A 115,343-nucleotide genomic window follows, 5' to 3' on the forward strand; every position below is an offset into this window, starting at 1 on the left:
GGCAATTACCAGTTTTTTTTGATCTGGAATAAATACCTGGTTGGGCGCCAACGTAGACTTAGTGTCTTTCACGGTCACAGGCTCTCCTCGCGATGGGCTGGCATTAATAACAATGCCCCTTGGGTAGTGCCCGCTGCTAGTGCAGAGTGGGCTTTAGACGCATCATTTAGCGGGTAGCGCTCATGAATATTGACTGAGATCCAGCCCTGGGAAAGTGCATGAGTGAGCTTTTCCCAAAGCCCTTGCAGCGCTTGTTTGGTTTGGGTGTAGTCGGCAAGTGTCGGCCGGGTGATAAACAAAGAGCCGTGTGCGGCAAGCTCAAGTGGACTAAAGGCCGGGGCGGGCCCGGAGGCATTTCCGAAGCTCACCATCAGCCCGCGCCGCCTTAACAACTTCAAGGAATGGTGAAAAGTATCTTTGCCGACGCCATCAAATACAGTGTGCACCCCGCCGCTGATGGCCTGCGCGGCTTCCACAAAGCCCTCATCGCGGTAGCACAGCACCGCATCACACCCCAGCGCCTGCGCAGCTGTGCGCTTTTCTTCGCGGCCGATAGTGCCAATAACCTGCAAACCCAGCGCTTTTGCCCAGCAACATAGCAGTTGGCCAACGCCGCCGGCGGCCGCGTGTACCAACACCCAATCCCCGGGCTTTAGTTGTGCAGTCTCGTAAAGCAAATACGCGGCAGTGAGGCCTTTTAGCAGGCTTGCAGCGGCTGTGTCGTAGGAGATGTGGTCAGGTAGCGACAAAAGGCGCTCGGCATCAACACAGTGATAATCGCTATAGGCGCCAAGTGGGCCACTGCAATAACACACTCTGTCGCCAACTTGCCAAGCGCCTGCGCCCTCGCCTACGGCATCTACCACACCGGCCGCTTCAAGGCCTAAACCGGATGGCAGGGGAACCGGGTACAGCCCGCTGCGGTGGTAGGTATCGATAAAATTAACCCCAATGGCGTGGTGCCTTACCCGCACCTGTCCGCGCGTGGGCGTTGGTAGCGGCGAGCTCACAAGTTGTAATACTTCGTGGCTGCCGTTTTTTTCAAACTGAATTCGACGGTTTTGCATCCATTACTCGCGAGTTTGGCTAGGCTGTTGGTTCGGCTTTTTGTTTGGAGGGTGATATGTCATCACAAAATTATTGCTGGCGGGATGGGCTTAATGACCTCGCCACCCTGTTCGGGCAACGCTGGGTCGCCCTGCCCCTAATTGCGCTGCTGATATACAAAGTTGTGAGCATTGCACCAGCAAGCGTTTGGTACCTGCCCCCTTTGCTGTTGCTTACACTGCTAACAGCAATCCGCCTGACGGCAGCCTTGGCGATTAAAGACCAGCGCCTGTTGATGACTCTGTATGCAGAGCAAAAACATCAGGCAGACAGACGGCGCCATCGCGACTAGGGCCCCTCGATATCCTGATCGCCCGCCATAATTACGTCTGCCTCGCGGTGCGGCTCGAGCAGCGTGAACACCAGGCGCTTTAAATCCGCCAAGGTTCTATCGGAACGGCGCCCCACCTGGTTTACCACCACCAAAGATAACGCGTGAGTCATTTCCAGGTAAGCGCGCCCCAGCCGGTTGAGCTCGTTATCACTGGATACAAAACCCATACGCTTAAAAATCATCATCATGCGCTCGATGATCATGCAATCGTGGCGCTCATCAAGATCACGCAACTCTGGCACCGCCCACATGGCCTGTGCCAGTGGTAAAATTGCCCGTTCATCGCGGTACACTTCTAGCATGCGGTCTACGGCTTTATCGACCACGTCTTCCAAAGACAAGGATTCAATGGGCATTTGCTCAATGCTGGTAAGCGCCTGAGACATGGTTTCAAGCCAGCGATCGCCCAGCGCGTAGAGAATGGCCTGTTTATTGGGGAAATAGTGGTAGAGCGAGCCCACCGAAATGGAGAGCTCTTTGGCAATGAGAATAGTGGTTAACTCATCAAAGCCGACTTCACCTAGCAGCCGCGCCGTCACATCGAGTATTTGGCGGGTACGGACTTTTGCGCGCTCCTGTACGGGCTGACGTCTGGGAACTACAGAGTTGGTGCGCTTATCCGTACGGCTAGTCAAGGTGGTATCGTCTCCTGAATTCCAGTGTGCAGCTGAAAGCCCTGCAGCAATTGAGCCCGCTTATATAAAAAATGTATAAAAAGCGGGCACTTAGACGCAATTATATCCCAACTCTGGCGCGAGGGTGCACTTTGTTAGAGCTTGTCGAGCAGGCTGTAATAAAGCATGCCGGCCACCAGGCCCGGCCAACGCAATAGCGTGCCGCCGGGGAAGGTTGGCTGCGGGAGTGTTGCCATAACATCGAAGCGCTCGGCGGTGCCGCTGACGGCCTCGGCCAGTAACTTGCCGCCCATAGTTGCGGTGGGCACGCCGTGGCCCGAATACCCCTGGCCATAGAAAACATTGGGCTCAAGGCGGCCAAAGCACGGCATGCGGTTTAGGGTAATTGCCAAGGTGCCACCCCAACCGTAGTCAATGCGGGTATTGGCAAGTTGCGGGTAGACACGCAACATGTATTTACGCACAAAGCTCTTGATGTCTGACGGGAAGCGGCTGCTGTAGTTTTCGCCGCCACCAAAGATCAACCGGTTGTCGCCCGAAAGCTTCCAGTAGTTGATGACAAAAAGCGAATCCTGAACGGCGACATCGTCGCGAATGAGGCTTTGGGCGGTGGCATCATCCAAGGGTTCGGTTGCCAGTACAAAGTTATTAATGGGCATGATTTTACGGGCCAGGCGGGGCTCAAGTTTGCTGAGATAGCCATTGGTCGCAAATACCACATAGGTTGCACTCACCTGCCCCTGGCCTGTGTGCACCACAGCCGGCTCTCCCTTGTCGTAATGGGTTACCGGTGAATCTTGGTAAAAGCGCACGCCGGCTGCCCTAGCGGCACTTGCCAGGCCAAGCAGGTAGTTAAGCGGGTGCAGGTGGCGCGAGCCGCGGTCGAGGTAGCCTGCGTGATAGCGCTGATTACCCACCATTTCGCCCACTTGGTCCTTATCCACAAACTCGGCCTGTGAATAGCCGTAGTCGTTGCGCAGTGTGTTCACCCCGGCGCGGAAATCCTCTACTTCGGATGCTTTATTGGCCACATGCAGAATGCCCTGCTTTAAATCGCACTGGATCTTGTGCTTGTGAATGCGCTCTTCAACGGTGGCGACGGCCTCCAGGCCAAAATCCCATAAAATTTTAGCCCGCTCCTTACCGAGGCTTGCCTCTAGGTCAGCCTGCTCTTTACGCTGGCCGGTGCCGACGTGGCCGCCATTGCGACCAGATGCGCCCCAGCCGATGCGATTAGCCTCCAGCACCACCACGCTGTAGCCCTTTTCAGCCAGATGCAGCGCCGTTGAAACCCCGGTATACCCCGCCCCGATAACCACCACATCTGCGGTTTCAGCGCCGGTCAGGGGGCCCTCCTCAAACTGTATGTTGGCGGTAGCCGCATAGTAGGAATCTGTGTGAGCCTGACGTGTTTCGTGCCAAATACGGTTCATGCCGCCTCCAAACTGCCCCAATTGGGGATCTTGTGTTTCGTCCACTGCAAGAATAGACTGAATAATAATTCGGTTTTATAGTAGATTTCAGCGCGATCCTACGCAAGCCCCATTTGGGGTAACAGCCGGCCATTGTTTGCCGTTGTGAGTAACATCGCCTTGAATTACTGTTGAACTCTTTAATCCTCAGCCCCCAATAGGTGCAACATGGTTGACTCCATAGACGCTTGGTTAAAACAAAACGGCATCACAGAAGTTGAATGCCTGGTTCCAGACATGACCGGCAACGCGCGCGGCAAATTCATTCCAGCACACAAATTCATTAAAGAAGATAGTCGGCTTCCTGAAAGTATTCTGGTGCAAACCGTCACCGGGGAATATGTAGACAACCACTGGGATCTGGTACAACCGCTGGATTCAGACATGCTCCTGGAGCCAGATCCGAATGCCGTGCGTATCGTGCCCTGGGCTGAAGAACCCACCGCCCAGATTATTCACGACTGCTACACCCGTTCCGGCGAGCCCCACCCAATGGCTACGCGCAACGTATTGAAGAAAGTGCTGGCGCTCTATGAAAAAGAAGGCTGGCAACCGGTGGTTGCACCGGAGGTCGAGTTTTATTTGGTAAGCCAGAATACCGACCCGGATTACGAATTAACCTCCCCTCCTGGCCGCTCTGGCCGTCGTGAAATGGTGCGTCAATCCTATTCCATTGACGGCTGCAATGAATATGAGCCCATTGTTAACGACATGTACCGCTATTGCGAAGCGCAGGGGCTGGATGTAGACACGCTTATTCATGAATCCGGTGCCGCGCAGCTTGAAATCAATTTCTTGCACGGGAACGCACTGGATTTGGCAGATCAGGTATTTACCTTTAAGCGCACCATGCGGGAAACGGCTTTCAGGCACGGCATTTATGCCACCTTCATGGCCAAGCCTATGACCAACGAACCAGGTAGCGCCATGCACATCCACCAAAGTGTGGTAGATAAGTCGGGTAAAAATATCTTTGTTGATGAAAACGGCGAAGAAAGCCAGCTGTTTAAATACTATATCGGCGGTTTACAGCGCTACATACCCAACACCATCTCCTTCTTTGCGCCCAACGTGAACTCCTACCGTCGGTTTGCAAAAGATATCGCCGCGCCGGTAAACCTTGAGTGGGGCTACGATAACCGCACCGCCGGCATTCGTGTGCCAGACAGTTCCGCTGCCGGCAAGCGCGTAGAAAACCGCTTCCCCGGAGTGGATGTAAACCCCTACCTCGCCTTTGCTGCATCCCTTGCCTGTGGCTACCTAGGCATGAAAAAGAAGCTTTCACCCACCCCGCACTGTGAAGGACATGCCAGTGAAGATGGTGAAATTGAATTGCCACGCAACCTTCTGCATGCCTTGCACTTGCTCACCACTTGCCCGGATTTGGAAGAGGTGTTTGGTGCTGATTTCATCAAGGCATACGCTGCAGTAAAAATGGAAGAGTTTGAAGCGTTTAACCGGGTGATCACCTCCTGGGAGAGGGAATATCTGCTACTAAACGTGTAATAAACGCGTTCCAAAAACACACTCCCCTAGCGAGAAATAGGCCAGCTGCAAGATGGATAAGAAAACACTTTTTTACTCAACACTGTGCAGCCTGGCCCTTACCCTTAGTGTGGGCTGCACTGAAAAATCCGGAAGTTTACCTGCGCCCACGCAAGCTGCAGATACCGTCATTATTAACGGCGCTATATATACCGCCCACAAACAGCAGTTTGCCGAAGCGTTAAGTATTCGCGACGACAAAATCCAATTTGTAGGGAGCGTTGAGGCCGTAACATCTTTAATAGGCCCAGACACAACCATCATTGATGCGCAAGGTAACAGCGTGCTGCCCGGCCTGCACGATGTTCACATTCACCCGTTCGGCTTGATCAGCAGCAGCCAGTGCGATCTGGAAAGTGCTGCATTGGATTTAGAAGCATTGAGCGAAACCGTGGCCCAATGCATAAACGACACAAACCTGAAGCCCGGCCAATGGCTCATCGTAGAGCAGTGGAACTTTACCAAAGGCAACAAACCCAGTGAGGCACTGCCCACAATACGCAGCGCCTTAGATGCCGCAAGCCAAAATCACCCCATCTACCTCGCCGGCAACGACGGCCACCATGGCGCGGCAAATAGCCTGGCGCTTACCACCGCGAAAACGCCCGCAGGCGTTGTTGTTGGGCTAAACGCGCAAACCCTAAGCCTGCATTTCGATGCCTACACACAATACATCGGCCTAGACACCCAGGGCGAACCCAACGGTCACTTGGCGGAATCTGCGCGCTACCTTTTAGACTTGGATGCCAACATCCTCACCGGCGATGGCACGCCTGCACAGCTGGCGGCCAAGTTGCCGGAAGTTGTTGCCCTGTTAAATAGCCGCGGCATTACCAGCATTCAAGACGCAGCGGCAGACATCAACACATTGTCAATCTGGGAAGAATTTTCATCCAGCGGCCGTCAAACCGTGCGTATGACTGCGGCCTTATTTACTGACTTTGCCGCCTTCAGCAAGCCCATCGAAGATGGCGCAGAACACTCGGGTAAAGACGCAAGCGCAGGCTTTGTGCAGCAAAATGCTACCCACCTGGTTAATATTCCTGCGGTTATTCGGCAATTTACCAAGATTAAACAGCGGCAGAAAACCCCCGAGCTATTAAAAGCCGATGCCGCCAAAGTGTTTGTAGACGGTGTGATTGAAGGCAACCCCTATGCCTCACCTGCATCTCTGCCCAATGCCGCGGTTTACCACCCCTACCATCAGCCGCAATTTGAGCTTCAAGGTGAGGCGCTGGCCCTCACAGGCTATCGCGAAAACGCAGATGCACGCTGCACACTGCCAATAAATCGCGAACTGCCCCCTTCCAAACATCCTGCACAGGTTGAAGATTGCGACCAAAGCCTGGGCAAGCTTGAGCATGATGAAGTGTTTATACGCACCTACATTGAATCATTGGAAGCTGCAGGTTTTGCTGTGCATGCGCACGCCATTGGTGACAGAGCTGTGGGCAAGGCGCTGGATATTTTTGCAGCCAGCCGCGCCAAGCTTAACCATTCGCTACCCCAAACCATTGCCCACGCACAACAGATTGCACCCTGGGATCTTAATAAACTGGCCAGCAATGACGTCTATTTTGCCTTCACCTATGCTTGGGCCGTGCCGGATTACCTTTACGATGTCACTGTTACGCCTTTCATTGATAAATTAGATAGCCTGGCTGATATCTATGCGCCCTCTAATTATGCGATGCAATATCACTACCCGGTAAAAACCGCCAAAACCAAAGGCGCCACACTGGTGGCGGGCAGCGATGCACCGGTTGATACCCGAGATCCACGGCCGTTTGTCAATATTGCCGCAGCAGTTACCCGCGCAGCTGAAAACCGGATTTACAATGCTGATGAGCGTATAACCCTGGCCGACGCCATAGATGCCTACACCATTAATGGCGCCAACGCCCTGCAGCAGGCCCACCTCACCGGCTCAATAGAGGCTGGTAAAAAAGCCGACATTATCATTCTGGATCGCAACCTCTTTAGCCCAGAGAATATAGATGACAGCGACCAGCTGTCGGGCACGCGAGTTTTAACCACCATCTTCGATGGTGACGTCGTTTTTATTAATAACAAGTAGCTAATTTATTGGATGAACACTGTGACCGCCACCTTCAGACTGCCGAGCATCTACCTGGCCTATCAGGCTTTCAAGTACTGTATCTACTGCCTGTTACTGGTAAATTTGGTATTGTTTTTTCAGGAAAACACCGCCGCCCTTGCCCATACGTTTAAAGGTGGCGTGCCGCTGGCAAACCTGATTGAAGCCTATTCAGATACCATAGACACCGCAGCCTGGGTGCTGCTGTTATTGCTATTTGAACTTGAAACCTATGTATTAAATGACAAATGGCTCACCCGTCGGGTGACCACTGCACTCTTTTTGGTGCGCGGCATCAGCTACCTGTTTATTTCCTACTCTTTGTACGGCTACCTGTCTCGCTATTTTTCGGTGTTGAATGCCAGCCCTTTTAGCATTGCTGATGCCTGTACACTGGTGGGCACGAGCTTTACTCAAATCTCTACCCTGAACGAATATATTCCGATTACCCTCGATGACTGTGCCGCGCTAAACGCTGCACCTCTCGTGCAGCTGGATGGCACGCAAATAATTGGCACGCAAACAGATTACGGGATTATTAAAAACCTTGCGTTTATTGATGTTGTTAACGCAGCAACCTGGCTGTTGATTGTGGTGATACTGGAAATAGATGTGTACTTGCAAACCCGTCACGCCAAAGCCGGATTACTTATAAAATTGACCAACGCCATTAAAGTGCTCTGCTATGTTGCGCTTTTGGGTTGTGCGATATATTGGGGAATGGATGGTGACTTCCTGGATTTTTGGGATGCCTTCCTTTGGCTAATTGCGTTCGTATTTATTGAAATGAACCTGTTTGAATGGCAAAAAGAAATCGATGCCAATCGGTCTAAGGCTGCAGCTTAGCCTGAACCCAGGCCGCCTCCATCTGTTCTAGTGTGGCGGCCTCAAGCGTTAGGCCCTGACTTTCAAGCAGCGATTCCATCACAAGAAAGCGGGATTCAAATTTTCGGTTAGTTGCCCGCAGCAGGCTTTCAGCGTCAAATTTTCCCAGCCTGCACACATTAATTACCGAAAATAACAGATCGCCCAGCTCCTCACCCAGCGCCTCCTGCGCACCCTGCTCGCCCATACGTGCAAGCTCTTGCTCTACTTCTGCCAGCTCTTCGTGCACTTTTTCCATGGCCGCAGCCAATGTGTAGAAATCAAACCCCACATTACTGGCGCGCTTTTGCAACTTTTGGGCACGAGTAGTTGCCGGCAACCCAATAGGTACATCGGCCATGACGCTGACTTTGCCCTTGCGAGCGCGCTCTTCGCTTTTAATGGCCTCCCACTGGGCTTTAACATCCACATCACTGGCTGCCGTGGCCGTACTTTCAAGTGTGCCGTCTGGGAAGACGTGCGGGTGGCGGCTTATAAGCTTTTCAACAAGCGTCGAGACCAGTGCATCAAAATCAAAAAAGCCCTGCTCTTTACCCAGTTGCGCGTAGAACACAACCTGAAACAGCAAGTCGCCCAGCTCTTCCTTCAGGTGATCGTAATCGCCAGACTCTATAGCATCAGCCACTTCATAGGCCTCTTCAAGGGTGCTGGGCACAATAGTGGCGAAGGTTTGTTTAATATCCCAAGGGCAGCCTGTTTGAGGGTCTCTGAGCCTTGCCATTAGCTGCAGTAGATCTTGAAGTGTGTAGTTATGGTTCGGCTTTTTATTGGCGGCGGCCATGGTTATCGCTTCCTTCTGGCAGCTGCAATGTTAGGCAGTTGGTTTAGCCTGTTCAGCGCGCGGCTTAAGGCATTAAAGTTTTTAACCTCAATGGTTACTTGCATATCTACCGTGTTTAAATTTTTATTCGATAAGGTTTGCATGGCAACCACGTTGATTTTTTCGCTGTCTAAGAGCGCGGTTACATCACGCAGCAAACCGTGGCGATCAAATGCCTCTATAAGCACTTCAACGGCATAGTATTTCTGTGGTGCCTCACCCCAGCTCACCTGAATAATGCGCTCGGGTTCATCGGCCTCGAGCTGCAGCACATTGCTACAATCCTGCCGGTGAATAGAAACGCCCTTCCCGAGAGTGATGTAGCCTGTTATAGCATCGCCGGGCACAGGTGAGCAGCACTTGGCTAAGTGCGTGAGTAAATTACCCACACCATCAATGTAGATGTCGGCGGCCTCACCGTCTGCACGTGCAGTGCGCAGCTGAGGTAGCTTGTGGTCATCGGCATCGCCTTCCAGCAAGCGCTGGGCAGCATTAAGCACCTGGGTCACACTGATATCACTGGCGCCCACCGCGGCGTAAAGGTCGTCGAGGGTTTTGCAGTGAAGGCTTTTCGCCAGTTGTTCGAAATCGATATCTTGTACGGCCAGGCGCTTGAATTCTTTATCTAGCAACGCGCGTCCATCAGACAGATTCTTTTCGCGCGCCTGCAATTTAAACCACTGCTGGATTTTCGCCCGCGCCCGGGAGGTAGTAACGTAACCCAACGCCGGGCTCAGCCAATCACGGCTGGGAGATTCACGCTTACCGGTAAGAATTTCTACCTGATCAGATGTAGTGAGCGCGTGATTTAAGGGTACTATGCGGCCGTTAACTTTTGCACCGCAGCATTTGTTGCCAACATCTGTGTGAATGCGGTAGGCAAAATCCAAGGGCGTTGCACCGCTTGGCAAATCAACCACGTGTCCATCGGGTGTAAACACATAAATGCGATCTTGATTGAGCCCCAGATTCAGATCATCGGCAAGTGGATTGTCGTCACCACCCTTGTCACCCAGTTCTTCATGCCATTCAAGCACCTGGCGCAACCAGGCAATTTTTTGATCGTAGCCTGTTTGCTCTTCTTCCTTGTCTGTGCCCTTGTAGCGCCAGTGTGCACACACGCCGAATTCGGCGTCTTCATGCATGGCAAAGGTGCGAATCTGCACCTCTAGCACCTTGCGCTCCGGGCCAATCACCGCCGTGTGCAGTGAGCGATAACCGTTCTCTTTGGGTGAGGCAATGTAGTCATCAAACTCATTGGGAATATTGCGCCACAAACTGTGTACGATACCCAAAACCGCGTAGCAATCGCGCACCGTGGGCACCAGAATACGCACCGCACGAATATCGTAAACTTGGGAAAAACCGATATTTTTACGGCGCATTTTTCGCCAAATACTGTAGATATGTTTTGCGCGGCCGGTAATCTCGCCATCAATAGATGCGCCTTCAAGCTCGGCACGCAGCTCCTTTATCACTTCATCAATATACTGCTGGCGGCCCAAGCGCTTTTCATCTAACAGGCGGGCAATGGTTTTGTAGTCTTCAGGCTCGAGATAGCGAAAGGCAAGATCTTCAAGTTCCCACTTGATATGGCCAATACCCAAGCGGTGAGCCAGGGGCGCATAGACGTTGGCGATTTCACGGGCAACCCGCTGGCGCCTCTCGGGTGTGGCATTTTTCAAGGCGCGAATGGCACAGGTGCGCTCGGCAAGCTTGATGAGTGCAACGCGCACATCATCAACCATGGCCACCAGCATTTTTCGCACATTTTCGGCGTGCTCATCGGACTGCCTGCCAAGGGCCGAGTTTTCTTCCGTCAGGCGCACCCCGCTAATTGCAGCCATGCGCAGCACGCCGTCTATGAGCTTTTCAATTTTTGTGCCGAACTCTTTGCCAACGGCTGCGTTGCTGAGCTTACCCTCGCGCACCGCACGGTACAAAATCGCGGCTACAAGGGTGTCAACATCCAGGTTGAGGTCTGCCAAAATATCGGCCATTTCCAGGCCGGTTTTGGAGCTGCTAATACCTGTAACCCAAATATTTTCATTGGCAATAGCGTCTTGTTCTGCGGCTACTGCCGCAAGGCACGCAAGCTTGATACGCGAATAGGCGTCGCCACTGAGAGACACCTTGGCTTCCAGCCGGGCCAACCAGGCTTCAACATCTATACGGCCATCGGAAGTGACTGGCTGATCTTCTCTGACTTTTACCATGCGCGTCCTGTCTTGGGTGTTCGATTAACGCCGAAATACGGCCATGGTTTCCACGTGCATTGTTTGTGGAAACATATCGATGATGCCAATTTTGTCTATTTTGTAGCCCTGTTCCGTGAGCATGGCAGCATCACGGGCGAAAGTAGCTGGGTCGCAAGAAACGTATAAAATGTGCGCGGGCTTAAGGCTGGCAATATGGCCCACCACTGTTTTTGCACCGGCGCGAGGCGGGTCCAGCAATACGCCATCCACCTGCTTTGGCAGGCGGCGATAGATCCCCGCCTGCTCCAGATCTGCCGCATAAAAACTGCAATTATCCAAACCCTGATTGCGGGCATTAAGTTCGGCTTGGGCAACCATGTCGGCTACTCCCTCTACGCCATGCACGCTGCCAACCCGTGTGGCCAAGGGCAAACTGAAATTTCCCACACCGCAATACAAATCAATCCAGGTTTGATCGCGAGACAAAGGCAACCAGTTTAGTGCCTGCGCCACCATTTGCTGGTTTATCTGGCGATTTACCTGGGTGAAGTCTTCTGCACGGTACGCAAGTGGCGCATTGAGGCCAGGTACGCTAAGCGAAAACTGCGTGGACACCGCCTCACCGCTAACAAGATAAAGCGCCGGCTCGGCATTGGGCTGAAGCAAAAGCCTTACACTTTGAGTGTCTGCCAACTGTTGCAACACAGCCAGCTCTTGTTCGGAAAGATCGGCTACGTGCCGGACAATAATCACCGGGCCCGCAGAGTCGTCTATTAACTCTACATGGCCCAGGCTCCGTGCTGTTATTTGCGATAACGCGCCCTGCAAAGGTTCAATCAGTTTTGCAAGGCTGGGCACCAGCACATCACACTGTTTGATTTTTACGAGCTGCGCTTGGCCCTTTTGACGAAAGCCTGCAAATGCTTCGCCTTTGTGATGTACAGATAACCTGCAACGACCGCGATAACCAAGCCCCGCGCCCGCCAAAGGCGATGAAAATCCAGGCAAACTTACACCGTTGCGACGGCATTGATCTGCCACCAGATCTTGCTTGAATGCTATTTGCGCATCCAGACTCATGTGTTGTAGATGACAGCCGCCGCAGCTTTGATAATGCGGGCAAGAAGGAACGGCACGTTCTTGCGCAGGCGCGGATAAAAGTTCACTGCTCACGGCCTCATAGAACTTCGATTTCCCGCCAATCACGCGCACACGGTGCGATTCACCTGCGAGCGCCTGTTCTACGAAGGTTACTTTTCCATCTACATAGCCAATGCCACGCCCATCGTGCGCTAAGCGCTCAATAGTGACCTCGGATTCGTTCCGGGGCAGCCTGACTTCAGGTGCCTTGGTGCGTGCAGGCCTTCTGTTGTGCTTTGGGCGAGCGGCCATCAGTTAAAGACGCCGGAGGATAAATAACGATCACCGCGATCACACACAATGGCCACTATTACGGCATTTTCCAGCTTGCGGTTTAACTCAAGGGCAGCAGCAACAGCGCCGCCGGAGGATACACCACAAAAAATGCCCTCTTCCCTTGCAAGGGCCCGCATGGTGTTTTCCGCGGTGACTTGGGCCATATTCACGATTTCGTCTACCCGGCTGGCATCGAAGATTTTAGGGAGATATTCAGTGGGCCACCGGCGAATGCCCGGAATACTGGCACCGTCTTCGGGCTGAAGGCCAATAATCCGAACCTCGGGGTTTTGCTCTTTAAGGTAACGGGAAACCCCCATAATGGTACCGGTTGTTCCCATAGAACTTACAAAATGGGTGACCTTACCTTGGGTTTGTTGCCATATTTCCGGGCCGGTACTCACATAGTGGGCGTTGGGGTTATCGCCATTGGCAAACTGATCCAGTACTTTACCTCGGCCTTCTGCCGCCATTGTCTGGGCCAGATCCCGCGCGCCCTCCATGCCCTCTTCTTTAGTGACCAATATGAGCTCGGCACCGTAGGCCGTCATGGCGGCCTTGCGCTCGGCGGTGGCATTATCGGGCATGATCAGGGTCATTTTGTAACCCATAATGGCCGCAGCCATAGCCAGCGCTATACCTGTATTGCCACTGGTGGCCTCAATCAGGCGATCGCCGGGGGTAATATCGCCCCGGCCTTCAGCCGCCTTGATCATGGAAAGCGCTGGCCTATCTTTAACAGAGCCGGCCGGGTTGTTACCCTCAAGCTTAAGCAGCACCAGGTTACTGGTTTTGCCGGGCAGACGTTGCAGCCTGACCAATGGCGTGCCACCCACCAGCGCTTCCATGGTTGGAAGCCCCAGATCACCGCCAGAATATGACATAAATCAGACCTTTCCCTATGTGTGGAGGCAGCACCAAACCTGGGGCCAGGCCGCCTAAAGGGCGCTATTCTACCGCTGATTATGGTATGGTTAAACCGCTGCCAAATTGGATGGTTTTCTAAGTGGATATAACTCAGTCGATCAAGCGGCGTTCGCTGCGCATTGCCCTGCTCCCTACCGCACTCTTGACGCTCGCACTCGCCCTGCTTCTTACCGGCCTGTACGTGCACCAGCTCGGCAAGCTCTCCATTGACCGGGGCTACCACCTCAGCCGGCTGCTGTCCCAGCTTACCTACCAATCCATGCACAACCGCCTGCTACTGCAATCGGTAGTACAAACCAGCGTAAGCGATGGCGACATTCGGGCTGTGCGCGTGTACGACCTCAATCGCAACCCCCTGATACATGCAGGCAACAGCTTTTCTCTGGTGGCCCAGTTAGACCCGGCGCGGTTCGCCCTGGACGCCAACCACCAAATCCTTGACGACAGCACCCTGTTTATCGTGCCCATCCACGCAGACCACGACTCCTTTGCGCCCTTTGGCTGGCTCGCGGTTGAAATCTCAAACGATGATTACACCCTGCTTGAATACCAAACCCTGTTACTGGCGCTGGTTTTGGGGATGGCCGCGGCAATAGCCAGTGGAGCCATTGCCCTCAATTATGGTCAGCAATTATCCACAAGCCTGAATGACCTCAAGCTGGGCCTGCAGCAGTTGCAATCTGGGGCACTCAATACTCGTTTGGAGGGCAGCAACCTGCCGGAGTTAAACGAGCTTTTAACCGCGTTTAACAAGCTGGCCTTAAGCCTGAAAGAGAGCCGCGAAGAAATTCAACGCAATATGGATCAATCCATAGAAGATTTGCGTGAAACCCTGGAGACCATCGAAATCCAGAATATCGAGCTGGATTTAGCACGCAAAGAAGCCGTTGAGGCAAGCCGCGTTAAATCGGATTTTCTGGCCAACACCTCCCATGAAATTCGCACCCCCCTCAACGGCATTATCGGTTTTACCAGCCTGCTACTGAAAACGCCGCTAACCGATCAGCAAAAAGAATACATGCGCACTATTCAGCACTCATCGCAAGGTTTGCTGACCATCATCAATGATGTGCTTGATTTCTCTAAAATAGAATCCGGCCGCCTGCAGCTCGATTACGTACCCATGCAACTGCGCCAGGTGGTTGAAGAAGCCATGCAAATCATGGCCCCCGCCGCCCACGAAAAACACATCCAGCTTATCTTGCTGATTGATCGCAGCCTGCCCACTCACCTGCTGGGTGATCCCCTACGCCTTAAACAGGTACTGACCAATCTGGTGAGTAACGCAATCAAGTTCTCACACGGTGGCAATGTCATCATTCGCGCAGAACTTAAACAGCTTGAAGAGACTCAGGTAGAGGTTAGCATTACCGTAGAAGATTCAGGCGTGGGCGTAAGCGAGCAAGACAGGTCTAAATTGTTCCAGGCATTTAGCCAGGCAGATAGCAGCAACAGCCGTAAACACGGTGGCACAGGGCTTGGGCTTGCAGTATCCAAGGGGCTTATTAAGCGCATGCATGGCGAGATAGGCGTAAAAAACAGTGATACCGGCGGCGCGCTGTTTTGGTTTACTGCACAATTTGGTATCGAGCAGGAATCTTACCAACAACAACCTCAACACCAGCTGGCCAACTGCCATTTTGCCATGCTGAGTAACAACACCCAGCTCTGCACTCAGGTTAAAGAAATTGTTGGCGCCGAAAGCGGTAAAATTATTCTCGCTAAAAGCACGCAGGAACTGGTAGCGCTCGTCAAAAAACAAGCCCAGATCAACATGCCCGTGGAGGCTATTTTCTACGACATAGAGCCCCAGCAGGAGCGCAGGCTGGATTTTAAAGACCTCAATGAGCTTATTTGCCAGATGCGCGATCACTATTCGTGCAATATGTTTTTATTGGGCACACCCAGCGCGCGCCGTGTTGTAGAGCACAACCTGCCAGACCAAACAGGCAATTTCCTGGAGAAGCCCATTACTCAGGCAAGGCTACTGAATATGATTCGGGCGGGCCTAACACCAGAAAAAGAAGAAACCCGCATCGGCCAGCAATCAAGCTTTGATCACAAGCCCAGTATTTTGGCCGTAGACGACAACCCTGCAAATTTGCAATTGGTCGGCGAGCTATTAAGCGGGCTTGGCATGGACGTGACGCTGGCCTCCGATGGCAAACAAGCCGTAGAAATTGCCGACAAACAAATTTTCGACATGGTGTTTATGGATTTGCAAATGCCGATAATGGATGGCATTGAAGCCACCAAAATCATTCGCAGCCGCGAACTTGGCAAACGTCGCACACCCATTGTGGCGCTTACCGCTCACGCCATGGCCGAGCAAAAATCTCAGCTGCTGCTCGCCGGCATGGACGACTACCTCAGCAAACCTGTGAGTGAGGCGCAGCTGGCGCACGTGATAAACCGTTGGCTGAAAGCCCGCAAAATGCATGCAGGCTGGATAAAAGAAATCCACGAGTTACAAACACCAAAAATTGAAACCACCCAGCCCGAAGCCGGCTCAAAGGTGCAAAGAGTTGTAGATTTACAAGAATCCCTGGCGCTTGCCAACAACAAGCCGCATTTAGCGCGCGACATGCTAAGCATGCTTCTAAACACCCTGGAATCCGATCAGCAATCCATACAGCAAAGTTTTGCCTCGGAAGATTACAAAACACTGGAGTCTACCGTTCATCGGCTACACGGTGGCTGTTGCTACTGTGGGGTCGCAAAGTTGCGAGAGGCCGCTCACGACCTTGATAGAAGCTTGCAAGCCAAAGAAACCGGTAAGCTCGAAATTCAAATTGAGCGGCTGAACATCGAAATTGATGCCCTGCTTCAATGGGGAAAGTCGCACGATGTAGACGTGCTATTTGCTGCAGACGAAACCGAAGTTTCAAGCTAAGTTCAAAAGCTAGTGTGGTATCGCTTTAATTAAACAAAGTACGACTGGTGAGCGGTTTGCTGCCGAGTAAGGGACGTAGCACGCCGCGCATAAAACGCTTGAGTTCAGCCCGGTGCCCTTCATCGGCAAGATCACCTCGCCCTAGCGCTAACAGCGCCGCACCTGATATTCCCGCAAGCTCTGCTTCCAGGCGCTTCATGCCCTGCTGTTGAACCAAACCGTAAGCGGCGCCTGGCTCAATGGGCTTGCCGTCAATATCTTCTGTCAGCGAGAAACTTGCGCCTACCATCTCTAGCAGCAGCCACTCAAACGAACGCAAGCGCACCTCCAATGGAGCATCGCCCCAATCTGGGTGATGCTGTGACAAATCCGCCAATATCTCACCGTAATAATCAAACAATGCAGATTGTGCGTCGTCTTCTGGGAGCAGTCGCACAATTAGTTCGTTGAGATAAAAAGCACAATAAAGCGCCCTGCCCTTCAGCTGAAAAGCGGTACCGGTAGATTCTATATGAGTGAGTGTTTTTAGATTGCCACGGCCCTTGGCAGACACAACGAGGGGGATAAAAGGATTTAGTAGCGCCCTTGGCCCGCCCCTTTTATTGGCTTTTGCGCCCCGGGCATACAAGGATTGACGGCCGTATTCTTTGGAAAAAAAATCGATAATAAGGCTGGTATCGCCGTAGGCGCGGCTATGAAGTACGTAACCTGCACTAAAATTCAGCACAGTTGCCATGGCTAGAAGTCGTCGTAACCCAAGCTTTTTAATGCTCGCTCATCGTCAGACCAGCCAGACTTTATTTTCACCCAAAGCTTAAGCATGACTTTAATATCGAACAAGGCCTCGATATCAATGCGCGCTTGCTGGCCAATTTTTTTAATTCTATCGCCTTTGTCACCAATCAAAATACGCTTTTGGCCGTCCCGCTCAACCAGAATGACCGCACTGATATGCAATATGCCGCCGTCTTGTTCAAATTCTTCAATTTCAACGGCCATTTGGTAGGGTAACTCGGCACCCAGTTGCCGGGTGATCTTTTCGCGCACAATTTCGGCTGCTAAAAAGCGCGAACTGCGGTCGGTGATCTGATCTTCCGGGTACATGTGCTCGCCCTCTGGCAACAGATCTGCAAGCAATGCCTCCAGGCGATCAAGTGCAACGCCTTTAAGTGCCGAAATAGGTACGATTTCTTTGGGCTGCAACCGCTCTGAAAGGCGCTGCAAATGTGGCAACAGAACAGATTTATCCTCCAGCTGATCACATTTGTTAATCGCAATAATCAAGGGAATTGTAAGATTTTCCAGCCGGCGGGCCACCGCCTCATCTTCATCTGTCCAGTGGGTTCTATCAACAAGAAACACCACCACATCCACATCTTTAATTGCAGTGCCGGCGGCTTTGTTCATATAACGATTCATGGCGCTTGCGTGGTGTAAATGCAAGCCGGGGGTATCAACAAACACCAGCTGGTTTGGCCCCTCGGTTTTAATGCCGGTAACGTTATTTCGTGTAGTTTGCGGTTTTCTGGAAGTGATGCTGATTTTCTGGCCAAGCATGTGGTTTAACAAGGTGGATTTACCCACGTTTGGGCGGCCCACCAAGGCAATAAAACCGCATTTTGTTTGCGGTAGGTTTGCATCTGTCACACTATTTTCCTGCTTGCTTGTTGAGGGCTGAAAGCGCCAGGCTGGCGGCTTTTTTTTCCGCTTTTTTGCGGCTGGTATCTGTGGCCATGGGTGCGTCTTTCAGGCCTGCTACTACGCATTTAACCGTGAACCGCTGTGCATGGCCCTCGCCATCCACTTCTTCCAAAACATAGTCAGGCAAGGGTTGCTGGCGCGATTGCAGGTACTCTTGCAGTGCACTTTTGCTGTCTTTGTGCTGATCTTCCAGGGTGATGGCTCTTATGCGCTCACCCACTAAGCGAACAATGAGCGCTTTTGCCGATGCAAGGCCCGACTCTTTGTAAACGGCACCAATAATGGCCTCAACTAAATCAGCGAGAATAGATGCACGTGTATGGCCACCACTTTTGCGCTCGCCATCCCCCAAGCGAACGTACTCGCCAAGGGATAATTCATTGGCGATACTCGCCAATGTTTCACCTTTCACAAGGTTCGCCCGCAGGCGCGTGAGCTGCCCTTCCCTGGCCTCCGGGAAGGCTTCAAACAACTGCTCTGCAACTACAAAGTTCAGAATGCTATCGCCCAAAAACTCCAAACGTTCGTTATTGGGTTGGCCCACACTGCGGTGGCTTAGCGCAAGCTGAAGCAGCTTGGGTTGTTCAAACACATAACCAAGCTGGCGCTCTAGGCGGGTAAAATCAAGCTGATTCACGACTTGGTCTTGGGTCGGTAATCAACAGGAGGCCGGCAGCACTCTTCGGGCTTGCTGGTATCCATGTAGTTTTGGAAATCTACCACAACTGAAATGTTATAAATCAGCGGTACTCGCACTTCGTAATTAATGGTGATGATATTGCGGTTGCGCTCACGCTCAATTTCTATATTGGAAGAGCCAACTGAGCGCACGCCATTAATCATGTAAAAATTAGACAAATGATGCTTGATTTCCGAAGGTGACATTTGCGACACCGGCTTATCTTTATCGCGCAGCGATTCCAGCGCGCTCACAATGTATTGGTTTTCTGAATAAACGGGCACCAATTTAAAGGCACACATCAGGAAAAACCCAGCCACAGCCAGCACTAAAATGAGGTTTAAAGAGCTCATACCCAATTGTTGATTACGCATAACCTGCTCCACTTAGAGATGTTGTCTATTATTCTATGCTACCGGCCCGTGAAAAACTGGGCACACTCAGCAATTGTTCCCAGTGCATCCAAATCGCAAAGGCCTTACCAACGATCGCTTTTTCAGATACGGGGCCCCATTCGCGGCTGTCAGAGCTGTTGTCGCGGTTGTCGCCCATCATAAAATACTCGCCTTCCCCCAGCGACCACTGGCCAGACCGGCTCAGGCCGCCGGGCATAATGCTGCGATGAATCGTATGGGAAACTTCACCCAGCTGCTCTTCCATTACCTGATAGGTTGGGCGGCCTGCGGGTAGATTTGCCTGTAACTTTTGGGGCACTTTTTCACCGTTGATGTATAGAGCTCCGTTAGAGATTACGATTTTATCGCCGGGCAGCCCTACCACGCGCTTGATGTAATAGGTATCGGGTTTATGGGGTGGGAAAAACACCATGACATCGCCGCGCTCGGGCGCATTCATCTCGAGCACTTTGGTATTGGTTACCGGCAGGCGCAAGCCGTAGGTGTACTTGTTGACCAGAATAAAATCACCCACCTGCAAGGTGGGCACCATCGATGGCGAGGGAATCTGGAAGGGCTCAACGATAAACGAGCGCAACACCAATACAAATGCCAACACCGGAAAGAAAGACTTTGCATATTCAACCGGCGCAGGCTCTTTTGCCGCTGCATCCATTGCGATTACATAACCTTCATCGGTTTCTTTCAAGCTGGTTTTCTTAAGTTCGGCTTCCACTGTTTGCACACGCGCCTTGCGGGCTTTTGCAAGAAACAGGATGTCATAGAGCCAAATAAGGCCAGACACAAAAACCAGCACCACCAAAATCAGTGGGAAATTAATATCCAATTGCCATTCCTTTTATTAATAACGCAAACGTTAGCTATCTACTTTTAAGACTGCCAAGAAGGCTTCCTGCGGTATTTCAACACGCCCTACCTGCTTCATACGCTTCTTGCCGGCCTTTTGTTTCTCCAGCAGCTTACGCTTACGGCTAACATCACCGCCGTAGCATTTGGCTGTTACATCCTTACGCAAGGCCTTTACGGTAGTGCGGGCAACCACCTGCCCGCCAATGGCCGCCTGAATGGCCACATCAAACATTTGCCGCGGGATCAGCTCTTTCATCTTCTCGGCAATGGCCCGGCCTTTGTAGGAGGCGTTATCGCGGTGCACAATTAACGCCAGTGCATCCACTTTCTCGCCGTTAATCAGAATGTCCAGGCGCACCAACTTGGCCGGCTCGAAACGCTGGAAGGCGTAATCGAGCGACGCAAAGCCACGGCTGACGGACTTGAGCCTGTCGAAGAAATCCAACACCACTTCGTTCATGGGCAGCTCGTAGCGCACCTGCACTTGCGAGCCTGTGTATTGAATATCTTTTTGAATGCCGCGCTTTTCTACACAGAGCGTAATAACTGCGCCCAGGTATTCCTGCGGCACCAGGATATTGGCCTCTACAATGGGCTCACGCATTTCATCAATCAGGCCGATATCGGGCAATTTTGACGGGTTGTCTACGTAAACCACTTCTTTATCTGTTTTAAGCACCTCGTAAATTACGGTGGGCGCAGTGGTAATCAGATCCAGGTCGTATTCACGCTCTAAGCGTTCCTGAATGATCTCCATGTGGAGCATGCCAAGAAAGCCGCAACGGAAGCCAAAACCCAGTGCATCGGAGCTTTCAGGCTCGTAAAAAAGCGACGCGTCATTCAAGGTAAGCTTTGCAAGGGCTTCGCGGAAAGCTTCGAAATCATCAGAGGTAACCGGGAACAGGCCGGCATATACCTGCGGCTTTACCTTCTTAAAACCGGGCAGCGAAGGGACATCGGGTGCATTGGCGTGGGTGATGGTATCGCCCACGGGGGCGCCCAGAATTTCCTTAATGCCGGCAACAAAAAAGCCCACTTCGCCGGCTTTAAGCTCTTTGGTTTCGGTAAGCTTTGGCGTAAACACACCCACTTTATCCACCACATGCGCCTTGCCGATGGACTTGGTCATGATTTTATCTTTTGCGCGCAGGGTGCCCTGCTTTACCCGCACCAAAGAAACAACGCCCAGGTAGTTATCAAACCAGGAGTCGATAATCAGCGCCTGCAGCGGCGCGTTAATATCGCCAACCGGCGGCGGCACCAGGCGCACAAGCTCCTCTAAAACATCTTCAATGCCCATACCGGATTTGGCGCTGCAACGAACGGCCTCAGTGGCATCGATACCGATGATATTTTCAATTTCTTCGGCTACGCGCTCGGGTTCGGCCTGAGGCAGATCCATCTTGTTTAAGACGGGGATCACCTCCAAACCCTGCTCGATGGCGGTATAGCAATTGGCCACAGATTGCGCTTCTACGCCTTGGCCTGCATCCACCACCAACAAGGCACCCTCGCAGGCCGCCAGCGAGCGCGATACTTCATAGGAAAAATCCACGTGCCCGGGGGTATCAATAAAATTCAGCTGATAGACTTTTTCATCACGGGCTTTGTAGTGAAGTGTGACACTTTGCGCCTTGATGGTAATGCCGCGCTCGCGCTCGATATCCATGGAATCGAGCACCTGTGCCGCCATTTCACGGTCGGTCAGGCCACCGCACATCTGGATGAACCGGTCGGCAATGGTAGATTTCCCATGATCGATATGGGCAATGATTGAGAAATTACGAATATGGCTTAAGTCAGACACAGGTGCGCTTCAACTACTAAGATCGTGAATAAACTGGGAAGTACAACCCTTGCAGGCCACCCGAAGGCGCAATAAAACAAGGGTTTAACAGCCCAAATAAGGAGAGCCCCGCAGGGCTCTCTTGGCGCGGCAAGTCTACCGCATTTGGGCTTTATAGGCTATGTAACTCACTCTTCTATGATGATAGATCGAAACGTCGGCCGGCCATCACGATAAAAGCGAATTGGCAACAATTTGCCCTCAGGCAGGGCTTTTTGTAGCGCTTGGTAGTGGCCTGGATCTTTCACCTCATTAAAGCCCAGCTGGGCAATCACATCACCGGGGCGCAGGCCGGCCTTGGCGGCGGGCGAATCCGGGGCTACTTGCACCACCATTACACCACCATTGATACGCAGGGCCTGCAGTTGACGGCTGTCCACTGGCTCAACTACCAGCCCCAGGCGATCGCCAGAGGCCTTGGCGGCAACACTGGGGGTATTCTCGCCATTGAGCGTGCCCACGGTAACCTGTAGCCGTTTCTTCTTGCCGGCACGCATTACATCTACGTCAACCTTGGTGCCAGGGGCAATGCCCCCCACCACGTGTGGCAAATCTGCGCTTTTGGCTATGGTTTTTCCGTCGAAACGGATGATGACATCACCCACCTCAAGGCCCGACTTATCGGCGGGGCTCGCCGGTTCAATCTGCTGAATCAGGGCGCCCATGGGCTTATCCAGCCCGAAAGACTTGGCCAAATCGCGATCTACCGCCTGAATGGCAACCCCAAGCCAGCCGCGATCCACCCGCCCCTTGTCTTTGAGCTGGGCTATGACGTCTTTGGCCACGTTGCTGGGGATAGCGAAAGACAAGCCAATAGAACCACCGCTACGGGTGTAGATCTGGCTGTTGATGCCTACCACTTTGCCTTCCATATTAAACAATGGCCCGCCGGAGTTACCGGGGTTAATGGCCACGTCGGTTTGGATGAAAGGCACATAGTTCTCGTTGCGCTCGGTGGGAATGCTGCGCCCGATGGCACTGACGATGCCCGCACTGGCAGTGAAATCCAGGCCAAATGGTGAACCGATAGCCAGCACCCACTCGCCCACTTTGAGGTCATCTGAATCTGCGAACGCCAATGTGGGTAAATCGTCGGCGTTAACCTTGAGCAGCGCCAGATCAGAGCGTGGATCAGTACCGATGACCTCCGCATCAAACTCGCGGTTGTCTATAAGACGTACAGAAATGTCATCTGCGCCTTCAACCACATGGTTATTAGTGAGCACATAGCCATCTTCGGAAATGATAAACCCAGAACCCATAGACCGCTGCTCGCGCTCGCGCGGGTCTCTTGGTTCGAACAGGTGTCTGAAGATATCGGGGATGTCTTGCGGGTATTGCTGGCGTGGCGAAGAGCGCTTAGCGCGCTCAACGGTGTTAATTTTCACCACCGCCGGCGAATGGTCTTCAATCAGTTCAGTGAATTCTGGCAAGCTGCGCGCACTGGCCGATGCGACCAGGCTAAACGCCACCACTACCCCAAAGAGCCACTGTTTTAGTTGCATGCGTTCCTCACTTTATCGATTCCAAATTCGTACCTGGGTACGTGCTGCTTCAGAAAATGATAAGGCTCGAAAGGCTAGAGCTTGTGCCCGAGTTTGAGCCCCATATGCATTCCCTTAGGCGCTTTGACCGTGCAGGCGCGCACAAGTTTCATGCCTAACCACAAGCCCAGCGCGGCACCCGCCAAAGCGACGAGATCGTGCGACAAAAACCTGTAAAAGCCCGCCGCCATGGCAATCATGGTTACCAGCGGCAACAGGTACACCAATAAGGCGGCCCGGGCCAGTGCATCAGCTTGCACGGTAAAGGTGATTTGATCGCCCACTTTGAATATTGGGTCTGTTTCGTCAATAGCCAAGAGGTTGGCTGTTTCGGCCCACTTGGCCATGGCCGACTGGCCGCACACGGCTTTTGCCGAACACTGGGCGCAGGCCGAGCGATTGATGGATTCAACCCAGGTTTTGCCCGCCTCGATTCGGACAATACGGCCCTGCTCTTGAATTTCACTCAGCAAGTTCGGCCTCCACAGGGCCAAGGCTCATGGCCACGCGCTCAAGGCTTGGCGCAGGTATTTCACCTACCGCCGTCACGCGAAAATTGTGGCCGGCAAGCTCGGCCTTGCCCATGTAGGCTACAGTCGCGCCGCGCTGTGCGCGACCTTCAATAATGCTTGGGGTGTCTATGGCGTCAATAAAAATGGAAAAGGCGGCCAATCCGTCTGAGTAGGCAAGCATTTCGCGCTTGCCGGAAAGTTGTTTGGTGGCCACCAACTCGAACCCTGGCGGCAACCAGTGGCTTAACCAGCGGCCGGTGCCTGCCGAAATTTGCGACGCGCCACAGTCGACGGCCCGCGCATCCGCAAGACTTACAGCTTGCTGTGTTGCCGCCTGCTCGCCGGCTGCTTGGCTTGCTTCGCCTTCAACATTGAGCGTGGCAAATTGAAAACGCTCGAGAACCCGGGCGCCCTGGCCGATGAAAATCACTTTCAGCGCTATGTAAGTGGTGTCGTCCAACGCCAGCACATAACCGTAGCGGTGCTGATCGCGCGGCATTACCTGCACAAGTGTCGCCTGACGCCCGGCAATACGCTCTTTGCCTACTGTCGAAATATGGTAATAGGCATCTATATCTTGATTATCGGCGCCTAGCGCAACACCACGCAGCAGCCGCTCGCCTGCACTTGGGCAATGGCTTAAGCCCGCATTGCGGCTAATGGCGCGGTGTTCACCATTGAGGTGCACCAGCCGCTCTTGCTCTACGCCACCCACCACCCGGTGCTCAAGCTCCATGGTGGCCAGATGGGCGCCGTGCTCGTAGGTCAACACACCGGAATAATTCAGGGTTGCCATGGCTTGGGCGTGGCGGGCCAGCAAGGCACGGGCGTCATCAGCAAGCGCGGGAGCCGCACAAATCGTCAGAAGAATAAATACAAAAGCCCGGGGCAGGCCCAGGCGATTGGTTAACAATGGTTTCATATTTGGCCTTGTGGTCTGGGGCCCGGGTGGCGCTACTCTGCGTGCCCCGCCTCGCCATCTTGAGATGCCTGCGGGCGCTCGGCTTCGGCATTGGGTGTGATACGCGCATAGGGCAACAGGCCCTGGGCGCTGTTTTGCGATGCATTTTCAGCATGCTCAAGCATTAACTGATTTAGGTGTTGCTCAATGGCCTGATTTTGCTGGGCGTTAGGCTGGTAGCTAACCGTTGCGCGCTCTGGCTGGACTGCGAGCGCCGGGCCATCGCTAATGTTTACTGTACGGGTATTGAGCGTTGGCGCTTGAAAGCCATCGGGCACAACACCGGCTGCGCCGCCTACGGTTTCCGGTGCTTTAGCCACCATGGGTGCCTGGGTTGCCAGGTATTGCTGGGCACCAATCACCACGGCGCCCGCCACACTGGCCGCCACTGCCATACGGCCAGCTGCTGACCATATTTTGCCAATGGCAGACTGGGGCTTGCCTACACTGTGTGCCGGTTCATCGGCAATGGCTGCGCTGATTTGCAGTGAGAGGTCAACGGGCACAACACCGGGGGTATCGCCACGCATGGCACCGGCTGCCAGGTGGTAGTTTTGCCAGGCATCGCGCAAACACGGGTCAGACTCTGCGGCCTTAAGCAGGCGATGCAACTCCAGCTCACTGGCCTCGTTGTCCATTAGTGCCGAGAGGCTTTCCTGAAGTTTGCGATCTGATTGTTGAACCATTCTGAGCTCACCTTGATTAACAGCTCGAGACTAGGTGCCAATTCTAAGAGACACCCCTCTTTTCGTGATAATTGTGCGACGAGTCGCCTGCTTACTGGGTTAAGACTCCGGTACCGGTACCAAGTTCCCCGGTTTCACGAATTTTGTAAAAAAAAAAGTAAATTTTGTTTAAGCCGGGGTGGTTTTACGCCCTTGCGGCTCCATATAGGCCGAAATTTTAGCATCCAGCGCCTCGCGAGCCCGGAATATGCGAGATCGCACGGTACCCACCGGGCACTGCATGATTTCAGCGATCTCTTCATAGCTCTTGCCGTCTATTTCGCGCAAGGTTACCGCTGAGCGTAGGTCTTCGGGCAGTGAGGCGATGGTTTTTGCAACCACAGCCTCCAGCTCATCTTTGAAATGCAGCCCCTCTGGCGTGTTCACGTCTTCCATATACTCAGCCGCCAGATACTCGGCTTCCTCGGCATCCACACCCTGGGCCGGCGGGCGGCGCGAGCGCGACACCAGGTGGTTTTTGGCCGTGTTTACCGCAATGCGAAACAACCAAGTGTAGAACGCGCTGTCGCCCCGAAAACCGGGAATAGCGCGATAGGCTTTGATGAACGCCTCTTGCACCACGTCGTTCACCTCGAAGGCATCGCGAATATAGCGCGAAACAATGGCTGCCACCTTGTGCTGGTATTTCAACACCAGGAGATCAAAAGCGCGCTTATCGCCCTTTTGCACACGCTCTACCAACATTTGATCGTTATCTGGCGCTTGCGCCATGAATCGCTCCCCAACCTTCAGATTCCGGGCCCCGGGCTGCTCTCCATACAAGCAGCCGCCGCGCGCAAGCACTACAGGGCCTAACAAACGCAGATTTTACGTCCAAATAGTGCAGCAAGTCTCTGTAAAGACGCGTATTTTGTAAAAAAAGTTCCCCATCGGCCATGCTTTATTGCTACCGAGGAGCGCCCCGCTTTCGCTATAATCGCGGCTTCTGTTACCTCTGGAATTGCAATTGGCTATGCAGTATCAATTTGATGTTTTAGTGATCGGCAGTGGTGCTGCCGGCCTGTCGCTGGCACTTCACCTGGCAGACACCGCCAAGGTTGCCGTACTAAGCAAAGGCCAGCTCCACGAAGGCTCCACCTGGTTTGCCCAGGGCGGCATAGCGGCGGTGCTCGACGATCAAGACAGCATTGATGCCCATGTAGCCGACACACTGGCAGCCGGCGGAGGCCTGTGCCACCCAGACAGCGTGCGCTTTACCGTAGAGCGCAGCAAAGCGGCCATTGAATGGTTAATCCAGCAAGGTGTGGATTTCACCAAAAATGGCGGCGCAGACGACTACCACCTTACCAAAGAAGGCGGCCACAGCCACCGACGCATCATCCACTCGGCCGATGCCACGGGCAAAGCCGTGCTCAGCAGCCTGATAGAGCGGGTAAAGGGCCACAGCAATATCACTCTACTTGAGCGCTTCATTGCACTCGATCTGATCACCCAGCCAGACCCCAACTCACGCAAATTGCGCTGCACCGGCGCGTACGTGTACAACCCCGGCGATGATCATGTGCACGCCTTTCAAGCAAAATCGGTGGTGCTGGCCACGGGCGGCGCCTCTAAGGTGTACCTTTACACATCTAACCCTGACGGCGCATCGGGCGACGGCATTGCCATGGCCTGGCGCGCCGGCTGCCGGGTGGCCAACATGGAATTCAACCAATTTCACCCCACGTGCCTGTTTCACCCTAAAGCCAAGTCTTTTCTGATTACCGAGGCGTTGCGGGGTGAAGGTGCCCACTTAAAGCTGCCCAATGGCGAGCGCTTTATGCACCGCTTTGACGAACGCGAAGAGCTGGCACCGCGCGACATAGTGGCGCGCGCAATCGACCATGAGATGAAGCGTCTGGGCTCTGACTGCCTGTACCTTGATATTAGCCACAAGCCGCCTGAGTTTATTGCAGAGCACTTCCCCACTGTGAAATCCCGGTGCCTGGAATTCGGCATCGACATCACCCGCGAACCTATTCCCGTGGTGCCGGCCGCCCACTACACCTGTGGCGGCATTGTGGTAAACGCCCAGGGCCAAACCGATTTATTAAACCTCTATGCCATTGGCGAAACGTCATTTACAGGCTTGCACGGGGCTAATCGCATGGCCTCTAATTCGCTGCTTGAATGCCTGGTGTATGCGCGTTCGGCAGCGCTCGATATCGCCCAGAAACTGGCCGCCATTCCCGCCCCTCAACCAAGCCCTGCGTGGGATGAATCGCGAGTTACCGATTCAGATGAAGACGTTGTGATCTCTCACAACTGGGATGAGCTGCGCAGATTCATGTGGGACTACGTGGGCATTGTGCGCACCCAAAAGCGCCTTGAGCGCGCAACCCATCGTATTAAGCTTTTGCAAAAAGAAATTGCCGAGTATTACAGCAACTACAAGGTGCGCGGCGATTTGATTGAGCTGCGCAACCTGGCGCTGGTGGCCGAATTAATTATCCGCTCGGCCATGGAGCGAAAAGAAAGCCGTGGCCTGCACTACTCGCTGGATCACCCAAAACTTGCGCCCGTGGCGCGCGATACTATTTTGGTACCCACCAATTTCGCCGCGCAGGATATTTTTGTATAAGCGCGCCGAGGCCAGCTTGCGCTAATGGGTAGTTGCAATAATAGGAAGTTGAGCTAACTGGAAGTTGCGCTAATGGCGAACAGCGCCTTGGCGCAGCTGAACGCGCAACCGGCGATGGGCTCTGGCATTGTGGCCATCGGCCCATAGCCAAAGGTACACAGGCAAGTAGCTCGCCTGACGCTTCACTTTTAAAATAATCAGGTAACTGATTACCAGCTGTTCACCGGTAAGATTTACAGCTTCCCACTCGCCGGCTGCGCCCAGCCAAAGCCCCTCGTGATTTATACGCAAAAATTTTGCCGATAAATCGCCATTGAATGGCCGCCGCAAATAGACAAACAGCGCAGTAACAAGCGCCAGCAAAATCAGCAGCCCGCCCCCTAACAAAAGCTCGCCAACCAAGCCTGTGTCCAGCTCCCGGCCGGCAACCCAAAATATCAGAAGTGCAAATGGCAAGGCGGCGCAAAATAGCCACAAGGTCAGCTTATAGCGACGTTCGAGGCGGCCTGCAGTTAGCGCAAGCTGAATGACCTCAGGGCTTTGCCTGGAGCCCCGTGTTCGCGCGGATGATTTCGACAATGCGCAGCAGCTCCGTGTCCTCTGGGTCTTGACGCTTCAGAAACCAGCCAAAAAGATCCTGGTCTTCCGACTCAAGCAGCTTCCAGTAACGCTCTTTGTCTTCCTGCGCCAAGCCTGGGTAGATATTTTCCAAAAAGGGCAAGAGCACCAAATCGAGCTCCAGCATGCCGCGCCGACTGCCCCAAAACAAACGATTTCTCTCCACCCTAGGTCTCCAGCGAACTGCGAAAGGTTACTGCCAAAACACACCCGGCCAGGCAATGTGACGCCCACAGGCAAGCTATGGCAAAATCTCGCTTGCGAAACTACAAGCGATTGGCATTATAGCGACCCGCTACCCCCATTTCACCCAAAATACCCCAGAGCAACGCAATCATGAACAAGGCTTGGCAGCAATTTATCGCAGATCAGGGCGCCGTGACCGATGCAGCCGGTGTCACCGAGTGTTTTTCCGAGCAGCCCTATCCACCACTGGGCGCCGAAGTATTGGTAGACGCACAATGTTTACGCGTGCTGGATCTCACAGGCCCTGATTGCATCAAGTTTCTGCAGGGCCAGATTACCCAAGACGCCCAGCAGCTCGCACAGGCGCGCGGCCTATTTGCAGATCACTGCAACCCCAAAGGCCGCATAGTTGCAAGCTTTTATGCCTTAGGCCTCGGCGCTGAACACATTCGTATTATTCTGCCCGCAAGCAATGCAGACCACTTTGCCGCCCACCTGAAGAAGTACCTGGTATTTGCCAAGGCAGAACTGCAGCAACGAGACGACCTCGTGTGTATTGCACTTATGAATTTGAGCGCACAAGCGCTTAGAAGCCTGGCCGGCGAGCTACAGGCTCAAGCCGCACTAGGCCTGCCCGCCGAGCAAGGCGGCGTGTGCCAACAAGATGAACAAAGCGCCTTTGCAGTTACCGATTCAACCCTGTTGCTCACGCTTAGCGAACCCAACGCACAAGGGCTCTGGCAAACTTTGGCGCCCAAAATGGCGCTGGGCGGGCAACGCTATTGGGCTGCCAGCGCAATCGCTGCCGGCGTTGCCTGGGTAGCTGCGCACAACCGCGAGCACTACACCCCTCACCAGATCAACCATCAGCTCATCAACGCCATCAGCTTTCGCAAAGGATGCTACACAGGCCAGGAAGTTGTGGCGCGCATGCACTACAAGGCCACGCTCAAAAGCCATGCCTATGGATTTAGCTTAACAAATGATCAACCGATAGAGCCGCAAGCTGTGATTTACGCGGGCGATGAAAAAGCAGGCACGGTAATCAATGCAGCTGAAACAGGCGCAAACCAATGGCTACTGCTAGCGGAAGTGCGAGATGCACTGGTAAATAGCACCTTACACGTAGAGGGCGTAAGTGCAGAAAAACTCCATCAGGTACCGCTGCCCTATGCTATAAACAAGTGACGTAATTCGAAAACTTGTGGAGTTTATAAATGAGCCAATTGGTGGAAAAAGTCAGCCAAGACATCATCGCCGCCCTTGAATCTGACCAATTGGTACTGCCCACCCTGCCCGAGGTGGCCCTGAGGGTAAGGGAAGTTGCCGAAGACCCGGATGCCAGCATCAACCAGATGAGCAAGGTCATCGGTAGCGATGCAGCCCTTGCCGCTCGGCTTATAAAGGTGGCTAACAGCCCCCTCCTGCGTGGCAGCCGGGAAATCACCGATCTGCAAATGGCGCTGTCACGCCTCGGCATAGAGTACACCTGCAATATTGCCACCGGCCTTGCCATGTCTCAGATGTTTCAGGCCACCAGCGACTTGGTAGACAAGCGAATGCGCGATGTGTGGACCCGCTCCAGTGAAGTTGCCGGTATTTGCCATGTAATGTGCAAGCACCGCACCAAGTTGCGGCCAGATCAGGCAACACTCGCAGGGCTGGTACACCGCATAGGCGTACTGCCTATTCTTACCTACGCCGAGGAAAACCCGAGCCTGCTGCGCGACAGCTTCACACTGGATACCGTGATAGAAGCACTCAACGGCCCCATTGGCGATCGCATATTAAAGCACTGGGCATTCCCAGAGCCGCTCATTCACATTCCCACCCTGCACATGCAGTTTGAGCGCCAGGCACCTGAAGCCGACTACGCAGACATAGTGACCGTGGCGGTGTTGCAGAGCTATATGGGCTCAAACCACCCGCTGGCCAGTGTGGATTACAGCAGCGTAACCGCCTTTGGTCGCCTGGGGCTCGATTCAGATATGGAAAATGCCGAAGGCGATGATTTAAGCGCCGAAATGGAAGCCGCTATGGCAATGCTGCAATAGCTGCCAACTTAATTATCTGAGAACAATGCCGGGGGCTCCGGCAATGCCCGCCAATCTACCTGCCCCCTGCCCCATTCGGCCAACTGAGCGTTGGCCAAATCAAAACACGCAGAGCCAATAAACGCGCAAAAATCCTTACCCGCCTTGGTGGCGCCCAGTGGGCTTGGGTGTGAGGTTTTAATCACGCGGTGGCGCTCGCCATCTACTGCCGCACATACGCCGTGAGCAAATCGCCCCCAGGCCAAAAACACCACAGGGTGTGATTGATTATTTACGGCCTCAATACACCGCTGGGTAAACGCAAGCCAGCCTCGCTTGGCGTGCGAACCTGCCTGGCCCTGCTCTACGGTGAGCGATGCATTTAATAACAGCACGCCCTGATTGGCCCATGCGGTTAAATCGCCAGACTCGGGCCAAGGGCCTTTACCAAATATTTCTTTATAAATATTTTTAAGGCTGGGCGGCAAGGCAACACCAGCGGGCACGCTAAAACTTAGCCCATGGGCCTGGCCTGGCCCGTGGTATGGGTCTTGCCCCACAATCACTACTTTTACCTGATCAAGTGGCGTGTGCAAAAACGCGGTAAACCAGGAATCTGACGGCGGAAAAACAGTTTTACCGGCGCGCTTTTCGCTTTGCAAAAACGCCCTTAGCTCACCCATGTAAGGCTTTGCAAACTCCTGCTCGAATACAGACCGCCAACCGTCATCCAGCTGTTCCAAAATATTAGCCACAGCGCTTCCTTAAATATTTACACAACCTCAAGGGTTAAAAAAAGCCGCTAAGCGGCTTTTTGTTTTTTACTCTGGCCGCATATGCGGGAACAGCAGTACATCCCGGATAGATGGCGAATCCGTAAGCAGCATAACCAGCCGATCAATGCCAATGCCTTCACCTGCTGTGGGCGGTAAACCGTACTCCAAGGCGCGCACATAGTCGGCATCGTAGTGCATGGCTTCATCGTCACCGGCATCTTTTTCACGCACCTGCTGCATGAAACGCTCCGCCTGATCTTCGGCATCGTTCAGCTCGGAAAAGCCGTTTGCCAGCTCCCGCCCACCCACGAAAAACTCGAAGCGGTCTGTAACGAAGGGGTTGTCATCGTTGCGGCGGGCAAGTGGCGATACTTCAGCCGGGTATTCGGTAATGAAGGTGGGCTGAATTAACTTGTGCTCGGCAGTTTCTTCAAAAATTTCAATTTGAACTTTGCCCAGGCCCCAGGTTTCTTTCACATCGATTTTCAGTTTGCGGGCAATCGCGGTGGCGCTGGCCAAATTGTTTAATTGCTCGCGCTCAATGCCTGAATTGTATTTCAAAATGGCATCTACCACAGAGATACGATCAAAAGGCTTGGCAAAATCAAACTCCGTACCCTGATAACTAAAGGCCGTTGAACCACGTACTTCTACTGCCAGCTTGCGCAGCATATCTTCGGTGAGATCCATCAGGTCTTTATAATCGGCGTAGGCCTGGTAGAACTCCAGCATGGTGAACTCTGGGTTGTGCCGGGTAGATAAACCCTCGTTGCGGAAGTTGCGGTTGATTTCATAAACCCGCTCATAGCCACCCACAACCAAACGCTTCAAATACAGCTCAGGCGCAATACGCAAAAACATCTCAACGTCCAGGGCGTTGTGATGGGTAACAAAAGGCTTGGCCGACGCGCCACCGGGAATCACATGCAGCATGGGAGTTTCCACTTCCATGTAGTCTGCCTGATTCAAATACTGACGGATAAAGCTGATCACCTTGGAGCGGGTGCGAAATACGTCGCGCACCTCGGGGTTTACCATCAAATCTACATAGCGCTGGCGGTAACGGATTTCCTGGTCACTCAAGCCGTGGAATTTGTCAGGCAGCGGGCGCAGGGCCTTGGTGAGTAACTGGAACTCACCCAAGTTTACATAGAGATCGCCCTTGCCGGATTTGTGCAGCTGGCCTTTAACGCCCACCAGATCGCCGATATCCCACATGCCGGTGGTTGCTTTTAAGTTTTTCTGCGCTTCTTTATCAGCGTAAAGCTGTATCTGGCCGCTGCCATCTTGCAGCACGAAAAACGGGCCGCGCTTTGCCATAATGCGGCCAGCCACAGAGGCGATATTACCGAGCGCCTCGAGCTCTTCTTTCGATTTATCCCCAAACTCTGCCTGCAGATCAGCGGCTTTGTGCTCACGACGAAAATCGTTTGGGAAGGCATTACCCTTCTCGCGAATGGCCGTTAATTTTGCCCGGCGCTCGGCGATCAAGCGGTTTTCATCTGGTGCGGGAGTTTGGTTGTCGTTACTCATGTTAGGCACTCGTTAATGAATTACAGGCCAGCCTTCAGGCTTGCCTCGATAAACTGATCCAGATCACCGTCTAGCACTGCCTGACAGTTACTGGTTTGAACGCTGGTGCGCAAATCTTTGATGCGCGAATCATCCAGCACGTAAGAGCGAATCTGGCTGCCCCAACCGATGTCGGCTTTGCCGTCTTCCAGTGCCTGTTTGTCTGCCGAGCGCTTTTGCATCTCAAGCTCGTACAAACGCGCACGCAGCATTTTCCAGGCTTTGTCGCGGTTTTGGTGCTGGGAGCGTTCGCTCTGGCACTGTACTACGGTGTTAGTGGGTTCGTGGGTCAAGCGAACTGCAGAGTCTGTTTTGTTAACGTGCTGACCACCGGCACCGGAGGCGCGGTAGGTATCGGTACGCACATCAGAGGGGTTTATGTCGATTTCGAAATTGTCATCAATTTCCGGCGACACAAACACCGAGCTGAATGAGGTGTGGCGCCTGTTGCCTGAATCAAAGGGCGACTTACGCACCAATCGGTGTACCCCTGTTTCAGTGCGCAACCAACCGAAAGCGTACTCGCCTTCAAAATAAATGGTGGCGCTTTTAATGCCCGCCACTTCGCCGGCCGACACTTCTTCAAGGGTGGTTTTAAAGCCTTTGGCCTCGCCCCAACGCAAATACATACGCAACAGCATCTCGGCCCAATCTTGCGCCTCGGTACCGCCAGAGCCTGCTTGAATATCCAGGTAGGCGTTGTTGGCATCCATCTCGCCGGAAAACATCCGGCGGAACTCCAATACCGCTAACTGGGCCTCTAAGGCCTCAATGTCTGCAGCCACGGCATCTACCGAATCCTGGTCTTGTTCTTCAACGGCCATATCCAGCAGATCGCGGCTATCGGCAACACCTGAGTCAAGCTTTTCAATGGTGCTCACTACAGCTTCCAGCGAGGCTCGCTCACGCCCCAAGGCCTGGGCACGTTCTTGATCGTTCCAGACATCTGGCTCGGCCAGTTCCAGCTCTACTTCAGCGAGCCGCTCTTTTTTGGTGGCATAGTCAAAGGTACCCCCTAAGCACGTCGGTGCGCGCTTGAAGGTCTTTTAATGCGTTGAGAAGAGGATTGATTTCCATGCAGCCCCGTAAGCCCCAGGTGGGCGAAATATCGAAAGGCGCGGATTGTACCCCACAGCCACGCTCTCACCAAGTATGGCTGCAGGGAAATGCCCTGCTAAACCAAGGCGTTTAACAGCCAGCCCATCACCAGGATTTGCGGCAAGGTGTACAGTGGCAAGGCGAGCGCCAAACGCCAAGATCCGGTGGTATCGCGCAGCGACATTATCTCGGTGTAATCCGTTGAAACACCGGCCATCATGAAGGTGAAACCATTGCCCGGGGCGTCTGCCCGAGTCACCAGTTCAGCGGCCAGCGGTGTAGAGCCCTCTGAGCACACTTCTATAATGGTGGCGGCAACCAGCGTGGCTGCCAAGCCCAAAAGCGTGGGGCCAAACCACTGCTCAAATACGGCGGTGTCTACGAAGGTTCTGACCAACGCCGCCAGAATCACGCCCACCAGCAACCAGCGCAGCACCATTGCCGAACCCTTAAGGCCATCCCATAAGATGTCTGGCACCAGCTGCCACTGCCAATTTATGGCCTGCCAGCGCTGCTTTAAGTCAGACGGCCAGTGATAACCGGCTTCCTGTTTAACTGTGTTGGGGTTGGCTGGCAATTTGCCGCGGGCCACCAACCTGTCTACCCACCAGCCGGTGCAGAGCGCCACCAAGAGCGATAAACCAATAAAAAGCGCCGTGAGCGGCAGCCCTATGAGCGACACCATAATGATGGTGAGAGATAGCGAATTCCAGGGCGTTGCAATCAAAAAGGCCATTACCTGGCCAAGGCTGGCGCCGCGCTTGTAGAGCTGCATGCCCACCATCAAAACGCCGTGAGAGCATAAATCCAATGCCAGGCCCGCACCGGTGGCTCTCAGCAAGCCACGTTTGGAGCCACCCTCACCCAACACACCCATAATCAGGGCCTGGGGTACGCGCGCCAGCACGCCCACAAACACCGCGGCCAACACTATGCCCCACCACATGGTATTCATGAGTTCAAACACCGTATGGCTGGCTACACCAAGGTAGCCCCGGAGGCTGCCTTGATTCGCCAAGGCCTCATGCCCAACCACCAGGTAGGTGCCGTAGAGCAATGCCACCACACACAAACCGCCCCACAATAAATAATCAATACGCTTGGCGCCGCCAGGCGAATCACAGCAACCGCCTGAGGAGTCTGGGGCGCTTTGCCCGCGGCCCTGTAGGGTTGATGGCTCGCAACAGCCGGGCTTTACCTCAGCCTTTTCACTTGCAGGGCCACAACATTTGGATTCACCGGTCATGCTGCACCTCACTATTTGCGCTGTCAAAATTTGCCGCCGCCAAACGGTCTAAAATCGCACAGCGGTTGCCTTCACGGCCATCGCAGGATTGCCACAGCTCGCTTAAGGTGGCCTCAAGTCGTTCAAGCTCCAACCGTTTTTGCCGCAACTCGGCAAGTTTTTCTCCCACCAAATGCTTCACCCGCGCACTGTGGCTGCCTTTTTTACGGTACATATTCAACAAGCGGCCAGACTCCTGAACGGTAAACCCCACGGCCCGGGCGTGTTGTAAGAAGCACAGGTGATCGAGATTATCGCGGCTATAGATGCGGTAGCCATTGTGTGCGCTGCGCTGAGGTGCCACCAACCCCTGGGCCTCATAATAACGTATGGCTTTAGGCGAGAGCCCCGTTACCTTGGCAACATCTTGAATCTGCACACTGCCTCCTTACACGCTGCATAGGGCGTGTAAAAATTTGTAATACACGCTTTAGACTCACAATTTAAACGCAGTATGAACCTTGCCCCAGGGGCAAGGTCAAGGGTAGCGGCAATTCAGAAGGCGTATTTGACTGGAAATTACCCAGCGCTCGAATGCCAGGGCTGTGGCACTAAAAACCCTGCCATCTGGGCGCTCGGCAATGGTGTAATGAATGGCGTAATGACATGCGAGCGTTGCAGCCATTACGCCATAAGCTGGCGGATTAAGCCGCCTGGCGGAGCACCGTAGCCGGGGGCAGCCTGAGCAGGTGCCGGCAAGACCAGGCACCAAAGCCCCCGATTACCAGCGCACCAAAGGCAGGCGTTGCGATCCACACCCAGGGGTGCAGCTGCCATTTGAGGTCGAACACAAAGCGTTGTAACCCCCAAAGCAACCCTTCGGCACCGAGAGCTGCCACCAAGCCGGAAAGCGCGCCGAGGGCAGCAAATTCAATCCACAAGCGCGCCCGCAACAGGCCGCGCGCTGAACCCATGGCACGCAACAAGCCCAGCTCTTGGGTGCGGGCATCCATGCTGGCATGCACCGAGGCCATTAGCACCAACATTGAGGCCACAAACACCAGCCAGAAAACCAGCTGCACACTGCCACTTACCTGATCAATGACCAGCCGCACTTGGGCAAAAATCTTTTCCATTTCCACCACCAGTGCCGTGGGGTGCTGCTGTACCAATTCAGCAACAAAGCGGCCACCGTCGGGCGGTGCGTATAGGCTTGTCATGTACATGGGCGCAAAATTATCCAATGCGCCCGGATTAAACAGCACAAAAAAGTTGGGTTTCAGGGAATCCCACCGAAGCGTACGGAAACTTGTAACCTTGGCGGTGGTTACCAGGCCACCAATACTGAAAGTCAGCTCGTCGCCCAGCTCAATGTCGCGCCACTTGGCAAACTCTGCCTCAAGGCTTACCTCGGGCGTGGCCGCGGCGCTTTCAGTTTCGCTCCACCACTGGCCTTGGGTGAGGTTATTGCCCTCTGGAACATTTTGCGTCCAACTTAAATTCAGCTCACGGGTCATTGCCTCCGGGCCTTGGGGGCCCTCACGACTGCCTGCGTTGTCGTCTTCAGATTCCGCCTGCGCTTGTGCTTTCGCAATTGCACGGGCTTTGGCGTCTTCACCATTTATGTGGGTAAGCCGCCCACGTACTAACGGGTACAAACCGCTGTGCGTGAGTTTCTTTGTGGCCAACAGCGTTTCAAACGCCGGCAATTCATGGGGTGCAAGATTCACCACAAAATGATTCGGCGCATTCTCCGGCAATTGTAAACGCCACTCTTCCAATAGCGAGCCGCGCACCAATAGCAAGGTGGCAAGTAACATTAACGCAGTGCCAAATACCACCACCTGCAAATGGGTTTCTGTTTTTCTGCGTTGAAGTGATGCTATCGCCAAACGCCATTGACTGCCTGCATTTGCTGCATAACGTTTAAGTAGCTTCAAGCTTAAAGCGGCAACCCCTACCGCCAGTAACGCAACACCTGCCCAGGCAAGCATCACCACAAGAGAAAGCATTAACTCGCCACTGTACAGCCATAACAACCCAAAAGATGACAGCACACCAATGAGTAGCTGAACGCGCCCGGTGGTGGTTGGCACGGGCGTTTCACGGCGCAACACTTTTATGGGCGCAACCCGCGGCAGCGGCCAAAGCGGCGGCAAGGCAAAAAACAATAAACACAAAAAGCCTGCACCCACGCCCAGCAAAGCAGGCAATACACCCGGCGGCGGCAAGGTCACTGTGAGCAATTGTGCAAGGCTTTGGGCGATAGCGCCTTGCAGCGCAAGGCCTGCCACCAACCCGATGCTACCTGCGAGTGCACCCAACCAAACCAACTGGGCCAAGTACAAGCGTTGAATTTTCGCACTGACCACGCCCAAACTTTTTAACAGCGCCACCTGATCAATGTGGCGCGCGCAGAAACGCTGGGCCGCCATTGCCACTGCAATGCCTGCCAACAGCACGCCAAACACACTGGCCAGCATTAAAAAGTTTTTGGCTGTTTTTAAATTGCGGGCAATGCGCGACTGGGCTTTGGCGACATCTATCACGCGTTCGTGCACGCTCAGCGCAGGCGTTAGCGCGTTAATATAGTTATCAATTTCACCCGGCTCACCGCCCAATAATAAATTGTAACTTGCGCGGCTACCCTCTTGCAGTACACCCGTGGCCGGCAAATCTTGCTCGTGCATCATCACCCGTGCACCAAAGCTCATGAAGCCCTGGCCACGGTCGGGCTCGGTTACCAATACTTTTGAAACCTTAAAGCGCCCCTCGCCCACTTCAAGCTGATCACCCACCTGCAGTTGCAGCAAAGGAAATAGCCTGCCTTCTACCCACACCTCGCCGGGCGCCGGGCCTTGCTTAATCACCGTTAACGGGCCTTCGCCAAAGGGGGTCAGTCGCGTTTCAAGCTCGCCGATTAACGGATACCCATCACTTACCGCCTTAACAGAAGCCAGGTGCGATGCATCGCCGTGAAACACCATAGATTGGAAAACCGTCGTTCGGGCGGTGCGCAAACCGGCCTGCTGCGCTTGCGCAAGCCAATCTGGGTGGATTTCGCTGTTGGAGCGAATGATTCTGTCTGATGCAATAAATGCATGGGATTGCGCTTCCATGGCGCGCTCTAACCGGTCGGCAAACAGGGCGATGCTGCTCACCAGGGCAACTGCCATCAAAGTGGCGAGGCCTAATATGCGCACCTCGGCGCTGCGCAAATTACGGAACAATAATCGCAGGCTTAACATGAAAGGCCCGCCTCGCCCGCTGCCATGTTGGCCTGTGCGGGCTCATTCACCACCTCGCCTGCTTCGAGTACCAGGCTGTGCTGACAGCGGTCGGCTAACCGTTGCTCGTGGGTCACAAGCACCAACGTGGTTTGATGCTTTTCGTTGAGTGCAAACAATAAATCAATAATTTTTGCACCGGTTACGGCATCGAGGTTGCCAGTGGGTTCATCGGCAAACAAAATTTTAGGCTGGCTTACAAATGCACGCGCCAGTGCCACACGTTGCTGCTCACCGCCGGAAAGCTGGGGCGGAAAGTGATCACTGCGCGCAGCTAGGCCCACCTCTGCCAGTGATTGCTCGGCGCGCATGCGCGCATCGGCAACACCCTGTAGCTCGAGCGGCAACATCACATTCTCCAAGGCACTCAGGCCCGGCAACAGCTGGAAAGACTGGAACACAAAGCTCAGGGTTTTAGCCCTGAGCGCCGCCCGGCCATCTTCGTCTAGCGCGTTCAGGTCTGCGCCATCTAGCAGAACCCGGCCCTCAGTGGGCACATCGAGGCCTGCCAGAATTCCCAGCAAGGTGGATTTACCGGAACCGGACGCCCCCACAATGGCCAAGCTGTCGCCCGCGCCTACAGTGAGGTTCACGCCGCGCAATATCGGCAAATCGCCCGCCAGGGTTTGGACGGTTTTGTGAAGATTTTGCGCAACAATCATAAATACGACCTTGGTTGAGAGTTTTCGTTGTTTCAAAGTAAACGACAAATTGGGGGGTTTCAGCCCGTGACGGTTGCAAAAACGGCGTAAATTTCGCACATTTAAGGCTCACACAGGCAGGTTATACGATGCACTTTACCCTATCAGATTATCTTCCAAGCACCAGAGCCTTGCTCGCAACGCTGGCACTGCTGGTCGCAACCGCCGCACACGCCACAGATACACCGCACTCACAGGCTAAGAATAAGCTGCTCGTTTTAGGCGACAGCCTAAGCGCAGGTTATGGCCTGGCTGTTACGGAGCCCGGCTGGGTAGACTTACTGGATGAAGCCCTGCCAGCTACCCACATTGTAAACGCAAGCATTAGCGGCGATACCCTGGCCGGCGGCCTTGCCAGGCTGCCACAGTTGTTGGCAATGCATAAACCCCGCTGGCTGCTGATTGAACTTGGCGGCAACGATGGCCTCAGGGGCCATTCGCTGGCGGCCATTCGCGCGCAACTCACAGAGCTGATCACCCTCGGGCAAGCGGCCGATGCCCAAGTCCTGGTAATGGAGATGCGTATCCCGCCCAATTATGGCAAACGCTATACCGAGAAATTTACTGCGCTTTTTGGCGAGCAAGCACACGTTAAGGGCGCAACCTTAATTCCGTTTTTCCTGGAAGATATTGCGCTGCAAGATGGGATGATGCAGGGCGATGGCATACACCCAACGGCTGCCGCCCAACCGCTGATGCGCGACCAGGTGTTGGAATATCTGGCACCACTTATGCAGGTGGCGCAAGATAGTTAATCAGTAGCTGCACATTGCGCTGGCCGCGAAACTCGTTGATATCGAGCTGGTAAACGGCAAACAGCTGCCGGGCAGCAGGCGCAGGCCAATGATCCAGATCAACATTAAATGCGATGGCATCCAGGCTTTGCTCAGGGCTTGCCACCGGCGACACCGTAAGCTTCAAGTGCTTAGCACCCACTATTCGCTGATTGTGAATAATAAACTCGCCTTGAAACGCAGGCTCGGGAAACTGCTGCCCCCAAGGGCCTGCCTCTGCCAGTTGTTGCGCGCGCTCTAGCGTAAAATCCTGTGGGTGCAATTCGCCATCTGTATAAATCACCGCTTGTAGGTCTGCATCAGTCAGCATGCTATCGCACACCTGCTCAAAGGCCTGCTGAAACGCACTGAAGTTTGCCTGGGTAATACTTAGGCCCGCCGCCATTGCATGGCCACCGAATTTAAGTACAAGCCCCGGGTGAGTGACGGCCACCCGATCGAGGGCGTCACGTAAATGCAGCCCCTTGATTGACCTGCCCGAACCCTTAAGGGTGCCGTCGCCGGCATCGGCAAATAACACGGTTGGCCTGTGGTAGCGCTCCTTGATTCTGGAGGCAAGAATGCCAATCACCCCTTGATGCCACTCTGGGTGATACAGGGCAATGGCTTTCGGCACCGCCGCTAATTGATCGAATTCAGCCAGCGCCTGCTCGGCTTCTTTATGCATAGCCGATTCTATGGAGCGACGGTCACGGTTGAAGTCGTCGAGCTGCTGGGCAAGGCTCAAAGCCTGGCTGTAATCCTCTGCCAGCAGGCACTGAATGCCGAGCTGCATGTCATCAAGACGCCCGGCAGCATTTAATCTTGGCCCCACAGCAAACCCCATATCCGAGGCCTGCACGGCGGCCGGATTTCTACCGGCAACGGTTAAGAGCGCGGTAATACCCGGCCGGCAATGCCCTGCGCGTATGCGCTTTAGCCCCTGCTGCACGAGCAATCGGTTATTGGCATCAAGGGGCACCACGTCAGCCACAGTGCCGAGCGCCACCAAATCCAGAAAGTTCGCCATGTTCGGCATTGGCCGGCTGGCCGGGTTAAACCAGCCCTGTGCCTGAAGCAAGGCGCGGAGCTTACTCATCACATAAAAAATTACGCCAACACCGGCCAGGTTCTTACTGGGAAATTCACACCCCCGCTGATTGGGGTTCACTATGGCTGCAGCTTTCGGGGTTTGCTCACCGGGCAAATGGTGATCGGTAATCACAAGCGCAATACCCGCATCAAACACCGCCTGCGCGCCCTGGATACTGGAGATGCCGTTATCCACGGTAACAATCACATCAGGAACAAAGCCCTTTGCCACTTCCACGATTTCAGGCGTCAAGCCATAGCCATAATCAAAGCGATTGGGCACCAGGAAATCCACCTGGCCTGCGCCCATGGCCCTTAGGGCCAATACCGCAAGCGCAGAGCTGGTGGCGCCATCTGCATCAAAATCACCCAGTATAAGAATCCGCTGATTGGCCTGCACCGCATGGGCGAGCACTTCGGCTGCATGCGCCAAGCCTTTCATTGCCGGCGGCAGCAACTGGTTAAGGCTGCGGGGCACACCGGCCTGGCTGGTTACGCCCCGGGCACAGTAGATCCGCTGAATCAGCGCTGGCACGCTGGAATCAAACTCTGCCTTGGCAAGATCTGCCGTGCGCGCAACTACCTTCATATGCCCTACTCTACGCCGCTGTACTTTTTACAAGGCGCACAGCCTAACACGTTTGGGGCAATGCCCTGAACGGCCGCACCCACTACACTTAGCGCACACTTAAAACGGACCCACCACTATGCCACTACTTAGAATCAAACCAGACCAGGGCGAGATCAGCCAGGCGCCTATCAGCGCAGCTAAATTACTTGCCGGCAGCCCCGTATCTAAAACCGCACACCAATTCACCAACATGGCCCACAACTTTCATTGCGGCATATGGGAATCTGATGCTGGGAAATGGACGCTTAATTACACAGAAGATGAGTTTTGTTACATCATCGATGGCAGCGCCATTATTGAAGATGAACAAGGCCTAAAGGAAACCGTTAACAAGGGCGATGCATTTGTAATTCCCGCAGGCTTTAAAGGCACCTGGGAAACCCTTGGGCAGGTACAAAAATATTATGCGATTTACGAAGCAGCGCAATGACGGGCGTTGCGCCTTGCTTGGGCTTCGCGCCAGCGGCGTTGTTGCACTTGGGTTTCTGGCTCAAGCTTAGGCACTGCGGTAGGTTTACCGTTGGCATCTACCGCCACCATAGTGAAATAGCTGGTGTTAGTGTGGCGCAGAGTGCCGGTTTGGAGGCACTCTGCGATCACACGGATGCCAATTTCCATTGAGCTGTTGCCGGTATAATTCACCGACGCCAAAAGCGTTAAAAGCTCGCCAATGGCCACCGGCTCTTTGAACAACACATTGTCTACAGAAAGTGTAACCACGTAACTGCCGCTATAGCGAATAGCGGCAGTGTAAGCCACTTTATCCAGCAGCTTAAGCAGCTCGCCCCCGTGCATTTTGCCACCGAAATTGCTCATCTCGGGTGTCACCAGCACAGACATTTCCGTAGTGTGTGATCGCATAATAGCGCTCCGTTTTCGGCCTAGGCGCGAATGTTCTTTGCGACAAATTGCTGTACGGCGGCGGTATCATTTTCCAGCACATCGTATTGCTCTTTGCGCTCAAACAAATCCGCCATGTGTGGCGGCAATGCAGGCTCCACATGCCGGGTGGCCTGTTTTACCGCCTCCGGAAACTTGGCCGGGTGCGCCGTTGCCAAACACACCATGGGCGTGTGCGTATTCTTGCGTTTAACCCTTGCCGCCTCTACGCCAATGGCCGTGTGAGGATCCAACAGATAGCCTGTTTGCTCATACACCTGCCCGATGATACGGGTCATGGCTTGGTCGTCTAAACGATGACTGCTGAACAGTTCGCGGGCCTTGGCCAGCGCAGCATCAGACAGCGTCATCGCGCCCGACTTAAACTCTTCCATTAGCCCGCTAATGGCTGCCCCGTCGCGATCGTATAAGTCGAACAACAAGCGCTCAAAGTTGCTGGACACCATGATATCCATACTTGGCGACAAACTATGCACCAGCGGCTTTTTAGAGTGGTCATTGTCACTGATACAGCGATGAAGAATGTCGTTGGCATTGGTGGCAATAATCAGCTGCTCAATGGGTAAGCCCATTTTTGAAGCGAGGTAGCCTGCAAAAATGTCACCAAAATTACCCGTGGGCACAGAGAAAGACACAGGCCGATGCGGGCCACCCAATGCCAGCGCTGCATAAAAGTAATAAACAATCTGGGCCATAATGCGCGCCCAGTTAATAGAGTTTACTGCCACCAGCTGGCGACCTTCCGGCAAGAAGGATTGATTGGCAAAACTTGCCTTAACCATATTCTGGCAATCATCAAAGTTGCCTTTAAGCGCAATGTTATGCACATTGGGCGCCAGCACCGATGTCATTTGCTTGCGCTGCACTTCTGACACCCGCTCGTGCGGGTGCAGAATAAAGATGTCGATATTATCGCAGCGGCTACAGCCTTCAATGGCAGCCGATCCGGTATCGCCGGAGGTGGCGCCCATCACAACCACTTTCTGGTTGCGCTTGGCCAAAATATGATCCAGCAAGTGCCCTAGAAATTGCAGTGCGAAATCTTTAAAGGCAAGGGTTGGGCCCTGAAACAATTCCAGCACCCATTCGTTGTGCCCGGTTTGAACCATCGGCGCTATCGCATCGTGGCGAAAGCTCGCATAAGCTTTATCAATAATTGCCTTAAGCTCTGTGTCGGTTAGCTCACCGTCAACAAAGGGCTTAATAATTTCAAAGGCCAATGCCTGGTAAGACAAGCCCGCCCAGCTGGCGATGGTTTCTTTGCTGAAATGGGGCAAGGTTTCCGGCACATACAGGCCACCATCTGAGGCCAGGCCCGTTAATACGGCTTCTTCAAAAGACAGCGCCGGAGCCTGCCCGCGGGTACTAATAAATTTCACAATCGGTTCCAATAATTTGCGGTTTAGCCCAAGCTTTCAACACGAATGTGTACAACATCGCCATGAATCACAGGTAAGGCTTCTATTTTTTCAATGGCAGACATCAGCTGGTGTTCGATGGCACGGCTGGTTAACAAAATTAACGGCACTTGTGGCGCGTCTTGCTGGGGTTCTTTTTGAATTAATGCCTCAACACTGATGTTGGCCTCTGCAAGAATGGTAGACACTTGCGCGAGTACTCCGGGGCGATCTTCGGCCACCATGCGCAGGTAATAGGCAGTTTCCACTTGCTCCATGGGCAGCATGTTGGGGGTTTGATCTGCCGCATTGTGAAACGCCAGTGGTGCAACTCCGGCACCGCCCTGGGCGCAACTGCGCGCAACATCTACAACATCCGCAATTACCGCCGAGGCTGTGGGCTCGGCGCCGGCACCGGCGCCGTAATACAGGGTTGGGCCTACGGCGTCGCCTTTAACCAATACGGCGTTCATCACGCCATCTACATTGGCAATTAAACGCTTGGCAGGAATCATGGTGGGGTGCACACGCAATTCAATGCCGGCGGCTGTTTGGCGCGCAATGCCCAGGTGTTTGATGCGGTAACCCAGCTCCTGAGCGTAATCCACATCTTCGGGTGCGATATTGCTGATACCTTCGGTGAATACCTTGTCGAACTGCAGCGGAATGCCAAAAGCCAAAGACGCAAGAATAACCAGCTTGTGCGCGGCATCGATGCCTTCAACATCAAAGGTTGGGTCTGCCTCGGCGTAACCGAGGGCCTGGGCTTCTTTTAGCACATCCTCAAAGGCGCGGCCTTTATCGCGCATTTCGGTGAGGATAAAGTTGCCCGTGCCGTTAATAATGCCGGCCAGCCACTCAACCTTGTTGGCAGACAAGCCTTCGCGCAGCGCTTTAATAATAGGTATACCACCGGCTACGGCGGCTTCAAACATCACTTGCACACCCGCTTCTTTGGCGCGCGCGAAAATTTCGTTGCCGTGCTCTGCAATCAGCGCCTTGTTGGCGGTGACCACATGCTTGCCCTGGGCTATGGCTTCAAGCACCAGGTCTTTCGCAACTGTGGTGCCGCCGATGAGCTCAACCAGCACATCCACCTCAGGGTTGCGGGCTACCTCGAAGATATCGGCAACGCGGGCTACCCCACCCAAATCACAGGCGGGGTTTTCACGGCGAGCCCCTACCTGAATAATGTTAATTTCTACACCGGCTCGTGCGTTTATTTCGCGCTTATTTCGCGTCAACACGTTAAACGTGCCACTTCCTACTGTACCTAGGCCACAAATGCCTACTTTCACCGGTTTCAAAATAACTTCCTCTGAATGGCATAAAGCACAACCAAACGTTGCGCCAGTTTAAGACTTTGCTGTTTATTCTTGCAAAAGGACGGCAACCTTACTGATACCGGCGAAGGCTGTCAATCGGGGCTTTGGGGCCTTTCGCGCAAGGTTTGGGAGCAGGCTTGAGAAAGAACGCGCCGCCAGACAGGCGGCGCGGAAATCACGATTCCAGACCGATCGCCTTGATCAGTTCTGGCGCCGGGCGATAACCGGAAATCAGCTCGCCGTTAGTGAGAAAAATAGCCGGGGTGCCGCGTACACCCAGCTCGCCGCCCAAGCGGTACTGCGCATCGATGGGGTTATTCTTACAAACTTCTCCGGTGACATTTTGGCCATTTTTTAACCGCGTAAGGGTTTCCGTTGGGGTATCTGAACACCAGGCGCGCGCCAGCTTGTTGTAAGATTCAGAGCGCAAACCCGCGCGCGGATACGCCAGGTAGCGTACCTCTATGCCTGCATCATTAAGCGCCGGCACTTCGCGGTGCAACTTGCGGCAATAGCCGCAGTCGACATCGGTAAAAACGTAGATAGACGCGCGTGTTTTGCCCTTGGCTGGAAACACAATCATCTCGGCTGCATCTTGCGCGGCTAATAAGGGCGCACGCTCAGACTGGCGGGCTTGCTCAGCCACATTGACGAGCTTTTGGCCTTCCACCCGATAAAGATCGCCTGCCACCAGGTACTCACCGGTGGCATCGGTATAGAGCACGGGGCCGTTATCAAGGCTTACGGCATAGATGCCTGAAAAGGGGCCATTGGTAACGCTGGTGACTGCCATATGGGGAATGGCTGCGGCCACTTTCGCCTTCAGGCGTGCCTCAACCTCTGGAGTAACCTTGGCCACACCGGTGGCGGCCTGCGCAAAAGCACCACTGCTAAAGGCCATTGCGGCGGCCAGAAATGCAGAGGACAACAATTTAACCATGGGTAATTCCTTATTGTTAATACAGCGTTAGGCGATCATAACCTATGCCTTGAAGAGTTACAGTGTACTGTTGTTCACTTTTACGACCAACCGATCCACTACCCCCTTGGATGGTGCAACTGGTGCAATTGTTTCATACGCGCCTGGGCGACGTGGGTATAGATTTGCGTGGTAGACAAGTCGCTATGCCCCAGTAGCATCTGCACCACCCTGAGATCCGCACCATGATTTAACAGGTGGGTGGCAAAGGCGTGGCGCAGTGTATGGGGCGACAAGGGCTTTTCGATTCCGGCCACCTTGGCCCAGTGTTTAATGCGATACCAAAAGGTTTGCCGGGTCATTTGCTGGGCGCGCGCGCTTGGAAATAACACCTCGCTCTGCCCACCCGCCAGCAGTGCACCGCGCGCGCTGCGCACATAGTGCTCAAGCCAGTAAATTGCCTCGGCGCCCAAGGGCACCAGTCGCTCTTTTGAACCCTTGCCAAATACCCGCACCACGCCTTGACGCAAATTAACCTGTGAAAGGGTAAGCCCCACAAGCTCCGATACCCGAAGCCCCGTGGCGTAGAGCACCTCAAGCATGCAGCGATCGCGCTGGCCAATGGGGTCTTCAACATCCGGTGCGGCAAGCAGCGCCTCTACGTCGGCCTCGGTCAGCGTTTTGGGCAATGGCCGGCCGAGTTTGGGGCTATCTATATGGGCCGCTGGGTCCAGCTTTATGCGCCCTTCGCGCAGCCAGTAACCGTAAAAGCTTCGCCAACACGAGAGCTGGCGCGATACCGACCGGGCACTTGCGCCCTGCTCAAACCGCCCACCTAAGTAGGCCTGCAATTCTGACGCTGTTTTGGTGAGCAGCGTCTCAGCCGGGGCACCGGCTGCAAGGCTTTGCAAGTCGCGCCGGTAGGCTGCGAGCGTGTGATCGCTCAGGCCCTTTTCCATCCACAGCGCATCCAGGTATTGATCGATAATGCTCACTTATCCCCTCCAACAATACCCCAGCATAAGCGCCGGGCATTTTCGTGCAAGCATAAAAAAACCGGCCAATGGCCGGTTTTTCAAGAAGCACTCACACTTAGTTGAGTTTTTCTTTAATACGCGCAGCTTTACCAGCCAGGTCACGCAAGTAGTACAGCTTGGCCTGACGAACATCACCACGACGCTTAACAGACACTGAATCTACCAGCGGGCTGTGCAGCTGGAAGGTACGCTCAACACCCACACCGTAAGAAATCTTACGCACGGTGAATGCAGAGTTCAGGCCACGGTTACGCTTGCCAATTACAACGCCTTCAAAGGCCTGCAAACGGCTGCGATCGCCTTCTTTAACTTTAACCTGAACCACAACGGTATCACCGGGTGCAAACTCAGGAACCTCTTTCTTCAACTGTTCGTTTTCGAGGGCTTGGATAATCTTGTTAGTCATGTCTTTCTCCAAATTAACAAGTGTGTAGCTTCACAGCTAGAATGGAAAACCCGGTATTAATCGGTGTTTCCCGCCTCGAGGTCCCGACGAAAGTCCGTCAGCAGCCGTTGCTGCTCCTCGGTCAAGGTCTTGCCTTGCAGCAAGTCGGGGCGCCTTAATGCAGTGCGCCCCAGTGCTTGCTGTAACCGCCAACGGCGGATTCTTTCATGGTCGCCGGAGGCTAACACCGCCGGCACCTTTAATGCTTGCTCGCCGTCGGTATAGACCTCTGGCCGCGTATAGTGAGGGCAATCCAGCAAGCCATCGGTAAAGCTGTCTTGCTCTGCCGATTGCTTGTGGCCAAGCACTCCGGGTATCAGGCGGGTAATTGCATCCACCATTACCATCGCACCCAGCTCGCCGCCACTCAGTACAAAATCGCCAATAGACCATTCGCTATCGACTTCGAGCGCTATAAAGCGTTCATCAACGCCTTCATAACGCCCGGCAACCAACACCAGATTGCGCTTTTTAACCGCAAAATCCTGCGCCGCTGCCTGATTAAACTGGCGCCCCTGAGGCGAGAGGTACACTACCTCAGCGTCACCACCGGCCCAGCCTTTGGCTGCGTTTACCGCATCGCGCAATGGCTGCACCATCATCACCATACCGGGGCCGCCGCCATAGGGCCGCGCATCTACCGTTTGGTGCCTGTCGCTGGTGAAATCCCGCGGGTTCCAACAGCGCAAGGCGATGTGCCCTTGCGTAATTGCCCGGCTGCTCACGCCATAATCTGCAATGGCATCGAACATTTCCGGAAACAAGGTAACCAGTGCTATGCGCAATGGCTCTAGCTGTTCGGCCTGCGGCTGCTCTGCTGCCTCTGGCGGCGTCACGTTAAAACGCCGGATCCCAGTCGACCCACATAGTGCCGGCTGCCAAATCTATCTGCCTGACGAACTGCTCTGGCACGTAAGGCACCAGTCGCTCGCGGTCATCCAGGCTACCTTCGCAGGGCTTTACCACCACTACGTCGTTGGCACCGGTTTCCAGCAGGTGGCTCACCTGCCCAAGCTTGTACTCCCCACCTTCAAACAAGCTGACAACGTGCAACCCCTCCAGCTCGTGCCAATAAAACTCATCGGCGGCAAGTTCGGGCAGCTGGTCGCGCTCCACACTGATGGTGACTTTGGCCAGGGTTTCAGCCTCTGTACGGTCATCAATGCCTTTAAAATGGGCAATAAATCCTTTGCCGTGGGGCTGAAATTCATCAACCTCCATCGCTTTCACACCGTGCTTGGTTTTTAACCACCAAGGGGAATAAGAGGCGATGTTTTCCGGCGGTTCAGTATCAGAATGGACTTTCACCCAACCCTTGATACCGAATACCGAGGTAATACGACCAACGTCAATTAAGTTTGACCGTTTCTGGGTCATTGTCGGCCGTACCTCAGCGCTGCAAAATTAAGCAGCTGATGCTTCTTTCAGCAGAGAGGCTACACGCTCGCTCAGCTGTGCACCCTGACCAACCCAGTGCTCTACGCGCTCTTGATCGATACGCAGACGCTCTTCCTGGCCACGCGCTGACGGGTTAAAGAAACCTACGCGCTCAAGGTAGCGGCCATCACGAGAGTTACGGCTGTTGGTTACGGTCAAGTGATAAAACGGGCGCTTCTTAGAGCCACCACGAGATAAACGAATGCTTACCATGTAAGTCTTCTTCCTGTTGTTAAATTTGTGCCAGCGTTATGCCTGCACCACTACATCTAGCAAGATTGCAGACACAGGCCTGCGAAAGGCGCGGTATTCTAGGGTAAAAAATCCTGCCTGTATAGGCATTTACCCCCCAAAATACCGCCGAAGCCCGCGAATTTTGCGGGCCCCAGCCAATAAATACGCTTTTTAGCGAGATATTAGCGAAAACCACCCGGTGGCAAACCACCCATACCGCCGGGCATCATGCCACCCAGGCCGCGCATCATCTTGTTCATGCCGCCGCCTTTCATCTTTTTCATCATCTTGGACATCTGCTTATGCTGCTTGAGCAGGCGGTTGAGATCCTGAATCTCGGTACCTGAGCCGGCGGTAATGCGGCGTTTGCGCGAGCCGTTCAGCAGCTCTGGGTTGCGGCGCTCGCCGGGGGTCATGGAGCTTATTATGGCGTCCATCTGCTTGAACTGCTTGGTCATGTCGGCCTGCTGCGCCATTTGTGCCACATTGCCCATACCGGGCAGCTTTTCGAGCATGGAGCCCAGGCCGCCCATATTTTGCATCTGTTGCAGTTGATCGCGCAGGTCTTCCAGGTCGAAACCCTTGCCCTTGCTCACCTTGTTAACCAGCTTCTCGGCCTTGGCCTTATCAATGGTTTGCTCGGCCTGCTCGATGAGCGACATCAAATCGCCCATACCAAGTATGCGTGAGGCGATGCGGTCTGGGTGGAAGGGCTCCAGGGCATCCACCTTTTCACCCATGCCTAAGAACTTAATGGGTTTGCCGGTTACTTCACGCACAGACAGCGCGGCACCGCCACGGGCATCGCCGTCGGCTTTGGTGAGTATCACACCGGTAAGCGGCAAGGCTTCATTAAAGGCACGCGCCGTGTTTACGGCGTCTTGGCCGATCATGGCATCAATAACAAACAGGGTTTCAACCGGGTTGATGGCCTTGTGCAGCCCCTGGATCTCCTCCATGAGCGCGTTATCTATATGCAGGCGGCCGGCGGTATCCACAATCACCACATCGCAAAACTGCTTTTTCGCATGGGCAATGGCGGCCTCGGCGATGGCCACAGGCTTTTGGTCTGCAGAGGACGGAAAGAATTCCACCTCCACTTCGGCTGCCAGGGTTTCCAGCTGCTTGATGGCTGCCGGGCGATAGATGTCGGCACTGACCACCAGCACCTTTTTCTTTTCACGATTTTTCAGAAACCGGGCAAGCTTGGCCACAGAGGTGGTTTTACCGGCACCCTGCAGGCCTGCCATCAACACTACAGCTGGCGGCTGCTGGGCAAGATTCAGCGATTCATTGGCCTGCCCCATTAACTCAACAAGTTCAGCCTGGACGATTTTCAAAAACTGCTGGCCGGGGTTAAGGGCGCGGGCAACCTCTACGCCCACGGCGCGCTTGCGCACCTTTTCCACAAACCCTTTCACCACGGGCAGGGCTACGTCTGCCTCTAGCAGCGCCTTGCGCACTTCGCGCAGCGTGTCTTTGATATTGTCATCGTTCAGGCGCGCCTTACCGGTAATGGCACGCAACGATTTTGAGAGTCGTTCTGTTAAATTATCAAACATCGTGCAGATTCTTCAGTTTGCGGTATGTCGCCGGCGCCGTGCCGACGTTGAAAAGGCGGGCAGTATAGCTTAACGGCGCAGGCGGCCCAAGTGATCTGCCGACAATATCAAAGGCCCAGCAAAATCTTCAATTTCCAGCGCCGCTATGACACACTGCGCCCATCTCCGGTGGGTGAAACTGCATGTCAAATGGAATTTCTATGTACGCGCTAGCCATGAATCTGGCAGCTGTGGCTGTTTACCTGGCGGCCAGCGGCTATCTGGTTGCCCTGTTGCGCCAACGCCAAGCCCTGCAAGGCCCCTGGGTGCAGGCCTTGGCGTTTTGCGCAGTTGCCTTTCATTGGTATGGCCTCTATCCGCTGCTCTTTGCAGAGGCGGGCGTTAATTTCAGCTTTTTCGCCACCGCCAGCCTGATTTTTGCGGCCATCAATAGCCTGCTGCTACTTTCTGGCCTTAAAAAGCCGGTACACACCCTGTATTTACTGCTTATGCCCCTTTCGGCACTGAGTATAGTGGCGCTCATAGCGTTTCATGAGCCCGCCCACTTCACGCCTTTGGCCAGCGGTGTTGCTGTACATGTGGTGCTAAGCCTGCTCGCCTATAGCCTGCTCACCATTGCCACAGCCCAGGCTCTGGTGCTCGCGTTTCAGACCCACCAGCTTAAAAACCACCACACCGCGGGTGCCGTGCGTATTTTACCGCCCCTACAAACCATGGAAGGCCTGCTGTTTGATATGCTCTGGCTGGGCTTTGCCCTGTTGAGCGCCTCACTGATTTCAGGCCTGACCTTTGTGGAAGATTTGCTGGCACAACATTTGGCGCATAAAACGGTATTTTCGATTCTGGCCTGGTTTATATATGCCGCACTTTTGGCGGGCAGGCACTTTTTGGGCTGGCGCGGGCACCTGGCCATCCGCTTTACGCTGGGTGGGTTTGCGGCACTTATGCTGGCCTATTTTGGCAGCAAATTCGTCCTGGAGCTGGTGCTGGGCGTGGCATAGTAATGCAGGATTTGCCATGCTGGCCCTTCTGCTGCAAGATACGCGCTTTATAGACCTAGGGACCACCCTTTCTTGAACGACATACCCCTTAGCCTGCTGTTTTCATGCCTGGCAGGCTTGATTCTACTTTCAGCGTTTTTCTCATCTTCCGAAACCGGAATGATGTCTTTGAATCGTTACCGCCTGAAGCACCTGGTGAACAAGAAGCACCGCGGCGCCCTGCGCGCATCGGAGCTGCTAAGCCGGCCAGACAGGCTGATTGGCGTGATTCTTATCGGTAACAATTTGGTAAACGCCGCCGCCGCCACCATTGCCACCCTGATTGCCACCCAGCTGTTTGGCGATGTAGGCTTGGCCATTGCGCCCATTGCACTGACGCTACTGCTGCTGGTGTTTGCCGAAGTTACGCCAAAAACTGTGGCCGCCTTACACCCGGAGCGCATCGCCTTCCCGGCGAGCCTGCTGCTTAAGCCGCTGCTCTGGTTGTTTTACCCTATTGTTATCGTGGTTAACGTGATGTCTAACGCCCTCGCGCGGATTTTTGGTGTAAACCCCGAGGCCCACAACACCAACGAACATTTGCACCCGGACGAGCTGCGTACGGTTGTGGATGAAGCCGGCGACCTGATTCCCGACCAGCACCAGGGCATGCTGCTGAATGTGCTTGATCTCGGCAAAGCCACCGTGGAAGACATCATGGTGCCGCGCAATGACGTGGTGGGGCTCAACCTCGAAGACGACATCCCCACCCTGCTGCGCCAGATTCGCACCAGTGAGTACACCCGCCTGCCCGTGTATGAAGGCGACATCAACAATGTGGTGGGCACGCTGCATTTACGCAACGCCGCGCGCTTTATTTTTGGCGACGACAGCACCATTACCCATGCCGACATTCGCAGATTCTGCCGCAAGCCCTACTTTGTGCCCGAGTCCACACCGCTGCACACCCAGCTTTTGCACTACCAGAAAGAAAAGCGCCGCATGGCGTTTGTGGTTGATGAATACGGCGATGTGCAAGGCATTATCACCCTTGAAGACCTGCTGGAAGAGATTGTGGGTGACTTCACCACCAATCGTGCAGAAGAACTGGGCGAAGAGATATCCAACCTGGGCGACGGCTGGTATGTGATTGATGGCAGCGCCTCATTGCGTGATGTTAACCGCGAACTGGAGTGGGATCTGCCCACCGATGAGGCCAAAACCATCAATGGCCTATTGGTAGATACCTTTCAGGGCGTGCCCGAATGCGCCATGAGCCTGACCCTGCGCAACTACCGCTTTGAAGTGGTAGAAACCTCAAGCAAGATGATCGAAAGGGTAAAGGCCACGCGCCTGCCGGATCTCGACGACTGACACCAAAACCACTAAGTCCACACCACACGGCCTAGGCAAAAGGGTTATCCGCCCGGGCCCGCTCGCGCGCCAGGCGCACCACAGTGCGCTGCTCATCCGGGTTCATACGCGACCAACGGCTAATCTCTTGGCCCGTGCGAAAGCAGCCCACACACACATCGGCCTCGTTCAGTGCACACACCGATGTACATGGCGATTTAACGCGCTCACGGGGCTGATTGGTCATTCGACCACCTCAAGCTTACTCACCTCTTCAAGCGAATCACGGTAGCGCTTGGCATGGCGTACGTAGATGTTGGCGCTTTCGCTCAGCATGCTGGCTACATCCTCCCCCAGGGTGCGAATCACCTTGGCGGGGCTGCCTACCACCAGGCTGTTATCGGGTATCTCCATGCCTTCGGTTATCAGCGCGTTCGCACCAACAATGCAGTTGCGGCCAATTTTCGCCCGATTTAACACCACCGCACCTATGCCCACCAAAGTGTTACTGCCCACCTCACAGCCGTGCAGCATGGCATTGTGGCCCACGGTGACATCATCACCCAGCACTAACGGCAGGCCGGGATCTGTGTGCAGTACGGCGCCATCTTGCACATTGGTTCGCTCACCCAAGGTAATCTGGGCGTTGTCTGCGCGAATAACAGCATTGAACCAAACGCTTGCGTGGTTTTTCAGCAACACCTGCCCAATAAGCGTGGCATTTTCGGCAACAAAGTGCCCTTCGCCTTCGCATTTGGGGGCATGGTCACCAAGTTTATAGAGGGTCATGTGAAATCCTAATGATGTTTATTGTTCTGAAAAGCAATCCCGCTAATAGCGGCGCTCTGGCGCGCTAGGGTGCAGCCTGCCTATGCGGGCATCCAGGGTTTTGTTGAGCAGATCCACCAGCATGCCCGCAGTAAATCCCCAAATTTCGAACTCCCCGAACTGGTAGGCCGGTGCCCACTGCTCAACGCCGTCGCGGGTGAATACATCTGTGCGAAGCCTTGGGTCTTGCAGAAAGAATGACACAGGCACCTTAAACACGGCGTCCAGCTCATCTGGGCTGGCTGTTAGAGGTAAATCCGGGCTAATCACACCCACCACCGGCTGCACGCGGATACCGCCTCTGGCATAACGCGAACGCCAAGTACCTAACACCTCTACATTCTCGGGCGCCAGCCCCACCTCTTCGTGCGCCTCGCGCAGGGCGGTGTCTGCCAGGGTTTCATCGCCGGGTTCCCACCAGCCGCCTGGGAAAGACACCTCGCCCGAATGGCGCTTGAGGTGTGTTGAGCGTAGCGTGAGCAATACCTGTGGGTCTGCCTCGCGGGTGAGTGCAATCAACACCGCGGCCTGCCTGGGGTGGGTTTCAGGTAAATCCAAACTGTAGGAGAAATGGTCAAGAAGAGCGGAAAGCTTCTGCAACATAAGGCTACCTCAGGCGGCATTATAGCCAGAATGATGGACCTGTGAAGGCAGAAACCGCGCCCTAATCTGGTAAACTAGGCTTTTGCATAACCGAGCAGCACCATGCAATTGCCAGACTTTGACGAGCTGTTAAAGCTTGCCGAGAGCCAACCAGAAGCACTTGAAGCCCTGCGCCAACAGCATATTCAGGCGCTGCTGGATGAATCCAGCCCCAAATTGCGCCGCCGCCTGCAAGGGCTGCAGTTCCAGATCGACGGCCTAAGGCGCAGCCAGCAACACCCGCTGGGCGCGTGCATTAAAATTTCGAACCTTATGAATGAGTCGGTACACAGCCTGCTTTTGCAAATTAATGATTTAGCCGATGACGCACCGCGACTAAACGCGGTAGTGCTGCCTTTCAAACCCAGGACATAGCCCCATGAACTTTTGCAGCCAATGCGGCGCCGGTGTTGCATTGATTATTCCCGAAGGCGACAACCGCGAGCGCCATGTGTGTGGCGACTGCAGCACCATCCACTACCAAAACCCCCGCATCATTACCGGCACCCTGCCAGTACACGAAGATAAGGTTTTACTGTGTAAACGCGCCATTGAGCCGCGCTACGGGTTATGGACGCTACCGGCAGGCTTTATGGAAAATGGCGAAACCACCGAGCAAGGCGCCACGCGTGAAACCTGGGAAGAAGCCAGCGCCAACATTGAAAACCTGACGCTTTATACGCTGTTTAATTTACCCTACATCAATCAGGTGTACTTTTTTTACAGGGCAAACCTTAGCGACCTCAATTTTGGCCCGGGCACAGAGTCTTTGGAAGTTGGATTGTTTAGTGAAGACGAAATACCCTGGGAGGAGCTTGCCTTTCCGGTGATTACCCGCACACTGCAGTTGTATTTTGATGACCGTAACACAGGCCACTTCCCGGTGCGCTCGGAAGACATTTTGCGCAGACGCTAGGTGTTTTAAAATGCGAAAGCAACAGAACTAAAAACCAGAAAAGCTGAAAACTGAAAACAAAAACTTTTTCAGCTATTTAAATTGCCGGGCATCCACCAGCGCCACAAGATCAAAGGCGGGCTCCTCATAGGGGTGCGCATTGCGCAGTGCCTTTATCACCGCGCTGGCAAACTGCGGCGCCACCAGCATTTCTACCCGGTATTCGGCAACGTGTGTAAGCTCGCCCACAGCACCAATAAAGGGCTGGGCGTCCTGCGCAGGCTTAAATTGGCCTTGGCCAGGCACCTGCCAACAACAGCACTCGTAATCCCCCTGCCTGCCGGCGCCCGCGTCAAACAGCGCGCGCTTGACTACTTCCAGGTGCGACTCGGGAATATATACACACAACTTAAACATTACCAACTCCGTACATTGCCACCTGCGGCCTGCCTTAAAATTTTGCTGAATACCGGGGAGTGTGGATACTGGCGAACTTGAGTGCTTGAGCAAACCTCATAAGAACGCAGCGCCTGGCGATTCAGTATCACTACCAGGCTTGGCATGGCTTGGCTTGGCTTTGGCTTGGAAAGATAAATTAAAAATGCCTATCAAGGCACGCTTGCTTGCCAGCGAGCCAGCAGGCAACCAGTTACTTCCTAACCACTTACCGCGACACCAGCTACCTCGAAACTCGTTATCTCGAAACTCATTATCTCGAAAATAGTCACTTACTAGCTAGCTACCACCTGATGGTATGCCCATTCTATCCAGGGCATCAGTGCTTGAAGGTCTGACGCCTCCACTGTTGCACCACACCACAGGCGCAATCCATGGGGCGCGTCGCGGTAGGCGCCAATATCGAAGGCTACCTCCTCTTGTTCCAGCAGCTTGATAATGGCCTTCACTTGCTCGGGCGTGGCATCGAGTGTTAAGCACACACTGGTAGATGAACGCAGCGCCGGATCTTTGGCCAAAAAGTGAATCCATGGGGTGGCCTCTACAAAGGCTTCAACCACTTGCAGGTTGGTATTACAGCGCGCAATACCCGCTTGCTGCCCACCAATACCCGCCAACCAGTCGAGCGCATCCAGGTAATCGGTAACGCATAACATTGATGGCGTATTGATGGTCTCACCACGAAAAATGCCTTCAATAAGCTTGCCGTTTTTTGTCATGCGGAAAATTTTTGGCAGCGGCCAAGCGGGTGTGTAACTCTCCAGCCGCTCAACGGCGCGCGGACTTAAAATCAGCATGCCGTGCGCACCCTCGCCCCCCAACACCTTCTGCCAGCTGTAGGTCACAACGTCCAGCTTTTCCCAAGGCATGGGCATCGCAAAAACGGCCGAAGTGGCATCACACAGGGTGAGGCCCGCGCGATCACCGGGAATCCAGTCGCCGTTGGGCACTCGCACGCCGGAGGTGGTGCCATTCCAGGTAAACACCACGTCACTGTTAAAATCTACCGCCGTTAAATCTGGCAGCTGGCCGTAATCGGCACAACGCTCGGTAACATCGCTTAATTTCAGTTGCTGGGTAATATCGCTATACCATCCCTTACCGAAGGATTCCCAATACAGCACCTCTACCGGGCGCGCGCCCAACATAGACCAAAGCACCATTTCCACAGCACCGGTATCCGATGCCGGCACAATACCCACACGATAACCTTCTGGCAGCTGCAACAATTCAGCGGTTTGGCTGCAGGCGCGCGCCAGTACCGCCTTACCTAAGGTTGAGCGATGCGAGCGGCCTTGCATGGCGGTATCTAGCTTAGACAGGTCATAGCCCGGGCGCTTGCTGCAAGGGCCTGATGAAAAGTTAGGGTTCTGGGGTTTGGCATTTGGGCGCATTAACGGCACTCGTATTGGCTACAAAACATCGGTTTATTGCGCCGCTTGCCGGCGCGGGTGGCAATTATGCCAGCAACCCTAAGATTTACCAGCGCCTGAAACAGCCACTGGCGGCGCGACACTGTAGGTTACCGATAGGCTGTGACTCTCACCGGGCGCAAGGGTGCGGCTATCGCGCCCGCAATTGGCCGTTTCAACACACAACATACGCAGGTAGTCTTCTGGCCCGAAATGGCTCAAACCCCTGGCCTTGTCTGCCCAGGGGTTCCAGACTACGGCACTGCCGCTACCCTGGGTTGCGATATGCACCCGCCCCTGTATAGATTCCACCGTAAGCGGCGCCCGGGGGTAATAAATACGATCCACTTCGCGATCAATCGCCAACTGGTCGAGCACTGCCTTTTGCGGCGAATCGGCCTTGGGTTGCAGGCTGTCATCAAACTGGACACCGGTAAGGCCCACCACGCGCGCCGTTGCAATATCACCCACCTCAAAATAGGTATGCAGCGCTTGTGAGAATACAAAGGGTACCGCGCTGTTGTTTACCGTGGTAAGCCTAAGTTTCAACCGGGCACCCAAATCCACTTGCAGCTGTAACTCAACCCCCTCTGCCTTGAGTTCGGCATAGGGGCTAAAGGCCTCGGCGGTAGGAAGCTGAAAAACGAAGGTAATACCTTCCACTTTCCGGCTCACGGAAATCAAATCCCAATCCTGTGTGCGTACCACGCCATGGGCAGGCAATTGGCCAGAACCCGGATAAGCACCAAACCAAGGCCAACACACGGGAATGCCGCCGCGAATCGCGCTGCCCTTTTTATAGGGCTCGCTCTCGCTGACCCACAAGAGGTCACCATGGCCACTAGGGGCGAAAGACAACACCTGGGCGCCCTGCTTACTTATGCAGGCTTTAAATGCCGGGTGGTCTATGTCAATTAAGCGTATGCCAGCCGCGCTATCGCGGTAACTTACGCCTTCGGGCAAACTGGGCTCCATGGGCGACCTCAATACAGCAAGGTATAGAGCTGGCGCTGATACTGCACCGCCAGCGGATCACCCTTACCCAGGGCCGCCAAAATATCTTGCAAGGTTTTCTTGATGGCACCATCACCTGCGTTCAAATCTTTACGTAATATCCCCATCAACAAAGCCAAAGCTTCTTCGCGGTATTGATGCTCAGACAAGGCTACTGCCAACTGTTGCGCAAGGCCCAGGTCATCGGGATTTTCAGCATAGGCCGCTTCCAGCGCCACCACTTCCGGCGCTTTGCCTGCCTCACGTTTAAGCGTTAACTTGGCACTCACTTGCTGCCAGTCAGATTGCCGGTCTTGCAAGGCAACCTTTTCCAAAAGCGCCTCGGCATCATCTAGGCGGCCATCATCTACCAGTGTATCTGCAAGCAAAATGGCAACGCGGAAATCTCCGCCAGCATCCAGGGCTGCACGCAATAAGCTGCGCGCCTTTTGCGCATCGGCGGGCGTCCCACTGGCCAACAAGGCCTGTGCCTCCAGAAAATCGGCCTCCCAGGCTGGGGGCAGGTATTTGTCTAACAGCTCGCGTATGGCTTGCTCGGATTGCGCGCCCACCAGGCCATCAACTGGTTGACCCTTGTCCATCAAAATGAGTGTGGGCAGGCTGCGCACGCCCAGCTGCCCTGCAATGCCACCTAGCTCATCGGCATTGGCTTTGGCCAGCAGAAACCGGCCCGCGTACTCTGTAGCCAGCTTTTCCAGTATGGGCATTAATACTTTGCAGGGCTCACACCAATCCGCCCAAAAATCTACCAGTACCGGGCGCTCCATTGAGGCTTCAATTAACACCTGCTGGGCGTTTACCATTGTGACATTCACAATGGACTCGCTAGTTGCCGTCATATTCACACTACACTCTCTTTCACTCTTATTGGGCTTGCCGATAAAGCGCGAGCTTCACCTGCGTTAAATAACTTTTAATATTCGATTGGTTTTCCGGGCCTAAACGCCACATCCATTTATGCAGCGCCGGCGCTTTTTCGAAGGCCGGATCTACGTATTTATACATCACCGGGCTTGCATGAATTTCCGCATCTTGCGGCGCCTGGGGCACCGATTGCATTTGCCGAATGGCCTGCATTACGCGTTCTTCAAAGGTGCCGCTTTTGCCGAGCTCGGCATAGGCTTTATCCAGCAGCGGCTGCCAATGCCGATAGTAAGCCACCAGTACCTCGGGCTTAATCTGTGTGAACGCCTTCACCAGTGGGGTCGCGCGGGCATAATTTTCACGCGCTATGGCTGCACTTTTGGCGTTGCCCTCAATAGCAAAGGGGGCCATCTCATAACTTACCGGCAAATGCTTTTGCGACAAACTGCCATCGGCAATCTGGTCTATCAGAATTACCCATTTGCGCAGCAGCTCTTCACTTACCAACCACTGCGTCAGGCTGGGGGAGAGGCTATTAACCACAGCCACAATATATTCGTGACTCTCGTTAATTGAAGGCGCCACAGGCAGCAGTTTAGGCTTTTGCTCAATCTGCTTTTGGGCTGCAGGGTCTGGGGCCTCCTGCGCTTGCGCTGCGGGCTCAGGCATCCGCTCTATGGGCGCAGGCTGCACTGGCACGGCCACAGTCTCATGGGTTTCGGGTTGATCACGCAATAAAAAATAGCCAATCGCGGCAATCAAACCCACGGCTACAACTAACAACACGCCTTGCTGACGACTCATAATGTGTGCCTTATCAACACTGATAGAAGCCCATAAGCTAACATAATCGTGCGCAATGCCACCATTGGCCCATAAAAAAATAACGGGGGCCAAGCCCCCGTTAGTTAATTCACAAACACCCGTGCATTGCGGAACATCCGCATCCAGGGTGAATCTTCACCCCACTCCTCTGGGTGCCAGGAGTTGGTGACCGTGCGGAACACGCGCTCGGGGTGTGGCATCATGATGGTCGCACGGCCATCACGGCTGGTAACAGATGTAATACCCAAAGGCGAACCGTTGGGGTTAGCCGGGTAGCTTTGCGTGGGCGCCAGGTTGTTGTCGATATAGCGCATGGCTACCAAACCGCTATCAAGCAATTCGGCGGGCGCCTGGGCCTGTGCAAATTCAGCGCGCCCCTCGCCATGAGCCACGGCAACCGGCATGTGCGACCCCTGCATACCCTCAAACAATACCGATGGGCTGGCCTGAATTTGAACCAAGCTAAAGCGCGCCTCAAATTGCTCAGATTGGTTACGCACAAAACGTGGCCAATTATCGGCGCCGGGAATGAGCGACTTAAGGTTAGACATCATCTGGCAGCCATTACACACACCGAGCGAAAAGGTGTCTGGGCGATGGAAAAACTGCTCAAACATATCGCGCGCCTGGCTGTTAAATAATACAGACTTGGCCCAACCTTCACCTGCACCCAACACATCGCCGTAAGAAAAACCGCCACAGGCAGCCAGGCCCTGCATTTTGGCAAGATCAATACGGCCGGCCAAAATGTCGCTCATGTGTACGTCTACAGCGTCGAAGCCTGCGCGCGTAAAGGCGGCGCCCATTTCCACATGGCCGTTGACGCCCTGCTCACGCAAAATAGCAACACGCGGGCGCACGCCACTATTAACAAATGGCGCGGCAATATCTTCCGATGGGTCAAAAGCAAGTTTGGCGCTTAAGCCCGGATCCTGCGTCATCAGCTGGCTGAACTCTTGCTCTGCACAGGCGGGATTATCGCGCAGCGCCTGCATGCGGTAGCTGGTTTCGCTCCACAAGCTGTGCAAATAAGCGCGCGATTGTTCGAAGATCCAGGCGCCTTTTCCAAGGCGAATGCGCAGCTGGTCTTCTTCATTGGGGCGGCCAATAAAGTGCACCTTATCTGTAAGGCCTGCCGCCTCAAAGCGCGCAATAATGCTCGCAGAATCCTCAGTGCGCACCTGCAGTACCGCACCCAACTCTTCGTTAAACAGCGCGCCCATGGCATCTTGCCCGAGGCTATCTAACTGAACATCAACGCCGGTATTGCCCGCAAAGGCCATTTCCACCAGGGTTGCAAACAAACCGCCATCACTGCGGTCGTGATAGGCAAGCACTGCACGCTCGGCCAACAGCTGCTGCATCACCTCGAAAAACGCCTTTAGATCTTGTGGCTCATCAAGATCTGCAGGCTGCTCGCCCATTTCGTTAAACACCTGCGCCAGAATAGAGCCGCCCAAGCGGTTTTTACCGGCACCCAAATCTACCAGTAACAAATCCGAGCCGCCTTCAACGCGCGCCAGCTCCGGCGTCACGGCTTGGCGCACATCCACCACCGGTGCAAAAGCGGTAATCACCAGCGACAGTGGCGCGGTAACAGCCTTTTGCTCATCACCCTCTTGCCAGGCCGTGCGCATAGACATGGAATCTTTGCCCACTGGAATAGTAATGCCCAGCTCCGGGCACAGATCCATACCTACCGCTTCTACGGTGCGGTAGAGCTTTTCATCTTCACCTGTATGGCCGGCTGCACACATCCAGTTTGCCGACAAATTAATGTCAGACAGCTTATCAATACGCGTTGATGCAATATTGGTAATGGCTTCACCCACCGCCATGCGCCCGGAGGCCGGGCCATCCAGCAATGCCAGTGGTGTACGCTCACCCATGCTCATGGCTTCACCGGCATAGGTGTCGTAGCTGCTGGTTGTAACTGCACAATCGGCCACCGGCACCTGCCAAGGGCCTACCAATTGGTCGCGGGCAACCTGGCCCGTTACACTGCGATCACCAATGGTGATTAAAAACTTTTTGCTGGCCACAGCCGGGTGTTTTAGCACCCGCTCAGCAGCTTCATACAAATCGATATTTGCGGTTTCAAACGCCCGGGTAACCGGCGCATGGGCCAGGGCCTCACGGTGCATTTTTGGCGGCTTGCCAAACAGCACACTCATGGGCAGATCTACCGGGTTTGCATCGAATACTGTGTCTTTTACGCGTAGGTGTTTTTCACTGGTTGCCTCTCCCACTACAGCATAAGGCGCGCGCTCGCGGGCACAAATGGCTTCAAAGCGCGCCAGGTTTTCTGGCGAAATTGCCAGCACGTAGCGCTCTTGGGATTCGTTACACCAAATTTCCAGAGGGCTCATGCCCGGCTCATCGTTGGGCACTTTACGCAGATCAAATTCGCCACCACAGCCGCCATCTTTGACAAGCTCTGGAAAGGCATTCGACAAGCCACCGGCGCCCACATCGTGAATAAAAGCAATGGGGTTCTGACTGCCCAGCTGCCAGCAGCGGTCGATCACCTCTTGGCAGCGGCGCTCAATTTCAGGGTTTTGGCGCTGCACTGACGCAAAATCCAGATCTTCACTGGAACTGCCAGAGGTAACAGATGATGCCGCACCACCGCCTAAGCCAATCAACATGGCAGGCCCGCCCAACACTACAAGTTTGGTGCCGGCGGTGAATGGCGGCTTGTCTACGTGGTCTGCACGGATGTTGCCATAGCCGCCGGCCAGCATGATGGGCTTGTGATAGCCGCGACGCTCACCGTCAAAATTTTCTTCAAAGGTGCGGAAGTAACCGCAGATATTTGGCCGGCCGAATTCGTTGTTAAAGGCAGCACCGCCAATGGGGCCTTCGAGCATAATATCCAGCGCCGACACTATGCGGGCAGGCTTGCCGTAATCCTGCTCCCAGGGCTGTACAAACTCCGGAATTTGCAGGTTGGAAACGGTGAACCCCGTAAGACCGACCTTTGGCTTTGAACCCCGCCCCGTGGCGCCCTCGTCGCGGATCTCACCACCGGCACCGGTGCCTGCGCCGGGAAAGGGGGCAATGGCCGTTGGGTGATTGTGCGTTTCCACCTTCATTAATATGTGTATGTCTTCCTGGGAGAAACCATACACCTGGGTTTCCGGGTCTGGGTAAAAGCGCCCCGCCTTGTGGCCTTTCATAACCGCGGCGTTGTCGGCATAGGCGCTCAATACGTTAGCGCCGCCCTGCTCGTAAGTGTTTTTGATCATCTTGAACAAGGAGCGCTCTTGCAGCACCCCGTCGAGCGTCCAGCTGGCATTAAATATTTTGTGTCGGCAGTGCTCGGAGTTTGCCTGCGCAAACATCATCAGCTCCACATCCACAGGATTGCGGCCAAGCTCGGTGAAGCTCGTCACCAGGTAGTCGATTTCGTCATCAGCCAAGGCCAAACCAAGTGAGGTGTTTGCCGCCGCCAGTGCTGCGCGCCCACCGGATAGAATATCTACCCGCGCCTCGCGGGCCGGCTGCTGGCGCTCGAACAGCGCACGGGCTGCCTCAAAATTATCAAGCACCTGCTCAACCATGCGATCGTGCAGCAGCGCCAACACAGCGCCCTGCTCGGCATCACTCACATTGCCACTTATATAGTAGGCCGTGCCGCGCTCGATGCGGCGCACCTTGGCAAGGCCTGCATTGTGGGCGATATCTGTGGCTTTGGATGACCAAGGGGAAATGGTGCCCAGCCGTGGAATGGCCAGTACCAACTGCCCTTCGGGCTCGGTTTTTTCCGCACTTGGGCCATAGGTCAACAGTTGATCGAGCACTGCCGAGGCCTGCTCGTCCAGCGCCCCGTCGACGTCTGCAAAGTGAACAAACTCTGTGGCTAGGCCGGAAACACCCGGAGCTACCGACTGCAAGCTTGCGAGGAGACGTTTGGTGCGAAATTCAGAAAGGGCTGGCGCGCCGCGGAGGGTCAGCATAGGGTTCAATTACCTTGAGCTAGAGCGGCGGGTGGGTAGCGTTAACTTGGGCCAAGTGATGAATAGATAGCCCGAAAATCCACGGTTTTAACCCCGTAAATCAGCCCCTGAACCCGCCTGTTTTGGAAAGGCGGCAATTGTACTCGATATTACACGGCTGAACAGCCCAAAACCGCACCTGGGCCCCGCCTAACAACACCAGCAAGCAACCGACCAAGTAAAACCTGCGGCCATTGTGCAAACCATGGCCACCAAGACAAGCTGGATATTTAAGCCGCAGCCATAGGGCGGCCCGCCCAAATCGCCCTGCCAAATAAAAACAAATCAGCCAGCAGAGAAGGCGCAAACCCAAGGCTTTCGTATAAGCCAAGTACCTGATATTCCACAAGAAAATGTGTATTTAGGCGCCAAAAACAAAATTATGTACTACATTAAACAATGTAAAACAAGCTATCGGTTAGCAAAAACGGCCGTTAAAATCGCGCACAATTTGATCAAGGCGTGGTTGAACACCTGGGAGAAACGATGCTATCGACCCTGTCACAATTTGTTAAGCAACTGATGAAGGCCGGCGCCCTCCTCTGCTTGCTTGCTGTTTGTGCCCTGCTGGTTGAGAGCCGCCCGCTCACCAAACTTGAACAAATCCAGGCCGCCGGCGTATTGCGTGTTGCCTCTATAAACGGCCCGGAAACCTATTACGAAGACCCAGATGGCAACCTCACAGGATTTGAGTACAGCCTGGCAGCCGCCTTTGCCGAGCACCTGGGTGTAAAACTTGAAATTGTGCCCACCAACAACTTTGGTGAAATATTGACGCTGGTTGAAGCCGGCAAACAGGTAGATATGGCCGCGGCCGGTATGATTGTGACCCAGCGCCGCCAGCAGCAGGTCCACTTCTCAGACCCTTACCTCGAAATCAGCCAACTACTGATTTACAGAAACGGCACCGGTAAGCCCACGGAGCTAGACGCCCTGTTCGGCCGCAAAATCATGGTTATGGAAGACTCCTCCGAAGCCGAACGCCTGGCGCAAATCAGTGCCCAATACCCACAGCTTGAGTGGTCTGCATCCGCCGACTACAACAGCATGGACCTTATTGAACAAGTGCATGTGGGCGAGATTGACTTTGCATTGGTAAAATCCACCGCCTACGCCATTAGCCAAACCGTGTACCCCCGTGCGCGTGTCGCCTACACCTTCCCTGAAAAGCAGCCGCTGGCCTGGGCTTTTGAGCCAAGTAACGACAACTCGCTCAAAAATGCCGCCAACCGCTTCTTGCAAGGCTTAAAAGCCAGCGATCAACTGGCCAACCTGGAAGCCACCTATTTCCACCAGGAGCCTGCATTCAACACAGGCGGTGCCCTGGCTTTTACCAACCGCATCAAGTCGCGCCTACCCAAATGGGAACCCCTGCTAAAACAAGCGGCGGATAACTACGATTTCGACTGGTTAATGCTCGCGGCGATCAGCTATCAGGAATCTCACTGGAATGCCCGCGCGCGCTCCTATACCGGCGTACGCGGCCTGATGATGCTCACCCGCACCACCGCTGATGAACTGGGCATTGAAAACCGGCTAGACCCGGAGCAAAGCGTAGATGGCGGCACCCGCTACCTGGTTAACATCATGACGCGCCTACCCAAAGCCATTCAGGGCCAAGACCGGCTATGGATGACCCTGGCGGCCTACAACGTGGGCTATGGCCACCTGATGGATGCACGACGCCTGGCCCGCAAGCAAGGCAAAAACCCCAATGTTTGGGATGATGTCGCGGAAACCCTGCCGCTACTGGCGCAGCGCAAATACTATAAGCACACCCGCCATGGCTACGCGCGCGGCTGGGAGCCGGTGGCCTATGTAAACAACATTCGCCAGTTCCACACCATTTTGGCGTGGCATAAGCAAGTTGAGCAACGCAGGCTTGCCATGGCCGAAGCCACTCTGCTTAGCAGCAACAGCCAGGATGAATCAGCTAGCCTGCGCACCAGCCTTTAGGTTTAACAAATTCAACCTGCGCTTCAATAGATGCTAATTTATTGAACTGAGCTACCTTTGCTATAAACGCAGCTATTGTCCAACACTGCTTAGCGAAGGAACCTCACATGACCCAGTTGCCAACGGCCGACCAAATGGACGCCTGGTGGATGCCCTTTACCGCCAATCGCGCCTTTAAATCTAACCCCCGCTTCTATACCGCAGCCGACGGTATGTACATGACCATGGGCGATGGCCGCAAGGTTTTAGACACCAATGCGGGCCTCTGGTGCTGCAATGCCGGCCACGGGCGCAAAGAAATCGCCGACGCCGTTCACGCCCAGCTGCTTGAAATGGATTACGGCAACCCTTTCAGCTACGGCCACCCCAAAGGGTTCGAGCTGGCCAATCGCCTGGTAGATGAGGTAGCACCCAAAGGCCTGAACCGCATCTTCTTTACCAATTCAGGTTCAGAATCCGTAGATACCGCCTTAAAAATCGCCCGCCAGTACTGGCGCCTTAAGGGCCAGGGCACTAAAACCGCTTTCGTTGCGCGGGTTAAGGCCTACCACGGCGTGAACTGGGGCGGCGTATCACTGGCCGGCCTTACAGGTAACCGCAAGAGCTTCGGCCAGGGCCTGGAGGCAGATTTCCTGCGCCACACATGGCTTGCGGAAAATGCCTTTAGCAAAGGCCTACCCACCCAAGGCGCCGAGCTTGCCGACGAGCTTACAGACATCATTGCCATGCGCGATGCTAGCAACATTGCCGCGGTAATTGTTGAGCCCGTTGCCGGCGCCGGCGGCGTGATAGTGCCGCCACAGGGCTACCTGGAAAAGCTGCGCGCCATCTGCGATCAGCACAATATTTTGCTGATTTTTGATGAAGTGATTGCCGCTTACGGGCGCACCGGTGCCGCCACCATGGCAGGCAAAGTGGGCGTAACCCCCGACATGATCACCACAGCCAAAGGCCTCACCAATGGTGCGGTGCCCATGGGCGCGGTTTTCTGCAAGCAGGAAATTTACGATACCTTCGTAAATACCGGCGAGATGTCTGCGGCACCGGAATTCTTGCACGGCTACACCTACTCTGCCCACCCGGTTGCCTGTGCCGCTGCCATGGCCACACTGGACATCTACAAAAACGAAAAGCTGTTCGAGCGCTGCAACGATATCGCCCCTTACTGGGAGGCAGGCCTGCACTCGCTCAAAGGCCTGAAAGGCATTAAGGATATTCGCAACTTCGGTTTGTTAGCCGGCATTGATTTACCTGCAGGCGTTGCCGCCAAGGTAGCCGCTAAAACACTGGATAAAGGCGTAACGGTTCGCCCGGCCGGCGACACCATTGTTATGTCGCCGCCACTGATTATCGAAAAAGATCACATAGATACCATCGTCAATGTGTTGCAGGAAGTCATCCCAAGCGTGGATTAACGCCCGCAACACACAACAAAAAAGGCAGCTTTCGCTGCCTTTTTTGTTACTTAATACCTGACGGTGCAAAACAGCTAGTTATTTGCCGGATCATTAAAATAATCGCGCGCCAGCTTGATAACCACACCAGAGAGCGCAAGCACGGCAATCAGGTTTGGAATGGCCATCATGCCGTTTAAGGTGTCTGCCAAGAGCCACACGAAATCCAATTGCATGGTGGCGCCCACTGGCACTGCTGCAATAAACAACAAACGGTAGGGCCACACAGAGCGCTCACCGAATAAAAACTGCGCACAGCGCTCGCCGTAGTAACTCCAACCCAGCACGGTTGTAAAAGCGAACAACACAAGCCCTACGGTAATTACCCATTGGCCGCCGGGAATCGCCGAACTGAATGCAGCAATCGACATACCCGCACCTTCTGCATCACCTTGCCAAGCACCGGAAGCCACAATAGCCAAACCGGTAATGCTGCACACCACGATGGTATCGATAAAGGTACCCAGCATGGCAATAACACCCTGACGCACCGGGCTGTTAGTTTGCGCTGCCGCGTGAGCGATAGGCGCGCTACCAAGGCCCGCCTCATTGGAAAATACACCGCGCGCTACACCAAATTGAATGGTCATCATCAAGGTGACACCCACAGCGCCACCCATGGCCGCCTGCGGATTAAAGGCACTTTCAACAATAAGTGCGAAAGCGGCAGGAATGGCATCTATGTGATAAATCAACACAAATACACCGGCAACAATGTAGGTGACTGCCATAAAAGGCACCAACTTGCCCGCCACCTCACCAATGCGCTTAATACCACCGGCCAAAACGGCAAACACCAATACAAACAAAACGCCGCCGGTAATGATGGGGGCCACGCCCGTAGACTCTTGCACGGCAGAGGCAATGGAGTTTACCTGCACGGTATTGCCAATGCCGAAGGCCGCGAGCGAGCCGAAAAATGCAAACAGTACACCCAGCCAAGCCCAGCGCTTGCCCAGGCCGTTTTTGATGTAATACATGGGGCCGCCCACACGCTTACCCTCGGCATCCACTTCACGAAAGTGCACGGCCAGCGTGGCCTCTGAAAATTTTGTGGCCATGCCCAATAAGGCACTGCACCACATCCAGAACAACGCGCCCGGGCCACCCAGCCCGATGGCGGTGGCAACACCCACAATGTTGCCGGTACCAATAGTCGCCGCAAGCGCCGTCATCAATGCATTGAAAGGCGTAATATCGCCCTCTTGGGAATCAGCCTTGGGTTTAAACAGCTGCGAAAATCCATACCCCACTTTTCGCAATGGCAGCGCCTTTAGGCGCGTCATCATATAAAGGCCGGTGCCGAGCAGCAGCGCCAGCATGACCTTGCCCCACACGAAGCCATTTACAAGTGTTACTAGTTCCTGAAACACGTCATTCTCACTTATTTTATTGTTAAATGTTTAAACCACTTAGCTGTGGCAAAGCCACCTAGAATACAAATTCTGAACGCTGTGGAAATACCCCAAATAGCCCACCTGTGTGTACAAACAGGACATTTTTTTCACCCGCCCAGTGGCCTTGCTGCAATTGCTGCAACATGCCGTAAAAGGCTTTGCCGGTGTACACCGGATCAAGCACCAACCCTTCAGTGCGTGCCACTAATTTGATGGTTTCGAATATTTCTTGGCCGGCACGTGCATAACCCGGGCCTATGTATTCATCGAGTGTGTGCACCGAAAGCTTGGCAAGTTCCACCCCCGCATCTTTGCAGTTTTTTTCAGCCAGCGCACCATACTGTTGCGCCCAGGCCTGCCAATCTGCTTTCACCTTGCGGTTAAACCATTCGCTGCTATCGCACACGGCGATACCTGTCACCGGCGCGCTTAGGCCGCACAGCGCAGCGCCAAGGGTCAAACCGGCCTGGGTGCCGCCTGAACCGGTTGCACACACTATGCGATCTAACGTTACGCCAAGTGAGCGAAGCTGTTGGTGCATTTCATCAGCGCAGCCAATGTAGCCCCAGAGGCCCGTGCCATTACTGCCGCCCGTTGGAATTGTGTAGGCGAGGTTACCTTCAGCTGCATAACGCGCAGCACAATCACTAAAATAGCGCGCTACATTCGCTTCAAAACTGTGACTGGGGAAAAAACTGATTTCGGCGCCGGCCAGGCGATCAAGCAGCAGGTTACCATCGTTGTCGGCGGGTGCATCGCCCCTCAATAGCAGGTGACACCGCATCCCCTCTTGCGCGGCAATCAATGCCGTTGCGCGCGCATGATTGGATTGCACGCCACCAGAGGTTATCAGGGTATTGGCACCCATCGCCTGCGCCTCGGCCACCAGAAATTCAAGCTTGCGCACTTTGTTGCCTGAAAGGTAACAACCGGTTAAGTCATCGCGCTTCACCCAGATGCGGGCAGAGATACCGAGCGCCTCTGTGAGGCGATCCAGAGGTTGTATGGGGCTCGGGGTTTGCGCATAGCGATTGCGCGCGGGGTAGTTAATTTGATTAGTGTTAGACATCAACTTAACCCTGAAAGAAAACAGGCTGCACAAGGCAGCCTGAACACAAATTAAATAGACTTAATAGTGCCCTTGGGCAATACCGCGTGCACCGCCACCTTCTGGAACTTCAGCTCGATGTTGTTACCGGTTTCCAGCACGATGTAATTTTCATCCACTTTAACGATCTTGCCGAGCATGCCGCTGCTCAACACCACTTCATCGCCCTTGTTAAGGCTACTTACAAGCTCTGTGTGCTCTTTTTGGCGCTTGCGCTGTGGGCGAATGATGAACAGGTACATAAACAGAAACAGACCGCCGAACATCAACAGCGTGACCATTGGGTTTGCTTCGGGTTGCGCAGATTGCGCCTGGGCCATGGCCTCAGGGAAGAAAAATGACATGGAAGACCTCAGAAAAGAAAAATTCTAAGGCGGCAACTCTACAGGGTTTGGGAATTAGTGGCAATCGGGCGCAAGGGCCCGATTGATATCAGGTGTAGTCGCGAAAGAGCTTACGGAAAGTTGAAGGTGAAAGCCCCGTCCAGCGCTTGAATGCGTTGGTAAAGCTTGTGCGATCAGAGAAGTCCAAAGCGGTGGAAATTTGATCAATGCTTAAATTTTGGTCCACCAAAAAACCAATCGCGTAATGGAAACGCACCTGATCACGCATCATGGCAAAATTGATATCTGCCTGCTGTAAACGGCGCTGCAAGGTGCGCTTGGAAATACTGAGCTCATTAGCGACATCATCGATCGCCAGCGAGCCCTGCCCTACACGGCGCTGCAACACATCCATTACCCGCCCGGGAATGCCGAAGACAGCGGGCAGTTTTGCGATTTCTATGTACTCTTCGAGTGAGCGGATGCCACTTACGGCAAACCCTTCTTGCGAACGGAGAATCTTATCCGGTGACGCGTGTAAATGAACCATGCGGGCGACTCCTTCTGCCAACAATGCCAATGTTTCACTGTCGTCATCAGCCAAGCGGTTCTGCCCACGATCCTCGGGGCACTTCAGTACAAACACCAGCGCGGCCGACGCATTTGCCAACGGCGCCAACAGGTAGCGCCCAGGACCTGCATGAGTATACGCCAGCATCAGGGGGTTGTCGCAATTTTCGTCGAAAACATCCAGAAATTGGGGTGTATTTAAGCTAAAAAGTGCCTGATGAGTGGCTCCGAAAGACTCTTCTGCCAACACCAGCGATTGCGAATCCATGCCTTGTTCGTAGCGGTAACGGGAGCACCGCCCCAAAGTTCTATGGAAGAAAAATGCCTGGCTGGCGCCCAGCATGGCGCAGCCCGCCGCCAGGTATGACCATAACTGCGACTGAAACCCACCCACAGGTGCCGTAGACAGACGCAGCAGTACGCGCATGCGCCCTACCAAGGACGACAAATCTTGATCAGCCCAATGCGCTTTTTCGGCCTGGGCAATAGATATATTGGCTGCTGTGATTGAGATGGTGCAATCCCCCAAAAAACCCTAAATTTTAGTGGGGTATAAATACCCTCTATAGAAGCCCTCTAACTTATTTCTTATAACTATTTAACTCTAGAACCAGTGGCGACACGCCGTGGCCTTAGACGACAAAAGTTATCTTGGTGGGGCTTAATATGACTAATTACCATCTAAACAGTCATATGCTGCCAACTATAAGATATGGTTATAAGAAGCGCCAGTCAGATTTTGTTGAAAAGCGACCTGCTTCAAAGGGGCGTTCAGCAGCAAATGCGCAGCCTTTGAGCATGGCGGCCTGCAACCTTTCTACACAGGTTCACCCAAAATGCCCGGTACGCGAATTACAAAAGAAAACTTAGGGGGCCGAAAGCAAACAGCCCCGGGGCAAGGCGCATTTACACCTTGCCCCGTAAAAGAAGATCGGCGCCCTTAAGGCGTGCAGTACAAACAGATAGGTGAAATAAGCCCTGCGGCCGCTCATGGGCTTGCAGGGCTGCCTACAAACAGCGTTTGCAGGCGCGGGATGTATACCAAAGCCGATGCTGCGCCCACAAAGGGCCGCAATATCACGCTTGTGCGGGATCACTCACCTTTTAAGGTGTCTATCACCACATCGTGGTGATTAGAGGTTTTGAACTTATCGAGGATATGGGTGAGCCGCCCATCTTCACCAATGATAAACGTGGTGCGCACTATCCCCATGAACTCGCGGCCCATAAATTTCTTTAAATCCCAAACGCCGTACTTTTCGGCAACTTTATGATCTTCGTCAGACAACAGATCGAAGTTGAGGTCATGCTTGTCTATAAAACGCTGTAACTTGGCCTCGGGGTCTGGGCTGACGCCAAACACAAGGGTATTGAGCTTGGCGAGTTCTTTGGCTGAATCGCGCAGCCCACAGGCCTGGGTAGTGCAACCGGGAGTGAGTGCTTTGGGGTAGAAATACAGCACCACACGCTTACCGCGCAGGTCTTTCAGGGCCACTTTTTCGCCCTTTTGATTGGTTAAGGTAAATGCCGGTGCCAGGTTGCCAATTTTAGGATGTGCCATACATACTCCTTCTTGAGTTTGCGGGCCATTATAGCGGCAAAAAAAAAGCGCGGCCCAGCCGCGCTTTTTTATACATGCAGCACTTAGGCAGGCAATAACGCTTTAACGGCGTCACGCTCTTCCTGCAGCTCTTTCTCGGTGGCGGTCATTTTGCCACGTGAGAAATCGTTGATTTCCAAGCCCTGAACAATTTCCCAGTCGCCATTTTTACACACACATGGGAAAGAGTAGATCAGGCCTTTTTCAATGCCGTAGGAGCCATCGCTGTACACACCCATGCTCACCCAGTCGCCCTCGGGTGTTCCCAGCGCCCAATCGCGCATGTGGAAAATAGCCGCGTTGGCCGCAGATGCCGCTGATGAAGCACCACGGGCTTTGATGATGGCGGCGCCGCGCTGCTGTACAACGGGAATGAATTCACCTTCGTACCAGGCCTGATCAATCAGATCCATAGCCGACTTGCCGTCTACCAAGGTCTGGTGCAAGTCTGGGTACTGGGTTGAAGAGTGGTTACCCCAGATCAACATTTTCTTCACGTCATTGATGGTTTTACCGGTTTTCTGGGCCAACTGCGTTTGGGCGCGGTTGTGATCCAGGCGTGTCATGGCCGTGAATTGACGCGGATCTATGTCTGGCGCGTTGCGCTGAGCAATCAAGGCGTTGGTGTTGGCGGGGTTGCCCACTACCAATACTTTGATATCGCGCGAGGCGTGATCGTTGATGGCTTTACCCTGTACAGAGAAGATGGCGGCGTTGGCTTCCAGCAGGTCTTTACGCTCCATGCCCGGGCCGCGAGGACGCGCGCCAACCAGCAATGCGTAATCGGTATCTTTGAAGGCTACGTTCGGGTCATCAGTGCACACCATGCCAGCCAGCAGCGGGAATGCGCAGTCGTCCAGCTCCATGGCCACGCCCTTCAGCGCTTCCAAGGCAGGGGTAATTTCCAGCATCTGTAAAATAACCGGCTGATCTTTACCCAGCATTTCGCCCGCGGCAATGCGGAACAACAGGGAGTAGCTGATCTGACCGGCGGCGCCGGTAACGGTGACACGAACGGGTGTTTTCACAATAATTCTCCGTAACTGAGTTAGCCTAGTAAGCGGCGGCCATTATAGGGACTTGACAGGAAAATTCACCTGATCCCGCCAATAACCGGTATTTCGGGAAATGATAGCCCACATTGATGAAATGTATATCAGCCTGCAGTGTAACGCTTGGCCAGTGCTTGGTAGAGCGCCTCGGCAAAATCGGGAGCCGTGTGATCCAGGGTTTGAACCACCTCCACCAGGTGCTCATTATCTTCTCGCCCGGCCCACACCTTGCGATAGCTGCCATCTTTGTAGCCGTGATCCTGGCGGAAAAAATTCAATACGTTCTTACCCACATAGCCTGTGTACAAATCATCAAAGCTCATGCCCACCGCAGACAGCAAGGCGCCAAACTGGCTGACCGAAAATCTTTTATGGGTAATCACTTCGCCTGCAAAGGCTTCCAATTGCTGGCGAAAAATCTCTGGCTCCGCCTCGCCGGGTGTAACATCGGCCAAGGCCTTGGCGAGATAGGCCAAGCGGGCTTCCGGATCCGGCTGATCAGCGAGCACCATCGACAAACCAAAATGCCAGATATCAATCAGTTCAAGGCGCACCTGCTCTACATCAGGTTGTTGTTTTTTCCACCACTTCCAGCCGTAGTGATCCAATAGCTCGGCACATTCCACCCAAATCGCGCGGTACCAGGCAAAGTTTTGGGCTCGCCAATCGGGGTTTACTTTGGTGTTCATGCTGTCTTGCAGGCTCAGCATATTTTCAAGTTGCGCTCGCATGGGCTTAGGCTTCCTTGGCGTCAACGGGCTGGGCCCGGTTAAACAATGTGAAAAAGTTTTCAGTGGTTTGCCGGGCAAGGGTTTCAAAACTCACGCCCTTGTGTTGGGCGACAAACTCTGCCACTTCGCGTACGTATTTGGGCTCATTGGATTTACCGCGGTAAGGCACCGGTGCCAAATAAGGTGAATCGGTTTCCACCAGCAGCCGATCCAGGGGCACGTAACGGGCTACCTCACGCAGGGCCTCGGCGTTCTTGAAAGTCACAATGCCTGAAAGTGAAATGTAATAACCAAGGTCCATCGCGGCCTGGGCCATGTCTACATCTTCCGTAAAACAATGGAGCACGCCAGCAGATTCTACATTGCCGTGCGCCTTGATGAGCGCAATAGTATCGGCCCGTGCATCGCGGGTATGCACCACAATGGGCAGACCGGTTTCAGCGCCCACCTCAAGGTGCATGGCGAAACTTTCCTGCTGCAGGGTTTTCGCCTCTTTTGAGTAGTAGTAATCAAGGCCGGTTTCGCCCACGGCCACCACTTTTTCAGCCTTGGTGAGCGCCATTAAACGCTCGCGGGCCATGGCGCCGTCTTCAATATCCAGGGGGTGCACACCCACAGATGCGTATATTTGTGGGAAGCGCTGCGCAATGGCCAACACATCAGCCACATTTTTATCTGAAATGCTGATACACAGCATGTGCGAAACATCGCGCTGGCCGGCCTCTGCTATGGCAGTATCCAGGCTGCGCTCACCCAGTTTCAATCGATCGAGGTGGCAATGGGAATCCACTAACATCTATACAACCTAAACTATCTCACTGGCAAAACCGGCCAGTGCCAAGACACAAAAAAAGCCAGCGTACTGGCTTTTTATCCGAATGCGGAGTTTACATGGTATGGGTTGGCCTGTCTGATCCTAATGAACCGGCAAGATAGGTTTCTATCTTGGTGACCGCCATGTTGTCTTGATCATTGAATTGCACGCCAATTCCCGAAGCCCGGTTGCCCTGCGCGCCCTTGGGGGTTACCCACACCACCTTACCCGCCACCGGGATTTTCTCCCCTTCATCGAGCAGGCTTAGCAGCATGAACACTTCATCACCCAGCTTATAGGCTCGGGTGGTGGGGATGAATAATCCGCCATTGCGCACGAAGGGCATGTAGCTTGCGTACAACACCGCTTTATCGCGAATATTGAGGTTCAAAATACCGTTGCGGGCACCACCCAGTGCAGCCATACCAAAAATCCTTAATTACACAAAACTCATTGTTTGCGCGCATCTATGCAGGCCTATGCGATGCGCCACCCTTAAGCGGGCAAAGGCGAGCCCTCAGTGTAGCTCAGCCCGGCGCCCGGATTCCAGCCTCTACTTCGCCATCGCCCGGCACAAGGCCTGCCAATCCAGTGCCAGCTCCTCCAGCAGCAGCTGGGCATTGGGGTTGGCACCGCTGCTAAACGCCAGCCGCGCACGCCCTACTTTCTCGTAATATCGGTGTAAAATCGCAGGATCTCCCCTGCCCATCAAGCGCTGTGCCCAGGTAAGGTTCTCATGCTCGCCCCCAGCCCCCCATTGCAAGGCGCGCAGCAAGCGGCTCAACCACACCTGCACCCAACCGAGCAATTGCTGGTGATCTTGCGCCAGCCACTGGGCGGCTAGCTCCAGCGGGCCCATTTGCCCGAGCGCCAACGCCTCTAACCCCTTCATCAACCCCTGATGATTCTCCAGGCAATCACCCTCGAGTAAATCAGTGGCCGCAAGCGGCGCGCCGCCGGCCATATCCAGCAGCAGCTCAGGCGCAATGCGATTACCCACCAGCGGTGTGAGCCACGGGAGCACCTGCTGGGCGGGTGGCTGCCCGAAAGACAGCAACCGGCACCGGCTACGAATGGTTGAAAGCACGCCACTTGCCTGGTGGCTCACCAACAGCAGATAGGCATCGCCCGCTGGCTCCTCCAGGCTTTTTAGTAGCGCATTGGCGGCTGCTGTGGTCATGGCCTCAGCAGGGGCAAGCACAACCACCTTGCGCCCGCCTTGCTGTGCGGTTTTTGCCAGAAACTCTGTCACCCGGCGCACGGCGTCAATTTTAATGGCTTTACCCGGGGCTTCCGGCTCAATCAGCATTAAATCCGGGTGGCTGCCCGCTTTGACCAGCTGGCAACTTTTACAACGCCCACAGGCAAGCTCCGAGTTAGCCGGCGTACACATCAACTTGTGCGCCACCAAGAGCGCTAGGTGCGCCTTGCCGACCCCGGCTATACCGGAAAACAACAAACCGTGTGGCAGGCGAGCCTGGGCTATTGCCGTGCACAGCCCTTGCCAATGCTCACCCTGCCAAGGGTAAGGGCTTAACCCGAATTCAGTTTCTGTGAGTGTCATAAACCTCTGATATCCGCCCTATTTTGATAGCAACGCGCTTCGCCAGCGGCCACTTTATTTGCGATAATTCGAACATTATTTGGAGTAGCCAGTGCCAACCCACCCATCGCTCAAGCAGCCGCTAGCCTCGCCGACCACCAACCCTGTGATTGTGTACGAAGACGATCACCTGCTGGTTATTGATAAACCCGCCAACATGCTGAGCGTGCCCGGCCGCGGCCCAGACAAGCAAGACTGCGCCATTGCCCGCATTCAGCAAAGCCATCCGCAGGCGCTGATTGTTCACAGGCTGGATTATGCCACCTCCGGGTTGCTGGTCGTAGCACTCTCTAAAGCGGTGCATCGCAGTTTGAGTAAACTTTTCGAAGTGCGCGCCATACAAAAGCGCTATTGCGCAACTGTCGATGGCCAGGTGGCGCAAGATCACGGGGAGATAACCCTGCCCCTTATTTGCGACTGGCCCAACCGCCCCTTGCAGAAAGTGGATTTCGCGCAGGGCAAGCCTGCGTGCACGCAATACCGTGTGCTAAGCCGCGATGCGCACGCGGACACCTCGCGCGTGGCACTCACACCCATCACCGGGCGCTCCCACCAGCTACGGGTTCATATGCAGCAAATCGGGCACCCTATTGTTGGCGATGAATTTTACGCACCGCCTGCAGCTTTTAATAAAGCTCCGCGCCTATTGTTGCACGCAGAATATCTGGCCTTTGAACACCCGGTGACAAATCGCACGCTAACGCTAGACAGCCCGCCACCCTTTTGAATGTGCAAGGCAATGAATAACAAACCTGCCGCAAGCCCGTGAGCTGCAATTTACGACGCGGTTAAACGGCCGAGTATCGCGCTGATATCTGCTTGCACCTGGGCAAGCGCCTGACCTGCATCCACAACAGCAAAGCGCGCCTGCTCCGCCTTTGCACGCTTGAGGTAACACTGGCGTACGCGCTCAAAAAATTGCACCGTTTCAACTTCAAAGCGATCCAGCTCGCCGCGCACGCGCGCACGCTCCAGACCAACTTCTACATCAATATCCAAAAGCAAGGTGCAATCGGGGCGCAAATCACCTTGCACCACATGCTCCAACTGTTTTATCAGCCCCACATCCAAACCGCGCCCGGCACCTTGATAGGCATAAGTGGCATCGGTAAATCGATCGCACAACACCCATTTACCCTCGGCCAGCGCCGGGCAAATTACCTGATTAAAATGCTGGGCACGGGCCGCAAATACCATGAGTAGCTCGGCCGTTGGATCTACTTGTTCATCGCGCTGGGCCAACAATAACTCACGAATAGATTCAGCCAGCGGCGTGCCGCCAGGCTCACGGGTACGCAGCACCTCAAGGCCCCGCTCCGTTAACCACTGCTCAACAAAATCCATGTTGGTGGATTTTCCGACACCTTCGGTGCCCTCTACCGTTATAAATAAACCTGGCTTCACGAATGTACCTTTACTGACATGTTTAAGGGGCCTCGGGTGTAGAGCGATAACCTGCACGGCGTCGGTATTGGTATTTTTTTACCGCCGCATTGTGCTGCTCTAACGTATCGGAAAATTGATGGTAGCCATCGCCTTTCGCTACAAAATACAAACTGCTGCCGGCATCGGGATGCAGGCTTGCATAAAGTGAGCGTCGCCCGGGCAACGCAATGGGCGTAGGCGGCAAGCCGTTGATTCGATAAGTGTTGTAGGGCGTATGCTGCGCCAGATGCTTGCGGGTAATATTGCCAGCATAGCGCTCGCCCAAACCATAAATCACCGTTGGGTCTGTTTGCAGGCGCATGCCCTTTTGGAGCCTGCGAACAAACACACCGGCGATTTGTTCACGCTCGGCATCGATGGCCGTTTCCTTTTCAACAATTGATGCCATGATCAATGCATCATAGGGCGAATCGTAAGGCAGATTAGGCGCCCGCGCCGCCCACAACTCGGCCAGTATCTGCTGCTGTTTTGCATAGGCCTGGCGCAGCACAGTGACGTCGGAATCGCCTTTTTGGTAGTGATAGGTATCGGGGAAAAACCAACCCTCCGGGTGCGGCTCATGCAGGCCCAACAACTGGCTTTGGGCCTCCCAATCAAGCCCCGCCAGGCGCGGCTCTAGAAATTCCAGCGAATGCAAATGCTGCAGTGCCTGGTAGTAAGTCCAGCCTTCAATAATTTGTGCGACATACTGCACAACTTCGCCTTCAATAAGCTGCTGCAACAAACCAGCGGCACTTGTGCCTGGCGCAACGGCGTATTCTCCGGCTTTAATTTGTGTCTGCCCGGTGATGCGTGCATACGACACCCAGGCGCGCGCGTGTAGCAGGCCTTGGCGTTCGAGCTTATTGGCCAGCGCAATTAATGATTGCCCCTTGGGCACTTCAAGTTGTACGGGGTGTTCTATGGCCAAGGGTTTCTCGGCCCACTGCAAGAGGTAGCTGCGCGCACCAAGCACGGCCAGTGCGCCCAGCACCAACGCTAAAATAAAAAGGCGAATCAGCTTTTTAATAACTCTCTCCTTAAGGACTTGGGCCTTACCTAGTGGCGCTCTGAAAACACCGATTCTACCGCAGCCAAAAATTGCTGCCGACCAGCGCTTGCGTTAAAGGTTTTCACTTTGCCCAAGGCCTCATTGTTGCTGCAGGTGGCGCCTGCCATATCCAGCCGCCAGGTGGCCTGCACCCCGCGGTAGGCATTGATGAAATAAAGCGCATCGGCATCTGCAAGATCTTCGAGTGTTAGTGGGCGAGCGGCTTGTTCTATCACCCCTTTGGCCAGTAAACAGGCGCGCATAACACCCTTCACGCCTGCCTGTGATAATGAGGGCGTAACCAATTTTCCGCCAAGGCCCAACACCAAATTGCTTGATACACCTTCAACCAGCTGGCCGCGGCTATCGCACATTACGGCCTCATCAAACCCGCTAATGGCCAACGCACGGGCAGCCAGTACCTGCTCCAAGCGGTTGCAGTGCTTTATACCGGCCAGTGGGGAATCCGCCAGCCGCACAGGGCTAATACAAGCAGATATTTCCGAGGCCTTCTGAGCACTCGCAGGGAAAAACTGGATGATAACCTGCGCTTTCGCGTCGGGCTCTGGCTGGTAACCCAGGCCGCCTGCGCCTGGGGTGAGCAAAATTTTCAAGCGGCCCTGCCGCTGGCCTTCTGCCGCAGCAAGAGACAGCACCCTTTTAATTTGCCGGGAAATTTGGCCCGCATCTGGCGGTGCGATAAAAAGCTTTGGCGCATCAGCAAGCAAACGTTTCAGGTGCCACGAAAGCAGCGGTACCTCCCCCCCCATAACACGCGCGGTTTCAAACAACCCTTGCCCGTATAGCAGCCCGCGATCTTGCGCCGAGCACGCGGCACCGGCCACACCATCAATTAATGTAATGACACTTGCTGAAGCCAACCTATGCCCTCAAATTTAATCGCCACGTGAACTTAAACGCAAAAAACACTGCACGCAAACAAAAACGGCGACCATGAGATCGCCGTTGTGCGCAGTTGCCGGAACTTAAACCTTTTTAAATACCAGCGTGCCATTGGTGCCGCCGAACCCAAATGAATTGGACATGGCAACATCAATGGGCATTTCCTGCGCGGTATTTGGCACAAGATTAATATCACAACCTTCGCTGGGGTTTTCCAGGTTAATTGTGGGCGGTGCCACCTGATCACGAATGGCCAATACACTGAAGATGGCCTCTACGGCACCGGCGGCGCCCAACAGGTGGCCAATCATGGATTTGGTTGAGCTTACTGCAACCTTGTCCTGTGCAGCACCCATCACCGACTTCACTGCCTGACATTCGGCAATATCGCCTGCAGGTGTGGAAGTACCGTGCGCGTTGATGTAGTTCACCAACGAGGCATCCAGGCCTGCATCTTTAAGGGCATTGCGCATACTGAGCGCTGCACCTGCGCCATTTTCTGGCGGCGAGGTCATGTGATATGCATCGCCGCTCATACCAAAGCCAACCACTTCTGCATAAATTTTGGCGCCACGCGCCTTGGCGTGTTCGTATTCTTCCAGCACTAACACACCGGCGCCATCGCCCAGCACAAATCCGTCGCGGTCTTTATCCCACGGGCGGCTGGCGCGTGTTGGGTCGTCATTGCGGGTAGAAAGCGCACGGGCTGCGGCAAAACCTGCAAGGCCAACCGGCGTGGTGGCCATCTCTGCGCCACCGGCCAGCATCACATCGGTTTCGCCGTATTGAATAGAACGTGCGGCCAAACCAATGGCATGGGTACCGGTAGTGCAGGCGGTAACAACAGCCAAGTTCGGGCCTTTGAAACCATACTTGATTGAGAGATTACCGGCGATCATGTTAATGATGGCACCAGGTACGAAAAACGGCGAAATGCGGCGCGGGCCTTTGTCTTCAATGGTAAGCGCACCATCGGCTATAGAGCCAATGCCGCCAATACCGGCACCAATCACGGCACCAATGCGCTCGGCATTGGCATCGGTCACTTCAATGCCGGCATCTTCCCAGGCCTGAATGCCGGCAACCATACCGTATTGAATAAATGGATCCATTTTGCGGGCATCTTTCACCGCAAGGTAGGGCTCCACCTCGAAATTTTTTACAGCGGCACTAAACGTGGTTGTGAAAGGCGTGGTGTCAAAATGTGTGATGGGCGCAACGCCGCTTTGACCCGCCAAAATACCACTCCAGGTATCGGCTACTGTATTTCCCAAGGGCGAAACCATGCCCATACCGGTAACAACAACTCGTTTTCGCGACACGTTCAATCTCCAATCTGCGCACTGCAATACACACTTAGAAAGTTTAAAGCACCCTGCGGCTACGCTTTTCGATCATACAAAAAACAAAAGCCGTACTATTGCGAAATAGTGACGGCTTTTGCGTTGAACAGAAATTCCGTTCGGCTGATTACGCGAGGTGCTCGTTGATGTAATCAATAGCCAGCTGAACAGTGGTGATCTTCTCAGCTTCTTCGTCAGGAATTTCGGTTTCGAACTCTTCTTCCAAAGCCATAACCAGCTCAACGGTATCGAGAGAATCAGCACCCAAGTCTTCTACGAAAGAGGCTTCGTTTTTTACTTCTTCTTCTTTAACACCAAGCTGCTCGGCGACAATCTTCTTTACGCGCTCTTCAATGCTGCTCATATCGTTTTTCAACTCCTAGTTGGTAATATCAGTCAAACCGTTGTCTTAACTAGCCTGACAAGCGGCCAATAAATTTTAGTGCTTCGGCCAACACGGGTCGGCATTTTACATGGATTTTTAACCGGTTGTAACGCAAACCGGCCAAAATTTTGCTTTTACAGGCATAAACCTATAAAAAACAATAACTTACACGGCTTACGCCATGTACATACCGCCGTTTACATGAATGGTTTCACCCGTCACATAAGCAGCGGCATCGCTGGCCAAAAAGGCCACTACGCCGGCGATTTCCTCAGGCTGCCCCAGGCGCGCCAGCGGAATGTTGGCCAGCATGAGCTCTTTCTGGGCGTCAGGCAGCTCCTTGGTCATATCGGTATCGATAAAACCCGGGGCTACAGTGTTAACCGTTATGTTGCGCGAGCCTACTTCTTTGGCCAGCGCGCGTGCAAAGCCGCCCACACCGGCCTTAGTGGCCGCATAGTTTGATTGGCCTGCATTACCCATGGCGCCCACAACGGAGCTGATATTGATAATGCGGCCCCAGCGGGCTTTCATCATGCCGCGCAGGCAGCCCTTGCTCAGGCGATAAATAGAACTTAAGTTGGTATTGATGACATCAAACCACTCGTCATCGCCCATGCGCATCAACAGGTTATCTTTGGTGATGCCTGCATTATTCACCAGAATTTGCGGGGCGCCATACTTCTCACCCACAGCGCCCAGCAACGCAGCTACGGAATCTGCATCGGTCACATTGAGCACCATCCCCTCACCTTTCAGGCCTTTCTCGGCCAGGCGCGCTGAAATGGCGGCAGCACCTTTTTCGCTGGTTGCGGTGCCTATTACGGTTGCACCTTGCGCACCCAACAAATCGGCAATGGCCGCGCCAATACCACGGCTTGCGCCAGTTACGAGGGCGATTTTATTTTCCATAACAATTCTCTTTATATGTGGGCAATTAAGCCCCAGTTTCCGACAAGGCCTTAGACAGCTCATCAACGCTGCCCGTGGTTACTGCCTGCAAAGATTTATCAATACGCTTGGCAAGCCCCGCCAGCACGGCGCCAGGGCCGCACTCTACGAGCTTCGTGATGCCCGCTGTCGCGAGCGCGTTTACACAATCTACCCAAAGTACGGGCTGGTAAATTTGTTCAATCATGAGCTTTTTGATAACAAGCGGATCTGATTCTGTTTTCGCGTGCACATTGTGCACTACAGGTATCATTGGCGCGCTGAAGGTAGTTGCCTCAATCAAAGAGGCCAGCTGATCGGCGGCCGGGCGCATCAGGCTCGTGTGGAAAGGGGCACTCACCGGCAGTGGCAGCGCGCGCTTGGCTCCGGCCTCTTTGCACAGTGCCATCGCCTGCTCAACTGCGGCGGCCTCACCGGCAATCACCACCTGGCCTGGCGAGTTAAAATTCACAGCAGATACCACACCAGCCGCCGCAGCCTGCTCGCAGGCCTTGATAATCAAATCATCATCCAGACCAATGATAGCCGCCATTGCGCCTTTGCCCGCAGGCACAGCCGCCTGCATAAAGGCGCCGCGCTGCTGCACGAGCTTTACTGCATCGGTAAAGGCCACAACACCTGAACACACCAACGCAGACCACTCACCCAGGCTGTGGCCTGCCATCAGGCTTGGGGCGGCACCCTTGCGCGACTGCCATAGGCGCCAAATGGCAACACTGGCAGTTAATAACAGCGGCTGGGTGCGCTCGGTGAGATTAATATCTTCCTGGGCACCCTCTTGCACCAGCGCCCAAAGGTCGTAACCCAATACAGCGGAGGCTTCGGCAAAGGTTTCTTCGATAACAGGGTTTTGCTCAGCCAAATCGGCCAGCATGCCTATTTTCTGGGAACCCTGGCCCGGGAATACAAACGCGAGTTGTGCATCAGACATTATCAATCACCTAAACAATGGTTGGCAGAGGCAGCCTCGCCACACCGATAACTGTTATTTTCACTAAGGTTTGGCGCGCCTGTACGGCATACCTAACTGGGTTCGCCGGCCTCGGCTGCTCCAACATGTTCCACAAGATTTGCCACAAGCTTCGCCGGCAAGCCCTGCTCGGCTTGCTGGATTGCCACGCAGATTGCGTTAAAAAACGCGGCGCTGTCGGCACTGCCATGGCTCTTGATGAGCGGGCGAGTCAAGCCCAAAAAACTGGCGCCATTATAGCGGGCAGGGTCGAACTTTTTACGCCATTTTAGCAATACGGGTTTGGCTAACTGGCCAACCAATTTGCCATACCAGGTTGCCGAAAAGGCCGCTCTGAGCTGCTCTACCAGAAACACCGCAGCCCCCTCGCTGGCTTTCAGTGCAATATTGCCCGTAAAGCCGTCGGTCACCACCACGTCCACATTGCCATCGAGCATGTGATTAGGCTCTATAAACCCCGCATACTGCAGGCTTTGTAACTCACCCAAAAGCTTTGCTGCCCCCGAGAGCAGCTCGCCTCCCTTGTTGGGCTCAGTGCCGATATTCAGCAGCGCAACGCGCGGGCTGGCGGCGCCAGACACCACAGCCCCCATGCGTGCAAACTGCACCAGCAGCAACGGCGAAGCCTCGATGTTAGCCCCCAGATCCAATACCCAGGTTTGCCCCTGACGCGTTGGCCAGCGTTGGCAAATGGCGGGCCGCTCCACACCTGGCAGCATGCCTAACAACCGCTTACCTGCCACCATCAAGGCACCGGTGTTGCCGCCACTCACACAAGCCACGGAGTGCCCCAGCGCGAGCGACTCAACCGCCAGCCACATACTGCTTTTGCGTTGGCGCAATACTTCGGTAGGTTTGAGAGCAGGCGATATTTCAGCGTCGGCCATTAGCCAATCGCAACGGGTGTGGGTGCGCAGATTTGCGGGGAGCAGGCTTTGCCCGTGGGATGTACCCACTAGCAGGAGTTCTAGGGAGGGGAAGCGGGAGAGCGCCTTTTCACAGGCGAGAAAAACAGCGCGGGGACCTAAGTCCCCGCCCATTACATCTACGGTAATCCGCAATGTGGTCAAGCGCGAGTATTACTCGTCGCTGCCTTTATCAATCACTTTGCGACCGCGGTAGAAACCGTCTGCCGTCACATTGTGACGACGGTGCTTTTCACCGCTGGTTGGGTCGATAGACAGGGTTGGGCCTGTCAGGGCATCGTGTGAACGACGCATGTCACGACGTGAACGAGACTTCTTGTTTTGTTGTACAGCCATGATAGCTCCTACTTACCAAATGGACTGAAGCCGGGGCGCCTCGTTATTTCGGCGAGCCCTTAAGTTGCTCCAGCACTTTAAAAGGGTTGTCAGACTCCTGTGTGTCTGGCTCGACTTCGCCAACACTCAACACTGAGGGGTCTACACACTGCTCTTCGTGATACGCCACCATTGGCAACGCCAGCAACAGCTCTTCTTCTACTGCGTCGTACAGATCGGCCGGGCCTTCATCCAAAATCCAAGGTTCTAAATCCTTAGACAGGTTTTGAGCCTGAGCTTCTGTCCACACTACCGCCAGGGCGATGTTCGCATGCAGATCGAGCTGAGTTGGCTGCAGACAACGCTGACAAACCACTGAAACTCTTGCATCGGCGTTGCCTTTGAGGGTTTTTGCGCCCTGCTCATCAACACCAAAATTCAGATGTACATCTATCTCTTCGGCCCCACCCTGCACCGCATCGTGCAAACGCGACAGTGCTTTCAACGGGATACGACCAGATAGACTTATCCCCTTCTGTGCGAATTTCCGCGGGTCTACCTGCCTAGGCAGGGTTGTTGTAGAGGGGGCATCTGACATAAGCGCGCAATTCTAGGGTCAAGATTATGTGCTGTCAAAGGGAAATAACCACTATTTCAGGGGCTTGGCGCAGTTTTTTGGGTTTTCAGGCAGTCAACGACGGCTTTTTACCCCTGCACCCCTGACCGCCGACATACTACCGGCTTTCTGGCCTGCACGGGCAGATACATCTACTATAGCCCGCTTTACCCAAGCGCCCCTAAAAACACCATCCGGCGACAGACTCCAATGACCACAAACCCTCAAATACTACTGGCCTCAAGCTCACCCTATCGCAAAACCTTACTGGAACGACTTGGACTTGCCTTTACCACAGCCAGCCCGAACGTGGATGAAACACCCCACCCGAACGAAACCCCCAAAGCCCTGGCCGAGCGGCTGGCAGCCAGCAAAGCCCGGGCATTAAGCCAGCAATACCCCAAGGCGCTGATCATTGGTTCGGATCAAACCGCAGACTGCAACGGCACCTTACTGGGCAAACCCGGCACCGAAAAAGCGGCTATCACCCAACTTGCACACTGCAGCGGCCAACAAGTGAACTTTTACACGGGCTTAAGCCTGCTCAACAGCCAAACCGGCGAGCAGCTCACCACCAGCATTGAGTACCGGGTGGAATTTCTCGCACTCACTGATACGCAAATACGCGCCTATATAAAGAAGGAGCAACCGCAGGATTGCGCCGGCAGCTTCAAATGCGAAGGACTTGGGAGCGCGCTGTTTAACAAACTGGAGGGCGAAGACCCCACAGCCCTGGTAGGCCTGCCGCTAATAGCCCTGTGCAAAATGCTGCGCCACTTTGGCATCGACCCACTCAAAAGCTGATACGCCAGCACCCGGCCATGGCGACTTTCGCCCAATGCTCACTGCCTCTTTTTCTGGGCCTGGGTCTGGGTCTGGGTCTGGGTCTGGGTCTGGGTCTGGGTCTAAGCCTGGGGCCAAGCCCTAATGTACTTAGCGCTTTATGTTAGCGGTAGTCGCACTCAGTCGCTCACCATACCCCCTGCAACCAAAGCGTCTGCCCGCTCAGACCAGCCCATAAAATCTGCAAAGCTATCTGCCAGCAACTCAGGCTTATAGGGGGTTAACTGCGCGGGACTATGGGCACCGTAGGTTACCGCCACCCGACGCATGCCCGCCGCTTGGGCCATGGCCATATCGTAGGTGGTGTCACCCACCATCACAGCAGCCTCACCGGGCACCCCAAAATAGGAAAGCAGCTCGTGGAGCATTTTAGGGTCGGGCTTGCCGGCTGTTTCATCGGCGCAGCGAGTGGCATCAAAAAAATCAGTCATACCCAGATTAGCCAGCACTCTATCAAGGCCGCGACGGCTCTTGCCGGTTGCCACCGCAAGCTTCAGCCCGCGCTCACGCAACGACTGCAAGCCCGCCTCTACTCCACAAAAAAACTCAGACGGCGTGGCATCTGCTGCAACAAAGGCATCCACATAGGCGCGCGTCAGGCGGGTGCGCTCAGCCACGCTCACTGTGGGGTAAAGCCGGTGCAAGGCTTCCTCCAGCGCCAAGCCAATAATCTGCTGCACCTCAATGGCTGGCAGCACCGGCAAGCCCGTTGCACGGGCCGCAGCCTGCACGCACCGCACGATCTTGCCCGTTGAATCGCTTAGAGTGCCATCCCAATCAAAAATCACTAACACCCTAAGGCCTCCACCAGTTGCTGCATATCCTCAGGCATGGGTGCGGCCAGAGTCATTGGCCGCTCGTCTTCGGGGTGTAAAAACTCAAGCCGTGCCGCATGCAGGCACAACCGGCGCAAGCCTTGCGCCTTTAATTTGGCGTTTACCCCGTCATCGCCGTACTTGCCATCACCCAGCAGGGGGCAGCCCACAATACGTGCGTGCACGCGTATTTGGTGCGTGCGGCCGGTAACAGGCATCGCCTCCACCCAACTGGCACCGCGTAAAAGCGCCAAGACCTTAAACAGGGTTTTACTGGGTTTACCCTCCGCCGACACGCGCACTATGCGATCCCCATTGGCAAGCTCTGTGCGCAGCAGTGGCTCATCAACCGCCTTGCGCGCAGCCGGCCACTGCCCATCAACCAGCGCCCAATAGGTTTTCTTGATGCCGGCAAGGGTCATATTTTCAGACTTCTCCCGAAACTGCGCCTGCAGCATCTTGAGCGAGGTGCGTTTTTTGGCCACCAACACAATGCCGCTGGTTTCCCGATCAATGCGGTGTACCAACTCCAGAAACTTGCACTCGGGGCGCATCTGGCGCAGCGCCTCAATCAGCCCTACCTGCACACCACTGCCCCCGTGCACCGCAAGGCCCGGCGGCTTGTTTACCGCGAGCATCAATGCATCCTCAAACAAAATGGCCGCCTCAAGCCTGGCCGCAAGCTCTGGCCCAACGGGCACCTGGTCGCCCGCCTCGGCCAAGCGAATGGGCGGCACGCGCACCGAGTCGCCCGCGCACACCTTGTACTCGGGTTTTACCCGACCTTTGTTAACGCGCACCTCACCCTTACGCAACAGGCGATAAATACGTGATTTGGGCACCCCTTTCAGGCGTGCAAGCAGAAAATTATCTATGCGCTGGCCAGCATAATCCGGCTCTACGGTAAAAAACTGGACCTGATGAAACTCGGCCATAATCATTCCAAGGGCTCTAAAGCCCGCATTCTAGCACCCCAAAACCGCTTTTTTCTTTCTAATTGAAGGGGTTAGGGAATACTGCTATAGTTCAGCCCGCTGACTGGGCTGGTTTCCGGACATTGCGTTAAGGCAAGTCGCGAGGAAATACCGCCAATCAGCCAGTTGACCGCTGGTACAGTTGTACGCGTCTGACCCGAGGTGGGCAGCCGGTACACGGCCCCGGAACGCTGATTTAGACCCAATAGCGGTAGCTGGCGTCAGAGCATAAGCCGACCCCATTTACCACAGTGACAATTGCGCACAATGACTGCTGCAGTGCACTGAAAAGACTGTTTTTAAAACTCGAACAAAAGCCACTACCAGCAAGGGACGGCCAAAAGCTCACTCACGGTAGCGACAAGCACAATTTGTCTCTAGCCCTGAACGCACCTCCCCTAGTTATGTACCCTGGTAGCGCCAGCAACCGAACTGGCAGACCGTTAAATGCAAACAAACTGAGTTTTTGATGATATTTGGCACCCACAGCAACCCACATAACAGCAGCGCGCGGCCTTTTGGCACTACGCACGCCCGCTTGTTGCGGCCAGTATCAACCGCCGACTTTGCGAGCCAATTCAGGTAGCGCAAGGGTTTATAGGCGGCCAGACAGCTTTACAGCACACAACGCACCATTGCTGCGCCCTGAATAAACAGGCACAGCATGAAAAGAATGCTCATCAATGCAACTCAACCCGAAGAGTTGCGTGTTGCCCTCGTCGATGGCCAATGGCTCTACGACCTGGATATCGAAAATCGCAATCGCGAACAGAAAAAAGCCAACATCTACAAGGGTAAAATTACCCGCATCGAGCCCAGCCTTGAAGCCGCGTTCGTGGATTACGGCGCCGAGCGTCACGGCTTTTTACCCCTCAAAGAAATTTCACGCGAATACTTCAATAAGTCCCCAAAGGATGTTGATGGCCGCGTAAAAATTAAAGACGTTCTGAAAGAAGGCCAAGAGGTCATTATTCAGGTAGATAAAGAAGAGCGCGGCAACAAAGGCGCCGCCCTCACCACCTTTATCAGCCTGGCCGGGCGCTACCTGGTTCTTATGCCGAACAACCCCCGCGCCGGCGGCATTTCACGCCGCATTGAAGGCGAAGAGCGCGCCGAACTGCGCGACGCCCTGAGCGACATCCAAATTCCACAAGGCATGGGCATCATCGTGCGCACCGCCGGCATTGGCCGCAGCTCGGAAGAGTTGCAGTGGGACATGGACTACCTGCTGCGCCAGTGGGACGCCATCAAAACCGAGGCCGACAGCTCCAAAGCGCCACACTTTCTGTTCCAGGAAAGCAACGTCATCATTCGCGCCATTCGCGACTACCTGCGCCAGGATGTTGGCGAGGTAATTGTCGATAACCAAGATGCCTTCAACCTGGCGTGTGCGTTTATCCAGCAGGTAATGCCGAACTACCAGAGCAAGATCAAGCTCTATGAAGACGACATCCCGCTGTTTAATCGCTACCAGATTGAAAGCCAGATCGAAACCGCCTTCGAGCGCGAAGTAAAACTGCCGTCGGGCGGCTCGATTGTTATCGACCCAACCGAAGCGCTGGTATCTATTGACATCAACTCCTCGCGCGCCACCAAAGGCGGCGACATTGAAGAAACCGCCCTGCAAACCAACCTTGAAGCCGCAACGGAAATCGCACGCCAGCTGCGCCTGCGCGACATCGGCGGGCTGGTTGTAATCGATTTCATCGACATGCAAGCGGCCAAGAACCAGCGCGAAGTGGAAAACCGCATCCGCGAAGCCCTTGAAATGGATCGCGCGCGGGTACAGGTTGGCCGCATTTCACGCTTCGGTCTGCTTGAGATGTCGCGCCAACGCTTGCGCCCTTCGCTGGAAGAGACCATGTCGAAGGTGTGCCCGCGCTGCTCAGGCCAAGGCACCATTCGCAGCACCAAGTCACTGGCACTTTCTATTCTTCGCCTGGTTGAGGAAGAAGCACAGAAAGAGCGCAGCGCTGAAATTCGCGCCATTGCACCTGTGTCGGTTGCCACCTACCTGCTCAATGAAAAGCGCAAAACCATCAGCAAAATTGAAGCGCGCAACAACATTCGCGTGTTGATTGTGCCAAAACCCGAGCTGCAAACGCCGCACTTTGAAGTACAGCGCCTGCGCGATGACGACGAAGGCACACTGGAAACCAGCTACAAGATTTCTTCACCGGCAGAACTCGTTGAAGCCGATCAGGAAATGAATGCAGCACCCAAGCCCGTTGCGCGCGCCGCAGTACAGCAGGTACCGCCAACACAACCTGCGCCCACGCCAACACCCGAGGCTAAGCCCGGCATTATTGCCCAGTGGATTGCCGCAATTTTGGTGCTGTTTGCCCCCAAGCCCAAACCCAAGAAAACCAGCAAAGGTGGCAACGATCGTCGTCGCAATTCACGCAACCGCAACCAAGGTGGCAACCGCCGTCGTGGCCGCGGCCGCAACAACAACGATGATGCCGACGACAACAAGGTAGACAGCAAAACCGACAAATCAGAAAAACCTGATAACAAGCGCAACCAAAAAGCCGACGACAACGCCGAAGGCAACGAAGAGCAGCGCGGCAACCGTCGCCGTCGTCGTCGCCGTCGCGGTGGCAACAAAGACGACAATGAAAACACCACGCCAGAAACGCGTGATCAGAATGCAGAGGCTGAAGCCGCGCCGCAAGACGCGCAGGACAACGGCACTGAAGACAGCAACGACGATCGCCCTGCACGCCGCCCGAACTCACGTCGTGGTCGCACCCAGGAACGTCGCCGCGGCCGCCGCTCAGACCAGCTGGAAAAGCACGAGAAGAGCAACGAAACCGATGCTGAAAACGCAGATGGCCAAGCGAGTGATCAGGCTGACGCTGGCAATGAGAAACCTGTAAAGGCCGAACGCCAACCCAAAGCGCAGGCACAGGAATCCAAACCCGCCCGCACCGAGGAAAGCGCCAAGGCCGCACCTGTAACAACTGAGGCCAGCGCCGAAGAAAAGCCCGCTGCACGACCGAAAGCTACCCAAGCCGCTGAAAGTGAAACGGCTGAAGTGGCCTCGGCAAGCACCGAGCCTTCAACAAATGTAGAGCCCTCAGCCAATGTAGAGCCCTCAGCCAGTGAAGAGCCCTCTGCTAGCCAAGAGCCCTCAGCCAATGTAGAGCCCTCAGCCAATGTAGAGCCCTTAGCCAGTGAAGAGCCTTCAGCTAATGAAGAGCCCTCAGCTGCTGAAAAAGCTTCCAGTGAACAAGCACCTGTGGCTGATACAGAAGACGCAGCACCGGAGAAACCCGCTGCCGCAAGTGACACGCCAGATGCCGGCACAGTTGCAGACGCAGCCCCGGCCACTGAGCCGCACACGCCAACTGCAGAGGCAACGCCCAAGCAGGAAGCGCCAAGCCAGCCTGCTTCTGCCGAGTATGTGCGCCCAAGTAACGACCCACGCAAGAACCCGAAGCCTGTGGGTCAGGTGATGGTTACTACCGAAACCCGGCAAAAACCCCAGGGTCGCCCACTTAACACTGCCACCCCGGCAGCCATAGAGCGCGCACCCAAGGCAATTGCCCGCCCGGCTAACGATCCGCGCAACAAGCGCACAACGGATGCGGACGCATAAGTCACTTTAAGCAACACCAAAGGCCGGCATTTGCCGGCCTTTTTTTATGCCCGAGCACAAACCACTGAGCAATAATTGTACGAACAAAAAATTTAGAAAAAATAGGCACTTACAGCTTGCCAAGATGAGCTGCCTCTGTATAATCTGCGCCTGCTACGGAAGGGTGGCAGAGTGGTCGAATGCACCGGTCTTGAAAACCGGCGATGTGCGAGCATCCGAGGGTTCAAATCCCTCCCCTTCCGCCATTTTCCCCCTCGTCGTTCAGACACCCCAAACCCCACAAAGAACCTTAAAACTTTTGGCCCCTACTGCGGTCTAAAGTACGGAAATCTACGTAAAACCCAGTGCCTAAAAGTCCCTATTTCGCTTGCTTTTGAAGGCGTTGTTTGTAAGATACAACCAGAATTTACCCAATCACGGAGAAGGTTATGCAAGAGCTTTATAACCAAACATCGGCTACCGCAACGCGCAGTGCCGAGGTTAGCAAGGTGCTGCGCAATACGTACATGCTGCTGGCAATCACCATGGCGGTGAGCGCTGTTTGTGCAGCCCTGTCTATCGCTATCGGCCTTGGCCGCGGCACAGCGTTGATGATGTCGCTGGGCGCACTGGCGCTGGTATGGTTCGTTTTACCCCGCACTGCAAACTCATCTTCGGGCCTTTGGGTGGTATTCGGCTTTGTTGCGCTGCTAGGCGCAAGCTTAGGGCCAACACTTAGCTACTACCTGCAAATGCCCAACGGCAGCACAGTGGTTATGCAAGCGCTTGGCGGTACTGCACTGGTGTTCTTTGGCCTTTCGGGCTATGTGCTAACAACCGGTAAAGACTTCACCTTTATGGGTGGTTTTTTGTTCATCGGCTTGATCGTGGCCATCGTTGCCATGCTCGCGCTGTTTGGCCTGAGCTTTTTTGGCATTCAGGTTTCCGGTGCACATCTGGCCATCAGTGCGGTGATTGTATTGCTGATGTCTGGCTTTATCTTGTACGACACCAGCCGCATTATCACCGGCGGTGAAACCAATTACATTCTGGCAACCGTTGCGCTGTACCTGAACATCTACAACCTGTTCACCAGCCTGCTGCACCTGCTCGGCGCCTTTGGCGGCGACGACTAAACCCCGCATGCGCTAGAATAAAGAGCCCCGCTGGGGCTCTTTTGCTTTGAGGGCACACCCAATGAAATACGCCTTATTGATTGTTGCTGAACCTGCGAGTGCAGGTGAGCGCGGTGCACTCAATTTCGCACAGGCACTCATTAAGGCCGGCCATACCCTTGAACGGGTATTTTTTTATGGCGCCGCAGTTGCAACTGCAAGCAGCTTGCAGCAACCCCCTCAAGGTGAAACACCGCTACAAAACCACTGGCAAGCGCTGGCACAAAAACACCAAACGGAATTGATTGTGTGCATAGCAGCAGCCTTAAGGCGCGGCATAATTGATGCCCGTGAAGCGCAACGCTACAACCTCCCAGCGCACAACCTTGCAGAACATTTTTTATTGTCGGGCTTAGGCCAACTCGTTGAAGCAAGCGTTAGCGCTGATCGGCTGATAACTTTCGGATAACCCATGCAGCCACTCCCTAAGCTTAAGCATTTGCTGTTTATCTTTACCCACGCAGGCACCGCAGACTTTCGCGCGAAAGAAGGGGTAGATGCCCTGCTCGCAGCTGCAGCATTTGAACAAGACATCAGCGTGGTTTTTATGGCTGATGGCGTTTGGGCGCTACATTCCCACAACAACCCCGGCACTTTGGGTTTGCCTGCCATCAATAAACAACTGCCAGCACTCGAACTCTATGGCATAGACAAACTCTACGCACTGGGTGCCGACATGACACAAAGGGGAATTGCATGCGAGCTGGAAAATCTTCACTTGATTGATAGCCAACAGCTCACCGCACTGATTAGCGAAGCAAGCCAGGTGCTGAGATTTTAAGATGAATGCATTGCACCTGCTTAATCGCACCCACGCACACCCGGCTTTCAACCAGTGCCTGTCTGCAGCCCCTGGCAATACAATATTGCTGATGGAAGACGCGGTTTACGAGCTGCAAGATGCCAACAGCCCCCTTTGGCGGCTCACCGGCACCCGCCTGCTGGCGCTTGAGCCAGACATCCTGGCCCGCGGTGTAACGCCTGCAAACGCCATAGAAAGCCTAAGCTATGACGACTTTGTTCTGCTTACCACTCAACACTGCCCCATCGTTAGCTGGTATTGAGCCATGTACCCATTAGACAACGACGGCTTTCTAGCGAATCTGGAAGACTGGAGCGAAGACGCCGCCCTTTGGCTGGCGGCACAAGAAGGCATCACCCTGACAGATGCTCACTGGGAAGTACTGTACGCCCTGCGTGCATTCTATGCCCAGTACGATTTGGCACCCGCCATGCGCCCGCTGGTGAAGCACATAGGTAACTCGCTGGGGGCAGAGAAAGGCCGCAGCATATACCTCATGCAGTTATTTCCGGGTAGCCCGGCAAAACTGGCGGCAAAAATCGCGGGCCTGCCAAGGCCCACCAACTGCCTTTAACCTACTCGCCCAAGTGAATCACTATTTCCCGCTGGTGGGCCCCGTGGCGGTGCTCCCACAGATAGATACCCTGCCAGGTGCCCAAGGCCAGCTCGCCCGCAATGATGGGCACTGAAAGGTTTACGGCCGTCAGCATTGATTTAATGTGTGCGGGCATGTCATCTGCACCCTCCAGCGTATGGGTATACAAAGGGTCATCCTCAGGCACCAGCCGATTTAACCAGGCCTCCAGATCCTGCTGTGCGGTGATATCGTAATTTTCCTGCACCAGCAAACTTGCCGATGTGTGGCGCACAAACAAGCTACACAACCCGGATTCCGGGCAGTGGCCGGCAATGGCGCTGCGCACCTGATCGGTGATGCTGTGCAACCCCTGCCTGGGTGTCGCCACCGTTAATTGAATAATCACTGGGTACTACCTCCAAATCAACGCAGGTTCAGAGCCCCACTCAGGGCACTGAACCCATGCCATTTTACGCCGCCTGCACCTTTGAGCATAGCCAAAGCGCCGGGCCCGGAACGGCCACTATGGCGGGCAACTAAGCTATAATGGCTGGCTTTATTTTACAGGTTACAGGCAGGCGTATGGCCATTCATCAGGTAGCACCCGAGCGCTACGAACAGCAACTAGGCGAAAAGCTCGCCACGCTAAAACAACAATTTGCAGACCTCTCGCTGCCCAATATTGTTACCTACCACTCACCCGCCGAGCACTACCGCCAGCGAGCTGAATTCAAGATTTGGCAGCAAGACGGCAAGGCAAGCTACGCCATGTATCAACCGGGGCAATACAAAACCCCCTTTGTGATAGACAGCTTCCCCGTGGGTTCAGTGCGCATTAACAGCCTAATGCCAACGCTGCTGAGCGCCGTTAACAACAGTGAAATATTGAGAAGGCGCCTGTTTCAAGTAGAGTTTTTAACCACTAAAAGTAATGATGCGCTCATCACACTCATCTACCACAAGCCCCTGGACGCACAGTGGGAAAAAGAGGCCCGCGCACTGCGGGACACGCTTGGGGTAGATATTATTGGCCGTTCGCGGCGCCAGAAAATCCTGCTTGAGCGCGACTTTGTCATCGAAAAATTGCAAGTGGGCGAACAGCAATTTGAGTACAAGCAAATTGAAGGTGGCTTTAGCCAGCCCAATGCAGACGTGTGTGAAAAAATGCTGGCATGGGCAGTCATGCACACACAAAACAGCCGTGGCGACTTGCTGGAGCTCTATTGCGGTAACGGTAATTTCACTGTGCCTTTAGCCCAGAACTTCAACAAAGTACTGGCCACTGAAATTTCCAAAACCTCAGTGCAGGCCGCCCACTATAATTTCGAAGCCAACAATGTAGACAATGTTGAAGTGGTGCGCATATCAAGCGAAGAATTTACCCAGGCCATAGACGGGATGCGGCCTTTTCGCCGGCTGGCGCACCTGGATTTAACAAGCTACGACTTCTCAACCATCTTTGTAGATCCACCCCGGGCGGGCCTGGATGACGACACCTTGGCCCTCACCAGCCGTTTTGAAACAATCGTGTATGTGTCGTGTAACCCAAGCACCTTACACGCCAACCTGAAAACCCTGAGCCAAACGCACTCCGTTGAGCACTTTGCGGTGTTTGACCAATTTCCCTATACGCATCACCTGGAATGCGGGGCTATTTTGCGGCGTCGCTCAAACTAAAGCTTACCAACTGCTTGGCGGAGTCTTGTATGAATTCACGATACTTGGCTTCGCTGGCCGCGCGCTCTTTGTCGTAACGGCGCTTGGTTTTCTTATCAAGCGCGCGCCAGTCTGCCAGCCTTGGAATATGCAGCGTCTCATCAGCGAGCTTATAAAGGGCCACGTGGGTTTCACGCGCGGCCTTGCCCTCACCTAGAATATCCAGCAAGGCTGTAATGCGGATGGCCGCCTCTGTATAAGACAACTCGTCTTTCAAAACGCCCTGCGCAAGTATGCGAATACTGTTAATGCGTTTGGTTTTTTCATCTTCCATTACCCCTTCCAGCTCCGCCAGGCGGGCTTGCTGGTCTTGATTTTGGCGGCGCACCTGCAAAGCCAAATAGGCCGCATAGCCAGCCAAACCCAAGACAATGGCCACTGCCAACACAACGAGATAGATCATGTATATACCTGCTCAATAGTTAATCGGTGTTTAGGCGTCTTCAGCTTCCGCTGCCGGATCACTCGCCTCTAGGGCGGGCACGGCTTCCGCCTCATCCAGTGCGGCATTAACCAGATCGCCACGCAACTGCTTTTTGGTTTTCGCACCCAACTTGCGGATATCCTCTACCCGCTTAATTAAATTGCCGCGCCCGGATTTCAAGCGATTACGCGCTTTATCATAGGCATCTTGCGTGCGGCCAATGGCTTTACCCACATCATCAAAGGCTTCCAGCATCAACACAAACTGGTCATACAAGCCGCCTGCCTGGGCTGCAATCTTCTCGGCATTGCGGTTTTGCTTTTCATAGCGCCAGATGTTCTCTACGGTTCGCAGAGTTGCCAGCAAGGTGGTGGGGCTTACCAGAATAATGTGTTTATCGTAGGCATCACGAAAAAGTGCAGGCTCCTCCTGCAGCGCAAGCATGAACGCGGCCTCAATGGGCACGAAAATAAACACAAAATCTAGTGTGCGAATACCTTCAAGGTTTTCGTAATCCTTAAAGCTCAGGCCGCTAATGTGGGCACGCATAGACTGGATATGTGCGCGCAGATGCTGCGCCCGTTCAGCCTCGGTTTCAGCGCTGCAATAGCGCTCGTAATCCAACAGGCTTACTTTCGCATCAATGATGATGTCTTTGTTTTCCGGCAGCCGCACAATAACATCCGGGTTGCGGCGGTTGCCGGCATCGGAGCGCAAGCTGACCTGGGTTTCGTATTCACGCCCCTTCTGCAGGCCAGACTCTTCAAGCAAGCGCTCAAGCACAACCTCACCCCAATTACCCTGGGCCTTGCTGTCTCCTTTCAATGCATTGGTGAGATTAATGGCATCCTGGCTGATTTTTTGGGTTTGCTTGGCAAGTTCTGTAATCTGGCCTGCCAGCTTGTTTCTGTCTGCCATTTCCTGGCTATACACATCGTCTACCCGCTTGCGAAAATCACCCAGTTGTTGGCGCAAGGGGTTGAGCGAAGTTTCCAGCACTTCCTTGCTCTGCAAGGTAAAACGCTGCTGTTTGTCGTCAAAAATTTTATTGGCGGTATTTTCAAACTCTTTGGTGAGTGATTGCTTGGCCTCCTGCAACAGGCTTAACTGCTCACCCATGCGCAACTGCTGCTGCTCAAGCTCGGTTTTAAGCTTGCTGTTTTCGGCCTTCAAATCACTGAGCGTATTGCGCGCGGCCAATGCATCGGCTTTTAGCTGGTCGTATTCTGCCACCTGCTGCTGCGCCCGCGCTCTGGCCTCACGCGACTCAGACAACTGCTCACGCAGCTCGACCAATGTCCGGGCCTGGGTGCCTTTTTCATCATTAAGCTCGCGCACCTGCTGCTCCAGGCGGCGCACTTGTGTGGTGAGGTCGTGCTCTTTCAGCTGATGCGCACTTTCGAGCCTGCCAACCTCCAGCGCGTGCGCGCTTTGAAGTTCCAGCACCTGCTGTTTCAGGCGCCAAAATAACACAGGCAGCAATAGACACAGGCAAACCAAAAAGCCGCCGGCCGCCCAAAGCAATAACGTGGTTTCAATTAACAATGAAAACTCCCCAACTGTGTGACTGGCCGCTAGAGCCTGTGAAAAGGCTTTGTTATGATTCGGCCAGAAGGAATATGAGCCCAGCCTAGATGTCAGATACTCCGCCGGATACCGCCGAACTTTCCACCGCACTGCTTGCACGCATCAAATCGCTGTGTGCCAAGGGTTACCAACATTACGACAACGCAGAGTTCGATCAGGCGCTGCGCACATTCTACCAAGCTTGGGTACAGCTACCCAAGCCGCAAACCCAATATCAAGCGGCCGGCTGGGTACTTACCGCGCTGGGCGATTGCTACTTTAAATTGGGCAAGTGGTCGCAGGCCCTTGAAGCGCTGAATTCCGCACAGTTTTGCCCGGAGGGCCGCAATAATTTATTTGCCCTCATGCGCAAAGGTCAGGTGCAGCTTGAGCAAGGTGAATTGGCGAGCGCACGCATAACCCTGTTTAACGTTTACAGCCAAGGCGGGCAAGACATGCTGGCCAAAGAGCCCGCCCGCTACCTTGCAGCCATCAACGACCTCACCCAGCCTGCCTAATTACCACAAGCTTTATGCAGCTACCCCCTATTGCCGATCGTTTTAAGCACAATTTGGCTTCTGTGCTAAATTTAGATGAAGGTGCGCCAGGCTTTAATGGCTTCTGGCGCTCAGTTATAGCCCCCGACTTGGGACACCTTTTAGGATCACCACCCATGAGAAGAAGCCTTTTAATAGCTGCCACCCTTGGAGCCCTGGGTTTTAGCCAGATAGTGTTCGCCTGTAGCCGCCCAGCCCCGCCGGAAATTCCAGACCCAAATACAGCGGTAACTCCGCAGATGATCAAGGCCAAAAACGACGTGCAGGCCTATGTGGGCGAGGCCGAAAAATACCTCAAGTGCAATATCAGCACGGCGCAGCACAACTCGATGGTGGACGAGATGAAAGAAACCGCCGAAAAGTTCAACCAAGCGGTGCGCGCCTACAAAGCCCGCATGGCAGGTTAATTCCCCGGAGTGGTGCGGCCCCTTTAGGCCGCGCCCGCTCTCAAGATAGGCGCATCCGCCTTACTGCACGCTCGCCACTGCAAAGCTAATCCACATACCAGCGCTGTAACCGGTAACCCGAACCTGTGGGCAAACCTAAATAGCGGCGGCCGTTTTCTTGCTTAAGTTCGGGTAACACCGGTGCCAAGGGGTTCGCCTGCAACGCATTGCTTAAGGCCTCAACGCTTGGGTACTCGGCAATCCAGTCCAATAACGCAACGGTGGGGAACATCATGTCCAACTCGCCCTTTGCGTGTGCGGCCAGCGCCTCAGAAGGTGAAATCCACATTGCCTGGAGAATCTCCACGCCATCACATTGGGGCTCAGGCTGCTCCCCGGTTGCCAGCAAATAAAAGCGCGTGCGATAGCGCCGGGGCAACAAGGTTGGGGTTATCCACTCGCCCATATGCACCAATTGGCGCTCGCTATAACCTCCGACACCCACCTCCTCTGCAAGCTCCCTTAGGGCTGCGCGCATGTAGTCTTCAGGCGCAGGGCCGCTCAGGCCCGGGCTTGCCCGCTGCCTATCCTGGGCTTCAAGTGCCCCACCGGGAAACACCCAATGGCCCGGCGCCATGCGAACCTCAGAGGTGCGCTTGGCCAGCAATACCGTTACACCGCTACTCTGGTTGCATGCCATAACAACGCACGCCGATTGTATGAGACCTTCATCTGCCATTTACTGCCTACCTTTTGCCACCCTATTAAAGTGTCTGCCTAAGTTTTACGCACAATGCAGCCCTGCAAAGGCGATTGTTAGCTGCATTTGTGGCGTGTATACGTAAGGCCGGTTAACTTCGGTTGCATTCACCCCCTCAATTCGCTAAAACCCACGGCTACTTCTACGAATGGCTATGGGGCAACGCATTGATCAATCTACAACCACTGGCTGAACCGCTAGCCCAAGGCGCCTTGATCCTAACCCCTAACAATCGCCTTAAAAACAAAGTGTTGCTAGCCTGGGCGAGCCAACAAACCGGGGTGGTGAGCGCTCCGCGAATTCAAAGCCTTTCGGGCTGGATAAACGAGCGCTGGATAAGGCTTCAGCGCAGTGGGGAGCCTGCAGCACTGTGCACTCTGGCCGGCCCACAAATCCGCCGGCAACTGTGGGCGAAAGCCATCCAATCAACGCCCGATGCCGCACCACTTATTCACCCACGGCTACTTATCGATCAGCTCGATCAAGCCTATAGCTACCTGAAGCTCTGGCAAGTGAGCAAAGCGCAATGGGCAGGCTTCGGGCAAACCGCAGAACAGGCACGCCTCAGCCATTGGATTAGCCATGCCGAAACAGAGGCCGCTCGCTTAAACCTGTGTTTTGAAGAGCAGCAGCTTGGTCTACTACTGGCAAACCTTACCAAAAACAGCAGTGAGCAGGCGCCAGGTGAGGCCGTTTACCTGCTCAATTTTGACACCATCACCCCCCTGCATCAGGCGCTACTGGATTGCGCCTTTGGCGAACACCACGGCCTTGAAAGCAATCAAACGCAGGCCGCCCAAAGCCTGCGCACCGTCTGCAAAGATCCCAAACAAGAGCTGCAGGCCTGTGCGCTTTGGGCCAAGGCCCAATTAACTGCAAAGCCCGATCAGCGCATTGCCATCATCGACCCAAACCTGGGCAAAAACCGCGCACGTCTGGAGCGCGCCTTGGCACGGGTATTCGAGCCGCACCACCACCGCCCTGGCACCCAACGCTACACCATGCCCTTTAACTTCTCTGCCGGAACGCCGCTGGCCCAATGCCCGCTGGTGCACCAATTGCTGGCCTGCCTGCGCTGGCCAAAGACACCGGCCCAAGCCAGTAGTTGGCTTAACAGCCCGTTTATCGGTTTTGATGGCGACACGGGCCTGCGCCATTGGCTTACCAGCTATCTGCTGGAAACGGCCACACCCGAGATCACACTCCAACTGCTGGCGCGCGGCCTTGAACGCTTTGCAGCCGGTCGCCCAGACAACAGCCAAACACCCATACGGCCTTGGGCGGGCCTGCTCCAAAGCCTGCAGGATTTGCCCATCAAAGCCACGGGCAGCCAATGGGCCAATCACTTCACCAGCTTGATTCACAGCCTCAACTGGCCGGGGCCAAGGGTGCTTGATTCAGAGGAACACCAGCAAGCCAACCAGCTGTTGGATTGCCTGCTGCAATTGCGCGAGGCCGATTTACTGGAAAGCCCACTCACCAGTAGCGAGGCCGCCCACTGGCTGAGCGAGGTGGCCAGCCGCCAGCCGTTCCAACCGCAAACCCCTGAATCGCCCCTGCAAATTCTTGGCACCCTGGAATCGGCGGGCTTGAGCTTCGATCAAATTTGGGTGATCGGCATGGACGATACCCAATGGCCGCCACCGGCGGCGCCCAACCCCTTGCTGCCGGCGGCGCTGCAACGGGAGCTGGCAATGCCCCATGCCTCGGCCGAGCGAGAGCTGGCATTTTGCCAAAGCCTGACCCGAAACTTCCTATGTGCGGCACACACGGTGATTTTCAGCCATCCCGCGCGCGACGGCGACCGCGAGCTGCATACCAGCCCGCTGATTGCCCACCTTGAACCCATGCCGGCACCCGCAATTGCAGAGCCCGAACAACCTCAAGGCCCACTAGAGTGGATCAGTACCGCACAAGCACCGGCAGTGAGTGCGGCAGAACTGCCCCGCCTGCGCGGCGGTAGCGGCATGTTAAGCCGGCAGGCCCGCTGCCCGCTGGCGGCGTTTTTTGCGCTGCGCCTGGGGGCGCGGCGTAAAGAGCCGGCAACGCCTGGGTTAAACGCGCTGGAGCGCGGCCAATTGCTGCACCAAACACTCTTTTATTTCTGGCGTGCAGGCCCAGACCTCACGACACAAAGCCCCGAGGCCCGCGCCCAAGCACTGCAAGCAGCCCTCGATGCCGCCTTTGCAGAGCTTCCCGAGTACTTGGGCAAGCGCTTCATTGCCCTTGAGCGCGAGCGGCTGGAATACCTGCTCGCGCCCTGGTTTGAATACGAGCGCCTGCGGCCCGCATTTTCCATTGCCGGCCTCGAGCAAGCACTGGAATTCAGCATTGGCGGGCTCCCCTTAAAGCTCCAGCTCGACAGACTCGACCAAATTGGCGACCAACAATTGCTCATCGACTACAAAAGCGGCGTTACTCACATTAACAAGTGGCTGGGCCCACGGCCGGAAGAACCCCAGCTACCGCTCTACGCCGTAGCACTCACCCAAGCGGGCGAAAACGTGCAGGGCATTGCCTTCGCCGAGCTACGCCAGGCCCGCCAGCTACTGCAAGGCATTGGCAACCCGGCGCTGGCACCAGGACTTAAGGCACCCAACGATAAAACCATAGGCCTTGAAAGCTGGCAGGCCCTGCTTGCCCATTGGCAGCAAGCGCTAGAAGGCCTTGCCCAAGAGCTGTTGAACGGCCATACAGAGCTGCAGTTTTCCAGCCTGCAAAGCCGACAGTACCTGGCTGAATTTGCGACCTTGTTGCGCACCGACGAGCAACAACAAATCAGCCTGATGGAGCAAGCCCAATGAGCACACCCGTTGATGCCAAGGTGCGCGCCCAAGCGCTGGATATCCACCGGTCTTTTGCCGTTTCAGCCCCGGCAGGCTCGGGTAAAACAGGCCTGCTGACCCAACGTGTGTTGGCACTGCTCACCACCTGTGAGGCCCCCGAAGAGCTGCTGGCCATCACCTTCACCCGCAAGGCCGCCGGTGAAATGCGCGACCGCATCACCGCCGCGCTGGCCCAGGCAAAACACCAGCCACGCCCGGAAAGTGCCCACGAGGCCACCACCTGGGAGCTGGCACAAAAGGTCTTAAGCCGCGATGCAGAACTGGGTTGGTCACTGATTGAGAGCCCGAACCGCCTGCGCATTCAAACCATTGATGGGCTGTCGCGCCAGATTGCCAAACAGCTGCCCTTCGCCTCGGGTATGGGCAGCCTGCCCGAGCCCAGCGAGCAACCCGAGCCGCTATACCGGGCGGCCATATTGGCGCTGTACCAAAAACTAGAAACCCAGCACCCCATCGCCGAGCACCTGGCCACATTGCTGCTGGAGCTCGACAATCGCTACGACACCTTCGAAAGCCTGTTGTTGTCGCTGCTGGCCCAGCGCGACCAATGGCTGGGGCTCACACTGGCAAGCCGCTCGGACGGCGCCAAAGGCTTCCTAGAGGAAAGCCTAAAGTCTTTAGTAATCAAAGAGCTAGACGCGGTTTATCAAGTACTACGCGAAGAAGGGGCAAACCTTTGTGAGCTGGCCCGCTACAGCGCGGCCAATTTAACGGCCGATGCAGAACTTGCCGAAAAGCAAAGCCCGTTGATGCAGCTAGGTGAACTGCATGCCCTGCCTCGGGATTTTACAGGCGCGGCCCTCCCCCAAAGCCTTGGCCATTATCAGGCGCTGACCCACCTGCTGCTCACCAACGGCAAAGACGGGCAATGGCGCAAGCGACTGGATAAATCCATGGGCTTCCCCACGGAGCGGGCGCCTGAAGTCACCAAGGCAAGTGCCAAGGCCTACAAAGAGCGGCTGAGCGAGCTAATTGGCAGGCTCGGCCAACACAGCCAATTGCTGGCGCAGCTGCAGGTGGTGCGGGCCCTGCCGGCACCGCACTATGCCGATCACCAATGGCGCCTGCTGGAAGCCTTAACCCAAGTGTTACCGCACCTGGCCGCCGAGCTCACTCTGGTATTTAGCCGCGAGGGCTGCAGCGATTTTATTGATACCGCCCAGGCGGCGCTCATCGCCCTTGGCCAACTTGATGAGCCCTCAGAGCTGGCCCTGCGACTTGATTACCACATACGCCACATACTCATTGATGAATTTCAGGATACCTCGGTACCCCAGCGACAGCTTATTGAGCACCTCACCGCCGGCTGGGAGCCCGGTGATGGCCGCACCCTGTTCATCGTGGGCGACGGCATGCAATCGTGCTATGGCTTTCGCAATGCCAAGGTGGGGATCTTCCTGCAGGCCCGCGAGCAAGGTATTGGCGATGTGCCCCTTACGCCTCTCGATTTACAGGTGAATTTCCGCAGCCAACAAGGCGTAGTGGATTGGGTTAATACCCATTTTCAGGCGGCCTTTCCCGCCCGGGATGACGTCACCCGAGGCCAGGTACGCTACCAGCCAAGCATTGCGGCACGCCCGCCCCTTGAGGGCCAGGCCGTGCAGCTCACCCTGCTTGCCCAAGACGCAGACCAAGACAATCTCGACCCGAACGAGGCCGAAGCCCAGGCGGTGCTGGAGCTCATTGGGCAGTTGCGCAAGCAAAACCCGGAGCACAGCATTGCATTGCTGGCCCGCAACCGTAGCCACCTGCGTGCCAGCCTGAGGCTGCTTGATCAGGCCGGGCTCCGCTATCAGGCCACCGAGCTCGACAACCTCAGCAATCGCATGGCCATTCAGGATTTGATGTCACTGTTAAGGGCGCTGCTGGACCCAACCGACCGCATCAGCTGGCTGGCGCTGCTGCGCGCGCCCTGGTGCGGCCTGGGCAATGCAGACCTGCACACCCTGATTCAAGGCCCGCCTGCAACCCCCCTTGCCGACGGCCGCCCCAGCATATGGGCGCAGTTGCAGGCGGCACGGGCGCAATCTAACTTAAGCACCGAAGGCCAGGCCTGCCTGAACCGCACCGTAGATACACTCGAACAGGTATTGGCAAGCCAGGGCCGCAAACCCCTGCGCGATTGGCTGGAGGGTTGCTGGCAGGCCCTTGGGGGTGCCCATAGCCTGCTTGATGTGAGCGATTTGGCCAATGCACAGGCATTTTTTGACCTGCTGGAAGCCCATACCGACGGCGCCACGGTGCGCGACTGGCAAACCTTTACCGATGCAGTAGCGCGCCTGTACGCCGCCCCCGCCACCGATGCAGACCCCAGGCTGCAAGTCATGACCATTCACAAATCCAAGGGGTTGGAGTTTGATCAGGTAATTATTCCGGGCCTGCACAGGCTACCCCGCGCCGACAGCCGCGAGCTGCTACTGTGGCTTGATCAAATTGATGAACAGGGCAATCAGCAAGTGTTGATGAGCCCGCTTTCCAACCGTGAAGAAAGCGATCTCTACCAGTTTATTCAACGGGAAAAAGCCGAGCGCACAAGGGCCGAGGCCACCCGGCTCTTCTACGTGGGCGCCACGCGCGCAGTAAAGCAGCTGCACTTGTTTGCCTGCGTTAAACGCAAAGACGGAGAACTACAGCCGCCCGCCAAAAACGCGCTGTTGGCCTGCATTTGGGAGACTTGCGTGGAAACGGCCAGAGTGCGCACTATCACCGGGCAAGGGCGCGCGCCCTATTCGCCACTTATCGGCGCCAACCGCATACGCAGGCTCGCGCCCAGCTGGCAATGGGTTGAGCCCACCGCCGAGGCGCCACTTGGGGCTTATCGCGGCAAAACCAGTGCGCCTGTCACACGGGAAAACCCGCTCAACCGGCCGGATTTGTTGCCGCTGTACGACGCCGACCGGCGCGCTATTGGCATTGCCTTACATGCTGAAATCCAATATTGCACCGAACAGGCCATCCTGCCGGATGAGAACTTTGTAAACCGCCAGCAAGCGCGCATTACCGCACAGCTGCGCGCAGCCCTTGTGCAGCAGCCCGAGGCCGGTAGCCACACAGTCTGTGAGGCGCTGCTGTTAATGGCACAGTCTGACACCGGCCGCTGGTTGCTCAACCCCAACCACGCCCACAGTGCTACAGAGCTCGCGCTCTGGGAGCCCAAAGCCCAGGGCGCCAAACAATGGGTAATAGACAGAACCTTTGTGGATCAGGGTGTGCGCTGGGTAATTGATTACAAAAGCAGCCTGCCGGGCACAAACCAAACGCTAGGCGAATTCGCTGCAGAACAGGCAACCCGCTACCAGGGCCAACTGATGACCTACGCGCGGCTGGCGCGCCAATTGGGGCCAGAGGCCGTGAAGGTGGCGCTTTATTTCCCGCTTTGCGACCACTTTCAGCCAGTTGATATAGCATAAATAGCGATATTACAGGCCCATAACTAACTTTTATTCCAAAACCTTGGCAAGTGCCTTAAAAAATCCCGTAGAATGGCCGACCGCTCACCATATTGAAAGAAAGAGATACATGCTCCATGACTAACCGCGCAGTTGACGACTTGAATGTCGTATCCCAGGAAATCCTGATTTCGCCGGACGCCCTGAAAACCGAGCTGCCGTTAACGGAAACGGCTCTGAAATCTGTCACCGAAGGCCGGCAGACCATCCGCAACATCCTCGATCGCAAAGATCACCGGGTGTTTGTGGTTATTGGCCCCTGCTCCATCCACGATGTGGATGCCGCCCTCGATTATGCCCGGCGCCTGAAAAAGCTCGCCGACGAGGTGTCGGACACCTTGTATGTGGTGATGCGCGTGTATTTTGAAAAGCCCCGTACCACCGTGGGCTGGAAAGGCCTGATTAACGACCCCTACCTGAACGATTCCTTCAAGATTCAGGAAGGCCTGCACATCGGCCGTAAACTACTTTTGGATGTTGCCGAAATGGGCCTGCCCACGGCAACGGAAGCACTCGACCCCATCTCGCCACAGTACCTGCAAGATCTGATCAGCTGGTCGGCCATTGGGGCCCGCACCACCGAAAGCCAAACCCACCGCGAAATGGCCTCGGGCCTGTCTTCGGCTGTTGGCTTCAAGAACGGCACCGATGGCTCACTCACCGTTGCCATTAATGCCCTGCAATCGGTGGCCAACCCGCACCGCTTTTTGGGCATTAACGAAAACGGCCAGGTGTCGATCATTCACACTGCCGGCAATGCCTACGGCCATGTGGTTCTGCGCGGCGGCAACGACAAGCCAAACTACGACTCGGTCAGCGTTGCCATGTGCGAAAAAGAGCTGGCGGCGGCAAAGATTGCGCCCAACATTATGGTCGACTGCAGCCATGCCAACTCCAACAAGAAGCACGATTTGCAACCGCTGGTGTTAGACAACATTGCCAACCAGATACTGGAAGGCAACAAGTCCATCATTGGGGTAATGATCGAAAGCAACATTGGCGCAGGCAACCAGAAGATGACTGCCGACAAGGCAGACCTACAGTACGGGGTATCCATTACCGATGCCTGCATCGACTGGGAAACCACCGAGCAGTGCCTGCGCGATATGCGCAATAAAATCAAAGACATACTGCCAAATCGTTAAGTAAATTCTTAATACAATTGGCAGCCTAGAGCAACAAAAAAGGCGGGTTAACTACCCGCCTTTTTTAATGTTTGCGCGATCGGGGTAGCTACGCCCAATCAGTAATAGGCATTACTCTTGTCTGTGTGGTCGGTCATGTCGCGCACGCCCTTAAGCTCTGGGATCTTGCCCACCAGTGTTTTCTCAACGCCCTCTTTCAGGGTGATGTCTACCGCGCTGCAGCCCTGACAGCCGCCGCCGAACTTCAGCACCGCGTACATGTCGTCGCTTATGTGAGACAGACTTACCACGCCACCATGGGAGGCAAGGCCCGGATTTACCTCGTTGTAGAGCACGTAGTTGATCTTGTCTTCCAAGGGGCTATCGTCAGAGATCTTGGGCATTTTTGAATTGGGGGCACGAATGGTGAGCTGGCCGCCCATTTTATCTGGTGAATAGTCCACCTTGGCCTCATCCAGGTATGGCAGCGAGCGCTCTTCGAAGTAGGCGGTAAAGCCTTCATACTCAACAGGCACGTCGGCATCGCGGTCGTCGCCCGGGCGCGAGTAGGCGATACAGGTTTCGGCCTGCGGCGTTCCGGGGCTAGACACAAACATGCGAATGGCAATGCCGGGGGTGTTCTGCTTTTCGAGCAGTTCGCGCAAATACTTCTGAGCAGATTCCGTAATGTTGACGTTTACCATCTGAGTGTCGAGCCCTTTACGTTGATTACCTGATTGAAACAGTCGGGTATTCTAAACAATCGGCACGCAAAGCAAAACAACCATTTGAAATTCAGGGGCATTTCAGAAATTCATTGCGCCGCTAGCCCTTTGGTGGCGGTTTTCTGGTAGAATCCCAACCTACATCAAAATATTTTGATATAGATAATTTATCCTAGTCACACTGCGGAAACACCATGCCTGCTAATAGATCTGTCCTACTACGTGAAGCACTTAAAGACCGAATCCTCGTTTTGGACGGAGGCATGGGCACGCTTATTCAATCCCATAAGCTGCAAGAAGCCGATTACCGCGGCGAGCGCTTTGCCGACTACACACAGGATCTGGCAGGCAATAACGACCTGCTAAGCCTCACCCAGCCAGACATCATTGGCGATATTCACAAGGCCTACTTTGAAGCCGGTGCAGACATAATTGAAACCAACACCTTCAACGCCACCCAAATCTCCCAGGCAGACTATGGCCTGGAGGCACTGGTTTGGGAGCTCAATCAGGGTGCAGCCGCGCTCGCGCGCCGCATTGCCGATGAATTTACCGCCAAAAACCCGGCCAAACCGCGCTTTGTAGCAGGTGTATTGGGGCCAACTTCGCGCACCTGCTCTATTTCGCCGGATGTAAACGACCCGGGCGCGCGCAACGTCACCTTTGATGAACTGGTTGAAAACTACCTGGAGGCCACCGACGGCCTGGTAAAAGGTGGGGCCGATATTATTTTGATAGAAACCATCTTCGATACCTTAAACGCCAAAGCCGCGGTATTTGCCGTAAAAACCTATTTCGACCGCGAAGGCCTTGAACTGCCCATTATGATCTCGGGCACCATTACCGATGCCTCGGGGCGCACCCTTTCAGGCCAGACCACCGAGGCCTTTTACAACTCGCTGGCCCACGCCAGGCCGCTATCAATCGGCCTTAACTGCGCCCTCGGCGCCAAAGAGCTGCGGCCCTACGTAAAGGAACTCTCACGGGTGGCCAACTGCCTGGTATCGGCACACCCCAATGCCGGCCTGCCCAACGAGTTTGGCGAATACGATGAAACGCCGGAAGAAATGGTGGCCGTGGTTGAAGAGTTTGCCGCCAGCGGCTTTTTAAACATTATTGGCGGTTGTTGCGGCACCTCGCCTGCGCACATTCAGGCCATTGCGCGCGCCGTTGCGAAATACCCGCCACGCGCCCTGCCCGACATAGAGCCCGCCTGCCGGCTGGCGGGGCTTGAGCCCTTTAACATCACTCGCGATTCACTGTTTGTGAACGTGGGCGAGCGCTGTAACGTGACGGGCTCGGCCAAGTTCAAGCGCCTGATTGTTGACGAGGATTACAACACTGCACTGGAAGTGGCGCTTGAGCAGGTGCAAAACGGCGCGCAGGTGATCGACATCAACATGGACGAAGGCATGCTCGATGCCCAGGCCGCTATGGTGCGCTTTCTGAACCTGATAGCCGGCGAGCCGGATATCGCGCGGGTGCCCATCATGGTGGATTCCTCCAAGTGGGAAATCATAGAAGCCGGCCTTAAATGCGTGCAGGGCAAGCCACTGGTGAACTCCATCAGCCTGAAAGAAGGCGAAGCCGAGTTTATAGAGCGCGCTAACCTTTGCCGCCTGTACGGCGCAGCCGTAGTGGTCATGGCCTTTGATGAACAGGGCCAGGCCGATACCGCCGAGCGCAAAATCGAGATTTGCCAGCGCTCCTACGACGTGCTGGTAAACAAAGTGGGCTTCCCGCCGGAAGACATCATCTTCGACCCGAACATCTTCGCGGTGGCCACAGGTATTGAAGAACACAACAACTACGCAGTAGATTTCATTAACGCCACCCGCTGGATTCGCCAAAATCTACCCCACGCAGGGGTTTCGGGCGGCGTGTCGAATGTGTCTTTCTCGTTCCGGGGTAATAACCCGGTGCGCGAGGCCATTCACTCGGTGTTCTTGTACCACGCCATCCAGGGGGGCCTGAACATGGGCATTGTGAATGCCGGCCAGCTGGCGGTGTATGACGACCTGCCAAAAGAGCTGCGCGACACCGTTGAAGATGTAATCCTCAACCGCACGCCCGAGGCCACCGAGGCCCTGCTGGCCATTGCCGACAAATACAAAGGCGATGGCAGCGCAGGCCCCAAAAAAGAAGACCTCGCCTGGCGCGAACTGCCTATCAACAAGCGCATAGAGCACTCATTGGTAAAAGGCATTTCGGCGTTTATTGAAGAAGACACAGAGCTCGCCCGCCAAGCCGCCACCAAGCCCATTGATGTAATTGAAGGGCCCTTGATGGATGGCATGAATGTGGTAGGCGACCTGTTCGGCGCCGGTAAAATGTTCCTGCCGCAAGTGGTGAAGTCAGCCCGCGTGATGAAGCAGGCAGTGGCCTACCTCAACCCCTACATTGAGGCCGAGAAACAGGTGGGCGCCAAGCCCAACGGCAAAATTCTCATGGCCACCGTAAAAGGCGACGTACACGACATCGGCAAAAACATCGTGGGCGTGGTATTGCAGTGCAATAACTTCGAAGTGGTTGACCTGGGCGTAATGGTGCCCTGCGAGAAGATTTTGCAAACCGCGCTGGATGAAAAGTGCGACATTATCGGCCTGTCTGGCCTGATTACGCCTTCACTGGATGAAATGGTCACCGTGGCCCGAGAAATGGAGCGCCAGGGCATCAACCTGCCCTTGATGATTGGCGGCGCCACCACCTCTAAAGCCCACACAGCCGTTAAGATCGAGCCGCAGTTCAAGCGCGACCAAGTGGTATACGTGGCCGATGCCTCCCGCGCCGTGGGCATTGCCAGCCAGCTGCTCTCGGATGAGCACAAGCCAAAACTCGTAGAGAAGGTAAAGGCCGAGTACGAAGCGGTGCGAATCCGCAACGCCGGGCGCAAGGCCCGTGGCACGGTACTGCCCTACCCGGATGCCGTTAATGCAGGCCTGAAGCTCGACTGGGACACCTACACCCCGCCCGTGCCCGCCTTTACCGGTACCCGCATATTCGATGACTATCCGCTTAAAGAGCTTATTGAAACCATCGACTGGACGCCCTTTTTCATCAGCTGGGATTTGGCCGGCAAGTACCCGAAGATCCTGCAAGACGAAGTGGTGGGTGAAGCCGCGCGCAACCTCTTTGAAGACGCCCAGGCCATGCTTAAGCGCATCGTGGACGAAAAACTGCTCAAAGCGCGGGCGGTGGTGGGCTTTTGGCCTGCAAATCAGGTAAACAACGACGATATCGCCCTGTTTACCGATGAAAACCGCACCGAAACACAGGCCACCTTGCACCATATTCGCCAGCAAAACAAAAAGCCGGGTGACATTCACCCCAACCTCTCATTGGCAGATTTTGTAGCCCCCGTAGGCCATAAGGACTACGTGGGCGGCTTTGTAGTAACCGCAGGCATTGGCGCCGAGGAACTTGCCAAGGAGTTTGAGGCGGCCCACGATGACTACAGCGCCATTATGGTTAAAGCACTGGCAGACCGGCTTGCAGAGGCCTTTGCCGAGCACATGCACCGCCGGGTGCGCAAGGAATTCTGGGGCTATGCACCCGATGAAAACCTCGCCAACGAAGACCTCATCAAAGAGGCGTACCAAGGCATACGCCCGGCACCCGGCTACCCCGCCTGCCCAGACCACACAGAAAAAGGCACCCTGTTTAAGGTACTCGATGCCACCAATGCCACGGGCGTTGAGCTCACCGAACACTTTGCCATGTACCCGACCGCCGCTGTGTCTGGCTGGTATTTTTCGCACCCCAGCAGCCGCTATTTCAACACCGGCAAAATCAGCAAAGATCAGGTTGAAAGCCTGGCCGCGCGCAAACAAATGCCACTGGCTGATGCAGAGCGCTGGTTGCAGCCGGTACTGGATTACGACCCCCAATAGCCAGCCCCGGAAACCCGGGAGCACCTGTGGCCTGCCGCGCTTGTTGAGTGTTTAACGCTTAACTTGCGCGGCTGTAGCCACGCATGGGTCACCTGCCCCGATTTCAGCAGGCCTGCGCAATAAGGCGTTTTGGCCACCAATTGCCTACTTGAACTGACTCCGCTTTTGCCAACCCTAGAGTCAAACCCGCGGCGGGCGGCCAATGCCGGTGAGTCCACGCTTGCCTTTCCCGTAAGGCTTGTTAGGCTCAAGGCCAACAGTGTGGCCCAACACATTAGCCAACAAACAACTGCAAGGCGCCAAAACCATGCAACCCAAGCCGCAATTAAAGCCCCGCGAAGAAAGTGAAGATTCACGCAAACCCAATGCACTAAGCATCATGCTAAGCACCTTTGCGGCCGCTTTCGGAGTCCAAAGCAAGCGTAATCAGGAGCGGGATTTTAACGGCGGCAACATTTATCACTACATTGCCGCCGGTGTGATTTTTACGCTGATGTTTATCGGGGTGATGGCACTTATCGTGCACACTGTGCTTAAAAATAGCGGTCTGTAATAAGCATTATTTCCATTGCAATAATTGACAACGAAATAATACCAGAAGCAACTACAAGCTAATCAAAGGGTTTAGCTGGTTTGGCGCCACAAATTACCTGCCTCTATACCACCGGCTCGCAGCATTTTCACAAGGCTGCCGCGCAGGCCCCGAAACTCTGTGGAAGGCAACTCCGAAAGAAACTCTGCCTGATGGGTTTCAGCCATTTTGTTCAGCGCTTTTACCAGTGTGTGGGCGCTCTCGGTAAGGTGCAATTTCACTACCCGTCTATCAAGGCCGTCGTGCTCGCGCTGCACCAGATCCTGGCGCTCTAGCCTATCTAACATGCGGGTTACCGTGGAGCGATCAGCGCCAATATGCTCAGCAACCTGGGCGGGCGTTTTGGCCAAGCCGTGATGCATTACATTGAGTGCTGCCCACTGTTGCCAGCTAAGGCCGTGGGTTTTTAATTGCTGGTTTAGCCGATCTTGCATCTGTTGGGCCAGGCGGCTTATCCAGAACGCGAAACTGTTGTGTAGATGAAAATCCTTCTCACTCATAGCAAACGACAACCTATGAAGGGCAAAATTAGGTAGGCCGCCTATGATGCCTGAGCGGGCCTTGGTGTCTAGCACTGCAATGCAATTCTGCGCGCCCTGCACGCTCGGCCCTAATGAATCCGCCGCGCCAAAGGTATATAAGCAGTCATCCGGCCTTAATGGGAACCCTCATGGCGGGTATAGAGTCTCCTAGCGGGCGTGATACTGCTATGGGTACTGTGGTCACTCACCGCGCTTTCCAGAACCTGACAAGGCTCAGGCTGGCAGCTCGCAGACCTCATCAGCGTCACTGGCATGCCCAACAACCGGGCAGGCCGCTAGCGGGGGCCAAAAACGCGAAAACCAGAGCAAGCTCTGGTTTTCTACGTTCCCATTCAAGCAAATTGCATCAAGCATATTGCGCTCGCTGGAATACTCTGGCCGCGCAATCCATCGCAGCGATTCTGCCTATTGGCCGCTTACCCAGAAGACGCAGGTGGCTACAAAAATGGCGATAAGTGCCATTGCAGCTATGGCGTCCGCCATACTGTCACCCTGTTCTTGCATTTGGATATCATCGTGCATGGTACTGCTCCTCTGTTATTTTTTTTGGGGAGAACGTGAGCGTTTATTCGCTACGCACTGATTTTAACCACACTATAAAGCAAGGAATCAAGCGCTAAACCCTTTCTTATTCCAAATATATATTACGATAGCGCAAACAATTAGTATCAAGCTGCACTTGGGCTTGGTAATCTCGCCGCCGCGTCACTCTCATGAGTTGCCGCTAGGCCTTTAAAGACAGGGGCTTAGCTCGATTCAATGAATGAACTGAGGTATCCTGCCGAGCCCTTGTAGCGCCAGCAGGCGACCTGCAGTAAATAACCCTGCGCTATATAGCGCAATGTAAGGTATTTGAACTTCATGTACGTTTACGACTCCTACGATCACCACATCGTGCGCGAGCGCGTCGCTCAATTCCGCCGTCAAACGGAACGCTATTTAGCCGGCGACCTGACCGACGAAGAATTCCTGCCCTTGCGGTTGCAAAATGGCCTCTATATACAGCGCGTAGCCCCCATGCTCCGCATTGCTGTGCCCTACGGCCTGCTGAGCAGCCGTCAGCTGCGCAAGCTGGCCCACATTACCCGTGAATACGACAAGGGCTATGCGCACTTCACAACCCGCCAGAACATCCAGTTAAACTGGCCCCAGCTTGCCGAGGTGCCAGACATCCTCGAAGAACTGGCCGAAGTGGAAATGCACGCCATTCAAACCAGCGGCAATTGCATTCGCAATGTGACCTCTGACCAGTTTGCAGGTGTAGCGCCCGACGAAATCACAGACCCACGCCCCTACTGCGAGATTATCCGCCAGTGGTCTACCTTCCATCCGGAATTCGCCTTTTTGCCGCGCAAGTTCAAAATTGCGGTGTGCGGCTCTGAGCAAGACCGCGCGGCCATTCTGGTGCACGACATCGGCCTGCAGCTGGTGGTAAATGACGCCGGCGAAACAGGCTTTAAGGTGTATGTGGGCGGCGGTTTGGGGCGCACCCCTATTATCGGCAGCCTGATTCGCGAATTCCTGCCAGAGGCAGATTTGCTCTCCTACCTGGAGGCCATCTTGCGGGTGTATAACCTGCTGGGCCGGCGCGACAACAAATTCAAGGCGCGCATCAAGATTCTGGTTAAAGCCACAGGCCCCGAGGCCTTCGCAGATAAGGTAGAACAGGAGTGGGCACAGATTCGCGCGGGCGAAACCACTCTCACCCAGGAAGAAATTGCCCGGGCGAAATCCTTCTTTACCCTGCCCGCCTATCAAGCAGACGCAGCACAGGATCTAACCAGCCTCAAGGCCGAGCACAAAGCCTTTGCGCGCTGGCTTGAGCGCAACGTGCGCAGCCACAAGCAG

The 115,343-nt window shown here is 54.7% G+C and carries 109 protein-coding genes and 1 tRNA gene (2 of these 110 only partly in view); 34 read left to right on the forward strand and 76 right to left on the reverse strand.

Translation table 11 applies throughout. The annotated features are described in order from the left end of the window. Together L1F30_RS08735 and L1F30_RS08740 are read right to left on the reverse strand one after the other, a co-directional pair. Nucleotides 1-72 carry the 5' portion of a 5'-nucleotidase gene (locus L1F30_RS08735; protein WP_253361781.1) on the reverse strand. Its footprint begins 861 nt before the window's first position, so only the first 72 of its 933 coding nucleotides appear in the window; it begins with the start codon at nucleotides 70-72; its stop codon lies off the left edge, out of view. A 2-nt stretch (nucleotides 73-74) separates the two neighbouring features. Next, a complete protein-coding gene (locus L1F30_RS08740) occupies nucleotides 75-1,067 on the reverse strand; it encodes a quinone oxidoreductase (protein ID WP_253361704.1) in 993 nt (330 codons plus the stop codon). Between the two features lie 56 nt (nucleotides 1,068-1,123). Between L1F30_RS08740 and L1F30_RS08745 the strand changes: the two genes are divergently transcribed. Continuing rightward, entirely contained in the window at nucleotides 1,124-1,399 is a 276-nt protein-coding gene (locus L1F30_RS08745) for a hypothetical protein (protein ID WP_253361706.1), read from the forward strand. On the opposite strand, the gene L1F30_RS08750 is transcribed toward L1F30_RS08745, so the two are convergent. Both L1F30_RS08750 and L1F30_RS08755 read right to left on the reverse strand, forming a co-directional pair. Beyond that, nucleotides 1,396-2,076, reverse strand: a complete 681-nt coding sequence (locus L1F30_RS08750; protein ID WP_253361708.1) for a TetR/AcrR family transcriptional regulator — start codon at nucleotides 2,074-2,076, stop codon at nucleotides 1,396-1,398. The two genes, L1F30_RS08745 and L1F30_RS08750, sit on opposite strands and share 4 nt — an antisense overlap. A gap of 134 nt (nucleotides 2,077-2,210) precedes the next feature. After that, nucleotides 2,211-3,509 carry an FAD-binding oxidoreductase gene (locus L1F30_RS08755; RefSeq protein ID WP_253361710.1) on the reverse strand — a complete coding sequence of 433 codons (1,299 nt, stop codon included), beginning with the start codon at nucleotides 3,507-3,509 and terminating at the stop codon, nucleotides 2,211-2,213. A 207-nt stretch (nucleotides 3,510-3,716) separates the two neighbouring features. Between L1F30_RS08755 and L1F30_RS08760 the strand changes: the two genes are divergently transcribed. From L1F30_RS08760 to L1F30_RS08770, 3 genes are read left to right on the forward strand one after another with little or no spacing between them, the layout of a single operon-like run. Next, a complete protein-coding gene (locus tag L1F30_RS08760) occupies nucleotides 3,717-5,054 on the forward strand; it encodes a glutamine synthetase family protein (protein ID WP_253361712.1) in 1,338 nt (445 codons plus the stop codon). A 52-nt stretch (nucleotides 5,055-5,106) separates the two neighbouring features. After that, nucleotides 5,107-7,170, forward strand: coding sequence for an amidohydrolase (locus L1F30_RS08765; RefSeq protein WP_253361713.1), 2,064 nt, complete (start codon nucleotides 5,107-5,109; stop codon nucleotides 7,168-7,170). A 12-nt stretch (nucleotides 7,171-7,182) separates the two neighbouring features. Continuing rightward, nucleotides 7,183-8,037, forward strand: a complete 855-nt coding sequence (locus L1F30_RS08770) for a hypothetical protein (RefSeq protein WP_253355340.1) — start codon at nucleotides 7,183-7,185, stop codon at nucleotides 8,035-8,037. Here L1F30_RS08770 and mazG read toward each other — a convergent pair. From mazG to cysM, 4 genes are read right to left on the reverse strand one after another with little or no spacing between them, the layout of a single operon-like run. After that, on the reverse strand, nucleotides 8,021-8,857 hold the full coding sequence (gene mazG / locus L1F30_RS08775; RefSeq protein ID WP_253355342.1) for a nucleoside triphosphate pyrophosphohydrolase: 837 nt from the start codon (nucleotides 8,855-8,857) through the stop codon (nucleotides 8,021-8,023). The two genes, L1F30_RS08770 and mazG, sit on opposite strands and share 17 nt — an antisense overlap. A 2-nt stretch (nucleotides 8,858-8,859) precedes the next feature. Then, nucleotides 8,860-11,112 (reverse strand): GTP diphosphokinase, encoded by a 2,253-nt coding sequence (gene relA / locus L1F30_RS08780; protein ID WP_253355344.1) that lies wholly within the window; start codon nucleotides 11,110-11,112, stop codon nucleotides 8,860-8,862. Between the two features lie 24 nt (nucleotides 11,113-11,136). Continuing rightward, nucleotides 11,137-12,486: a 23S rRNA (uracil(1939)-C(5))-methyltransferase RlmD gene (gene rlmD, locus L1F30_RS08785; protein WP_253355349.1), complete on the reverse strand. Its 1,350-nt coding sequence runs from the start codon at nucleotides 12,484-12,486 to the stop codon at nucleotides 11,137-11,139. Continuing rightward, entirely contained in the window at nucleotides 12,486-13,394 is a 909-nt protein-coding gene (cysM, locus tag L1F30_RS08790; RefSeq protein ID WP_305879900.1) for a cysteine synthase CysM, read from the reverse strand. The genes rlmD and cysM overlap by 1 nt, the downstream gene beginning before the upstream one ends. A 122-nt stretch (nucleotides 13,395-13,516) precedes the next feature. On the opposite strand from cysM, the gene L1F30_RS08795 reads away from it, so the two are divergent. Continuing rightward, nucleotides 13,517-16,330, forward strand: coding sequence for a response regulator (locus tag L1F30_RS08795; RefSeq protein ID WP_253355351.1), 2,814 nt, complete (start codon nucleotides 13,517-13,519; stop codon nucleotides 16,328-16,330). Nucleotides 16,331-16,355: 25 nt separating this feature from the next. On the opposite strand, the gene recO is transcribed toward L1F30_RS08795, so the two are convergent. The 11 genes from recO to rpoE form a co-directional block, all read right to left on the reverse strand. Beyond that, nucleotides 16,356-17,066: a DNA repair protein RecO gene (recO, locus tag L1F30_RS08800; RefSeq protein WP_253355353.1), complete on the reverse strand. Its 711-nt coding sequence runs from the start codon at nucleotides 17,064-17,066 to the stop codon at nucleotides 16,356-16,358. 2 nt (nucleotides 17,067-17,068) lie between these two features. Next, the gene (gene era / locus L1F30_RS08805) at nucleotides 17,069-17,977 is read right to left on the reverse strand and encodes a GTPase Era (protein WP_253355355.1); all 909 of its coding nucleotides are present in this window, start codon (nucleotides 17,975-17,977) and stop codon (nucleotides 17,069-17,071) included. A 1-nt stretch (nucleotide 17,978) separates the two neighbouring features. Further along, nucleotides 17,979-18,668 carry a ribonuclease III gene (rnc, locus tag L1F30_RS08810; RefSeq protein ID WP_253355357.1) on the reverse strand — a complete coding sequence of 230 codons (690 nt, stop codon included), beginning with the start codon at nucleotides 18,666-18,668 and terminating at the stop codon, nucleotides 17,979-17,981. Further along, nucleotides 18,665-19,084 (reverse strand): DUF4845 domain-containing protein, encoded by a 420-nt coding sequence (locus L1F30_RS08815; protein WP_253355359.1) that lies wholly within the window; start codon nucleotides 19,082-19,084, stop codon nucleotides 18,665-18,667. Before L1F30_RS08815 ends, rnc begins: the two co-directional genes overlap by 4 nt. A 28-nt stretch (nucleotides 19,085-19,112) precedes the next feature. After that, nucleotides 19,113-19,952 carry a signal peptidase I gene (gene lepB, locus L1F30_RS08820; protein WP_253355361.1) on the reverse strand — a complete coding sequence of 280 codons (840 nt, stop codon included), beginning with the start codon at nucleotides 19,950-19,952 and terminating at the stop codon, nucleotides 19,113-19,115. 30 nt (nucleotides 19,953-19,982) lie between these two features. Then, complete coding sequence (lepA, locus tag L1F30_RS08825) at nucleotides 19,983-21,782, reverse strand: translation elongation factor 4 (RefSeq protein WP_253355368.1); 1,800 nt, start codon at nucleotides 21,780-21,782, stop codon at nucleotides 19,983-19,985. Between the two features lie 167 nt (nucleotides 21,783-21,949). Beyond that, nucleotides 21,950-23,326, reverse strand: coding sequence for a DegQ family serine endoprotease (locus tag L1F30_RS08830; RefSeq protein ID WP_253355376.1), 1,377 nt, complete (start codon nucleotides 23,324-23,326; stop codon nucleotides 21,950-21,952). A gap of 74 nt (nucleotides 23,327-23,400) precedes the next feature. Next, entirely contained in the window at nucleotides 23,401-23,838 is a 438-nt protein-coding gene (locus tag L1F30_RS08835; RefSeq protein WP_253355387.1) for a SoxR reducing system RseC family protein, read from the reverse strand. Next, on the reverse strand, nucleotides 23,828-24,799 hold the full coding sequence (locus L1F30_RS08840) for a MucB/RseB C-terminal domain-containing protein (protein WP_253355397.1): 972 nt from the start codon (nucleotides 24,797-24,799) through the stop codon (nucleotides 23,828-23,830). Before L1F30_RS08840 ends, L1F30_RS08835 begins: the two co-directional genes overlap by 11 nt. 32 nt (nucleotides 24,800-24,831) lie before the next feature. Continuing rightward, nucleotides 24,832-25,524, reverse strand: a complete 693-nt coding sequence (locus L1F30_RS08845; protein WP_253355399.1) for a sigma-E factor negative regulatory protein — start codon at nucleotides 25,522-25,524, stop codon at nucleotides 24,832-24,834. A gap of 168 nt (nucleotides 25,525-25,692) precedes the next feature. Next, a complete protein-coding gene (gene rpoE, locus L1F30_RS08850) occupies nucleotides 25,693-26,295 on the reverse strand; it encodes an RNA polymerase sigma factor RpoE (RefSeq protein WP_253355401.1) in 603 nt (200 codons plus the stop codon). Between the two features lie 241 nt (nucleotides 26,296-26,536). Between rpoE and nadB the strand changes: the two genes are divergently transcribed. Next, nucleotides 26,537-28,144 (forward strand): L-aspartate oxidase, encoded by a 1,608-nt coding sequence (nadB, locus tag L1F30_RS08855; protein WP_253355403.1) that lies wholly within the window; start codon nucleotides 26,537-26,539, stop codon nucleotides 28,142-28,144. A 69-nt stretch (nucleotides 28,145-28,213) separates the two neighbouring features. Here the strand turns inward: nadB and L1F30_RS08860 are convergent, their stop codons facing one another. Together L1F30_RS08860 and L1F30_RS08865 are read right to left on the reverse strand one after the other, a co-directional pair. Next, entirely contained in the window at nucleotides 28,214-28,600 is a 387-nt protein-coding gene (locus tag L1F30_RS08860; protein WP_253355405.1) for a protein YgfX, read from the reverse strand. A 76-nt stretch (nucleotides 28,601-28,676) separates the two neighbouring features. Next, a complete protein-coding gene (locus L1F30_RS08865; protein WP_253355406.1) occupies nucleotides 28,677-28,928 on the reverse strand; it encodes a succinate dehydrogenase assembly factor 2 in 252 nt (83 codons plus the stop codon). Between the two features lie 170 nt (nucleotides 28,929-29,098). Between L1F30_RS08865 and L1F30_RS08870 the strand changes: the two genes are divergently transcribed. Then, the gene (locus L1F30_RS08870; RefSeq protein WP_253355408.1) at nucleotides 29,099-30,136 is read left to right on the forward strand and encodes a folate-binding protein YgfZ; all 1,038 of its coding nucleotides are present in this window, start codon (nucleotides 29,099-29,101) and stop codon (nucleotides 30,134-30,136) included. A 29-nt stretch (nucleotides 30,137-30,165) separates the two neighbouring features. Next, on the forward strand, nucleotides 30,166-31,002 hold the full coding sequence (locus tag L1F30_RS08875; RefSeq protein ID WP_253355409.1) for an HDOD domain-containing protein: 837 nt from the start codon (nucleotides 30,166-30,168) through the stop codon (nucleotides 31,000-31,002). Between the two features lie 8 nt (nucleotides 31,003-31,010). Here the strand turns inward: L1F30_RS08875 and ung are convergent, their stop codons facing one another. The 7 genes from ung to L1F30_RS08910 form a co-directional block, all read right to left on the reverse strand. Continuing rightward, nucleotides 31,011-31,736, reverse strand: coding sequence for a uracil-DNA glycosylase (ung, locus tag L1F30_RS08880; protein ID WP_253355411.1), 726 nt, complete (start codon nucleotides 31,734-31,736; stop codon nucleotides 31,011-31,013). Nucleotides 31,737-31,802: 66 nt separating this feature from the next. Next, nucleotides 31,803-33,290, reverse strand: a complete 1,488-nt coding sequence (gene lysS, locus L1F30_RS08885) for a lysine--tRNA ligase (RefSeq protein ID WP_253355413.1) — start codon at nucleotides 33,288-33,290, stop codon at nucleotides 31,803-31,805. Between the two features lie 20 nt (nucleotides 33,291-33,310). After that, a protein-coding gene (gene prfB, locus L1F30_RS08890) for a peptide chain release factor 2 (protein WP_253355415.1) occupies nucleotides 33,311-34,406 on the reverse strand; the annotation gives its coding sequence in 2 pieces (ribosomal slippage) (nucleotides 33,311-34,333 and nucleotides 34,335-34,406; 1,095 coding nt in all). A 97-nt stretch (nucleotides 34,407-34,503) separates the two neighbouring features. Further along, nucleotides 34,504-35,673, reverse strand: a complete 1,170-nt coding sequence (locus L1F30_RS08895; protein ID WP_253355417.1) for a permease — start codon at nucleotides 35,671-35,673, stop codon at nucleotides 34,504-34,506. Next, entirely contained in the window at nucleotides 35,663-36,091 is a 429-nt protein-coding gene (locus L1F30_RS08900; RefSeq protein WP_253355419.1) for a MerR family transcriptional regulator, read from the reverse strand. Before L1F30_RS08900 ends, L1F30_RS08895 begins: the two co-directional genes overlap by 11 nt. Before the next feature lie 265 nt (nucleotides 36,092-36,356). Further along, nucleotides 36,357-38,900 carry an ABC transporter permease gene (locus L1F30_RS08905; protein WP_253355420.1) on the reverse strand — a complete coding sequence of 848 codons (2,544 nt, stop codon included), beginning with the start codon at nucleotides 38,898-38,900 and terminating at the stop codon, nucleotides 36,357-36,359. Next, the gene (locus tag L1F30_RS08910) at nucleotides 38,894-39,601 is read right to left on the reverse strand and encodes an ABC transporter ATP-binding protein (protein ID WP_253355422.1); all 708 of its coding nucleotides are present in this window, start codon (nucleotides 39,599-39,601) and stop codon (nucleotides 38,894-38,896) included. The genes L1F30_RS08905 and L1F30_RS08910 overlap by 7 nt, the downstream gene beginning before the upstream one ends. Nucleotides 39,602-39,729: 128 nt before the next feature. Here L1F30_RS08910 and L1F30_RS08915 point away from each other — a divergent pair, with 128 nt between their 5' ends. Beyond that, nucleotides 39,730-40,395 carry an arylesterase gene (locus L1F30_RS08915; RefSeq protein ID WP_253355424.1) on the forward strand — a complete coding sequence of 222 codons (666 nt, stop codon included), beginning with the start codon at nucleotides 39,730-39,732 and terminating at the stop codon, nucleotides 40,393-40,395. Here L1F30_RS08915 and recJ read toward each other — a convergent pair. Then, complete coding sequence (gene recJ, locus L1F30_RS08920; protein ID WP_253355426.1) at nucleotides 40,370-42,094, reverse strand: single-stranded-DNA-specific exonuclease RecJ; 1,725 nt, start codon at nucleotides 42,092-42,094, stop codon at nucleotides 40,370-40,372. The two genes, L1F30_RS08915 and recJ, sit on opposite strands and share 26 nt — an antisense overlap. A 118-nt stretch (nucleotides 42,095-42,212) precedes the next feature. On the opposite strand from recJ, the gene L1F30_RS08925 reads away from it, so the two are divergent. After that, nucleotides 42,213-42,566, forward strand: coding sequence for a cupin domain-containing protein (locus tag L1F30_RS08925; RefSeq protein WP_253355428.1), 354 nt, complete (start codon nucleotides 42,213-42,215; stop codon nucleotides 42,564-42,566). Here the strand turns inward: L1F30_RS08925 and L1F30_RS08930 are convergent. From L1F30_RS08930 to ffh, 10 genes are all read right to left on the reverse strand, one after another. Further along, a complete protein-coding gene (locus L1F30_RS08930) occupies nucleotides 42,548-42,997 on the reverse strand; it encodes an acyl-CoA thioesterase (protein ID WP_253355430.1) in 450 nt (149 codons plus the stop codon). The two genes, L1F30_RS08925 and L1F30_RS08930, sit on opposite strands and share 19 nt — an antisense overlap. Before the next feature lie 20 nt (nucleotides 42,998-43,017). Beyond that, nucleotides 43,018-44,415, reverse strand: coding sequence for a threonine synthase (thrC, locus tag L1F30_RS08935; protein ID WP_253355432.1), 1,398 nt, complete (start codon nucleotides 44,413-44,415; stop codon nucleotides 43,018-43,020). Between the two features lie 23 nt (nucleotides 44,416-44,438). Continuing rightward, complete coding sequence (locus L1F30_RS08940) at nucleotides 44,439-45,740, reverse strand: homoserine dehydrogenase (protein ID WP_253355434.1); 1,302 nt, start codon at nucleotides 45,738-45,740, stop codon at nucleotides 44,439-44,441. 193 nt (nucleotides 45,741-45,933) lie between these two features. Continuing rightward, complete coding sequence (locus tag L1F30_RS08945) at nucleotides 45,934-46,698, reverse strand: DsbC family protein (protein WP_253355436.1); 765 nt, start codon at nucleotides 46,696-46,698, stop codon at nucleotides 45,934-45,936. 98 nt (nucleotides 46,699-46,796) lie between these two features. Then, a complete protein-coding gene (gene xerD / locus L1F30_RS08950; protein WP_253361785.1) occupies nucleotides 46,797-47,636 on the reverse strand; it encodes a site-specific tyrosine recombinase XerD in 840 nt (279 codons plus the stop codon). A 133-nt stretch (nucleotides 47,637-47,769) separates the two neighbouring features. Further along, on the reverse strand, nucleotides 47,770-48,120 hold the full coding sequence (gene rplS, locus L1F30_RS08955; protein ID WP_253355438.1) for a 50S ribosomal protein L19: 351 nt from the start codon (nucleotides 48,118-48,120) through the stop codon (nucleotides 47,770-47,772). Between the two features lie 56 nt (nucleotides 48,121-48,176). Further along, complete coding sequence (trmD, locus tag L1F30_RS08960; RefSeq protein WP_253361786.1) at nucleotides 48,177-48,911, reverse strand: tRNA (guanosine(37)-N1)-methyltransferase TrmD; 735 nt, start codon at nucleotides 48,909-48,911, stop codon at nucleotides 48,177-48,179. A gap of 85 nt (nucleotides 48,912-48,996) precedes the next feature. After that, on the reverse strand, nucleotides 48,997-49,536 hold the full coding sequence (rimM, locus tag L1F30_RS08965) for a ribosome maturation factor RimM (protein WP_253355440.1): 540 nt from the start codon (nucleotides 49,534-49,536) through the stop codon (nucleotides 48,997-48,999). A gap of 27 nt (nucleotides 49,537-49,563) precedes the next feature. Then, nucleotides 49,564-49,809, reverse strand: coding sequence for a 30S ribosomal protein S16 (gene rpsP / locus L1F30_RS08970; protein ID WP_253355442.1), 246 nt, complete (start codon nucleotides 49,807-49,809; stop codon nucleotides 49,564-49,566). Nucleotides 49,810-50,012: 203 nt separating this feature from the next. Continuing rightward, nucleotides 50,013-51,392: a signal recognition particle protein gene (ffh, locus tag L1F30_RS08975; RefSeq protein WP_253355444.1), complete on the reverse strand. Its 1,380-nt coding sequence runs from the start codon at nucleotides 51,390-51,392 to the stop codon at nucleotides 50,013-50,015. A 182-nt stretch (nucleotides 51,393-51,574) separates the two neighbouring features. On the opposite strand from ffh, the gene L1F30_RS08980 reads away from it, so the two are divergent. Both L1F30_RS08980 and L1F30_RS08985 read left to right on the forward strand, forming a co-directional pair. After that, nucleotides 51,575-52,393: an inner membrane protein YpjD gene (locus tag L1F30_RS08980; RefSeq protein ID WP_253355446.1), complete on the forward strand. Its 819-nt coding sequence runs from the start codon at nucleotides 51,575-51,577 to the stop codon at nucleotides 52,391-52,393. A gap of 72 nt (nucleotides 52,394-52,465) precedes the next feature. Further along, nucleotides 52,466-53,746, forward strand: coding sequence for an HlyC/CorC family transporter (locus L1F30_RS08985; RefSeq protein ID WP_253355448.1), 1,281 nt, complete (start codon nucleotides 52,466-52,468; stop codon nucleotides 53,744-53,746). Nucleotides 53,747-53,777: 31 nt separating this feature from the next. On the opposite strand, the gene L1F30_RS08990 is transcribed toward L1F30_RS08985, so the two are convergent. The 3 genes from L1F30_RS08990 to L1F30_RS09000 are packed head-to-tail and all read right to left on the reverse strand — an operon-like array spanning nucleotide 53,778 to nucleotide 55,156. Then, nucleotides 53,778-53,972, reverse strand: a complete 195-nt coding sequence (locus L1F30_RS08990; protein WP_253355450.1) for a DUF1289 domain-containing protein — start codon at nucleotides 53,970-53,972, stop codon at nucleotides 53,778-53,780. Next, complete coding sequence (locus tag L1F30_RS08995) at nucleotides 53,969-54,514, reverse strand: gamma carbonic anhydrase family protein (protein ID WP_253355451.1); 546 nt, start codon at nucleotides 54,512-54,514, stop codon at nucleotides 53,969-53,971. Before L1F30_RS08995 ends, L1F30_RS08990 begins: the two co-directional genes overlap by 4 nt. 42 nt (nucleotides 54,515-54,556) lie before the next feature. Next, complete coding sequence (locus tag L1F30_RS09000; protein ID WP_253355453.1) at nucleotides 54,557-55,156, reverse strand: CoA pyrophosphatase; 600 nt, start codon at nucleotides 55,154-55,156, stop codon at nucleotides 54,557-54,559. Between the two features lie 102 nt (nucleotides 55,157-55,258). Between L1F30_RS09000 and L1F30_RS09005 the strand changes: the two genes are divergently transcribed. After that, a complete protein-coding gene (locus L1F30_RS09005; protein WP_253355455.1) occupies nucleotides 55,259-55,570 on the forward strand; it encodes a DUF3135 domain-containing protein in 312 nt (103 codons plus the stop codon). 4 nt (nucleotides 55,571-55,574) lie between these two features. Next, nucleotides 55,575-56,111, forward strand: coding sequence for an NUDIX hydrolase (locus L1F30_RS09010; protein ID WP_253355457.1), 537 nt, complete (start codon nucleotides 55,575-55,577; stop codon nucleotides 56,109-56,111). A gap of 72 nt (nucleotides 56,112-56,183) precedes the next feature. Here the strand turns inward: L1F30_RS09010 and L1F30_RS09015 are convergent, their stop codons facing one another. The 6 genes from L1F30_RS09015 to purL all read right to left on the reverse strand — a co-directional run bounded on the left by L1F30_RS09015 (nucleotide 56,184) and on the right by purL (nucleotide 64,620). Beyond that, complete coding sequence (locus L1F30_RS09015; protein ID WP_253355458.1) at nucleotides 56,184-56,507, reverse strand: YqfO family protein; 324 nt, start codon at nucleotides 56,505-56,507, stop codon at nucleotides 56,184-56,186. Nucleotides 56,508-56,821: 314 nt separating this feature from the next. Continuing rightward, nucleotides 56,822-57,940 (reverse strand): phosphoserine transaminase, encoded by a 1,119-nt coding sequence (locus tag L1F30_RS09020; RefSeq protein WP_253355460.1) that lies wholly within the window; start codon nucleotides 57,938-57,940, stop codon nucleotides 56,822-56,824. Nucleotides 57,941-58,018: 78 nt separating this feature from the next. Next, complete coding sequence (locus tag L1F30_RS09025) at nucleotides 58,019-58,933, reverse strand: D-hexose-6-phosphate mutarotase (RefSeq protein WP_253355462.1); 915 nt, start codon at nucleotides 58,931-58,933, stop codon at nucleotides 58,019-58,021. An 8-nt stretch (nucleotides 58,934-58,941) separates the two neighbouring features. Further along, nucleotides 58,942-59,811, reverse strand: a complete 870-nt coding sequence (locus L1F30_RS09030) for a co-chaperone YbbN (protein ID WP_253355464.1) — start codon at nucleotides 59,809-59,811, stop codon at nucleotides 58,942-58,944. 25 nt (nucleotides 59,812-59,836) lie between these two features. Beyond that, nucleotides 59,837-60,640: a DUF3014 domain-containing protein gene (locus L1F30_RS09035; RefSeq protein WP_253355466.1), complete on the reverse strand. Its 804-nt coding sequence runs from the start codon at nucleotides 60,638-60,640 to the stop codon at nucleotides 59,837-59,839. Nucleotides 60,641-60,744: 104 nt separating this feature from the next. Further along, nucleotides 60,745-64,620 (reverse strand): phosphoribosylformylglycinamidine synthase, encoded by a 3,876-nt coding sequence (purL, locus tag L1F30_RS09040; protein ID WP_253355468.1) that lies wholly within the window; start codon nucleotides 64,618-64,620, stop codon nucleotides 60,745-60,747. 561 nt (nucleotides 64,621-65,181) lie between these two features. Here purL and mltF point away from each other — a divergent pair. Then, a complete protein-coding gene (gene mltF / locus L1F30_RS09045) occupies nucleotides 65,182-66,615 on the forward strand; it encodes a membrane-bound lytic murein transglycosylase MltF (protein WP_256476047.1) in 1,434 nt (477 codons plus the stop codon). 107 nt (nucleotides 66,616-66,722) lie between these two features. Next, entirely contained in the window at nucleotides 66,723-68,030 is a 1,308-nt protein-coding gene (locus L1F30_RS09050) for an aminotransferase class III-fold pyridoxal phosphate-dependent enzyme (protein ID WP_253355472.1), read from the forward strand. A gap of 74 nt (nucleotides 68,031-68,104) precedes the next feature. On the opposite strand, the gene L1F30_RS09055 is transcribed toward L1F30_RS09050, so the two are convergent. From L1F30_RS09055 to L1F30_RS09100, 10 genes are all read right to left on the reverse strand, one after another. Then, nucleotides 68,105-69,391 carry a sodium:alanine symporter family protein gene (locus tag L1F30_RS09055; protein WP_253361788.1) on the reverse strand — a complete coding sequence of 429 codons (1,287 nt, stop codon included), beginning with the start codon at nucleotides 69,389-69,391 and terminating at the stop codon, nucleotides 68,105-68,107. Between the two features lie 109 nt (nucleotides 69,392-69,500). Then, nucleotides 69,501-70,535: a D-cysteine desulfhydrase family protein gene (locus tag L1F30_RS09060; RefSeq protein WP_253355474.1), complete on the reverse strand. Its 1,035-nt coding sequence runs from the start codon at nucleotides 70,533-70,535 to the stop codon at nucleotides 69,501-69,503. Nucleotides 70,536-70,585: 50 nt separating this feature from the next. Beyond that, nucleotides 70,586-70,918 (reverse strand): preprotein translocase subunit YajC, encoded by a 333-nt coding sequence (gene yajC / locus L1F30_RS09065; RefSeq protein WP_253355476.1) that lies wholly within the window; start codon nucleotides 70,916-70,918, stop codon nucleotides 70,586-70,588. An 88-nt stretch (nucleotides 70,919-71,006) separates the two neighbouring features. Further along, nucleotides 71,007-71,894 carry an AraC family transcriptional regulator gene (locus L1F30_RS09070; protein ID WP_253355478.1) on the reverse strand — a complete coding sequence of 296 codons (888 nt, stop codon included), beginning with the start codon at nucleotides 71,892-71,894 and terminating at the stop codon, nucleotides 71,007-71,009. A gap of 666 nt (nucleotides 71,895-72,560) precedes the next feature. Then, nucleotides 72,561-73,028 carry a thioredoxin-dependent thiol peroxidase gene (gene bcp / locus L1F30_RS09075; protein ID WP_253355480.1) on the reverse strand — a complete coding sequence of 156 codons (468 nt, stop codon included), beginning with the start codon at nucleotides 73,026-73,028 and terminating at the stop codon, nucleotides 72,561-72,563. Nucleotides 73,029-73,111: 83 nt separating this feature from the next. Then, nucleotides 73,112-74,095, reverse strand: coding sequence for a malate dehydrogenase (locus tag L1F30_RS09080; protein ID WP_253355481.1), 984 nt, complete (start codon nucleotides 74,093-74,095; stop codon nucleotides 73,112-73,114). 128 nt (nucleotides 74,096-74,223) lie between these two features. Further along, nucleotides 74,224-74,850, reverse strand: coding sequence for a dUTP diphosphatase (locus L1F30_RS09085; RefSeq protein WP_253355483.1), 627 nt, complete (start codon nucleotides 74,848-74,850; stop codon nucleotides 74,224-74,226). Nucleotides 74,851-74,854: 4 nt separating this feature from the next. Continuing rightward, entirely contained in the window at nucleotides 74,855-75,646 is a 792-nt protein-coding gene (locus L1F30_RS09090) for a TatD family hydrolase (RefSeq protein WP_253355485.1), read from the reverse strand. Nucleotides 75,647-75,737: 91 nt separating this feature from the next. After that, nucleotides 75,738-76,088, reverse strand: coding sequence for a PilZ domain-containing protein (locus tag L1F30_RS09095; protein WP_183909716.1), 351 nt, complete (start codon nucleotides 76,086-76,088; stop codon nucleotides 75,738-75,740). Between the two features lie 129 nt (nucleotides 76,089-76,217). After that, nucleotides 76,218-77,228, reverse strand: a complete 1,011-nt coding sequence (locus L1F30_RS09100; RefSeq protein WP_253355487.1) for a DNA polymerase III subunit delta' — start codon at nucleotides 77,226-77,228, stop codon at nucleotides 76,218-76,220. Between the two features lie 91 nt (nucleotides 77,229-77,319). Between L1F30_RS09100 and L1F30_RS09105 the strand changes: the two genes are divergently transcribed. Further along, complete coding sequence (locus L1F30_RS09105; RefSeq protein WP_253355489.1) at nucleotides 77,320-77,994, forward strand: pseudouridine synthase; 675 nt, start codon at nucleotides 77,320-77,322, stop codon at nucleotides 77,992-77,994. A 50-nt stretch (nucleotides 77,995-78,044) separates the two neighbouring features. On the opposite strand, the gene tmk is transcribed toward L1F30_RS09105, so the two are convergent. The 10 genes from tmk to L1F30_RS09155 form a co-directional block, all read right to left on the reverse strand. Continuing rightward, nucleotides 78,045-78,611, reverse strand: coding sequence for a dTMP kinase (gene tmk / locus L1F30_RS09110; RefSeq protein WP_253361790.1), 567 nt, complete (start codon nucleotides 78,609-78,611; stop codon nucleotides 78,045-78,047). Nucleotides 78,612-78,693: 82 nt separating this feature from the next. After that, nucleotides 78,694-79,668: an endolytic transglycosylase MltG gene (gene mltG / locus L1F30_RS09115; RefSeq protein WP_253355491.1), complete on the reverse strand. Its 975-nt coding sequence runs from the start codon at nucleotides 79,666-79,668 to the stop codon at nucleotides 78,694-78,696. A gap of 83 nt (nucleotides 79,669-79,751) precedes the next feature. Then, a complete protein-coding gene (gene pabC, locus L1F30_RS09120) occupies nucleotides 79,752-80,624 on the reverse strand; it encodes an aminodeoxychorismate lyase (RefSeq protein WP_253355493.1) in 873 nt (290 codons plus the stop codon). Nucleotides 80,625-80,729: 105 nt separating this feature from the next. After that, on the reverse strand, nucleotides 80,730-81,968 hold the full coding sequence (gene fabF / locus L1F30_RS09125; protein WP_253355494.1) for a beta-ketoacyl-ACP synthase II: 1,239 nt from the start codon (nucleotides 81,966-81,968) through the stop codon (nucleotides 80,730-80,732). Nucleotides 81,969-82,116: 148 nt separating this feature from the next. After that, nucleotides 82,117-82,353, reverse strand: coding sequence for an acyl carrier protein (acpP, locus tag L1F30_RS09130; RefSeq protein WP_253355496.1), 237 nt, complete (start codon nucleotides 82,351-82,353; stop codon nucleotides 82,117-82,119). Nucleotides 82,354-82,548: 195 nt separating this feature from the next. Further along, a complete protein-coding gene (gene fabG, locus L1F30_RS09135) occupies nucleotides 82,549-83,292 on the reverse strand; it encodes a 3-oxoacyl-ACP reductase FabG (protein ID WP_253361792.1) in 744 nt (247 codons plus the stop codon). Nucleotides 83,293-83,311: 19 nt separating this feature from the next. Next, nucleotides 83,312-84,256 carry an ACP S-malonyltransferase gene (fabD, locus tag L1F30_RS09140; RefSeq protein ID WP_253355498.1) on the reverse strand — a complete coding sequence of 315 codons (945 nt, stop codon included), beginning with the start codon at nucleotides 84,254-84,256 and terminating at the stop codon, nucleotides 83,312-83,314. Nucleotides 84,257-84,348: 92 nt separating this feature from the next. Continuing rightward, the gene (gene plsX / locus L1F30_RS09145; RefSeq protein ID WP_253361794.1) at nucleotides 84,349-85,335 is read right to left on the reverse strand and encodes a phosphate acyltransferase PlsX; all 987 of its coding nucleotides are present in this window, start codon (nucleotides 85,333-85,335) and stop codon (nucleotides 84,349-84,351) included. Between the two features lie 39 nt (nucleotides 85,336-85,374). Next, nucleotides 85,375-85,557, reverse strand: a complete 183-nt coding sequence (gene rpmF / locus L1F30_RS09150) for a 50S ribosomal protein L32 (protein ID WP_253355500.1) — start codon at nucleotides 85,555-85,557, stop codon at nucleotides 85,375-85,377. Between the two features lie 43 nt (nucleotides 85,558-85,600). Continuing rightward, nucleotides 85,601-86,134, reverse strand: a complete 534-nt coding sequence (locus L1F30_RS09155; RefSeq protein WP_253355502.1) for a YceD family protein — start codon at nucleotides 86,132-86,134, stop codon at nucleotides 85,601-85,603. 228 nt (nucleotides 86,135-86,362) lie between these two features. Here L1F30_RS09155 and L1F30_RS09160 point away from each other — a divergent pair, with 228 nt between their 5' ends. Next, nucleotides 86,363-86,956 carry a nucleoside triphosphate pyrophosphatase gene (locus L1F30_RS09160; protein ID WP_253355504.1) on the forward strand — a complete coding sequence of 198 codons (594 nt, stop codon included), beginning with the start codon at nucleotides 86,363-86,365 and terminating at the stop codon, nucleotides 86,954-86,956. A 158-nt stretch (nucleotides 86,957-87,114) separates the two neighbouring features. Here L1F30_RS09160 and L1F30_RS09165 read toward each other — a convergent pair whose 3' ends face one another. Both L1F30_RS09165 and rluC read right to left on the reverse strand, forming a co-directional pair. Further along, nucleotides 87,115-87,789 (reverse strand): HAD-IA family hydrolase, encoded by a 675-nt coding sequence (locus L1F30_RS09165; RefSeq protein ID WP_253355506.1) that lies wholly within the window; start codon nucleotides 87,787-87,789, stop codon nucleotides 87,115-87,117. Further along, entirely contained in the window at nucleotides 87,783-88,745 is a 963-nt protein-coding gene (gene rluC / locus L1F30_RS09170) for a 23S rRNA pseudouridine(955/2504/2580) synthase RluC (protein ID WP_253355508.1), read from the reverse strand. The genes L1F30_RS09165 and rluC overlap by 7 nt, the downstream gene beginning before the upstream one ends. 703 nt (nucleotides 88,746-89,448) lie before the next feature. Between rluC and rne the strand changes: the two genes are divergently transcribed. The 7 genes from rne to L1F30_RS09205 all read left to right on the forward strand — a co-directional run bounded on the left by rne (nucleotide 89,449) and on the right by L1F30_RS09205 (nucleotide 94,915). Continuing rightward, entirely contained in the window at nucleotides 89,449-92,385 is a 2,937-nt protein-coding gene (rne, locus tag L1F30_RS09175) for a ribonuclease E (protein ID WP_253355509.1), read from the forward strand. Nucleotides 92,386-92,542: 157 nt separating this feature from the next. Continuing rightward, nucleotides 92,543-92,630: transfer RNA gene (locus tag L1F30_RS09180), tRNA-Ser, on the forward strand. A 183-nt stretch (nucleotides 92,631-92,813) separates the two neighbouring features. Then, entirely contained in the window at nucleotides 92,814-93,500 is a 687-nt protein-coding gene (locus L1F30_RS09185; protein ID WP_253355517.1) for a Bax inhibitor-1/YccA family protein, read from the forward strand. Nucleotides 93,501-93,561: 61 nt separating this feature from the next. Further along, entirely contained in the window at nucleotides 93,562-93,948 is a 387-nt protein-coding gene (gene tusD, locus L1F30_RS09190; protein ID WP_253355519.1) for a sulfurtransferase complex subunit TusD, read from the forward strand. Between the two features lie 3 nt (nucleotides 93,949-93,951). Further along, entirely contained in the window at nucleotides 93,952-94,320 is a 369-nt protein-coding gene (locus tag L1F30_RS09195) for a DsrE family protein (protein WP_253355521.1), read from the forward strand. Nucleotide 94,321: 1 nt separating this feature from the next. Then, nucleotides 94,322-94,603: a sulfurtransferase complex subunit TusB gene (gene tusB, locus L1F30_RS09200; protein ID WP_253355523.1), complete on the forward strand. Its 282-nt coding sequence runs from the start codon at nucleotides 94,322-94,324 to the stop codon at nucleotides 94,601-94,603. Nucleotides 94,604-94,606: 3 nt separating this feature from the next. Continuing rightward, entirely contained in the window at nucleotides 94,607-94,915 is a 309-nt protein-coding gene (locus L1F30_RS09205) for a TusE/DsrC/DsvC family sulfur relay protein (protein WP_253355525.1), read from the forward strand. A 1-nt stretch (nucleotide 94,916) separates the two neighbouring features. Here L1F30_RS09205 and L1F30_RS09210 read toward each other — a convergent pair whose 3' ends face one another. Continuing rightward, the gene (locus L1F30_RS09210; RefSeq protein ID WP_371922625.1) at nucleotides 94,917-95,324 is read right to left on the reverse strand and encodes a secondary thiamine-phosphate synthase enzyme YjbQ; all 408 of its coding nucleotides are present in this window, start codon (nucleotides 95,322-95,324) and stop codon (nucleotides 94,917-94,919) included. Between the two features lie 176 nt (nucleotides 95,325-95,500). Here L1F30_RS09210 and trmA point away from each other — a divergent pair, with 176 nt between their 5' ends. Further along, nucleotides 95,501-96,595 (forward strand): tRNA (uridine(54)-C5)-methyltransferase TrmA, encoded by a 1,095-nt coding sequence (trmA, locus tag L1F30_RS09215; protein WP_253355527.1) that lies wholly within the window; start codon nucleotides 95,501-95,503, stop codon nucleotides 96,593-96,595. On the opposite strand, the gene L1F30_RS09220 is transcribed toward trmA, so the two are convergent. Next, nucleotides 96,570-97,037, reverse strand: coding sequence for a DUF2489 domain-containing protein (locus L1F30_RS09220; RefSeq protein WP_253355529.1), 468 nt, complete (start codon nucleotides 97,035-97,037; stop codon nucleotides 96,570-96,572). The two genes, trmA and L1F30_RS09220, sit on opposite strands and share 26 nt — an antisense overlap. A gap of 30 nt (nucleotides 97,038-97,067) precedes the next feature. Continuing rightward, entirely contained in the window at nucleotides 97,068-98,603 is a 1,536-nt protein-coding gene (gene rmuC, locus L1F30_RS09225; RefSeq protein WP_371922626.1) for a DNA recombination protein RmuC, read from the reverse strand. 89 nt (nucleotides 98,604-98,692) lie between these two features. On the opposite strand from rmuC, the gene L1F30_RS09230 reads away from it, so the two are divergent. Next, nucleotides 98,693-99,142 (forward strand): tol-pal system YbgF family protein, encoded by a 450-nt coding sequence (locus L1F30_RS09230; RefSeq protein WP_253355531.1) that lies wholly within the window; start codon nucleotides 98,693-98,695, stop codon nucleotides 99,140-99,142. A gap of 155 nt (nucleotides 99,143-99,297) precedes the next feature. Next, complete coding sequence (locus L1F30_RS09235; protein ID WP_253355533.1) at nucleotides 99,298-99,588, forward strand: hypothetical protein; 291 nt, start codon at nucleotides 99,298-99,300, stop codon at nucleotides 99,586-99,588. 85 nt (nucleotides 99,589-99,673) lie between these two features. Here the strand turns inward: L1F30_RS09235 and L1F30_RS09240 are convergent, their stop codons facing one another. After that, entirely contained in the window at nucleotides 99,674-100,306 is a 633-nt protein-coding gene (locus L1F30_RS09240; RefSeq protein WP_253355535.1) for an NUDIX domain-containing protein, read from the reverse strand. Nucleotides 100,307-100,494: 188 nt separating this feature from the next. Between L1F30_RS09240 and L1F30_RS09245 the strand changes: the two genes are divergently transcribed. The 3 genes from L1F30_RS09245 (at nucleotide 100,495) to L1F30_RS09255 (ending at nucleotide 107,767) form a co-directional block, all read left to right on the forward strand. Further along, nucleotides 100,495-103,131, forward strand: coding sequence for a PD-(D/E)XK nuclease family protein (locus L1F30_RS09245; protein WP_253355537.1), 2,637 nt, complete (start codon nucleotides 100,495-100,497; stop codon nucleotides 103,129-103,131). Continuing rightward, nucleotides 103,128-106,583, forward strand: coding sequence for an exodeoxyribonuclease V subunit beta (locus L1F30_RS09250; protein ID WP_253355539.1), 3,456 nt, complete (start codon nucleotides 103,128-103,130; stop codon nucleotides 106,581-106,583). The genes L1F30_RS09245 and L1F30_RS09250 overlap by 4 nt, the downstream gene beginning before the upstream one ends. A 116-nt stretch (nucleotides 106,584-106,699) precedes the next feature. Further along, on the forward strand, nucleotides 106,700-107,767 hold the full coding sequence (locus L1F30_RS09255) for a 3-deoxy-7-phosphoheptulonate synthase (RefSeq protein ID WP_253355541.1): 1,068 nt from the start codon (nucleotides 106,700-106,702) through the stop codon (nucleotides 107,765-107,767). 98 nt (nucleotides 107,768-107,865) lie between these two features. On the opposite strand, the gene nfuA is transcribed toward L1F30_RS09255, so the two are convergent. Next, the gene (nfuA, locus tag L1F30_RS09260) at nucleotides 107,866-108,450 is read right to left on the reverse strand and encodes a Fe-S biogenesis protein NfuA (protein WP_253355542.1); all 585 of its coding nucleotides are present in this window, start codon (nucleotides 108,448-108,450) and stop codon (nucleotides 107,866-107,868) included. 215 nt (nucleotides 108,451-108,665) lie between these two features. Here nfuA and metH point away from each other — a divergent pair, with 215 nt between their 5' ends. Both metH and L1F30_RS09270 read left to right on the forward strand, forming a co-directional pair. Continuing rightward, nucleotides 108,666-112,361, forward strand: coding sequence for a methionine synthase (metH, locus tag L1F30_RS09265; protein WP_253355544.1), 3,696 nt, complete (start codon nucleotides 108,666-108,668; stop codon nucleotides 112,359-112,361). A gap of 307 nt (nucleotides 112,362-112,668) precedes the next feature. Beyond that, nucleotides 112,669-112,914 carry a DUF2970 domain-containing protein gene (locus L1F30_RS09270; RefSeq protein ID WP_371922627.1) on the forward strand — a complete coding sequence of 82 codons (246 nt, stop codon included), beginning with the start codon at nucleotides 112,669-112,671 and terminating at the stop codon, nucleotides 112,912-112,914. A 71-nt stretch (nucleotides 112,915-112,985) separates the two neighbouring features. Here the strand turns inward: L1F30_RS09270 and L1F30_RS09275 are convergent, their stop codons facing one another. Further along, the gene (locus L1F30_RS09275; protein WP_253355546.1) at nucleotides 112,986-113,453 is read right to left on the reverse strand and encodes a MarR family winged helix-turn-helix transcriptional regulator; all 468 of its coding nucleotides are present in this window, start codon (nucleotides 113,451-113,453) and stop codon (nucleotides 112,986-112,988) included. A gap of 903 nt (nucleotides 113,454-114,356) precedes the next feature. Here L1F30_RS09275 and L1F30_RS09280 point away from each other — a divergent pair. After that, nucleotides 114,357-115,343: the 5' portion of a nitrite/sulfite reductase gene (locus L1F30_RS09280; protein WP_253355548.1), read on the forward strand. 666 nt of this gene lie beyond the right edge of the window; the window shows 987 of its 1,653 coding nt (coding positions 1-987); the start codon lies at nucleotides 114,357-114,359; the stop codon falls past the right edge of the window.

Source organism: Simiduia sp. 21SJ11W-1 (genome assembly GCF_024138675.1).
GTDB lineage: Bacteria > Pseudomonadota > Gammaproteobacteria > Pseudomonadales > Cellvibrionaceae > Simiduia.

Excerpts from the sequence above, each read along its gene's own strand:
- L1F30_RS08740 (WP_253361704.1), bottom strand. The coding sequence starts at position 1,067 with ATGCAAAACCGTCGAATTCAGTTTGAAAAAAACGGCAGCCACGAAGTA.
- L1F30_RS08745 (WP_253361706.1), top strand. The coding sequence starts at position 1,124 with ATGTCATCACAAAATTATTGCTGGCGGGATGGGCTTAATGACCTCGCC.
- L1F30_RS08755 (WP_253361710.1), bottom strand. The coding sequence starts at position 3,509 with ATGAACCGTATTTGGCACGAAACACGTCAGGCTCACACAGATTCCTAC.
- L1F30_RS08760 (WP_253361712.1), top strand. The coding sequence starts at position 3,717 with ATGGTTGACTCCATAGACGCTTGGTTAAAACAAAACGGCATCACAGAA.
- L1F30_RS08765 (WP_253361713.1), top strand. The coding sequence starts at position 5,107 with ATGGATAAGAAAACACTTTTTTACTCAACACTGTGCAGCCTGGCCCTT.
- L1F30_RS08770 (WP_253355340.1), top strand. The coding sequence starts at position 7,183 with ATGAACACTGTGACCGCCACCTTCAGACTGCCGAGCATCTACCTGGCC.
- mazG (WP_253355342.1), bottom strand. The coding sequence starts at position 8,857 with ATGGCCGCCGCCAATAAAAAGCCGAACCATAACTACACACTTCAAGAT.
- relA (WP_253355344.1), bottom strand. The coding sequence starts at position 11,112 with ATGGTAAAAGTCAGAGAAGATCAGCCAGTCACTTCCGATGGCCGTATA.
- rlmD (WP_253355349.1), bottom strand. The coding sequence starts at position 12,486 with ATGGCCGCTCGCCCAAAGCACAACAGAAGGCCTGCACGCACCAAGGCA.
- cysM (WP_305879900.1), bottom strand. The coding sequence starts at position 13,394 with ATGTCATATTCTGGCGGTGATCTGGGGCTTCCAACCATGGAAGCGCTG.
- recO (WP_253355353.1), bottom strand. The coding sequence starts at position 17,066 with ATGGCAACTGTGCTGAATTTTAGTGCAGGTTACGTACTTCATAGCCGC.
- L1F30_RS08815 (WP_253355359.1), bottom strand. The coding sequence starts at position 19,084 with ATGCGTAATCAACAATTGGGTATGAGCTCTTTAAACCTCATTTTAGTG.
- L1F30_RS08830 (WP_253355376.1), bottom strand. The coding sequence starts at position 23,326 with ATGCAACTAAAACAGTGGCTCTTTGGGGTAGTGGTGGCGTTTAGCCTG.
- L1F30_RS08840 (WP_253355397.1), bottom strand. The coding sequence starts at position 24,799 with ATGAAACCATTGTTAACCAATCGCCTGGGCCTGCCCCGGGCTTTTGTA.
- L1F30_RS08845 (WP_253355399.1), bottom strand. The coding sequence starts at position 25,524 with ATGGTTCAACAATCAGATCGCAAACTTCAGGAAAGCCTCTCGGCACTA.
- rpoE (WP_253355401.1), bottom strand. The coding sequence starts at position 26,295 with ATGGCGCAAGCGCCAGATAACGATCAAATGTTGGTAGAGCGTGTGCAA.
- nadB (WP_253355403.1), top strand. The coding sequence starts at position 26,537 with ATGCAGTATCAATTTGATGTTTTAGTGATCGGCAGTGGTGCTGCCGGC.
- L1F30_RS08870 (WP_253355408.1), top strand. The coding sequence starts at position 29,099 with ATGAACAAGGCTTGGCAGCAATTTATCGCAGATCAGGGCGCCGTGACC.
- L1F30_RS08875 (WP_253355409.1), top strand. The coding sequence starts at position 30,166 with ATGAGCCAATTGGTGGAAAAAGTCAGCCAAGACATCATCGCCGCCCTT.
- lysS (WP_253355413.1), bottom strand. The coding sequence starts at position 33,290 with ATGAGTAACGACAACCAAACTCCCGCACCAGATGAAAACCGCTTGATC.
- L1F30_RS08895 (WP_253355417.1), bottom strand. The coding sequence starts at position 35,673 with ATGACCGGTGAATCCAAATGTTGTGGCCCTGCAAGTGAAAAGGCTGAG.
- L1F30_RS08905 (WP_253355420.1), bottom strand. The coding sequence starts at position 38,900 with ATGTTAAGCCTGCGATTATTGTTCCGTAATTTGCGCAGCGCCGAGGTG.
- L1F30_RS08910 (WP_253355422.1), bottom strand. The coding sequence starts at position 39,601 with ATGATTGTTGCGCAAAATCTTCACAAAACCGTCCAAACCCTGGCGGGC.
- L1F30_RS08915 (WP_253355424.1), top strand. The coding sequence starts at position 39,730 with ATGCACTTTACCCTATCAGATTATCTTCCAAGCACCAGAGCCTTGCTC.
- recJ (WP_253355426.1), bottom strand. The coding sequence starts at position 42,094 with ATGAAGGTAGTTGCGCGCACGGCAGATCTTGCCAAGGCAGAGTTTGAT.
- L1F30_RS08925 (WP_253355428.1), top strand. The coding sequence starts at position 42,213 with ATGCCACTACTTAGAATCAAACCAGACCAGGGCGAGATCAGCCAGGCG.
- L1F30_RS08930 (WP_253355430.1), bottom strand. The coding sequence starts at position 42,997 with ATGCGATCACACACTACGGAAATGTCTGTGCTGGTGACACCCGAGATG.
- L1F30_RS08945 (WP_253355436.1), bottom strand. The coding sequence starts at position 46,698 with ATGGTTAAATTGTTGTCCTCTGCATTTCTGGCCGCCGCAATGGCCTTT.
- xerD (WP_253361785.1), bottom strand. The coding sequence starts at position 47,636 with ATGGAAAAGGGCCTGAGCGATCACACGCTCGCAGCCTACCGGCGCGAC.
- rplS (WP_253355438.1), bottom strand. The coding sequence starts at position 48,120 with ATGACTAACAAGATTATCCAAGCCCTCGAAAACGAACAGTTGAAGAAA.
- trmD (WP_253361786.1), bottom strand. The coding sequence starts at position 48,911 with ATGTTCGATGCCATTGCAGATTATGGCGTGAGCAGCCGGGCAATTACG.
- rimM (WP_253355440.1), bottom strand. The coding sequence starts at position 49,536 with ATGACCCAGAAACGGTCAAACTTAATTGACGTTGGTCGTATTACCTCG.
- rpsP (WP_253355442.1), bottom strand. The coding sequence starts at position 49,809 with ATGGTAAGCATTCGTTTATCTCGTGGTGGCTCTAAGAAGCGCCCGTTT.
- ffh (WP_253355444.1), bottom strand. The coding sequence starts at position 51,392 with ATGTTTGATAATTTAACAGAACGACTCTCAAAATCGTTGCGTGCCATT.
- L1F30_RS08980 (WP_253355446.1), top strand. The coding sequence starts at position 51,575 with ATGTCAAATGGAATTTCTATGTACGCGCTAGCCATGAATCTGGCAGCT.
- L1F30_RS08990 (WP_253355450.1), bottom strand. The coding sequence starts at position 53,972 with ATGACCAATCAGCCCCGTGAGCGCGTTAAATCGCCATGTACATCGGTG.
- L1F30_RS08995 (WP_253355451.1), bottom strand. The coding sequence starts at position 54,514 with ATGACCCTCTATAAACTTGGTGACCATGCCCCCAAATGCGAAGGCGAA.
- L1F30_RS09000 (WP_253355453.1), bottom strand. The coding sequence starts at position 55,156 with ATGTTGCAGAAGCTTTCCGCTCTTCTTGACCATTTCTCCTACAGTTTG.
- L1F30_RS09005 (WP_253355455.1), top strand. The coding sequence starts at position 55,259 with ATGCAATTGCCAGACTTTGACGAGCTGTTAAAGCTTGCCGAGAGCCAA.
- L1F30_RS09010 (WP_253355457.1), top strand. The coding sequence starts at position 55,575 with ATGAACTTTTGCAGCCAATGCGGCGCCGGTGTTGCATTGATTATTCCC.
- L1F30_RS09015 (WP_253355458.1), bottom strand. The coding sequence starts at position 56,507 with ATGTTTAAGTTGTGTGTATATATTCCCGAGTCGCACCTGGAAGTAGTC.
- L1F30_RS09020 (WP_253355460.1), bottom strand. The coding sequence starts at position 57,940 with ATGCGCCCAAATGCCAAACCCCAGAACCCTAACTTTTCATCAGGCCCT.
- L1F30_RS09025 (WP_253355462.1), bottom strand. The coding sequence starts at position 58,933 with ATGGAGCCCAGTTTGCCCGAAGGCGTAAGTTACCGCGATAGCGCGGCT.
- L1F30_RS09030 (WP_253355464.1), bottom strand. The coding sequence starts at position 59,811 with ATGACGGCAACTAGCGAGTCCATTGTGAATGTCACAATGGTAAACGCC.
- L1F30_RS09035 (WP_253355466.1), bottom strand. The coding sequence starts at position 60,640 with ATGAGTCGTCAGCAAGGCGTGTTGTTAGTTGTAGCCGTGGGTTTGATT.
- purL (WP_253355468.1), bottom strand. The coding sequence starts at position 64,620 with ATGCTGACCCTCCGCGGCGCGCCAGCCCTTTCTGAATTTCGCACCAAA.
- mltF (WP_256476047.1), top strand. The coding sequence starts at position 65,182 with ATGAAGGCCGGCGCCCTCCTCTGCTTGCTTGCTGTTTGTGCCCTGCTG.
- L1F30_RS09050 (WP_253355472.1), top strand. The coding sequence starts at position 66,723 with ATGACCCAGTTGCCAACGGCCGACCAAATGGACGCCTGGTGGATGCCC.
- L1F30_RS09055 (WP_253361788.1), bottom strand. The coding sequence starts at position 69,391 with ATGCTGGCGCTGCTGCTCGGCACCGGCCTTTATATGATGACGCGCCTA.
- L1F30_RS09060 (WP_253355474.1), bottom strand. The coding sequence starts at position 70,535 with ATGTCTAACACTAATCAAATTAACTACCCCGCGCGCAATCGCTATGCG.
- yajC (WP_253355476.1), bottom strand. The coding sequence starts at position 70,918 with ATGTCATTTTTCTTCCCTGAGGCCATGGCCCAGGCGCAATCTGCGCAA.
- L1F30_RS09070 (WP_253355478.1), bottom strand. The coding sequence starts at position 71,894 with ATGCGCGTACTGCTGCGTCTGTCTACGGCACCTGTGGGTGGGTTTCAG.
- bcp (WP_253355480.1), bottom strand. The coding sequence starts at position 73,028 with ATGGCACATCCTAAAATTGGCAACCTGGCACCGGCATTTACCTTAACC.
- L1F30_RS09085 (WP_253355483.1), bottom strand. The coding sequence starts at position 74,850 with ATGCGAGCGCAACTTGAAAATATGCTGAGCCTGCAAGACAGCATGAAC.
- L1F30_RS09090 (WP_253355485.1), bottom strand. The coding sequence starts at position 75,646 with ATGTTAGTGGATTCCCATTGCCACCTCGATCGATTGAAACTGGGTGAG.
- L1F30_RS09095 (WP_183909716.1), bottom strand. The coding sequence starts at position 76,088 with ATGGCTGCACTGGGTGGTGCCCGCAACGGTATTTTGAACCTCAATATT.
- L1F30_RS09100 (WP_253355487.1), bottom strand. The coding sequence starts at position 77,228 with ATGACACTCACAGAAACTGAATTCGGGTTAAGCCCTTACCCTTGGCAG.
- tmk (WP_253361790.1), bottom strand. The coding sequence starts at position 78,611 with ATGGATTTTGTTGAGCAGTGGTTAACGGAGCGGGGCCTTGAGGTGCTG.
- acpP (WP_253355496.1), bottom strand. The coding sequence starts at position 82,353 with ATGAGCAGCATTGAAGAGCGCGTAAAGAAGATTGTCGCCGAGCAGCTT.
- fabD (WP_253355498.1), bottom strand. The coding sequence starts at position 84,256 with ATGTCTGATGCACAACTCGCGTTTGTATTCCCGGGCCAGGGTTCCCAG.
- plsX (WP_253361794.1), bottom strand. The coding sequence starts at position 85,335 with ATGGGCGGGGACTTAGGTCCCCGCGCTGTTTTTCTCGCCTGTGAAAAG.
- rpmF (WP_253355500.1), bottom strand. The coding sequence starts at position 85,557 with ATGGCTGTACAACAAAACAAGAAGTCTCGTTCACGTCGTGACATGCGT.
- L1F30_RS09155 (WP_253355502.1), bottom strand. The coding sequence starts at position 86,134 with ATGTCAGATGCCCCCTCTACAACAACCCTGCCTAGGCAGGTAGACCCG.
- L1F30_RS09160 (WP_253355504.1), top strand. The coding sequence starts at position 86,363 with ATGACCACAAACCCTCAAATACTACTGGCCTCAAGCTCACCCTATCGC.
- rluC (WP_253355508.1), bottom strand. The coding sequence starts at position 88,745 with ATGGCCGAGTTTCATCAGGTCCAGTTTTTTACCGTAGAGCCGGATTAT.
- rne (WP_253355509.1), top strand. The coding sequence starts at position 89,449 with ATGAAAAGAATGCTCATCAATGCAACTCAACCCGAAGAGTTGCGTGTT.
- L1F30_RS09185 (WP_253355517.1), top strand. The coding sequence starts at position 92,814 with ATGCAAGAGCTTTATAACCAAACATCGGCTACCGCAACGCGCAGTGCC.
- tusD (WP_253355519.1), top strand. The coding sequence starts at position 93,562 with ATGAAATACGCCTTATTGATTGTTGCTGAACCTGCGAGTGCAGGTGAG.
- L1F30_RS09195 (WP_253355521.1), top strand. The coding sequence starts at position 93,952 with ATGCAGCCACTCCCTAAGCTTAAGCATTTGCTGTTTATCTTTACCCAC.
- tusB (WP_253355523.1), top strand. The coding sequence starts at position 94,322 with ATGAATGCATTGCACCTGCTTAATCGCACCCACGCACACCCGGCTTTC.
- L1F30_RS09205 (WP_253355525.1), top strand. The coding sequence starts at position 94,607 with ATGTACCCATTAGACAACGACGGCTTTCTAGCGAATCTGGAAGACTGG.
- trmA (WP_253355527.1), top strand. The coding sequence starts at position 95,501 with ATGGCCATTCATCAGGTAGCACCCGAGCGCTACGAACAGCAACTAGGC.
- L1F30_RS09220 (WP_253355529.1), bottom strand. The coding sequence starts at position 97,037 with ATGATCTATCTCGTTGTGTTGGCAGTGGCCATTGTCTTGGGTTTGGCT.
- L1F30_RS09230 (WP_253355531.1), top strand. The coding sequence starts at position 98,693 with ATGTCAGATACTCCGCCGGATACCGCCGAACTTTCCACCGCACTGCTT.
- L1F30_RS09235 (WP_253355533.1), top strand. The coding sequence starts at position 99,298 with ATGAGAAGAAGCCTTTTAATAGCTGCCACCCTTGGAGCCCTGGGTTTT.
- L1F30_RS09240 (WP_253355535.1), bottom strand. The coding sequence starts at position 100,306 with ATGGCAGATGAAGGTCTCATACAATCGGCGTGCGTTGTTATGGCATGC.
- L1F30_RS09250 (WP_253355539.1), top strand. The coding sequence starts at position 103,128 with ATGAGCACACCCGTTGATGCCAAGGTGCGCGCCCAAGCGCTGGATATC.
- L1F30_RS09255 (WP_253355541.1), top strand. The coding sequence starts at position 106,700 with ATGACTAACCGCGCAGTTGACGACTTGAATGTCGTATCCCAGGAAATC.
- nfuA (WP_253355542.1), bottom strand. The coding sequence starts at position 108,450 with ATGGTAAACGTCAACATTACGGAATCTGCTCAGAAGTATTTGCGCGAA.
- metH (WP_253355544.1), top strand. The coding sequence starts at position 108,666 with ATGCCTGCTAATAGATCTGTCCTACTACGTGAAGCACTTAAAGACCGA.
- L1F30_RS09270 (WP_371922627.1), top strand. The coding sequence starts at position 112,669 with ATGCAACCCAAGCCGCAATTAAAGCCCCGCGAAGAAAGTGAAGATTCA.
- L1F30_RS09275 (WP_253355546.1), bottom strand. The coding sequence starts at position 113,453 with ATGAGTGAGAAGGATTTTCATCTACACAACAGTTTCGCGTTCTGGATA.